The 93,946-nt window shown below is 37.4% G+C and carries 88 protein-coding genes, 5 tRNA genes, 2 rRNA genes, 3 pseudogenes, 1 riboswitch and 1 other annotated feature; of the genes and pseudogenes, 15 read left to right on the top strand and 83 right to left on the bottom strand.

The features are described from left to right. Nucleotides 1–274 precede the first annotated feature (274 nt). Together SUCMO_RS11780 and SUCMO_RS11795 are read left to right on the top strand one after the other, a co-directional pair. Nucleotides 275–701, top strand: a pseudogene (locus SUCMO_RS11780) (flagellin N-terminal helical domain-containing protein); the annotation flags it as partial. Nucleotides 702–3,550: 2,849 nt separating this feature from the next. Beyond that, nucleotides 3,551–4,009, top strand: a complete 459-nt coding sequence (locus SUCMO_RS11795; protein ID WP_245539367.1) for a flagellin — start codon at nucleotides 3,551–3,553, stop codon at nucleotides 4,007–4,009. 306 nt (nucleotides 4,010–4,315) lie between these two features. Here the strand turns inward: SUCMO_RS11795 and SUCMO_RS0109540 are convergent, their stop codons facing one another. From SUCMO_RS0109540 to SUCMO_RS0109580, 9 genes are all read right to left on the bottom strand, one after another. Further along, nucleotides 4,316–4,735, bottom strand: coding sequence for a GNAT family N-acetyltransferase (locus tag SUCMO_RS0109540; RefSeq protein ID WP_019880485.1), 420 nt, complete (start codon nucleotides 4,733–4,735; stop codon nucleotides 4,316–4,318). A gap of 220 nt (nucleotides 4,736–4,955) precedes the next feature. Next, on the bottom strand, nucleotides 4,956–6,227 hold the full coding sequence (gene purD, locus SUCMO_RS0109545; RefSeq protein ID WP_019880486.1) for a phosphoribosylamine--glycine ligase: 1,272 nt from the start codon (nucleotides 6,225–6,227) through the stop codon (nucleotides 4,956–4,958). Nucleotides 6,228–6,262: 35 nt separating this feature from the next. Next, nucleotides 6,263–7,801, bottom strand: a complete 1,539-nt coding sequence (gene purH / locus SUCMO_RS0109550) for a bifunctional phosphoribosylaminoimidazolecarboxamide formyltransferase/IMP cyclohydrolase (RefSeq protein WP_019880487.1) — start codon at nucleotides 7,799–7,801, stop codon at nucleotides 6,263–6,265. A 13-nt stretch (nucleotides 7,802–7,814) separates the two neighbouring features. After that, nucleotides 7,815–8,429, bottom strand: coding sequence for a phosphoribosylglycinamide formyltransferase (gene purN / locus SUCMO_RS0109555; protein ID WP_019880488.1), 615 nt, complete (start codon nucleotides 8,427–8,429; stop codon nucleotides 7,815–7,817). Continuing rightward, a complete protein-coding gene (gene purM, locus SUCMO_RS0109560) occupies nucleotides 8,422–9,486 on the bottom strand; it encodes a phosphoribosylformylglycinamidine cyclo-ligase (RefSeq protein ID WP_019880489.1) in 1,065 nt (354 codons plus the stop codon). Before purM ends, purN begins: the two co-directional genes overlap by 8 nt. A 12-nt stretch (nucleotides 9,487–9,498) precedes the next feature. Next, a complete protein-coding gene (purF, locus tag SUCMO_RS0109565; RefSeq protein ID WP_019880490.1) occupies nucleotides 9,499–10,914 on the bottom strand; it encodes an amidophosphoribosyltransferase in 1,416 nt (471 codons plus the stop codon). Nucleotides 10,915–10,944: 30 nt separating this feature from the next. Beyond that, nucleotides 10,945–11,649, bottom strand: a complete 705-nt coding sequence (gene purC / locus SUCMO_RS0109570) for a phosphoribosylaminoimidazolesuccinocarboxamide synthase (RefSeq protein ID WP_019880491.1) — start codon at nucleotides 11,647–11,649, stop codon at nucleotides 10,945–10,947. Between the two features lie 49 nt (nucleotides 11,650–11,698). Further along, nucleotides 11,699–12,193 (bottom strand): 5-(carboxyamino)imidazole ribonucleotide mutase, encoded by a 495-nt coding sequence (purE, locus tag SUCMO_RS0109575; RefSeq protein WP_019880492.1) that lies wholly within the window; start codon nucleotides 12,191–12,193, stop codon nucleotides 11,699–11,701. Between the two features lie 171 nt (nucleotides 12,194–12,364). Then, nucleotides 12,365–14,119, bottom strand: a complete 1,755-nt coding sequence (locus SUCMO_RS0109580) for an Rqc2 family fibronectin-binding protein (protein WP_019880493.1) — start codon at nucleotides 14,117–14,119, stop codon at nucleotides 12,365–12,367. A 132-nt stretch (nucleotides 14,120–14,251) separates the two neighbouring features. Between SUCMO_RS0109580 and SUCMO_RS0109585 the strand changes: the two genes are divergently transcribed. The 7 genes and pseudogenes from SUCMO_RS0109585 to SUCMO_RS11250 form a co-directional block, all read left to right on the top strand. After that, nucleotides 14,252–15,142 carry a YicC/YloC family endoribonuclease gene (locus SUCMO_RS0109585; protein ID WP_019880495.1) on the top strand — a complete coding sequence of 297 codons (891 nt, stop codon included), beginning with the start codon at nucleotides 14,252–14,254 and terminating at the stop codon, nucleotides 15,140–15,142. Between the two features lie 24 nt (nucleotides 15,143–15,166). Then, complete coding sequence (gene remA, locus SUCMO_RS0109590; protein WP_028953995.1) at nucleotides 15,167–15,424, top strand: extracellular matrix/biofilm regulator RemA; 258 nt, start codon at nucleotides 15,167–15,169, stop codon at nucleotides 15,422–15,424. 11 nt (nucleotides 15,425–15,435) lie between these two features. Continuing rightward, nucleotides 15,436–16,053, top strand: coding sequence for a guanylate kinase (gene gmk, locus SUCMO_RS0109595; RefSeq protein ID WP_019880499.1), 618 nt, complete (start codon nucleotides 15,436–15,438; stop codon nucleotides 16,051–16,053). Between the two features lie 14 nt (nucleotides 16,054–16,067). Further along, on the top strand, nucleotides 16,068–16,274 hold the full coding sequence (rpoZ, locus tag SUCMO_RS0109600; protein WP_019880500.1) for a DNA-directed RNA polymerase subunit omega: 207 nt from the start codon (nucleotides 16,068–16,070) through the stop codon (nucleotides 16,272–16,274). 15 nt (nucleotides 16,275–16,289) lie between these two features. Beyond that, a complete protein-coding gene (coaBC, locus tag SUCMO_RS0109605; RefSeq protein ID WP_019880501.1) occupies nucleotides 16,290–17,492 on the top strand; it encodes a bifunctional phosphopantothenoylcysteine decarboxylase/phosphopantothenate--cysteine ligase CoaBC in 1,203 nt (400 codons plus the stop codon). A 51-nt stretch (nucleotides 17,493–17,543) separates the two neighbouring features. Then, nucleotides 17,544–17,645: riboswitch (SAM riboswitch) on the top strand. 76 nt (nucleotides 17,646–17,721) lie between these two features. Further along, complete coding sequence (gene metK, locus SUCMO_RS0109610; protein ID WP_019880502.1) at nucleotides 17,722–18,912, top strand: methionine adenosyltransferase; 1,191 nt, start codon at nucleotides 17,722–17,724, stop codon at nucleotides 18,910–18,912. Between the two features lie 213 nt (nucleotides 18,913–19,125). After that, nucleotides 19,126–19,332, top strand: a pseudogene (locus SUCMO_RS11250) (transposase); the annotation flags it as partial. A gap of 123 nt (nucleotides 19,333–19,455) precedes the next feature. On the opposite strand, the gene rsgA reads toward SUCMO_RS11250, so the two are convergent. The 15 genes from rsgA to SUCMO_RS0109685 form a co-directional block, all read right to left on the bottom strand. After that, the gene (rsgA, locus tag SUCMO_RS0109615; protein ID WP_019880503.1) at nucleotides 19,456–20,343 is read right to left on the bottom strand and encodes a ribosome small subunit-dependent GTPase A; all 888 of its coding nucleotides are present in this window, start codon (nucleotides 20,341–20,343) and stop codon (nucleotides 19,456–19,458) included. Then, the gene (gene pknB / locus SUCMO_RS0109620) at nucleotides 20,340–22,217 is read right to left on the bottom strand and encodes a Stk1 family PASTA domain-containing Ser/Thr kinase (protein WP_019880504.1); all 1,878 of its coding nucleotides are present in this window, start codon (nucleotides 22,215–22,217) and stop codon (nucleotides 20,340–20,342) included. Before pknB ends, rsgA begins: the two co-directional genes overlap by 4 nt. Nucleotides 22,218–22,241: 24 nt before the next feature. Continuing rightward, nucleotides 22,242–22,964, bottom strand: a complete 723-nt coding sequence (locus SUCMO_RS0109625) for a Stp1/IreP family PP2C-type Ser/Thr phosphatase (RefSeq protein WP_019880505.1) — start codon at nucleotides 22,962–22,964, stop codon at nucleotides 22,242–22,244. Nucleotides 22,965–22,983: 19 nt separating this feature from the next. After that, a complete protein-coding gene (locus SUCMO_RS11050; protein WP_019880507.1) occupies nucleotides 22,984–23,418 on the bottom strand; it encodes an FHA domain-containing protein in 435 nt (144 codons plus the stop codon). A 12-nt stretch (nucleotides 23,419–23,430) separates the two neighbouring features. Continuing rightward, the gene (gene rlmN, locus SUCMO_RS0109635) at nucleotides 23,431–24,480 is read right to left on the bottom strand and encodes a dual-specificity RNA methyltransferase RlmN (RefSeq protein WP_019880508.1); all 1,050 of its coding nucleotides are present in this window, start codon (nucleotides 24,478–24,480) and stop codon (nucleotides 23,431–23,433) included. Between the two features lie 95 nt (nucleotides 24,481–24,575). Further along, nucleotides 24,576–24,938: a DUF3307 domain-containing protein gene (locus SUCMO_RS0109640; RefSeq protein WP_019880509.1), complete on the bottom strand. Its 363-nt coding sequence runs from the start codon at nucleotides 24,936–24,938 to the stop codon at nucleotides 24,576–24,578. A 15-nt stretch (nucleotides 24,939–24,953) separates the two neighbouring features. Then, complete coding sequence (gene rsmB / locus SUCMO_RS0109645) at nucleotides 24,954–26,315, bottom strand: 16S rRNA (cytosine(967)-C(5))-methyltransferase RsmB (protein WP_019880510.1); 1,362 nt, start codon at nucleotides 26,313–26,315, stop codon at nucleotides 24,954–24,956. Further along, a complete protein-coding gene (locus tag SUCMO_RS0109650) occupies nucleotides 26,308–27,093 on the bottom strand; it encodes a DUF116 domain-containing protein (protein ID WP_019880511.1) in 786 nt (261 codons plus the stop codon). Before SUCMO_RS0109650 ends, rsmB begins: the two co-directional genes overlap by 8 nt. Before the next feature lie 12 nt (nucleotides 27,094–27,105). After that, nucleotides 27,106–28,032, bottom strand: coding sequence for a methionyl-tRNA formyltransferase (gene fmt / locus SUCMO_RS0109655; RefSeq protein ID WP_019880514.1), 927 nt, complete (start codon nucleotides 28,030–28,032; stop codon nucleotides 27,106–27,108). 18 nt (nucleotides 28,033–28,050) lie between these two features. After that, nucleotides 28,051–28,530, bottom strand: coding sequence for a peptide deformylase (def, locus tag SUCMO_RS0109660; RefSeq protein WP_019880515.1), 480 nt, complete (start codon nucleotides 28,528–28,530; stop codon nucleotides 28,051–28,053). A gap of 15 nt (nucleotides 28,531–28,545) precedes the next feature. Then, nucleotides 28,546–30,960, bottom strand: coding sequence for a primosomal protein N' (gene priA, locus SUCMO_RS0109665; protein WP_019880516.1), 2,415 nt, complete (start codon nucleotides 30,958–30,960; stop codon nucleotides 28,546–28,548). A 126-nt stretch (nucleotides 30,961–31,086) separates the two neighbouring features. Next, on the bottom strand, nucleotides 31,087–31,731 hold the full coding sequence (locus tag SUCMO_RS0109670) for a coenzyme F420-0:L-glutamate ligase (RefSeq protein ID WP_019880517.1): 645 nt from the start codon (nucleotides 31,729–31,731) through the stop codon (nucleotides 31,087–31,089). Beyond that, on the bottom strand, nucleotides 31,728–32,261 hold the full coding sequence (locus SUCMO_RS11055) for a hypothetical protein (RefSeq protein ID WP_019880518.1): 534 nt from the start codon (nucleotides 32,259–32,261) through the stop codon (nucleotides 31,728–31,730). Before SUCMO_RS11055 ends, SUCMO_RS0109670 begins: the two co-directional genes overlap by 4 nt. Further along, nucleotides 32,262–32,687 carry an acyl-CoA thioesterase gene (locus tag SUCMO_RS0109680; RefSeq protein ID WP_019880520.1) on the bottom strand — a complete coding sequence of 142 codons (426 nt, stop codon included), beginning with the start codon at nucleotides 32,685–32,687 and terminating at the stop codon, nucleotides 32,262–32,264. Nucleotides 32,688–32,693: 6 nt separating this feature from the next. Then, on the bottom strand, nucleotides 32,694–33,113 hold the full coding sequence (locus SUCMO_RS0109685) for a DUF3842 family protein (RefSeq protein WP_019880521.1): 420 nt from the start codon (nucleotides 33,111–33,113) through the stop codon (nucleotides 32,694–32,696). Nucleotides 33,114–33,252: 139 nt separating this feature from the next. Here SUCMO_RS0109685 and SUCMO_RS0109690 point away from each other — a divergent pair, with 139 nt between their 5' ends. Next, nucleotides 33,253–33,435, top strand: a complete 183-nt coding sequence (locus SUCMO_RS0109690; protein WP_019880522.1) for a hypothetical protein — start codon at nucleotides 33,253–33,255, stop codon at nucleotides 33,433–33,435. Nucleotides 33,436–33,745: 310 nt separating this feature from the next. Here the strand turns inward: SUCMO_RS0109690 and SUCMO_RS0109695 are convergent, their stop codons facing one another. The 12 genes from SUCMO_RS0109695 to SUCMO_RS11675 form a co-directional block, all read right to left on the bottom strand. Continuing rightward, nucleotides 33,746–35,647 (bottom strand): type I glutamate--ammonia ligase, encoded by a 1,902-nt coding sequence (locus SUCMO_RS0109695; protein ID WP_019880523.1) that lies wholly within the window; start codon nucleotides 35,645–35,647, stop codon nucleotides 33,746–33,748. A 147-nt stretch (nucleotides 35,648–35,794) separates the two neighbouring features. Beyond that, nucleotides 35,795–37,030: a M20 family metallo-hydrolase gene (locus SUCMO_RS0109700; protein ID WP_019880524.1), complete on the bottom strand. Its 1,236-nt coding sequence runs from the start codon at nucleotides 37,028–37,030 to the stop codon at nucleotides 35,795–35,797. A gap of 115 nt (nucleotides 37,031–37,145) precedes the next feature. Next, nucleotides 37,146–38,396 (bottom strand): DEAD/DEAH box helicase, encoded by a 1,251-nt coding sequence (locus tag SUCMO_RS0109705; protein WP_019880526.1) that lies wholly within the window; start codon nucleotides 38,394–38,396, stop codon nucleotides 37,146–37,148. Between the two features lie 76 nt (nucleotides 38,397–38,472). Then, a tRNA-Leu gene (locus SUCMO_RS0109710) sits at nucleotides 38,473–38,561 on the bottom strand. Between the two features lie 13 nt (nucleotides 38,562–38,574). Next, nucleotides 38,575–38,648: transfer RNA gene (locus SUCMO_RS0109715), tRNA-Cys, on the bottom strand. Nucleotides 38,649–38,658: 10 nt separating this feature from the next. Further along, nucleotides 38,659–38,733: transfer RNA gene (locus SUCMO_RS0109720), tRNA-Gly, on the bottom strand. Nucleotides 38,734–38,739: 6 nt separating this feature from the next. Beyond that, nucleotides 38,740–38,815, bottom strand: a tRNA-Phe gene (locus SUCMO_RS0109725). Nucleotides 38,816–38,828: 13 nt separating this feature from the next. Next, nucleotides 38,829–38,905, bottom strand: a tRNA-Asp gene (locus SUCMO_RS0109730). A gap of 127 nt (nucleotides 38,906–39,032) precedes the next feature. Beyond that, nucleotides 39,033–40,664 carry an FAD-dependent oxidoreductase gene (locus tag SUCMO_RS0109735; RefSeq protein WP_019880527.1) on the bottom strand — a complete coding sequence of 544 codons (1,632 nt, stop codon included), beginning with the start codon at nucleotides 40,662–40,664 and terminating at the stop codon, nucleotides 39,033–39,035. A gap of 5 nt (nucleotides 40,665–40,669) precedes the next feature. Further along, a complete protein-coding gene (locus SUCMO_RS0109740) occupies nucleotides 40,670–41,056 on the bottom strand; it encodes a cytidine deaminase (RefSeq protein WP_019880528.1) in 387 nt (128 codons plus the stop codon). Between the two features lie 13 nt (nucleotides 41,057–41,069). Continuing rightward, the gene (ybeY, locus tag SUCMO_RS0109745) at nucleotides 41,070–41,531 is read right to left on the bottom strand and encodes an rRNA maturation RNase YbeY (RefSeq protein ID WP_019880529.1); all 462 of its coding nucleotides are present in this window, start codon (nucleotides 41,529–41,531) and stop codon (nucleotides 41,070–41,072) included. 11 nt (nucleotides 41,532–41,542) lie between these two features. After that, a complete protein-coding gene (locus tag SUCMO_RS11675; protein ID WP_281166589.1) occupies nucleotides 41,543–41,677 on the bottom strand; it encodes a hypothetical protein in 135 nt (44 codons plus the stop codon). Between the two features lie 145 nt (nucleotides 41,678–41,822). Further along, nucleotides 41,823–42,029 (top strand) — a binding site (T-box leader). A gap of 122 nt (nucleotides 42,030–42,151) precedes the next feature. Here SUCMO_RS11675 and SUCMO_RS0109755 point away from each other — a divergent pair. After that, nucleotides 42,152–43,573 (top strand): sodium:solute symporter family protein, encoded by a 1,422-nt coding sequence (locus SUCMO_RS0109755; protein ID WP_019880531.1) that lies wholly within the window; start codon nucleotides 42,152–42,154, stop codon nucleotides 43,571–43,573. 422 nt (nucleotides 43,574–43,995) lie between these two features. Here SUCMO_RS0109755 and SUCMO_RS0109760 read toward each other — a convergent pair whose 3' ends face one another. Further along, complete coding sequence (locus tag SUCMO_RS0109760) at nucleotides 43,996–44,568, bottom strand: 3'-5' exonuclease (RefSeq protein WP_019880532.1); 573 nt, start codon at nucleotides 44,566–44,568, stop codon at nucleotides 43,996–43,998. A gap of 112 nt (nucleotides 44,569–44,680) precedes the next feature. Here SUCMO_RS0109760 and SUCMO_RS0109765 point away from each other — a divergent pair, with 112 nt between their 5' ends. Beyond that, nucleotides 44,681–45,571 carry a DMT family transporter gene (locus SUCMO_RS0109765; protein ID WP_019880533.1) on the top strand — a complete coding sequence of 297 codons (891 nt, stop codon included), beginning with the start codon at nucleotides 44,681–44,683 and terminating at the stop codon, nucleotides 45,569–45,571. Nucleotides 45,572–45,606: 35 nt separating this feature from the next. Here the strand turns inward: SUCMO_RS0109765 and SUCMO_RS0109770 are convergent, their stop codons facing one another. The 29 genes and pseudogenes from SUCMO_RS0109770 to recD2 all read right to left on the bottom strand — a co-directional run bounded on the left by SUCMO_RS0109770 (nucleotide 45,607) and on the right by recD2 (nucleotide 78,608). Beyond that, nucleotides 45,607–46,326 carry an amino acid ABC transporter ATP-binding protein gene (locus SUCMO_RS0109770; protein WP_019880535.1) on the bottom strand — a complete coding sequence of 240 codons (720 nt, stop codon included), beginning with the start codon at nucleotides 46,324–46,326 and terminating at the stop codon, nucleotides 45,607–45,609. Further along, a complete protein-coding gene (locus tag SUCMO_RS0109775) occupies nucleotides 46,323–46,979 on the bottom strand; it encodes an amino acid ABC transporter permease (protein ID WP_019880536.1) in 657 nt (218 codons plus the stop codon). The genes SUCMO_RS0109770 and SUCMO_RS0109775 overlap by 4 nt, the downstream gene beginning before the upstream one ends. A gap of 398 nt (nucleotides 46,980–47,377) precedes the next feature. Continuing rightward, nucleotides 47,378–47,719, bottom strand: coding sequence for a hypothetical protein (locus SUCMO_RS0109780; RefSeq protein ID WP_033297149.1), 342 nt, complete (start codon nucleotides 47,717–47,719; stop codon nucleotides 47,378–47,380). A gap of 4 nt (nucleotides 47,720–47,723) precedes the next feature. Then, nucleotides 47,724–48,158, bottom strand: a complete 435-nt coding sequence (gene fliS / locus SUCMO_RS10745) for a flagellar export chaperone FliS (protein WP_019880538.1) — start codon at nucleotides 48,156–48,158, stop codon at nucleotides 47,724–47,726. 66 nt (nucleotides 48,159–48,224) lie between these two features. Continuing rightward, nucleotides 48,225–50,057, bottom strand: a complete 1,833-nt coding sequence (gene fliD, locus SUCMO_RS11060; RefSeq protein ID WP_019880539.1) for a flagellar filament capping protein FliD — start codon at nucleotides 50,055–50,057, stop codon at nucleotides 48,225–48,227. Between the two features lie 14 nt (nucleotides 50,058–50,071). After that, entirely contained in the window at nucleotides 50,072–50,461 is a 390-nt protein-coding gene (locus tag SUCMO_RS11065; RefSeq protein WP_019880540.1) for a flagellar protein FlaG, read from the bottom strand. 95 nt (nucleotides 50,462–50,556) lie between these two features. Continuing rightward, nucleotides 50,557–51,468, bottom strand: coding sequence for a hypothetical protein (locus SUCMO_RS0109800; protein WP_019880542.1), 912 nt, complete (start codon nucleotides 51,466–51,468; stop codon nucleotides 50,557–50,559). Between the two features lie 26 nt (nucleotides 51,469–51,494). Next, nucleotides 51,495–53,345, bottom strand: coding sequence for a motility associated factor glycosyltransferase family protein (locus tag SUCMO_RS0109805; protein WP_019880543.1), 1,851 nt, complete (start codon nucleotides 53,343–53,345; stop codon nucleotides 51,495–51,497). Then, nucleotides 53,345–53,623, bottom strand: a complete 279-nt coding sequence (locus tag SUCMO_RS0109810) for a hypothetical protein (RefSeq protein ID WP_019880544.1) — start codon at nucleotides 53,621–53,623, stop codon at nucleotides 53,345–53,347. The genes SUCMO_RS0109805 and SUCMO_RS0109810 overlap by 1 nt, the downstream gene beginning before the upstream one ends. Before the next feature lie 101 nt (nucleotides 53,624–53,724). Next, a complete protein-coding gene (locus tag SUCMO_RS11790) occupies nucleotides 53,725–56,937 on the bottom strand; it encodes a flagellin (protein ID WP_425426082.1) in 3,213 nt (1,070 codons plus the stop codon). Between the two features lie 68 nt (nucleotides 56,938–57,005). Beyond that, nucleotides 57,006–57,432 (bottom strand): annotated as a pseudogene (locus SUCMO_RS11725) (flagellin N-terminal helical domain-containing protein); the annotation flags it as partial. A 151-nt stretch (nucleotides 57,433–57,583) separates the two neighbouring features. Next, entirely contained in the window at nucleotides 57,584–57,808 is a 225-nt protein-coding gene (gene csrA / locus SUCMO_RS0109820; protein ID WP_019880546.1) for a carbon storage regulator CsrA, read from the bottom strand. After that, entirely contained in the window at nucleotides 57,795–58,256 is a 462-nt protein-coding gene (gene fliW, locus SUCMO_RS0109825) for a flagellar assembly protein FliW (RefSeq protein WP_019880547.1), read from the bottom strand. The genes csrA and fliW overlap by 14 nt, the downstream gene beginning before the upstream one ends. Nucleotides 58,257–58,264: 8 nt before the next feature. Beyond that, on the bottom strand, nucleotides 58,265–58,843 hold the full coding sequence (locus SUCMO_RS0109830) for a DUF6470 family protein (protein WP_019880548.1): 579 nt from the start codon (nucleotides 58,841–58,843) through the stop codon (nucleotides 58,265–58,267). 34 nt (nucleotides 58,844–58,877) lie between these two features. Next, nucleotides 58,878–59,789 (bottom strand): flagellar hook-associated protein FlgL, encoded by a 912-nt coding sequence (gene flgL / locus SUCMO_RS0109835; RefSeq protein ID WP_019880549.1) that lies wholly within the window; start codon nucleotides 59,787–59,789, stop codon nucleotides 58,878–58,880. 23 nt (nucleotides 59,790–59,812) lie between these two features. Further along, nucleotides 59,813–66,358 (bottom strand): flagellar hook-associated protein FlgK, encoded by a 6,546-nt coding sequence (flgK, locus tag SUCMO_RS0109840; RefSeq protein WP_019880551.1) that lies wholly within the window; start codon nucleotides 66,356–66,358, stop codon nucleotides 59,813–59,815. 12 nt (nucleotides 66,359–66,370) lie between these two features. Then, nucleotides 66,371–66,871, bottom strand: a complete 501-nt coding sequence (locus tag SUCMO_RS0109845; protein ID WP_019880552.1) for a flagellar protein FlgN — start codon at nucleotides 66,869–66,871, stop codon at nucleotides 66,371–66,373. 6 nt (nucleotides 66,872–66,877) lie between these two features. After that, nucleotides 66,878–67,186: a flagellar biosynthesis anti-sigma factor FlgM gene (locus SUCMO_RS0109850; protein ID WP_019880553.1), complete on the bottom strand. Its 309-nt coding sequence runs from the start codon at nucleotides 67,184–67,186 to the stop codon at nucleotides 66,878–66,880. 96 nt (nucleotides 67,187–67,282) lie between these two features. Further along, nucleotides 67,283–67,975 (bottom strand): acylneuraminate cytidylyltransferase family protein, encoded by a 693-nt coding sequence (locus tag SUCMO_RS0109855; protein WP_019880554.1) that lies wholly within the window; start codon nucleotides 67,973–67,975, stop codon nucleotides 67,283–67,285. Nucleotides 67,976–67,987: 12 nt separating this feature from the next. Next, nucleotides 67,988–69,043: a sugar phosphate nucleotidyltransferase gene (locus SUCMO_RS0109860; RefSeq protein WP_019880555.1), complete on the bottom strand. Its 1,056-nt coding sequence runs from the start codon at nucleotides 69,041–69,043 to the stop codon at nucleotides 67,988–67,990. Between the two features lie 15 nt (nucleotides 69,044–69,058). Then, nucleotides 69,059–69,697 (bottom strand): acetyltransferase, encoded by a 639-nt coding sequence (locus tag SUCMO_RS0109865; RefSeq protein ID WP_019880556.1) that lies wholly within the window; start codon nucleotides 69,695–69,697, stop codon nucleotides 69,059–69,061. Then, nucleotides 69,694–70,770: an N-acetylneuraminate synthase gene (gene neuB / locus SUCMO_RS0109870; RefSeq protein WP_019880557.1), complete on the bottom strand. Its 1,077-nt coding sequence runs from the start codon at nucleotides 70,768–70,770 to the stop codon at nucleotides 69,694–69,696. Before neuB ends, SUCMO_RS0109865 begins: the two co-directional genes overlap by 4 nt. After that, on the bottom strand, nucleotides 70,767–71,435 hold the full coding sequence (locus SUCMO_RS0109875; RefSeq protein ID WP_019880558.1) for a PIG-L deacetylase family protein: 669 nt from the start codon (nucleotides 71,433–71,435) through the stop codon (nucleotides 70,767–70,769). The genes neuB and SUCMO_RS0109875 overlap by 4 nt, the downstream gene beginning before the upstream one ends. Beyond that, a complete protein-coding gene (locus tag SUCMO_RS0109880) occupies nucleotides 71,432–72,325 on the bottom strand; it encodes a formyltransferase family protein (protein WP_019880560.1) in 894 nt (297 codons plus the stop codon). Before SUCMO_RS0109880 ends, SUCMO_RS0109875 begins: the two co-directional genes overlap by 4 nt. A gap of 18 nt (nucleotides 72,326–72,343) precedes the next feature. Next, on the bottom strand, nucleotides 72,344–73,501 hold the full coding sequence (neuC, locus tag SUCMO_RS0109885) for a UDP-N-acetylglucosamine 2-epimerase (protein WP_019880561.1): 1,158 nt from the start codon (nucleotides 73,499–73,501) through the stop codon (nucleotides 72,344–72,346). Nucleotides 73,502–73,510: 9 nt separating this feature from the next. After that, nucleotides 73,511–74,683, bottom strand: coding sequence for a LegC family aminotransferase (locus SUCMO_RS0109890; RefSeq protein WP_019880562.1), 1,173 nt, complete (start codon nucleotides 74,681–74,683; stop codon nucleotides 73,511–73,513). A gap of 12 nt (nucleotides 74,684–74,695) precedes the next feature. Next, nucleotides 74,696–75,679 carry an NAD-dependent 4,6-dehydratase LegB gene (locus SUCMO_RS0109895; protein WP_019880563.1) on the bottom strand — a complete coding sequence of 328 codons (984 nt, stop codon included), beginning with the start codon at nucleotides 75,677–75,679 and terminating at the stop codon, nucleotides 74,696–74,698. Nucleotides 75,680–75,771: 92 nt separating this feature from the next. After that, a complete protein-coding gene (locus SUCMO_RS11075; protein ID WP_019880564.1) occupies nucleotides 75,772–76,461 on the bottom strand; it encodes a ComF family protein in 690 nt (229 codons plus the stop codon). Next, nucleotides 76,452–78,608, bottom strand: a complete 2,157-nt coding sequence (recD2, locus tag SUCMO_RS0109905; protein WP_019880565.1) for an SF1B family DNA helicase RecD2 — start codon at nucleotides 78,606–78,608, stop codon at nucleotides 76,452–76,454. The genes SUCMO_RS11075 and recD2 overlap by 10 nt, the downstream gene beginning before the upstream one ends. Before the next feature lie 138 nt (nucleotides 78,609–78,746). Here recD2 and SUCMO_RS0109910 point away from each other — a divergent pair, with 138 nt between their 5' ends. Beyond that, nucleotides 78,747–79,193, top strand: coding sequence for an S-adenosylmethionine decarboxylase family protein (locus tag SUCMO_RS0109910; protein ID WP_245539371.1), 447 nt, complete (start codon nucleotides 78,747–78,749; stop codon nucleotides 79,191–79,193). A 134-nt stretch (nucleotides 79,194–79,327) separates the two neighbouring features. Here SUCMO_RS0109910 and rarD read toward each other — a convergent pair whose 3' ends face one another. Continuing rightward, nucleotides 79,328–80,251 carry an EamA family transporter RarD gene (rarD, locus tag SUCMO_RS0109915; protein WP_019880567.1) on the bottom strand — a complete coding sequence of 308 codons (924 nt, stop codon included), beginning with the start codon at nucleotides 80,249–80,251 and terminating at the stop codon, nucleotides 79,328–79,330. Nucleotides 80,252–80,486: 235 nt separating this feature from the next. Between rarD and SUCMO_RS0109925 the strand changes: the two genes are divergently transcribed. Beyond that, a complete protein-coding gene (locus SUCMO_RS0109925; RefSeq protein WP_019880570.1) occupies nucleotides 80,487–81,176 on the top strand; it encodes an HAD family hydrolase in 690 nt (229 codons plus the stop codon). 104 nt (nucleotides 81,177–81,280) lie between these two features. On the opposite strand, the gene SUCMO_RS0109930 is transcribed toward SUCMO_RS0109925, so the two are convergent. Genes SUCMO_RS0109930 through SUCMO_RS0109945 form a run of 4 tightly spaced genes read right to left on the bottom strand, consistent with a single transcriptional unit; the run spans nucleotide 81,281 to nucleotide 84,001 of the window. Next, the gene (locus SUCMO_RS0109930; RefSeq protein WP_019880572.1) at nucleotides 81,281–81,805 is read right to left on the bottom strand and encodes a 2-oxoacid:acceptor oxidoreductase family protein; all 525 of its coding nucleotides are present in this window, start codon (nucleotides 81,803–81,805) and stop codon (nucleotides 81,281–81,283) included. Next, entirely contained in the window at nucleotides 81,805–82,629 is an 825-nt protein-coding gene (locus SUCMO_RS0109935; protein ID WP_028954000.1) for a thiamine pyrophosphate-dependent enzyme, read from the bottom strand. Before SUCMO_RS0109935 ends, SUCMO_RS0109930 begins: the two co-directional genes overlap by 1 nt. Before the next feature lie 26 nt (nucleotides 82,630–82,655). Next, nucleotides 82,656–83,798, bottom strand: a complete 1,143-nt coding sequence (locus SUCMO_RS0109940; protein ID WP_019880574.1) for a 2-oxoacid:acceptor oxidoreductase subunit alpha — start codon at nucleotides 83,796–83,798, stop codon at nucleotides 82,656–82,658. A 17-nt stretch (nucleotides 83,799–83,815) separates the two neighbouring features. Beyond that, the gene (locus tag SUCMO_RS0109945) at nucleotides 83,816–84,001 is read right to left on the bottom strand and encodes a 4Fe-4S binding protein (RefSeq protein WP_019880575.1); all 186 of its coding nucleotides are present in this window, start codon (nucleotides 83,999–84,001) and stop codon (nucleotides 83,816–83,818) included. Nucleotides 84,002–84,288: 287 nt separating this feature from the next. Here SUCMO_RS0109945 and SUCMO_RS0109950 point away from each other — a divergent pair, with 287 nt between their 5' ends. After that, nucleotides 84,289–84,939 carry a TetR/AcrR family transcriptional regulator gene (locus SUCMO_RS0109950; RefSeq protein ID WP_019880576.1) on the top strand — a complete coding sequence of 217 codons (651 nt, stop codon included), beginning with the start codon at nucleotides 84,289–84,291 and terminating at the stop codon, nucleotides 84,937–84,939. A 232-nt stretch (nucleotides 84,940–85,171) separates the two neighbouring features. Here SUCMO_RS0109950 and SUCMO_RS0109955 read toward each other — a convergent pair whose 3' ends face one another. The 12 genes from SUCMO_RS0109955 to SUCMO_RS0110010 all read right to left on the bottom strand — a co-directional run. Continuing rightward, a complete protein-coding gene (locus SUCMO_RS0109955) occupies nucleotides 85,172–85,990 on the bottom strand; it encodes a protease inhibitor I42 family protein (protein ID WP_019880577.1) in 819 nt (272 codons plus the stop codon). Beyond that, entirely contained in the window at nucleotides 85,987–86,298 is a 312-nt protein-coding gene (locus tag SUCMO_RS10775; RefSeq protein WP_019880578.1) for a late competence development ComFB family protein, read from the bottom strand. Before SUCMO_RS10775 ends, SUCMO_RS0109955 begins: the two co-directional genes overlap by 4 nt. A gap of 23 nt (nucleotides 86,299–86,321) precedes the next feature. Next, nucleotides 86,322–87,257: a hypothetical protein gene (locus tag SUCMO_RS0109965; RefSeq protein ID WP_019880579.1), complete on the bottom strand. Its 936-nt coding sequence runs from the start codon at nucleotides 87,255–87,257 to the stop codon at nucleotides 86,322–86,324. Continuing rightward, nucleotides 87,254–87,769 (bottom strand): hypothetical protein, encoded by a 516-nt coding sequence (locus tag SUCMO_RS0109970; RefSeq protein WP_028954001.1) that lies wholly within the window; start codon nucleotides 87,767–87,769, stop codon nucleotides 87,254–87,256. Before SUCMO_RS0109970 ends, SUCMO_RS0109965 begins: the two co-directional genes overlap by 4 nt. Further along, complete coding sequence (locus tag SUCMO_RS0109975) at nucleotides 87,759–88,025, bottom strand: hypothetical protein (RefSeq protein WP_156819282.1); 267 nt, start codon at nucleotides 88,023–88,025, stop codon at nucleotides 87,759–87,761. The genes SUCMO_RS0109970 and SUCMO_RS0109975 overlap by 11 nt, the downstream gene beginning before the upstream one ends. A 38-nt stretch (nucleotides 88,026–88,063) precedes the next feature. Next, nucleotides 88,064–88,519: a pilus assembly FimT family protein gene (locus tag SUCMO_RS0109980; protein WP_019880582.1), complete on the bottom strand. Its 456-nt coding sequence runs from the start codon at nucleotides 88,517–88,519 to the stop codon at nucleotides 88,064–88,066. Continuing rightward, entirely contained in the window at nucleotides 88,503–88,859 is a 357-nt protein-coding gene (locus tag SUCMO_RS11080) for a type II secretion system protein (protein WP_019880586.1), read from the bottom strand. Before SUCMO_RS11080 ends, SUCMO_RS0109980 begins: the two co-directional genes overlap by 17 nt. A 135-nt stretch (nucleotides 88,860–88,994) precedes the next feature. After that, nucleotides 88,995–90,131, bottom strand: a complete 1,137-nt coding sequence (locus tag SUCMO_RS0109990; protein WP_169336631.1) for a type II secretion system F family protein — start codon at nucleotides 90,129–90,131, stop codon at nucleotides 88,995–88,997. A gap of 60 nt (nucleotides 90,132–90,191) precedes the next feature. Further along, entirely contained in the window at nucleotides 90,192–90,968 is a 777-nt protein-coding gene (locus SUCMO_RS0109995) for a carbon-nitrogen family hydrolase (protein ID WP_019880589.1), read from the bottom strand. A 418-nt stretch (nucleotides 90,969–91,386) separates the two neighbouring features. Then, the gene (locus SUCMO_RS0110000; RefSeq protein ID WP_019880590.1) at nucleotides 91,387–92,781 is read right to left on the bottom strand and encodes an alanine/glycine:cation symporter family protein; all 1,395 of its coding nucleotides are present in this window, start codon (nucleotides 92,779–92,781) and stop codon (nucleotides 91,387–91,389) included. A 201-nt stretch (nucleotides 92,782–92,982) separates the two neighbouring features. Beyond that, nucleotides 92,983–93,099: ribosomal RNA gene (rrf, locus tag SUCMO_RS0110005) — 5S ribosomal RNA — on the bottom strand. A gap of 84 nt (nucleotides 93,100–93,183) precedes the next feature. Beyond that, nucleotides 93,184–93,946 (bottom strand): 23S ribosomal RNA (locus SUCMO_RS0110010); the annotation flags it as partial.

Consider the following 93,946-nt stretch of genomic DNA (forward strand, 5'->3'; position numbering starts at 1 on the left):
CCATTTACTTAATTTATTTTCTCTAATTAGCAACTTAAAACAATAAAAAACATTAAAGATTTTATAAAATCATACGATATGTTATTATAAATATTATTTTTCTAGATACTTTCGTCATTTAGTGTTATTGAATTTCGAAACATAAATTACTTTCATTTGCAAATAAACACAGCTTAAAATATACGCCCAATTAAAGTTTAGCTATTTCTCGTACGACTACCATGAAATTAACTTAGATAGTTTTTAACGACACTATCTGTAAGGAGTAGTACTCATGATAATCAATAATAATATTTCTGCTAAAAATACCAACCGCCTTTTGAGTATTAGTAGCAAAAATTCTAGTAAAAATCTTGAAAAACTATCTTCAGGATTGCGAATTAATCGTGCTGGCGATGATGCTGCAGGTTTAGCAATTTCCGAAAAAATGCGAGCTCAAGTACGCGGTTTAACTCAATCAGCTCGTAATGCTCAAGATAGTATTTCGCTAATCCAAACCGCTGAAGGCGCTCTAGGGCAAACGCATGACCTTTTGCAACGCATTCGCGAGTTATCTGTTCAAGCGGCTAACGATACTAACACTAGTGATGATCGACAAGGTATCCAAGCGGAAGTTGAACAACTAGTTTCCGAAGTAGATCGTATCGCCAATACTACTGAGTTTAACACAAAGAAACTCTTGGATGGATCCGCCAAAGGTTCTCAAGAAAAAATAGATGGACAAATTCGTATTAGTAACAATTCAGCACTAACTATTCCAGCAACAACCAAAATGGCTCTACAAGAAGCTGCTAAAACAGTTGCTGTTGATGGTGCTTTTATGGTGGCTCGTGTTGATAATAATGGTTTAGAGCAAGAAATTGTAAATTCCTTAGGTAACGCTTTAAATACCGGTCAGAAAATTTTCAGCGATACTAAAACTCAAATTGATGATGTAGTTAGTTTAACAACTAAACTCCAATTAACTAAACCTAGTATTCAAGAAACTGCTCTAGCTATTAATCGAACTAAATTAGATGATAACCAACTCCAAGCAATTCGCGACGCCGCTGTTCAAACTAAAGCAATTGCTTATAACGCTGTCGAAAAAGCAATTCTAGCCAATAATGCTTCGCAGACTCTGGCTAATACCGCTGTACAAAGCGCCGTAACAGCCGCTAATAATTTTGCAACAGTTACAGCACCGAACATTTTAACTACCGCACACACTACAGCCACCACCGAAAAAGCATTTGTAGTAACTAGTGCTAATAATGCTATAACCGCAGCAACTACTGTAGCTAATAATGCTTTTGCAGATGTAAATCTCGGTATTACGGCCGCCCAAGGCATAATAGATGTTGCTAATAACGGAATAAACAATGCGATAACTGCCAGCACTAATGAAAAAAACACTTTAGAGACCGCTACAAGCAATGCCTTAACTGCAACTGACACCAGCCGAACTAATCTTTTAGCGGTACGTGACGCAACTTATCTTGACGGACTTACCACAAAAGCTGACTTGCCAACAGCCCTCAATCCTTTACGAGCAGATTTTGGTAATGCAGCAATCGATGCGATTCTAAATGACCCTAACATCACCACCTTAGCCGATGCTGCCGATCAACCAACTAGCGAAGTAGCGGTTGTTGCCGCGGTTAATAATCACTTAAAAGTCGCTGTAGATTATGCGCTTAATCAAAATGCTAGTGCTAGCATTACCGACCCCGCCTTGCTAAGTGCGGTATTAAGCGCAGGCGTAAATGCCGATGGCACTCTAAACACAGCACCTACAGTAATAAGTAGTGCTGCTTTTACAACTGCCCTCACTCCACTTTTGCGAACTGAGGCTTTAACTGCCGCTACTGCTGCTGGCAACAATGCTACCATAGCTAGTAACATCAGTAATTTAACTGTAACAGCTAGCGCTACTATTAATTCTGCTGCTACCATAAAACTTAATGCTACTTTGATAAACAATGTAACCACGGCTAGCAAAACTGCGGCTGCGGCTGCTATGACAACTAGTGACCTTAGCATCCGCACTGCCGCTGCCAATGTTATCAGCACGGGTTTTACCGCCAATACTTTAGCTGGAGTACAGTCAAATGCAGCTTTTGCCAATGCTGTTCAAACTGTAGGGCGCGCCAACGCCTTAGCCGCAACCGATCCTAGCTTACCTGCGAGCTTGCGCACTGCAATCGCCAACGCTTCTATCACAGGAGTTACAGTTACATCTGACATTACCACCAATCCTACCTACATCAATGAATTAGTAAGCTATGTTCGCAATAAAACCAACACCGCTGCACTTGGTGTTGGCGCAACAACCACCTTTGCCAATGCTATTACTCCCTTAATCGTAGATGCCAGCAGTACAATTAACGCTCCCGCAACAGTTGCGGCAACCAATGCTTACAAGGGTGCTGTAAACACTGAAATGCGACAAATTGCGCAGACCACAGCTTTGGCTAACGGTCTTTCTGGAACTTTGTCTACTATTGTCTATAATACAATTTTAAATACCACTATTCCTCCGGATAACTTAGCTATTTTTACCAACGTAATAGATAAAACAGTCTATCAAGATGCCTTAACAGCCGAACTCCAAAACGAGGCTTATCTCGTAACCAAAGCCAACGGTGTCAGTGAAAATGTTGCCCAAGCCACACGCGTCCTTATCCAAACAGATGGTGATGAACTTAAAACTTCAGGGGGCACCGTGATTGATGATTTGTTTGTTAAAACAGATTCTGGTTTTCAAGCAGCCCTCACAACCGACATGCGTAATAGTTCTATTCAAGCCGGAATCGCCTCTGGCGGTTTGGAAAGTCTCGTACGCATCGCTGCAGAAATCACCACTGATCCAAGCACCAGTATTGTTCCTGATATTGCCGCAATCCGTTACAATTCCAGATATCAAGATGCGGTTCTCAGTGCTATCGAAACACAAATCACAACCATGTCCAAACAATTCCGTTTTGACGCTAATTTAGAAAAATTGCTACTAGCAAACTCCGAAAAATTTGCCCAAGCTAGCAATAACAAAACTGTAGATCTTATCCTAGAGACAATGCGCAACAATCAAATTTTCCAAGCCACCGAATTAGCCAACAAAACTATCGCCGACCCACAACTAAAAGAAAATATTTTGCCGTTGTTATTACAAGACGATTGGGGTACGGTTAATACTACTGATACTATCTATAATACCCCGGCAATAGCTCAACGGACCTTGTCTTTGGCTTTAGCCAAAACCGAACAAACAATTGATAATATCATTCCGGCAACCAGCAATCGTTCGGAATTAATTAACGTTTTAAAACAAGCACTGCTAAATAGTGACAACACCGCCTTAGATAGCGCTAATAATATTTTAGCCAAAGCACCCGTAAAGCAACAATTAGAAATTGCGTTAAACAAAGCCATGGACAATGAGTTTATTCTCATCAATAACTTAGGTCAGCAAACGCCGCTAGATTTTTCAGACAGCGGTCAGCTAGATTTAAGTAAACATGTTCTTGGGCTAGAAGGAGCTGGCGCAACCTTACCCCTAGCTTTTCGCGATATGCAAGTGGGCGAGACTATAAGTTTTGTCTTTAGTAAAGCCGAAGCAGCGGACTTGAAATTAGAAGCGCCTTTTCTTAGCCAAATCGGTGCTAACAGCGGTCAATTTCTAAATATCGGAATAGCCGGGGTCGATACCAACACTTTAGGCATTACTAACCTTAACCTAACTAATAAATTTACTGCCCAAGCCGCAATTGAAGTAACCAACAACGCAATTATAAAAGTATCGCGTCAACGTAGTGTCCTCGGCGCAGTGCAAAATCGCTTAGAACACACTATTAGCAATCTCGGTACAGCTGCTGAAAATCTAAGTAGCTCTGAATCTCGCATTCGCGATCTAGACATGGCCAAAGAAATGCATGTTTTCCAGAAAAATAATGTCCTTAACCAAGTCGCCCAAGCAATGCTTGCTCAAGCCAATCAAACTCCGCAAGCAGTTGTCCAGTTATTGCGGTAATTGCAATTACTTTTCAGTTTAAATTTGCAAACAGTTTATAAAAAATCCTCCAGTTGTTTGAACTGCCCCCCAATCGTTAGATTTTTAGGTCTAACTTATTGGGGGGATTTTTACATTAATTAGCCTTGTATATGCAGTCTATATAGTATTTATCTGTATTGAAAAAAAACTTCTATTTTCTTAATATCTACTATTGTATCTAAATAAAATAAGTTCAATAATTCGTAGGTTTATTGCAAACGAACCCTAATTTCTCAAATAACAAATCACAATAAATAGATGCATGATATATCTCTAATATTGATACTATCTTAACTGTTTCATCATCCATACATGAGGACATCCTTCATCATCATGGATTTCATCTGATGCTACATAGCCATTTTTCACATAAAAAGTAGCTGCTCTGACTTGAGCTGATAATTCAATACAACGTCCTTTCCTTTCTATTACTTCTCTTTCTGCCGCTATAAGTAGTTCTCCGCCATAATTCTTACCTCTAAATTCCTTTAAGACGGCAATTCTTCCTACGGTATAATTTTGCCTTGCGCCAGAAAAATATAATCTACAAGTAGCAACTGGAATTGCTTTTTCAAATATTAAAAAGTGTATTGAAAGATTGTCAATATCATCAAATTCATTTTCAAAGCCCTGTTCTTCCATAAACACTTTCATGCGGATGCGTTTTGCATCCTCTGGTAATTGTTCATACATTTCAATTTCCATAGTTCTTCCTTTCCACTTCAAACAAAATAAGCAACCAAGACTAAATCTTATAGTGTCGAAACACCGTACCTACGATTTAATCTTGGTTGCCTTATTACCACTCATCCGGTGATGAGCGAAAGCTAATATTAAATTTACAAATAGAACTGTATTAAAATATCGCTAATATGTCTAGAGCAACACTCTGCTAAATTAGCATATCCTAATTTATTTGTTTCTTTTATTTTAAAGCTCGCCAAGCAATGTCTTTTCGATAATGTTGGCCTGTAAAGTTAATTTTTTCTACAGCCTGATAAGCCAAGTCTTTGGCCGCTCGCAAATCTTGCGCACAACCAACCACACCGAGCACTCGTCCGCCCGTAGTCACTAATTGTTCGGCACTAATCCCCGTACCCGCATGAAATACCGTGGCATTTTCCAATTGTTTTACACTCTCTAAACCGCTAATCGGCTCATTTTTGCGATAATCAGCCGCTGGATATCCTTGAGCAGCCATTACTACACAAACTGCCGCTTGGTTATTCCATTTAACTTCTACATCCTGTAGTCGACCTTGAGCACAGGCTAATAGAACTTCGGCCAAATCACTCGCTAACAATGGCATAATGACTTGTGTTTCTGGATCGCCAAACCGCGCATTAAATTCAATAACTTTTATACCTTGCTTGGTAATCATTAAGCCTGCATATAAACAACCTACATAAGGACAGCCTTCTGCCGCCATTGCTTTAATCGTGGGCACAAGCACTGTATCTAAACAAAGTTGTTGTAGTTCTGGAGTTAATACTGGCGCTGGAGCATAAGTACCCATGCCACCGGTATTTGGCCCTTGATCCGCATCAAAAATCCGCTTATGGTCTTGCGCTGCAACCATCGGCACAATTGTTTTGCCATCGGTAAAAGCAAGCAAGGAAGCCTCTTCGCCTGCTAAATACTCTTCAATAACCACACTCGCACCCGCTTGACCAAACTCACTATCTAACATAATTTTATCAATAGCCTCTAAAGCTTCCGCTTCAGTCATCGCTACGATAACACCTTTACCCGCCGCAAGTCCATCTGCTTTAACAACAATCGGTGCCCCTTGTTCTTGGATATATTTTTTCGCACTGTCAGCATCATAAAAAACACCAAATGCCGCTGTGGGAATATTATATTTCGCCATTAAATCTTTGGCAAAGCCTTTAGATCCTTCAATTTGAGCTGCTAGCTTGCTAGGTCCAAAAATATTTAAGCCGCGCGCTTGGAAAACATCCACAATTCCCGCAACCAAAGTTGCCTCAGGACCGACAACGGTCAAATCTATTGCCTGCTGTTGAGCAAAATCAGCCACTGCTGATAAATTAGTCAAATCTAGTTGCACACACTCTGCTAACTCCGCAATTCCAGGATTGCCAGGGGCCGCATATATCTTACTAACTTTTGCACTTTGGGCTAGTTTCCAAACCAACGCATGTTCTCGACCACCACTACCAATAACTAATATCCGCATAAGTCCTCCCTTATTTTCCGCCGACTTAATCTAGCTTAATGTTTAAAATGACGTACTTTAGTAAACACCATGGCCAAGCCATGTTCATTCGCGGCATCAATACTTTCTTGGTCGCGCACCGAGCCACCAGTTTGAATTATCGCACTAATTCCCGCTTGATGGGCTGAATCGACTGTATCTCTAAATGGTAAAAAGGCATCGGAGGCCAAAACACTGCCTACGCTTTCTGCTCCTGCTTGAGCAATCGCAATATTAGCTGAACCAACTCGATTCATTTGTCCTGCGCCTACACCTAAAGTAACTTCTGCTTTAGCTAAAACAATCGCATTGGATTTTACATGTTTTACTACTTTCCAGGCAAATAACAAATCTGCCCATTCCGCTTCTGTTGGTTGACGTTTACTTACCACTTGCAAATCTTCACGTTTCACAACTAAAGTATCTAATTCTTGGATTAAAATACCGCCCGTAACTTTTTTCATATCTTTTTCTTGCCCAGTAAACGCTAGTAAAGGCAATTCTAATAGCCGAATATTTTTCTTCGCCGTTAAAATTTCTAAGGCTTCGGGCGAATAAGCTGGCGCAATTATAGCTTCTACAAACAATTTACTCATCTCTAGCGCCGTAGCTTGGTCAACTATTTGGTTTAGAGCAATAATGCCACCAAAAGCGGACGTGCTATCAGCCGCATAAGCTTTTAGATAAGCCGTACACAATTGTGCTGCTGTTGCTGTACCACAAGGATTCGTATGCTTAATTATACTAACTGCGGGTTTATCAAATTCGCAAACTATTCGATAGGCTGCTTCCAAATCTACAATATTGTTAAAAGACAATTCCTTGCCGTGTAGTTGTTTCGCTTTGGCAATGCCGTATTCTTCCCCTTGCACTGCATAAAAAGCTGCTTTTTGGTGAGGATTTTCCCCATAGCGTAAATCTTGAACTTTAGTCAGCAATAAGCTATCGGCTGCCACAAATTCTTCTGCTGTTAAATCTTGTAACAAATATTTAGTTATCGCTAGATCGTACTCCCCGGTATGGCGATAAGCTTCTAAAGATAATTTTTGTCTAAAATTTAAGCTAATTTCTTGTTTGCTATTGATTAATTCAATTATTTCCGCATAACGTTCAGGGTTAACTACAACCATTACGTCCTTAAAGTTTTTAGCCGCCGCTCTAATCATCGCAGGCCCGCCAATATCAATATTCTCTATCGCTTCTGCCTTAGTTACGCCTGGTTTGGCAATAGTCTCTTTAAAGGGGTATAAGTTTACCACTACCATATCAATCGGCTTTATGCCATGTGTTTGCATTGCTTGTACATGCTCTTGGTTATCACGAATTGCCAAAATCCCACCATGAACATAAGGATTTAAAGTTTTAACCCGTCCGTCCATTATTTCTGGAAAACCTGTAACTTCACTAACATAAGTTACAGGAATACCAGCTTGTTTTATAGCCTGCATTGTACCACCCGTAGAAATAATTTCCACACCTGCGGCATGCAAACATCTTGCTAATTCAATAATGCCTTGTTTATTAGAAACACTTAATAATGCTCGTTTAATATTCATAATTCACCCATTCCTATTTTAGAATCTTTACTTGACGGCCTTGAACTGCAATTTTTCCTTGAACATACAGTTGTAAAACCCTCGGGAAAATTTCATGTTCTTTTTCTAAAATTTTTGCCGCTAAGCTCGCTTCATTATCATCTTCAGCAACTTCGACAATTGCTTGCATAATAATCGGGCCACTATCCATTCCCTCATCTACAAAATGCACTGTACAACCCGAATACTTAGCTCCATAATCAATTGCCTGCTTTTGCGCCTGCAAGCCAGGAAAGCTAGGTAAGAGCGAGGGATGAATATTAATAATTTTTTCTGGGAAAGCTCTAATTACTTGGCTAGATAAAATTCGCATAAATCCAGCTAATACTAACAACTCCACCTTATGGGCTTGCAGACATTCTATAAGCGCCTGTTCAAAAGCTTCTTTGCTAGAATAATCTTGTCTTAAAATGACTACGGCTGGAATACCTGCCGCAGCCGCTCTTTGCAAAACATAAGCATCGGCTTTGTCGGCAATAACTACGCCAATTTGCAACGACAATTCGCCACTACTAATTTTATCTAAAATCGATTGGAAATTACTGCCACGCCCACTAGCTAAAACGCCAGCTATAATTTTGCTACTCATGGAAGACGCCGCCCTTCAAAATGGCCTCTTTAACTCCACTAGTTATTTGACCTAACTCAAAACAAGCTTCTTGCTTGTTAGCTAGTTCTGCTTTAATTAATTCTGCTTCAGCTGCATCTACAATCAAAATCATCCCAATACCCATATTAAAAGTCCGATACATTTCCTTCCAAGGCACATTACCCCACTCTTGCAATTTAGCAAAAATAGCTGGCATTTTCCAAGCCCCTGCATCAATTATCGCACTACAATTTTCTGGTAAAATACGAGGAATATTTTCATAAAAACCCCCACCAGTAATATGAACCATGCCTTTAATATTAAACTTTTCAATCAGAGGTAAACATAAACTTGGATACAAACGTGTTGGCTCTAACAGTTCTAAACCCAAAGTACGGCCAAATTCAGGAATTTCGGCGTCTAACTCTAGTTTTTGCACATCAAAACAAATTTTTCGCACCAAGGAAAATCCATTAGAGTGTAAGCCACTAGATGGCAAACCTAAAATTACATCCCCTGGTTTAATCTGCTCACCCGTAATCATTTTGGCCTTATCAACTACCCCCACACAAAAACCCGCGATATCATATTCGCCAGTTGCATAAAAGCCAGCCATTTCTGCCGTTTCGCCCCCAATTAGAGCGCAACCTGATTCCTTACACGCCTTAGCTACTCCAGCTACAATGTTAGCCACTTGTTCTGAACGTACTTTATCAACAGCTAGGTAATCCAGGAAAAACAATGGTTCTGCCCCTTGCACCAAAATATCATTTACGCACATAGCTACAGCGTCTTGGCCGATTGTATCATGTTTATTCATCATAAAGGCTAGCTTCAATTTAGTACCTACCCCATCTGTACCTGACACTAATACTGGTTGTTCATATTTTTTATGATTCAAAGCAAACAAACCACCAAAACCACCTAGGTCACCCATTACTTCTGGTCGGTAAGTCGCTCGCACGTTATTTTTCATCAATTCTACAGCCCGATTGCCAGCATCAATATCTACCCCAGCATCAGCATAGGTTAATTGTGTTTTCTTCTCTTCCGCCACCGTAAAATCCTCCTATTCAAAAATGTTTTTATTGTTACAGTCTGTAGTTTCTGGATATTCTCCTGTAAAACATGCATAACACATATTTTCTGCTCTTTTTGTCGCAAAAACTTGGCGCAACCCGGCCATAGAAATATAATGCAAGGAATCTGCCCCAATGTACTCACAAATTTCTTGCTCGGTATGTGTTGCCGCAATCAATTCTTTGCGCACAGATGTATCAATTCCATAAAAACATGGATAGGTTACTGGTGGTGAACTTACACACATATGCACTTCAGTAGCGCCAGCATCTTTTAACAAGCGTACTATTTTCCCGCTAGTAGTACCGCGCACAATGGAGTCATCCACCATAATTACACGTTTACCCTCTACTAAAGATTTTACGGCACTTAGTTTCATGCGCACACTATTAGCCCGTTTCTTTTGTTCTGGTTGAATAAAAGTTCTGCCCATATAGCGATTTTTTATCAAACCTTCTAAAAAGGGAATCCCGGACTCTAGCGAATAGCCAATAGCCGCAGGCGTACCCGAATCTGGTACTGACACCACGATATCTGCTTGAATACGGGCATTTTCTTTAGCTAATTGTCGTCCCATTGCCACCCGTGATTGATATACACATTGACCATCAATTACACTGTCTGGGCGCGCAAAGTAAATATATTCAAATACGCATCTTGCTAATTTTTCTCTTGGCGGCGTAAAGAAGTAACTTGTGAATTCTTGCTGATCACTGGAGATAACTACTACTTCACCAGGCAAGACATCGCGAACAAAAGCTGCCCCAATTGCATCTAATGCACAGGTTTCTGAAGAAATTATATAGCCCGTATCCAATTTGCCAATACATAAAGGACGATAGCCATAGCTATCACGCACCGCAAACATTTTATCATCAGTCATAATAACCAAGGAAAATGCTCCAGTTAATTCCCGCATTGCTTCAGCAATTTTATCTTCGATAGTTGCTCCACGCGAGCGAGCTATTAGCGTGATAATAACTTCTGTATCTACACTAGTTTGGAACACTGCCCCTTCTTGAGCCAATTTTTCTCGGATTTTTTTAGCATTAGTCAAGTTGCCATTATGTGACAAACTTAAATTTCCACCTGCATAACAAACTTTAAGTGGCTGAATATTTATTGCTAAACTAGCTCCCGTAGTTGAATAACGCACATGTCCAATTGCCATATGGCCTGGCAATTCGGGTAACCCATCCCGGAAAACTTCCGTTACTAAGCCCATGCCCCGTTTAATGTCCACGTTTACGCCATCACTAACAACTATACCGGTACTTTCTTGTCCCCGATGTTGCAAGGCAAATAGGCCCAAATAAGTAGTTAAAGCTACATCTTCCTTATGAGAGTAAATGCCGAATACACCACATTCTTCTTTTGGTTTATCTGTTATTTGATCAAAAAACACAATGTTCTCCTTTTCTCGCCCCAATAGTTTTTAGCCGATTAATCTTTTTAAAACTTCTTGATATGCTTCTTCAACATTTCCTAAATCTCTACGGAAACGATCTTTATCCATTTTTTCCATTGTTTTGCTATCCCATAGACGGCAGGTATCTGGAGTTATTTCATCTGCCAAAATAACTTGTCCTTCATATAAACCAAATTCCAATTTGAAATCTACTAATAAAATGCCCCGTTCAGCTAGGTAAGCACTTAAAATTTCATTGATTTTCAAAGCGTATTTTTCCATAGTGTCAATTTGCTCTTGAGTCGCCAATTTCATTGCTTTAGCGTGATAGTAGTTAATTGGTGGATCGCCTACTTCATCGTTTTTATAATAAAGTTCTACTACTGTACTAGCTAGTTTCTCCCCTTCAGGAATGCCTAAGTTTTTAGACAAACTTCCAGCTACAATATTTCTTGTTACCACTTCAATTGGGATAATTTGAACTTTTTTTACTAATACCTCCCGATCACTTAACTCTTTAATGATATGATGAGGAATGCCTTGTTTGCCTAATAAATCAAAAAAGAAATTAGTGATTTTATTGTTCATAATTCCTTTGTTAATAATTGTGCCTTTTTTCAAACCGTTAAAAGCTGTAGCATCATCTTTATAATATACAATTACTTCATTTTCTTTGTCCGTTTTAAAAATCTTTTTCGCTTTACCCTCATATAACATTTCGCCCATTTTCATAATTAAACACTCCCTTATTTTTTATATCTATTTTTATTTTCAGTGAAAATTATTTTTCAGCTCTTAACTGTTGTAATCTTTGCCCTTTAGCAATAACTTCTTGTTGCATTTTTTCGCGATAAGCCGCCAAATAATCTACTAATTGAGGATATTTCCCTGACAAAATTTGGATCGCAAATAAAGCTGCATTTTTCGCCCCGTCAATCGCCATTGTCGCCACAGGAATTCCTGAGGGCATTTGCGCAATACTAAGTAGAGCATCCATCCCATCTAAGCTAGTCGCATTAATCGGCACCCCAATTACTGGCAAAGTCGTAAATGCTGCCACTACCCCAGGTAAATGTGCCGCCGCTCCCGCTGCGGCAATAATAACTTCTATACCTTCACTTCTAGCCTTTAAAACATAATCATGCACTAAATTCGGCGTTCTATGTGCTGAAGCTACTAAAACATCCACTGCTACGCCAGCAGCAGCTAATTCTTGTTCTGCTACCTTTAAAATACCCCAATCAGAATCGCTACCCATGATAATCGCTACCTTCATCACACACTCTCCTTTGAACGTTCAATAAATTATTTACACTTTTAAGGATAATTTTCTTTTAAAGTTATAAAGTTTACACTTTTTCTAGTTGCTTATTGTAACTTCAAGGATATTTTAACAAATGCCTTGGTATAAATCAATATTTTTTCGAACTTTATTTTCACTTATTCTTTAATCGTTCGTTTTATTTGTTTTTATAAATTCTTCAATTTTAGCAACATCTAGCGTGAGATATAGCGTGCTTTGCTTATCATAGTAAACTAACCCAGGTTTTGCCCCATTAGCTTTCCAAACATTTTTGCGTTGCGTATAATCCACTGGCACATTGCTAGAATTTTTCCCTTTACTAAAATAAAGGGCTAACTCCGCCGCCAGTTGAATTTCAGTTGCTGCTGGCTGACCACTAGTTTTCTTAATTACGACATGTGAACCTGGCTGTTTTTGTACATGAAACCACAAATCGTTAGTTTTAGCAATTTTAAAAGTAAGTTGATCATTTTGTTGGTTATTTTTCCCGACGTAAATTAAAGTATCTGCATCAACTCGAAATTTCCAAGGACTTGAGAGGGTTTTTTTAATTTTATTTTTGGTTTTTTTTGCTGCTTTGAATAAGCCTAAGACTTCTAATTCTATTTTTAGCTCTTGAATTTCCTCATTACTAGAGACGTTATCTAAGGCTATTTCCAAACTTTGTAAATAAAAAATTTGTTCACTAGTTTGTTGGATTTGTTCTAGCAGCACAACATTGGCCCGTTTGGCCTTATTATATTTTTTATAATAAGCATTGGCATTTTCTAGAGGCGATAGACGTGCTTCTAAAACAATTGTAATTGGCTGATTGCTGTAGATATCTAAACCTTGATATTTATTGCTCTTAGGTTCGATAATATACAAATAAGCCATCAGGTTATCTGCCCAAATTTTATATTGTTCGGCATTTTCAGCTATAGCTTTTTCCCCTTCTAAGGCTATTTTTTTTCTTTCTTGTTTGTCGATTTCATTTTTTAATAATTTTTCTAAAAATATTTTTTCTGGGACTGCTGCTGGGGTTAACTGCAATAAATAATTTATTGCCGCTAAAACTGAAGGAAAAACTTGTTCTTGCGTATTTGCTTGCTGACTAAACAATCTAAATGGGGCAAAGGCTACAAAGCGCCCAGCTTTGGTATAGCAATAATAACCCTTGCGCAAATTAATTTCTGCTTTAATTTCCACAATATTTTTTCCCAACTCTTGCCAATCTTTTTCAGTTAATTCAGTAGTAGCAATATTATCTGGGAACCCACAGCGCCAAACTATTTCCCTACTAATCACAGTGCCTATTCCAGCAAAATTAGCCAACAAAAATTTATGCAACACAACAGCTACCGTGTCGCTTTTACCCGCAGTGATAAAATCTGCACTATTATTTTTAACTAAACTATAGGGTGTGTGTTTTTGCGGTGGTAAAACATATTCACGATTAGGCTGAATTTGACGAAACGAATTGTTTTTTAAAGCAACATTTTTCAAAGCCTGAATAATAATATTGTCTTTTAATAAAATTATGTTACTATTTTTCCCAGTCAATTCAACATAGAGATTTTTACTCTCTAGTTGATTTGCAAAACCAATTGTATCTACTTGTATATTAATTATTCTATCTAATTCATACTGTCGCACATCTGTAATTCTCGCACCTTCTAAGTGTTTTCTCAAAACCATACAAAAGCTAGTGGGAGTTTCTAAATGTTGTGGTGCATTTTGCACAAAATACATGATTGGCAAACTAGTGCTAATTACTAAATACTGTTTTTCATTTTTAACATATAGATATATACATACCGTACTATGATCAATTTGATATATCTTATCAATTCTCGCATTTATTAAACGTTCATATAGCTCTTCTTTTAAAAAAGATAAACTTAATCCATCTAAATTCATATAAAATCCCTTTCTTTAGCCATTTTTTATGTTATAATATAACATTATTATATATTATATTATGATCAATAGCTAAATAATATTAATAATTTAAATTGTAGGAGTTTTTTCTAAAAAAGGAGGTTTATAAATTTGTTAAAAAGCATGACTGGTTTTGGTCGCGGGGACTTCCGTGATGATAAACATTCTTTTACGATAGAAGTTAAAGCTGTGAATCATCGCTATAATGATGTAGTTGTTCGTATGCCACGCATGCTCAACGTCTTAGAAGATAAGATTAGACGGGGAATTTTAAATAAAATAAGCCGTGGTCGTCTAGACGTTTTTATTAGCATGGAAGACTACACCGCTGATAAGTCTAATGTTCAGGTAGATAAACAGCTAGCTTTAGCTTATCAAAAAGCATTTCGCGAAATTTCTTTTTTAACTTGTTGTAATTCAAATGAAAGCCAAGAATTACTTTATGTTCTAAAAGCACCTGATGTTGTTACGCAAAAAGAGCAACCACTAGATGCCGAAGAACTTTGGTCTAAACTAGAACAAGCGCTGAATATTGCTATTACAAATCTAATTATGATGCGTAAAGCGGAAGGCAACAATATTTATCAAGATTTATTAAATCGCATAAATCTCTTGCGAAATCTATTAACCAAAATAGAACAACGTGCCCCTTTAGTTCCAGTAGAAGCACAAAAACGAATCACGGAGCGCATTAACGAACTTTTAAAAGAACACAATAATGTTCTAGATCCAGAACGTTTAGCACAAGAAATCGCTATTTTTGCTGATAAAGCTAGCATTACTGAGGAAATTGTGCGTTTGAAAAGTCATTTCGAACAATTTATTAAAACTATTCAAAGCCAGCAACCAGCTGGACGTAAATTGGATTTTTTAGTGCAAGAGTTAAATCGCGAAGTAAATACTATCGCTTCTAAAGCGAATGATTTTGCCATTACTACCGTTGCGGTAGATATGAAAAGTGAAATCGAAAAAATAAGAGAACAAATACAAAATATAGAATAAAATTGGAGAGTTATCACAATGGCAATGGGAATGAAGTTAATAAATATCGGTTTTGGAAATGTAGTCGCAGCAGCAAGAGTAATTGCAATAATTAGTCCAGATTCTGCGCCTGTAAAAAGAATTATTCAAGAAGCAAGAGATAAAAACATCTTAATTGATGCAACTTATGGTCGCAGAACTCGTGCCGTGCTGGTTATGGATAGTAATCATGTGGTTTTATCTGCTATTCAACCTGAAACAGTAGCACACCGCGCTACACAAAACGACGAAACCGAAGAATAGGAGGGGGTTTAATGCAGGAAAAAGGTATTTTATTAGTCCTATCCGGTCCCTCTGGTGCTGGCAAAGGTACAATATGCAAGTATTTGCTAGCTCATAATCCTAGTTTAAAGTATTCCATCTCTGCTACGACAAGAGCACCTCGTACTGGCGAGTTGAATGGTCAAAGCTATCATTTTGTTAGCAAAGACACTTTTCAAGAAATGATCGCTCAAGATGAATTGCTAGAACACGCAGAGGTTTATGGGAATTACTATGGCACGCCTAAAAATTATGTCCAAAAACTTTTAGATGAAAATCTTGATGTCATTTTAGAAATAGACCCGCAAGGGGCCATGCAAATCAAAAATAAATTTCCTGAAGCAGTTTTTGTCCTAATTTTACCACCTTCTTTAACCGAGTTATCTGACCGCATCTATAAACGCGGTACCGATACTGCAGAAGTTATTAGGCATCGCTTAAGCAAAGCTGTTTCCGAACTAAAATTTTGCGCATCTAAATATGACTACTTGGTAATTAATGATGAAGTCAACAAAGCCAGCGATAAAATTTTAGCAATAATAACATCTGAAAAATGTCGCGTAGGGCGCAACATGCCTGTAGTCGAAGAAATTATTTGTAACAATAACTAAAAGGAAGTGATCTCTTGATTAATCCATCTATCGATTATCTAGTTACTTTGGTAGACAGTAAATATACCCTGGTGGTTTTAGCTGCAAAACGTGGACGCGAACTATTAAATGATAATAATAGCGAAATAAAATGTCCTTCTAATAAACCAGTAAGTATCGCCTTGTATGAAATAGCTCAAGGTAAAATAACCTATGAACGTACCAAATTAGGTATCAAGTAAGTTACGGAGGATATTATGTCACTTACAGGAAAAAAAATTGTTTTAGGTGTAAGCGGCGGTATCGCTGTCTATAAGGCTGTAGACTTGGTAAGCAGACTGCGTAAAAAAGGCGCAGAGGTTAAAGTTGTAATGACCGAAGCGGCGACTAAATTCGTTACTCCCCTAACTTTTCGTGAACTTAGTGCTAATCCAGTTGTAGTAAGCATGTGGGGGGAAGTTCATGAATTCAATGTCGAACATATTGCGTTAGCCTGTTGGGCTGATTTATTTGTGGTTGCGCCTGCAACTGCGAATATCATTGCCAAAATGGCTACCGGAATCGCGGATGATATGCTGTCAACAACCTTATTAGCCACACCAGCCCAAATAGTTATTTGTCCAGCAATGAATACTAATATGTATGAGCACCCGATAACTAAAGCAAATTTACAGAAATTACTGGATCTAGGTTATAAAGTTTTGCCAGCCGCTGAAGGTCATCTAGCTTGTGGTACGAGCGGCGCCGGACGTCTGCCTGAACCTCAAGCAATTGTTGAATATCTCGAACAAACTATTGTTGCAGCTCAAGACCTAGCTGGTTTAAATATTCTAGTAACTGCCGCTGGGACGCGCGAAGCGATCGACCCCGTTCGCTATATCAGTAATCATTCTAGCGGTAAAATGGGCTATGCTATAGCCCAAGCGGCTATAGCTCGCGGTGCACAGGTTACATTAATTTCAGGTCCCAGCAATCTTCCTGTGCCTGCTAAAGTTAATTTTATTGCTGTAGACAGCGCTAGGGAAATGCATGCTGCGGTTTTAGATTATTTTACCCAAGCCGATATTGTAATTAAGGCTGCGGCGGTTGCTGATTATCGCCCCAAAGAAGTCAGCTCTCAAAAAATAAAAAAACAAGCTGATGCTAATTTAACTATTGTTTTAGAGAAAAATCCTGATATCCTGGCCGATCTTGGGCAAAAGAAAACCAAACAATTTTTGGTTGGTTTTGCGGCCGAAACTAATGATTTAATTAGTAATGCCCAAGAAAAATTACGCAAGAAAAATCTTGATATGATTGTCGCTAATGATGTAACCTTAAGTGGGGCTGGGTTTAATGCCGATACCAACATCGTTAAATTGCTCTATCCCGATGGAGAAATTTGTTCCTTAGAACAAATGAGCAAAACTAAAGTAGCAAACATTCTTCTCGACTGCATCTTGGCGAAAAGAAAAATCTAGCTTGCAAAATCTATTTTTTTCCAGTATAATCTATGCTGTAAGTAAATATTGTACTCATCAAGAGTTAGCTGAGGGAATGGCCCGATGAAGCTGCGGCAACCATGATTTTTATCAAACGGTGCCAATTCCTGCTATTATATAGCAAGATGGGAAATAGATAACTAAATCTAACTCCCATTTTTGGGAGTTTTTATTTTTTCTTATTACAATTAAGGAGTGATACTTTTTTATGTCAAAAATGAAACGACTATTTACCTCTGAATCTGTTACTGAAGGACATCCTGATAAAATAGCCGACCAAATTTCTGATTCTGTTTTAGATGCGATTTTGGCTCAAGATCCAGAAGCTCGTGTTGCTTGCGAAACTTTAGTTACTACTGGCCAAGTTCACGTAGTTGGCGAAATCACAACATCTTGCTATGTTGATATTCCTAAAGTAGTTCGCAAAACTATTGTTGACATCGGTTATGACCGTGCAAAATATGGTTTTGATGGTGAAACTTGCGGTATTTTAGTTTCTATTGATGAACAATCTGCAGATATTGCTATGGGTGTAGATAAATCTTTAGAAGCTAAACAAGGTGAACAAGATTACATCGAAGCTATTGGCGCTGGCGACCAAGGCATGATGTTTGGTTATGCTAGTAATGAAACCCCTGAATTTATGCCTTTACCAATTTCTTTAGCCCACAAATTAGCTTTACAACTTACTAAAGTTCGTAAAGATGGCACTTTACCTTATCTTCGCCCTGATGGTAAAACTCAAGTTACTGTAGAGTACGAAGATGATAAACCAGTACGTGTAGATACAATTGTTATTTCTACTCAACACGGTCCTGAAGTTTCTTTAGAACAAATTGCTAAAGATCTTAAAGAACTAGTAATTCTTCCTGTAGTAGATGCAAACTTACTAGATGAAAATACTAAATACTACATTAATCCAACAGGCCGCTTTGTTGTTGGTGGACCACAAGGTGATTCTGGTCTTACAGGCCGTAAAATAATTGTAGATACTTATGGCGGTATGGCTCGTCATGGTGGCGGTGCTTTCTCAGGTAAAGATCCAACAAAAGTAGATCGCTCTGCAGCTTATGCAGCTCGTTATGTAGCTAAAAACATCGTTGCTGCTGGTCTAGCTGACAAATGCGAAATCCAACTAGCTTATGCTATTGGTATCGCTAAACCAGTTTCTGTTTTAGTAGATACTTTTGGTACAGCTAAAATTTCTGAAGAAAAAATTGCCCAACTAGTACAAAAACATTTTGATTTGCGTCCAGCTGGCATTATCAAAGCTCTTGATCTTCGTCGCCCAATTTACAAGCAAACTGCTGCTTATGGACACATGGGCCGTACTGATATTGAACTTCCTTGGGAAAAGCTTGATAAAGTCGCTGAACTAAAAAAAGACGCTGGTCTATAAACTATAAAATTTTTAAATTCAAAGAGGCTGTCGCCCTAGTGCGACGGCCTCTTTTTCATGATTAACTTCAGAAGCTCAACTCCAATTATTAAATATGATTTCTCTTTCCGAGAATATCAGAAAAGCTTATATGCTCAAAGAATTATTTCATAACGCTATTAGTAGCAAAGATATTTTAAAAACCTTTTAATCTGGTAAGAAAAAGCTAAACAGTCAGGAATTGAGAAATTTAGTAAACTTGCTGATACCATTTATTCTTGGAAAAACGAAATTATTGCGGCTTTAAATACTGGCTTCACTAATAGTTATACTGAAGGTTGTAACAATCGCGCTAAAGTGCTAAAACGTGTTTCTTTTGGTCTTAGAAATTTCAAGCGTTTCCGCAATCTATTATTGTTCATTGCTTCTTCAAAAAGTTAAAACTGGATTAAGAACTTTTTCATTCTTAATCCAGTCTAAATATGTTTCTTTATTATTCACACCACAACATTTGACAAAGAACCAAAAATACCTGCACAGACTTACTCTGCACAGGTATTTTCCCTATTTAAAATTATCCCGCAAGGCCTTCAGCTCTTGATAGATTGTCAGATATGTTTGGTATCGACTACTAGAGATTTCTCCCGTCGCCACTGCTTGTTTAACTGCACAATTAGGTTCTTGATCATGTTTACACGAGGAGAACTTACAACCTTTTGCTACTTGACGAATATCTTCAAATAGCTCGGTTAGATTATCCCCCTTAAACAGTTCATTATCAACACTACTAAAGCCCGGTGTGTCTGCTATATAACCACCAAAATCTAACTTTAGCAACTCTGAATAACGTGTCGTATGTTTACCACGCGAAATTTTACTTAACTCCCCAGTATTTAGCTTCAAACCTTCTTGAATAGCATTTAAAATGCTTGATTTCCCCACACCAGAAGGACCTGCTAAAACCGTTATTTTATCTTGCAAACACTCTTTAAGTTTTTGTAGACCTAATTTTTCCCGAGCAGAAACGAACAGCACTGGATAGCCAATTTTACCGTATAATTGTTTTAACTGTTCTTGCTCTGCCACTTCTAATTCGCTTTTATTAAAACATAATACTACTCGCACTTTTGCTTTAGCATACAAAGCCAGCATTTTATCAATCAAAGTAAAACTATAGTCAGGATCGCGCATTGCAAACACTAACAAGACTTGTTCCACATTAGCAACAACTGGACGCAACAAACTATTATGCCGTGGCAAAATTTCTTCAATACTTGCGTTATTTTCTCCATCCAGTAAAATTTTCACTCGATCTCCTACTGTTAAAGCAAACCGGCCTTTTTTAAACTTACCTCGCAACTTGCAAGTTATTAGCTCTGACTGCACTGCTGTTTGTACATAATAGTAACTATTATACGCTCTAATAACCAAGCCTTCTATTAATCCACTCAAACTCGCTTCTCCTCTAACAATGCGCCATTAACATAGAATTCTACTCTTACATCGCCACTACCACTATTTTCGATAGTCAAACGAATTCGCTCTCCAGCTTTATGCGTATTTTCATAAACTCTTTCCCGTGAACCATTGCGGATTACATCGATGCGCACATTATGCAAGCCATCACTACTAGGAACCACAAATTCAACAATATTATTTTTTCTAGTTACTGTTCCGGCCTTGGCTATAACTATATCAACTTTACTACCTACTAAAACTTCTTCATTAGCACTCGGTGATTGAGACACAACACTACCGAAACTTTCTGAAGCTGCTCTTTCACTAATATTGCCCACTGATAATTTAGCCGCTTCCAAAACTTTTTTGGCTTTTTCTACACTAAGTCCGCTTAAATCAGGGGTTTTAACTTTAGCTACTTGCTTCTTGGCAATAATTATATCCACTGTACTATTTCTTTCCACCTTACTTTTAGCTATTGGTTCTTGCCCAATTACCGTATCTTCTTTGATTTTATCAGTAAAACTTTCCTTGACTATCCCTAATTTCAAACCAGCATCCCTTAACCTGATTTTTGCTTGTTCAATGTTCAAGTCTACAATGTCCGGTACATCAACACTCTTACCCCCTTTATTAACTACAAGGGTAATATGTCTGCCTTCTTTTACGGTTTCACCCGCTTCTGGTTTTTGACGAATAACTTCACCTGGCCCAAATTTAGAATTTTCCTCTTCTTCAATCTTTGTATATAGATTGGCTTCACGAATAAGTTGCTCTGCAATAGCTTGCTGTTTGCCAACTACATTTGGAACTTTTACTTCTTTGGAACTCCAAAAATTCCCATATACTCCAAAAATACCCACAAAAAAACCAAGTACTAACAACCCTAAAACTACCGCTACATAAAAAGCCTTACTGTATTTTTTCTTTTTAAGATTATTTATTTTATCTTTATCAATTAAAATCGTTTGTTCATCAGCATTGTTTGAATAATTGCTAATAAAAATAGTACTATCTAAAGGATCATTCTCAATTAAATCTTTTACTAAAATCTCTGCTCGTTTTAATTCGTTAATTAATTCATTCGCCGTACGATAACGATCACTAGGATTTTTCGCTAAAGTTTTGCTAACAATACTCTCTAACACTGGCGGAATATCAGGATTAAACTCCCGTAACAAAGGTGGATTATCTTTAACATGTCTTAACGCCACAGCTACAGGTGTTTCCGCTTCAAAAGGGACACGGCCCGTAAGCATTTCAAATAAAACTATCCCTAAAGAATAAATATCTGATTGAGCTGTTACACTTTTTCCTGCCGCCTGCTCTGGTGATACATAGTGGACTGAGCCCATTACATCATTATTATTAAGTGTAGCAGTTGCAGTTGCCATTACTCTAGCGATACCAAAGTCTGCAACTTTAGCTTTACCTTCACTGTCAATTAAAATATTGTGCGGTTTAATATCACAATGAACCAAGCCACGGATATGAGCATGATTCAAGGCCGAAGCTACATCTATTGCAATTTTAATCGCGTCTTTATAGGAAAGACGGCCATATTTTTCTATTTCTTGTTTCAAAGTCCCGCCAGCTACATACTCCATCACTATAAAATTAATATCTTCCGAATGTCCCACATCAAAAACATTAACAATACAAGGATGCGAAAGTTTTGCAGCTGCTTTAGCTTCTCTTTTGAACTTTGCAATAAAAGTTTCATCTGAGACAAACTGTTTATGCAATATTTTTACCGCAACTTCGCGATCCAACAAAGTATCATGAGCACGATAAACTTCAGCCATACCACCTGTTCCAATATGATCGACAAGTTTATACCTATTGTTTAACAAATCGCTCTTACTCAATGTATTCCCTCCAGCACACAAAAATTAAGCATTTGGTGTATTTTTACACAACACCAAAGTTACATTATCCAAGCCACCAGCATTATTCGCAGCAGCTATTAACTCTTCTGCCATTAATTCCAGATCTTTACTTGTCGACAATACTGCCTGCAAGTTTGTGTCTGACAACATATTCGTCAAGCCATCGGTACACAATAAAATTATATCATCTTTTTCTATTTTTATATAGCCTGTGTCCACTTCTACATCATCTTGAGCACCAATAGCCCGCATAATAACATTTTTATTGGGATGATGTTCCGCTTCTGCATCAGTTATCAAACCTTTTTTCAACATCTCTACTACCAAAGAATGATCCGTAGTTATTTGCTGCAATATCCCCTGACGGCAGATATATAAGCGGCTATCACCAACATGGGCATAGTATAAACACCCTTCCTTGATATAAACAATTATCAAGGTTGTACCCATTTTGCTTAATTGTTTGTCCCTTTGAGCCAATAGATAAACTTGCGAATTAACTCGCCGCGTAAAAGCCTGCAAATAATCAAGAATGCTTTCTGGTTTTAAGTCTGTTAAAGCCAAATTATCATTAATATACTCAATTGCACACTTACTTGCCACTTCTCCTGCAGAATGTCCCCCCATTCCATCAGCGATTACATACAAGTTAGGCGGTTTTAACAAATAGCAATCTTCATTATTAGTCCGTACTTTTCCTATATGAGTTTTAGCAACACTAATCAATATACACACCTCTCAGCAATTATTCAACTTCATATGTAATAATTATATTTCCTACTTTAATCTGATCCCCAGTTTTTAAAGTATGTTTTGTAATTTTTTCGCCATTAACAAAAGTGCCATTAAGGCTTTTTCCATCATATACTATATGCGCCCCATTTTCATATAATATAAAAGCATGTAATCGCGAAATCTTTCCATCTTTAATACAAAGTTCATTGCTGGTCATACGTCCAATGTTCACTCTACTAGTATATAGTTCCAAGGTAATTGCTTCATTGGCCGAATTTTCATAAACCAACCGCCCCAAGCTTTTAGTGTAAGAATCACATTCCGCAGCCACAGTATCCCAAGTTACTGGTTTAAAAATCTTCGTCTGCTCCATTTCCTGCTTACAATGTTTTGTCGGCGGTTCTTTAGTCCTAAATATTTGTTTAAGCTTCTTTAATAGTTTCAAAGCACTCGCTCCTTACTCTAACTCCTCAATTTTATTACGTAATTGTCCACAAGCAGCATTAATATCCGCGCCCATCTCTTTTCTGATTGTAACAGGAATATTGTTTTTTTGCAAATATTCTTGGAATGCTTTAACTTGTGTTAATGGTGATTTTTGTAGCCCATACTCTTGAACATTATTAGCTGGAATTAAATTGACGCAAGCCAATTGCCCACGTAATAAACTCACTAACTTGGCAGCGTCTTCTAAACTATCGTTCACCGCCGCTAACATTATATATTCATAGGTTACTTGTCGTTTAGTATTTTGGGCATATCTACCTGCACATTCTACCACTTCGTGCAAACAATAGCTAGCATTAATTGGCATAATTGTCGTACGTTTTTCTTGTTCACTAGCGTGTAAGGAAATAGCTAAATTTATTGGTAAACTTTCAGTTTGTAAGCGTTTTATACCAGGAATAATTCCTGAGGTTGATAAAGTTATATTACGATAGCTGATATTGAATAGTTCTGGGTCATGTAACAGTCGAATAAATTCTAATACATTTTCATAGTTTAATAATGGCTCCCCTGAACCCATAATCACAACGTGCGATACACGTTCCCCGTTGGCTTTTAATTGCTTAGCAAAATACATTACTTGAGCTAACATTTCGGCCGCAGTTAAATTACGCTTAAATCCACCTAAACCGCTAGCACAAAACTTACAGCCCACTGCACAACCAATTTGGCTAGAAACGCAAATACTATTCCCATAATTATGACGCATACATACACTTTCACAAGTTTCGCCATCGGCAAAGGCTAATACAACTTTACTAGTATTACCACTACTTGCGGTAAGCTCTTTTAGGCAACGGATACTTAGAAAACTATTGGTAAATTGCTCTTGTAAAATTTGAATTGTTTCCCGCCCCAAGTTTTTCATCTCCGCAAACTCCACAACCTGTTTGGCATATAACCAGTCAATAATTTGGCTAGCACGAAATTTAGGTATTTTATGGGCTAGGCATAGTTCTTGTAAGGCTAATTTATTTCTAGCAAATATATCTGTTTTCATAAATTTTAGCTGTTCCCCTTTTAATATTACAAATTATATATCTCAATTAAAAATAGACTGGTAGCTACCAGCCTATTTAAAAACATATTTTGGTTTTAGAAGAATATCGCAAATATCCAAACTATAACCACAATTACTACATGATAAGCCTGATCAAGCATTAAAGCCGGAATATAGTCGGCACGATTTTTATCCCCTACTACACGCTCTTTCCAGCCATCAACAACATAATGTGTCACCAAAAATAACACAAAGGCAATCAGTGTAATTCCTACAGTACCCATATATTTCCAAGTAACAACACTTAGCAATAAACTGTAAGTTAAACTATGCACAAATAACATAAACTTAGATTTATTTTTCATTTTCATTACAAATTCACCTTGCAAGTGAATATCATATAAAAAATGTAATAATACCATGACTACAAGAAATTCAAAATTTGGTATATCAAACATACCTGCTCACCCCATTCATTTTTTTTTGAGTTTAACAATATAAAAACCATCAACTCCATGTATGTGTGGATATAACGAAACCTCGAGAACATCTTCACCCGTAACCGGATGTTTAATGTATACGCGTTCAAAGTCAGGCTGTTCCTGTAAAAAACTATTAATTACCCCCTGATTTTCTTTTGTGCAAATTGTGCAGGTACTGTATACCATATACCCCCCTGCCTTTAAATATTGTCCAGCATTTTTAAGAATTTCAAGTTGCAACTTAGGAAACTCTTCCAAATCTGCCGCACTTTTGCGCCAACGCGCATCAGCTCTTCTTCTTAAAACTCCTAAACCTGAACATGGTGCATCAACCAGTACATAATCTGCACTAGCCACTAGTTCTTTTCTAAAGACGCGCGCATCTTGATTCTTTGTTTCTATTATATCTATACCTAATCTTAACGCATTTTCCTTAATTAAAGCAAGTTTATGTTCATAAACATCAAAAGATAGGACTTTACCCCTATTTTTCATTTTTTGAGCCGCATGTGTGGCTTTCCCGCCTGGGGCACTACACATGTCTATTAGGGTTTTTTCAGATAACGGTTGTAAAATATCCGCCACTAACATAGAACTTTCATCCTGTACTTGCCATAAACCTGCCTTAAAAGTCGGAGATTGCGCCAAGGAGTTTTTCATTTCTTCAACTACAATACCATCTTCGGTTAAAGCCGATTTGCGTACCTGCATTTCTTCTTGTTCCAACAACTTAATAAGTTCAGCACGAGTTATTTTTAAAGTATTAGTCCGAATACTCAAACTCGCAACCTCATTATTAGCTTGACACAGGGCAATCGTCGCCTCTAGTCCTAATTCTTTCAACCACATTTTTATTAGCCACTCTGGATGGCTATATTTTAAAGCAATATGCTGGCTAGGGTTTTCTTGCATATCAGGAAACTGAATTTGTTCTTTGCCACGAATAATATTACGTAGCACACCATTTACAAATTTTACTGTTCCAGCATGCGAGTATTTTTTGGCTAAATTAACTGCTTCATTACAAGCAGCTGAAACTGGAACTTTATCCATATAAAAAATTTGGTAAACTGCTAAACGCAAAATATTAACTATCATACTGGGAATTTTATTTAGTGGTCGACTAACAAATTTAGCTAAAATCCAATCAAGCGTATTCGTAAATTTTACCGTACCATAAACTATTTCCGTTAAAAATCGTCTATCTACAGGGACTAAGCGGGTTCTATTTAGACGTTTTTGTAAAGCAATATTGGCATAGGCTTTGGAAATATAGATTTCTTCCAATAGTTCAATCGCAATTAAGCGCACATTTATTTTTTCAGCTTTTTGTCTTTCTTCTTGCTTATTCATTCATACCTTCCGTTTGCAAAAAATTTTTAATTGCAGCCTCAACCTTATTCAAATCTACCAGAGTATTGCAACAAGGTCCATGAGGCCGCTCATTTAGTACTCCAACTACTGGAATAGGAAAAACATCTTGTATTCCACTGGTCAGATCTCGCTCACAAGCTATTGCTAAAATTGCATGTGGTCTAATTTTCTTCACAACCTGCCTCGCTAAGGTCCCACCCGTAGCTACGGCTAAATGCACACCATATTTGCGAGTTAAGGCTAGCAGTCCACCTACTGGGCATCGCCCACATTGTTTACAATTATTAATATCTCGGGTTATTTTATGTGGACAAACATCAAGTTGAATACAATGCGGTGTTAAAATCAACAATTTCGTCGGTGCAATTTTAATATTGTTTTGTTTTACCAAATGGTTACTAACTTCAATAAAGGACCGCTCAATGATAACTTTGTTAATATCCAATAGTTTCCCAATAAATACAGCTAGCGGAAATAATAAATTAATACTATACCAAGCTGGTTTTTGAAACATAAAAAACTTCTTTATCCCTAATAAGGTAAAAATCATCCCTAAAACAGCAAAAGTTAGTACTAAAATTCCCCCACCTAGTAGAGTTGCCACTATAAATGGCAAGTACATATTCAAGGAAGCCAACCCTGGCAAAATTAACTGCCAAAGTAAAAAGCACATCCCTGCTAAAACTAATATACTCACCAAAATCAACGCCAAAAAGACACGTTTTTTAGGTCTAATTTCTATTTGCATTACATTCATCTCATTTCACACTTAAAAAAATTGCTCTCCTATTTCCAATTTTCGTCCATTAGCAAAATCTTTAGCAGCCATGCGCTTACGATTAGCTGGTTGTACTTCTTCTATTTGTAAGGTTTGTGAACCAGTTTGAACAATAAAACCCGCTTTGTTCAATTGAACTACACTACCAACTGGCAGTTTAGTATCTTTATACTCACTAATCGAACTACGCCAAATTTTCAAAGTTTCCCCTTTGCTATCTACAGTATATACCCCAGATAAAGCTCGAATCTTATTATGAATACTCACGGCAGAATTTTGCCAATCAATTTTTTCCATGTCACGCGTAATTAACTTCGTGTAGGTCGCTACAGCATCATCTTGTTTCCGAGCTACAATTTTCCCTTGTTCCAATTCTTTTAGCGTTGTTACCAACAATTCTGCGCCAAGTAATTTTAAGCGATTATACAAGCTTTCTGTTGTATCTACTGGGGTAATCTGCTCCTCTGCTACACTGAGGATATCCCCAGTATCCATACCCACATCCATTTTCATAACAGTTACCCCTGTTACTGTATCCCCATTAAGAATTGCCCAGTGAATTGGCGCAGCCCCTCGATATTTTGGTAAAATAGAACCATGCACATTCAAACACCCATATCTAGGAATATCCAAGATTGCTTGTGGTAGTATCTGTCCATAAGCTACAACTATAATCACCTCAGGTTGTAGGGCTTGTAATTCGGCAATAGTCTGTTCTGCTCTAACTTTCTCTGGTTGATAAACAGGTAAATCATGATCTAAAGCAACCTGTTTCACAGCGCTGTAAGCTAGTTTTTTTCCTCGACCACTTGGGCGATCTGGTTGTGTGTATACTGCCAAAATTTCATGCCCACTAGCAATTAATTTTTCTAAACTCGCACTGGCAAAATCTGGCGTTCCCATAAATATTATTTTCATTTTTCTACCTCATTTTTACTATTCATCAACTTGTTCTTTAGTAGCTTGAAGTTTTTTCAAATTAACAGCGAGGTCCACAAATAACCGTCCTTCTAAATGATCAATTTCATGTTGCAAAGCCCTCGCTAAAAAATCTACCGCCTTAATTTTCACTCTTTTCCCCTGACGATTTAAGCCTTGTACTACTACTTTTTGAGCTCTAGCAACATCGCCAAAAAAACCAGCAACACTTAGGCAACCCTCTTGGTCTACTACCGAACCTTCGGCACTTACTATTTCGGGATTTATCAACTCGATTAGACCTTCGCCAATATCGACGATAATAATCCGTTTACTAACACCTATCTGTGGAGCTGCTAACCCGACTCCATCTGACGCATACATCGTATCCGCCATATCATCTAGAATTTTTAAAATTTGTTTATTTATTTTTTCCACCGGTTCCGCTTTTGCCTTTAAAACCGGATTCCCTATTTGTACTACTTCTAAAACTGCCATTGTACTCTCCTTCTACTAAATTATATTTACGGGTTGAACATCCACCATGATCTCTTTGCGCAAATAAATTTTTTCCCGTAAACAATATGCTTTTATTAAAGTTAAATCACTACCCTTTATTAGAATATGCAGTGAATAATAATTTTTAATCTTACTTACTAATCCATAAAAAGGTCCGATGATTTCTATTCTATTGCCATTAACAACTTTTTGCAACTCCAAAAATAACTCATCTGCAATTTTTTCTGCTTTTTCTTGTTCAACCGCTGTTATTTTAAATTTTATTAGTTCCACATAAGGCGGATAAGAGAACTCCTGGCGTTGTTGCAATTCCACTGCCGCAAAATTAGCATAGTCTTGTTGGCAAATCAACTGCATAATCGGATTTTCTGGATTATAGGTCTGAATTAGCACTTTGCCAGCGGCTGCACCTCGCCCTGCTCTTCCAGCCATTTGCATCAACAAAGCAAACGTCGCTTCTCCCGCGCGATAATCTGGTAAATTAAGCGTACTATCTGCGGCTAAAATTCCCACTAGAGTTACATTCGGGAAATCATGTCCTTTAGCCACCATTTGCGTACCAATTAAAATTTGTGCTTGACCTTGAGCAAAAGCTTGCAATATTTTATCATGACCAAACTTTCCCTTCGTACTGTCTTGATCCATTCGCAAAATTCGTACCGTTGCAAATTCCTTTTGCAATTGTTCTTCTAGTTTTTGTGTTCCTGTGCCAAAAAATTTTATTTTATGACTTCTGCACTGCGGGCAAATATCGGGAGCGGTTTCCCTGTGCCCACAATAATGACAAGTTAAACCGCCACCATATTGTTTATGATAAACCAAAGACACATCACAATTACTGCATTTAACAACATAACCACAGTCACGACACATTACAAAGGTTGAAAACCCTCGACGATTCAACAAAATTATCGCTTGTTTGCCCGCACTTATAGTTTCTTCCAACGCTTGCTTTAAAGCCCGAGAAATCACACTATAATTTTTAGCTTGCAATTCAGCGCGCATATCCACTAAACTGATTTCTGGCAAAACAGCATCTTGCTTTGCACGCAAATTCAGCTCGAAATACTTATATTCGCCACTTTGTGCAGCTTGATAACTTGTTAAACTTGGCGTTGCACTGCCTAAAACCAAGGGAATATGCAATGCCGCCGCTCGCATTTTAGCTACTTGCACAGCGTGATAACTAGGGTAATTATCCTGCTTATAGGCATTTTCATGCTCTTCATCAATTACTATTAGACCTAACTCACTAAAGGGCGCAAAAACACCCGAACGAGCCGCAATCAAAATAGCGGCTTGACCATTTCGCAATTTTCCATAAACATCATTACGTTCATTTTGGGTTAAGCGACTATGCGATACTACTACTTGATTTTTAAATAGGCTTTGAAACCTTTTCACAATCTGACCGGTAAGGGCAATTTCCGGGACTAAAATTAAAGTTTGCCGCCCTCTTGCTAAGCTCATTTTTGTTAATTGCAAATAAACTTCGGTCTTGCCACTACCGGTAATTCCATGCAATAAAATGGTACGCTCGGGGTTAGTCTGCAGCTGTAAATTAGCAAAATAATCTACAACCTGCTGTTGTTGAGAATTCAACTGCAAAAATTCACCTGTAGTTGCCCCACTAGCATAGCTATCACGATAAATCCGTTTCGCAAAATATTCAATCGCTCCAAGTTTTACTAGGCTATTTAAAACATTTTTACTAATTCCTTGCGCTTGCAGCTCTTCAGTTGAATATTCCTCTTGTTGTTCCAATAATGCCAACACCTGCAATTGGCGTTTTGCCTGTTTGCTAACTAAACCCCATTTAGTTTTATCACTAATCTTTATATACCACACTTGCTTTTCTTGAAATTTTTTATAAACACTGTCTTCCAAAATAAGAACTTCCAATTTAAGCAATTTATTTAACTGTTTATGCAAATCAATAATTTCTGGCAACATTTTTTTTAATTCTTGGTAAGTTTTTTTTACTTTCCCTTGTAAGCACTGGCAAATAGTTTGTTGTATTGCTGTTAAAGCACTTATTTTTTCTCCTTGCGCTAACACATACAATTTTTCAGCCTTTATGCCAGTATTACCCACTAAAAATAGTTTCAAGGCTTCGGGATAAGAGCACAAATAATAATCAGCAATATTTCTAGCTGTATTTAACATTTCCCTTGAAAACCAAGGTTGCTCATCGACTATATCCAAAACCTCTTTGAGCTTCTCTAGTTCAATTGCTCCATCTAGTTGGAGTACTTTTTCTAAAACCACTCCTTCTTTCAACATATTGCCAAAAGGAACGATTACCCGATGTCCTACTTCAATATGTTCTAAAGCTGCTGGTAATTTGTAAGTAAACAATTTATCTAAACTTTTAACATTGGTATTAATACAAACTTGTACAAATTGCATAGTTTTACCTCAAAATTCTTATTGTCTACTAATTATATACTTTGCCAAAGCTTTATTCAACAAATAATAAGCTGCTTAAAAACAGCTTTATCCAGCTTGTTTTAAACAGCTTATCCTTTTCTGACGTTAGGATTTATGATAATTTTTGACAATAACAATTGGTGTTTTTTCACTACCATTACCGAAAGGGTTGTCAATTAAAATTTTAGACATTAACTGTGCATCCACACCTTTAGAAACTCCTAAAATTGCCGCTCTTTTTAAGTCATTTACATCCGCAACTACCGCACCATAACAACCTAATTCTGCTGTTATGCTTTCTGCTACGGCAGTTGGGTTTTTCGGACCGAAAACAATATATTTATCATAAGGCGGCATAGTTCCTGAAAAATCATCAATCAAGCGCGCTTGTTCCCCCGCCAACTGATAGAAAACCCCACTTTTACCAAGAACCTTGGCCAAGGAACCCGCCAAGAACGCCCCCAAAACTCTTAACTCACCCTCTTCATTCATCAAAGCTTGCATAGCATAGCGATTAGCTAAACTTCCATGCACTGGAAAAAATCGGCATAAAATTTTAGCCAATAATCCTGGGGTTATTTCTTGAATATCAAAAGCTCGCTTTTGAGTTATCGCTACCACACTTTCCGCCACCGCAATAACATCGCCTGCCTCTACATGAGCCTGGCAGTATTCTTTTATCGCTTTCACAATATCATCATTGTGAGTCAAAATTCTAGTTTTCACTGGCAAAATCTCATAACTACTCATTTCACAACACCTCGCTCAATCGCCTCTTGCAATTCTTGCTTAGTTGTCCAAAAGTACCACCGCGCAATTTTAAATTCTTCTTTAGAAACATAATTAGCATAAACCTCTAGTTTTATATCAAATATTTCTTTGATAATTTCCTGTATTGACTTTTCCGCTTCAATCGTTAAAGTTAAAATTAGCGTTTCTTTACTCTGTCCAAAAATCGGAAATGCTTCTAAATAATTATCTTGACGCCGATAGCCAACTCTTTCTAATCTGGTAGTAACAGTAGCCTGATCAAATTGCTCTTGCGGTAGTAAATGTCGCGAGAAAGCATCAATAATCGTAGCATCTGGTTTTTCACTCTCATTAGCTATTTCAAATTTTGTAGTAAACACAGCACGTTGTGCAGCAACTTCTTCTAATTTAAAAGCACTCCGGCACTCTACATGGGCCACTATTTTGGCTTCTCCCTGTATCAAAGCATGCAAATAAATAGCCCCGGCAATAATTGCTATTATTCCTACTAGTCCAGCTAAAAACATCATCTATGCTCGCCCACCTTTAGTATCAATTTCAAAAAATATCCTTAATCTTTGGAAAAATTCTTTTGGCAACCTTGTTACCGAACCATCTTTTTTAGTAAAAACATTTTGTGTTAAACCCTCGGCTATTAAGCTTTCATCTTTGGCATTTTTTATTTTATAAGAAAAAACCATTTTAACGCGGGATAATTCAATCATGTCCGCACAAATAATTATTTCATCCGCAAATCTAGCTGGTTTTTTATAACTACACCGCGCATCAGTTATCGGAAAAATATAATCCGCTTCCATTAGTTCCAAAAGATCAACGCCTGCTTGACGCAAATATTCAACTCTTCCCATTTCAAACCAGCGAAAATAATTAGCGTGGTGTACAACACCCATCATATCCGTTTCTACAAAACGTACTCGATCTTTTAGTTTTACCATTTCTCTCTAACTCTCCTTTTCTATAAAAGTTGTAATTTCAGACACAGTTTCTTTTATCAATTGGTTCATGCTTTTATTTTCTAAACCAACTATTTTTATATTAATATTCGCGATTGGCAGAAAAATTTTTTTCGCCACTGCACCTGCAACTTTTTGGGCAATTTCCGGAGTAACTTCCCCATACATTGCATTAGGAATAATCAAGCCTAAAGGAGCTACGAGTAAATCCACCTGCTGAATCGAGTAACAAATCGCATGTTCGCCACTAGCACCATTTTTAGCACCAGCCTTGACCATGGCTAAGGTTGCCATTGAATTGGTCCCTAAAGCAAGAAGCTCAACTTTTTTCTTTAAGTGCTCGGGTAAATTACTTATAACCTGAGCCATAAGTCCACCACCTAGGCCATCAATAAAAGCTATAACCACTTTGCACCTCCTAAAACATATGCCTAACATTATAACACTTTTTTTACACTTATACCACCTTAAATATCGTTTTCCCCTTGCTTTTTTCAACTTACCTATTCTATAATTTATTTAAGTAAATAATGAAAGGATGTATTTCATGAGCGCAATTAATATTCCCGAAATTCTTAAACAGCTAATCAGCAATAAAGAATATACGCTACCTGATTATCTTACCGAACAAGAAATTGCCGTTTTAGTCGATCTCTTAAAACTAAATCTCAAACGCTCCCACCCTTTTGCTCTTTTAAGCCGTCAGGACAATATGTTATTTTTATTATAAGCACTTATAATTGGAACTAAGCTTACTTAATTTTAATAGTTGCTTTGCTCTAAGCTAGTTCCCTCCCCAATGTTAAAAGCGCTAATTTTGTATAGAAAACAGTTTCGCCTTAAACTAAAGAGATATTTTATGTTTAAGAACCAGTTTCCTATACAACTACAGTTTGGCGTTTTTATCTTTTAAATTTAAAACAAGATTAAGAACTTTTACATTCTTAATCTTGTCTAAATAGCCTTATTTATTTAGCAGTCAATTTATGGAGGCAGTGTCGGAAATAATTTCCGACACTGCCTCCGCTGTTTTTAATCAACTAGTCAATTATATTGCGTTTATACTGTTGGTAAGTACATTTCACTTCTTTCATTTTCGCCGCTAACTCTAATTGCAATTCAGAAGCTAAAGCATAATCTTGCGCTTCAAAAGCTTTTCTAATTTTGGTAAACAACGAAGGTGCTGCCAAGCTATCTTTAGCAATATACCGTCTTAAAGTTTGTACTTCTCGCCAAGCAGTTAAATCCGAATCAGTAACTGTTTCGACTTTATGTAGCGGTTTCATAGCCACAATCGCATCAAAGTAATCAGGAATAATTCTATTGAGCAATTCTGCTTGCCAACGTTTTTGCGCGCCCAATTTAAAGGAATTCACAAATTCTGGGCGAATAATGTTACCACGCGTTAAGCTAGCAACTTTTTCTGGATATTTTTCAAACGCCGTAAGATTTTCCCAAACTGTAGCTGGTGGTTTGCTGAATAGGCGATCTCTTTCTTCCGCTGTATAATCATCGAACACATCTTCTTCACTGCGATACTCGCGCTCTGTTTCTAAGTAGAACCCTACTTCGCCCGCTTTTTTAGATAGTTCATTTTCTAATTCCACTAAACTCTTATCCGCTGTAGCCAAAATACCATCTAACATCGTCATGTAAAATGCCGCTAAAGCCATATAGGTATTTGTAAACGGATTTGGCGAACGCACCTCAAAACGAGTAGCCATTGGACTGTCAATATCACGCACTAAGCCTGCTAAAATAGTTCTATTTCTTGAAGGAATTGCTGGCTCATGACCTAATGAAGTAACAATACAAACTGGTGCTTCAAAACCTGGTTTCAAGCGATTTAATGAATCATTGGTAGCTGAAACAATTGGATTAACCACTTCATAGTTTTTCAAAATACCCATAATTGAGCCGTAACCGATGGCACTCAAAAAGTTTTGGCGCATATCCGTTGGCGCAAACAAGTTAACTAGTTTACCAGTTTTCATTTTAGCCATAATACAAACATGAGTATGTTCACCATTACCAGCTACACCCTCAATTGGTTTTGCTTGGAAAGTAACTTCCAAACCATTTTGGCGGAAAACTTCCTTAATAATTGTTCTCGCTAATAATTCATTATCAGCTGTTTGTACCCCTTGAGAATACTTCCAGTCTATTTCTAATTGTTCCATTACATGAGACAAATGACCAGTGCCATCCATTTTTGCTTTTACGCCACCAACTTCTTTGTGTCCCATTTCTGGTTCTAAACCATAACGTTCTAAAGCAATTACAGCTTGTTCCATTGCTGTACGCACATTACCGCGCGTACGTTGCCAGTATTGCTCTTGCAATACTTGTGATGCTGATAATTCTTCTACTGGAGCCGCATCAGCTGGAGTTTTTACCCAAAATTCTAATTCTGTTGCACAAGTGAACACAATATCTTCTACTTCCGCTAAATTCACATGCTCTAAACCAGCAATAGTTGGTTGTTTAGCAAACAAACTCATAAGTTCTTGTTTTACAAAATCCAAAGAATTTTTCAAAATAGAACGTGAATCTACAAAAACATCATTATGAATCAAGAAACTTGGAATTCTCAAAGTACCTACCATTTTTCCTGTTTCTAAATCAATATGTTCATAGTTATAGTCGACAAACCAATTAACATCTTTATCAACTTTAAAATCTACCCGAGCATTATTTAAAGAGGCAATTCCAGGAAGCACAACAGAGGAACCATCAGTTTGAACAGCACTAGCTTCTAAGAAACTATGCATTTCGGAAATAAACAAGCTTACCGGAATTTTTTCATCAGTATCATTACCGGCAAAATCAATTCCTACCACAGAAACAAATTGAATTTCTGGATGCGCTGCTAAAATCTCTTTGAGACTTTGCGGATCATGTTTATCCGCAGGAATTACATACAACAAATCTTTTTGTGTCATTTCTTTCACCTCTTAAAAAATTTCAATTTAATAAAAAAAGACCTTCCTATACCTTGTATTAGTACAGAAAGGTCGTCTTTGACCATAAAATATTACATTTACATGATTGATTCTACCACTACTACTATTTTTTGTCTAGTACTATTTTTAAATTTCTTTATCCATCGTCAAAATAGTTTCTACTAACACCTCTACGCCGGCAATAATATCTGCTTCACTAGTCATTTCAGCAGGATTATGACTAATCCCCTCAATCGATGGTACAAAAATCATTGTCGTAGGCATTATCGCCGCCATATGCATGGCATCATGACCTGCCCCACTATTCATGCGTCGATATTTAATGTTCTTCTGTTGACAAACGCCTGCTGTTATATCAGCTAAATTTTTAGATAACCGCACTGGTCTATCAGAAGTCAAAACATCAATAGTTATTTTTACTTCATCGGCTTCGCCTACACAACGCACAGCTTCGTGTATTTCTTCTATCGCTTCTAAAATAACTTCATAATCTACGCCACGTAAATCTAGCCATAATACTACCTTGCCAGGAATAACATTAATTGAGCTAGGCTCAATATCCACTACCCCGACAGTAGTTACAATCCCTTGCTCGGAATGTGCTTTTCCCACCTCTTCAATTGCCAAAATTAGTTTAGCCCCACTAACCAACGCATCCTTACGGAAATTCATTGGTGTTGCCCCAGAATGGTCAGCCACCCCTTCAACTGTAATTTTCATCCGTGTCGGGGCAGCTATATTTTCCACTACCCCAATTGCTTCACCACTATCTGCCAATACACGCCCTTGCTCAATATGTAATTCTACAAATGCTGCATATTTGCTGGCATCTAGCTTAACTTGTTCATATTTCTCTGGCTCAAAACCAGCTTGTTTTAATACTTCAATGTAGCTTAATTCATCCTTTTTAGTCGCACTAGAAAATGTTTCTGGCGTACCTACCCCCGCCAACAACTTACTACCAATAGTAGCGAAACCAAAACGAGTTGATTCTTCTGCCATAAAAATTATTACTTCGTAAGAATGTTCCAACCCTTGTTCTTTAATGGCATAAGCGGCTTCCAAAGCTGCTACTACCCCTAATGCTCCATCGTAAGCGCCACCTTGCTTTACTGTATCTAAGTGCGAACCAGAGGCAATCGTTGGCAAAGTTGGATTTTTCCCTGGCAAGCGGGCAAAAATATTGCCCACATAATCGCGCCGCACTTCCATCCCCAATTCTTGCATTTTCTCCATGATATATTTTTGCGCTGCTAGATCCTCGGCAGAATATGCTAATCTAGTTATCCCTTTATCGACACTACCACCAAAACTTTTTAAGTGTTCTAAGATTTCTAACACTCTCGCTTGCTTAATTTTCATATCGCACCTCACTATTTTTTCTCTCTATTAACACCATATAAAGTTTTAGACCTTAACTATACTAAATATATTAATATAATTAAGGTCTTTAAGCAAGAATCTTTGTTATGTAATTTTAATTAGACTTGTTTTGCTTTCTAGAAGAACTAGAATTTTTGGCCAATACATTCTTTTTACCACGTTTATTTTCCCGCACACTACTTTTACCACGTTTTACTTGTCGATCGTTTTTCTTGCGGCTACTCATAGTTTCGCCAGCATGATTTTGCTTTTCAATTTTATAACCTAGCGCTTTTTCAATTGCCGTTAGCCACTTAACATCATCGTGCGTATACAAGGTAACAGCAACGCCATCAGCACTGGCGCGTCCAGTTCTCCCAATGCGATGAATATACATATTCGTATTATGTGGGATATCATAATTGATAACATGTGTTACACCTTGAATATCCATACCGCGGGCAACTAATTCCGAAGCAACTAAAATTTGAATTTTTGCTTCTTGAAACTTTTTCATAACTTGATTACGCTTACTTTGTGACAATTCGCCATGAATTGCTTCTACTTCTAAGCCTTTAGCTGCTAGAAAGCCTTCGATTTCTTTCACCACTTCTTTACTAATACAAAAAATCATTAACAAATAAGGATTTAAGCGTTCAATTAGATTAAGTAACAACCCTTTTTTATTTTCTCCTGCCACTTTAATAGCGATTTGACGAATATTTTCCACTGTAGGATTTTCCTCACTTAAAGACACTACATATGGATTGAGCATAATTTTTTTAGCAAGTTGCTTGACAATATCAGGCAAAGTGGCCGAACACATCATGTTTTGCCGCTCTTTTGGCAAGTTATCAACTACCAAATTAATATCCTCCAAAAAACCTCGTTGCAACATTTCATCTACTTCATCTAACACGAAGAACTTTATCGCGCCAAGATTAGTATTCTTACTCCGCAAATGGTCTTGAATTCTGCCTGGAGTGCCAACAATGATATGCACTACATTTTTCAGTTTCGTCTCTTGTGAGTTTTTATCTCGCCCACCACAGACATTTGCAACTCTAATTTCTGTACCAATAACTAATTTCTTAATTTCTTGATAAATTTGCAAACTTAATTCTCTTGTAGGTGTTAAAATTAGCACCTGCAAATAAGGCTTACTCGTATCAATTTTTTTCAATGCTGGGATGACAAACGCTAAGGTTTTTCCCGTACCAGTTTGCGCCTGCACTAAAACATCGCGACCAGTGAATAATACTGGAATAACTTTTTCTTGAACTGGTGTCGCCTGCTTAATCCCCTGTGTTTGCAATATTTCTACAATCCTAGTATCTACCTTTAAGTCAGTAAAAGTCTTTTGCATAAAATATCCCTCCTTACGTTAAAAAATTGCAATGAAAAAAAGCGTCCCTTTGGACGCTATTCACTAGCTAAAAAGTTGGTGCCGAGGACCGGAATCGAACCGGTACGGGTCTCACGACCCGAGGGATTTTAAGTCCCTTGCGTCTGCCAGTTCCGCCACCCCGGCACATTATTCAATTTGGAGGCGGCACCCAGATTTGAACTGGGGATAAAGGTTTTGCAGACCTCTGCCTTACCACTTGGCTATGCCGCCTCAAAGTTTTTGGAGCGGAAAACGAGATTCGAACTCGCGACCCTCGCCTTGGCAAGGCGATGCTCTACCGCTGAGCTATTTCCGCATATTGTGGTGCCACAGGGCGGAATCGAACCGCCGACACGAGGATTTTCAGTCCTCTGCTCTACCGACTGAGCTACCGTGGCATTTTATATAGTATGGCGACCCGGATGGGACTCGAACCCACGACCTCCGCCGTGACAGGGCGGCATTCTAACCAACTAAACTACCGGGCCTCGCTGAACTACATATGTTATTATATAGAAAAACAGCTAGGTTGTCAACACCTTTTTTTGAATTTTTTTCAATGTTTTTCTATATATATTAAACTCCGCCTCCCAAGGTATTCGATAGCTCTTATACTTATTTGTTAGATGCTAAAACACTATATAATTCATAACCACCACTCAGATTATAAGTTTCTATAAAACCATTCTGTTGTAAAATTCTTTGCGCGATATAACCTCTTAATCCCACTGCGCAATAGATAAAAATTTTCTTATGGGGTTCTAGTTCCGCAATACGTCCACGCAAATCATCTAAGGGAATATTAATTGCCGCACTTAGATGTCCTTGCTGATATTCGCTTTTGCTACGAACATCCAATAAAATATCCGTTGTTTGAACGCGGGCTAAATCCTCTGGATAAAAAAATTTACTTTTGCCTAACAAAACATTTTCGGCAACATAGCCAGCCATATTAACAGGATCTTTGGCCGAATTAAATGGTGGGGCATAAGCTAATTCCAGTTCTGTTAGTTCTTGCACTGTCAATTGATGTCTTACCGCGCTCGCCAAAACATCAATACGCTTATCTACACCTGTGCCCCCTACTATTTGTGCCCCTAACACAACACCAGTAGGCGTATACAGTAATTTTATAAACATTGTACTCGCCCCTGGATAATAACGCGCATGGTTTGCGCTATATGTATAAGACTTTAAGTAGTTAATTTTATTTTGCTGTAAACTTTCTTCACTTTCCCCTGTTACAGCTACTACCAAATCAAAAGCTTTCAAAATAGCCGTCCCTTGTGAACCGGGATATTGTTGCTTACTGCCACAAATAATATCTGCTAGTAACCTTGCTTGGCGATTAGCTGGTGAAGCCAACGGAATATTTCTCTTCGCACCCGTAAAACAAAGATGCTCTACGGCATCACCTAAAGCATACACATCTTGCACATTAGTGCGTAAATTTGCATCTACAATAATCTGCCCCAAAGCATTTAAAGCTACACCCGAGTTCTTTAAAAAACCAGTATCGGCTTGAACACCAATACTCATAATTACCAAGTCCGCCGCAATTTTTTCACCATTTTCCAAGCACACAAATTCTGGCGTTATTTCTGTTACCCGACTCTTTAAAAACAACTTAAGTCCTCGCTCGCGCAAATAATTTTGCAAATGCGCCGCTACTTCCAAGTCAATACTCGCAATCAAATGGGTATTTGCCTCAACTATTTGCACTTGATAGCCTAGATGCTGCAAATTTTCCGCCATTTCAATGCCTATATAGCCACCACCAATAACTACTGCTGTTCCTGTTTTCTGTTTATCTGTAAATTCTTTGATTTTATAAGTATCAGGGATATTCCTTAAAGTAAATACATGTGCTAAATCAGCCCCAGCAAACTTCGGAGTTATGGGTTTCGCACCTGGCGAAAGAATTAACTTATCATAACTTTCCCAATACTCAACTTGAGTTTGATGATTATAAACTTTAACCCGTTTTAAGGTAGTGTCTAATTCTACTACCTCACTGAAAGTTCGCACATCTACATTAAATCGTTTGCCAAACCCTTGGGGCGTTTGTATCTGCAACGCGCATTTATCAGTAATTACATCGCCAATATAATAAGGCAACCCACAATTAGCAAAGGATATATACTCGCCTTTTTCAAACATTATAATTTGAAATTGTTCACTATTTCTGCGGAGCCGTGCACACACCCCTGCGCCCCCTGCCACACCACCAACAACTAAGATTTTCATAAATCTCACACCTCCATATCAGTGCTTTTAAAGCCTATTGGCAACAACTCGGACAACTTATGTTGCACTACTGTACCCGCCAAATTACTCCGATATACAGTTTTTATCCCAAATTCCTGCATAACCTGACGGCAAGCTCCGCAAGGCACCACAGGTTCTTGGGTATCAGCTACCACTAGAATTTCACTTAAATTCTGTTCTCCTTGTGCAATCGCCTGAAAGATGGCGTTGCGTTCTGCACAACTAGTAAGTCCGTAAGAGGCATTCTCTACATTACAGCCTAGATATATTTGCCCGGACTTACCCCTTACAGCTGCCCCAACTTTAAATTTCGAATAAGGAGCATAGGCATTTTCTCGAACCTGTATCGCTTGTTTAAGTAGTGTTTTCAAACTATCACCCCAACTATCGATATATTGCCAATTTTGCCAAAACTCGTTCTTCCTGTTCCCGCATAACTTTCTTGTCTGCTTCTTGCATATGATCATAGCCTAATAAATGTAAAAACCCATGAATAAGCAGATACGCCAATTCTCGTTCTAAACTGTGTCCATACTCTAGAGCTTGCTCTTGCGCTCTTTCTAAACTGACAATGATATCCCCCAACAGATGCTCTTCGCCTGGTAATACGGGAAACTCTTCCCCTTCATCTAAGGCAAAAGATAACACATCCGTAGCACTATCTATTTGTCGATATTCCGCATTAATCTGCCTAATTTCCGCATTATCCACTAAAGTTATACCCACTTCACAAGCTTTGTCTAATTCATAAACAGCCGCAGCTTGCTCTAAAACACTTTTTACCAACTGTTCCATTACCAAATCATATTCTATTTTATCTTGTTCATTATTTATTATAACTTTCATTTCTTAACCGCCTATAACCAGCCAAAACGAATTGCCATATTATAAAACACAAATGCTAAAAAACAAAAAACCAATACTCGATGCATCATCAATTCTAATTTAGTCTTAGGTTCTTTACCTATTACCAATTCTTTTTCATCCATCATTTTTACCTCCACAAATTAAGCTAAATTATCAATTTAATTCTATCATAAAAATCTTGTTCTGTCTGTGTCTATCTCACTTAAGAAATCTTTTTCCGACTCTTGACTTTTAAGTTTTTCCAGCTTATAATCATAGACAACTTAATAATATGAAGCGATGAGAGAAAGAGTAGCTATAATTTTTTTCACAGAGAGTCAGTAGCGGTGGAAGCTGATATTAAAAGTTGTAGTGAAGTTCATTCTTGAGCTGTTAACCCGAAACTCTTAGTAAGGTTAACCGTTTCCTGCGTTAAAGGTTCGAGTGAATATATTTATTCAAAAAATGGGTGGTACCGCGGCTATGTTCGTCCCAAAGCTGACGGTATTTTTTTGTTTTTCTGAGGATAAATATATTAATTTGGGTGGTACCACGGTTATGATAATCGTCCCTTGTTTACGGGACGATTTTTTTATTTATATTTTGAGGAGGAATCACAAATGTCTTTACCCTTATTAATTATTTTAGTGTACATTGTGCTCTTATTTGCAATTAGCTTTTGGGCCAAAAAAAGAAGTTCTGGTTGTGCCGAAAATTATAGCCTAGCTGGACGGCAGCTTTCCACTCCCTTGATTGCTGTTTCCATCATTGGTCTAGCGGTCGGCGGCGCTTCTACCATCGGTGTTTCCGAACACGCCTTTCGTGTCGGTATCTCTGCCGGTTGGTATACCATCGCTTGGGGTATTGGTGCTATTACCATGGGCGTACTATTAGCTAAAAAATACCGCCAACAAAACATCACTACAATTTCTGAGTTAATCGAAAAACATCATGATAAAAAAGCTGTAGTGTTAGGCGTAATTTGTCAAATCGTAATTCAAATGGTTATTATTTCCTTACAATATATTGCCGGCGGCAGCATTCTCCACGCACTACTGCCAGAAATTTTCGATTTAAAGACGGGCATGATTGTCAGCGCGATTGTTTTTATCGGCATCACTTTCATTGGTGGCATGTGGTCCGCCAGTCTCTCCAATATTCTTAACATCGTCTTAATCTACGGTGGAATCACGCTAGCAACTTTTACGCAAACCAATAATTTAGGCGGTTTGCAAAACATAACCTTAGCTTTACCACAAAATGTACCTTGGTTCGACCCCATAGCCGGTGTGGGCTTAAAAGGGATTTTCAGTTGGATTGTAGTAATGGTTACGGTAAATCTTTCTTTGCAAAGTATTATCCAAATTTCTTTAGGGGCTAAAGATGAGGCTACTTCCAAAAAAGGCTTCATCATCGGGGGGATTTTAATGATTCCCATTGGCTTTATGGCTGCCCTCTTAGGGGTTTGCGCTAAAGCTGTTCACCCCGAATTAACTCCTGCAGTAGCATTGCCTCAAGTTATCATGCAACTAGAACCTTTACTTGCCGGCATAACCTTAGCTGCTCTCTGGGCGGCCGATGTCTCCACAGCTTGCAATTTATTACTTAGTGCTGCCACTTTATTTGCTAAAGATATCTACAAAGGTTTTTTAAAACCTGATACTGATGATCTTACGCTTCAAAAAATTATGCGTTACGCTGTATTAGCGGTCGGCATCTTCACTTTTGGCATTGCTTTATCAGTTTCAGGCATAATCCCCACTATCATGGCCGGGCTAAGTCTAACCGCTGCCTTTAGCGTAATTGTCTTGGTAGCACTGTTCGCCCCAGAAAAAACCTCAATTAACGCCGGTTTTTATACCTTACTAGTTGGGCTGATTGTCCTTGTAGTTTGGCAAACTGTCCCTAGTGTGCGCTTATTACCTCATGTTATTTATGCTGAATGGTTGTTTTGCTCCATAACCTATGCAGTCGTAGCCAAATTCGATACAGTCAAAGCCAATAAAGGCGCAGAACTATTAGCTACTGATAATATCGAATAATCCCCTGTGAAATTCCCATAAATAAACGAACTCCAAACGCGGTTTCTAACTCTTTAGTGCAGATAGGCTCTTCCCCAAACCATTCTCCAGCTTATAATCGCTGCTAATGGTAAATGGCAACGGGTGTCAAAAAAACTTTTTTATTATATTTCTAATGATTTCTCATAATTCATTAAATCTAAAACTCAATATGTTGCCTTCACAAACATCATATGTGTTGGTCATTGCGTGCCCCTTAAAAACACCTTTCCTTCGCTATAATGGGTCTTAAAAAATCTTATTATCGCGAAAAAGGTGTTTTTTGTATAGGTGAATTTCAAATAAAGTGCAACACCATCATCAGTTGGCGGTATTTCGCATATTTCAGCTACGCAACAGTCTTACGACACCTAATGAGAAAAACAAGAGGAATAATCATAAGATTACTCCTCTTGTTGACTTTTTTCCCAACCTAGTTTTAGCATGTGGGCCACTAATTTAGCAGTATTGCGCGCATCATCTAACGCTGTATGCCAAGTTCCAGCTAATTCAATTTGTTGGGCATCCAAAGCATTTTTTAAAGATAACCGCCGTTCAGCATTGAAAAAGCTTTGATATTCTCTTGATAAATCCACATAATCTGCATATTGAATGGGGTTTTCCAAGCCATAGCGTTGACAAGCTTCTTTTATTACATGCCAATCAGCATCCCCCCAAGCCACAAAGTAATTATTATTAGGCTCATATACAGTTTTAAGCTCTTCTAACATTTCTTCATACTTAATCCCCTTATCTAGATCAGCTTTAGTAATCATCGAAAATTCTTGAGCTTGTTTAGCTTGTTTTGGGAAAAAGGACGGTTTCACAAAAGCTTGCGCTTCTGTAATTACAGTATGTTGGCGACCATCTAATTTCACCAACCCATATTCCAATATTTCCGAGAAAAACCCTCGGGGACGTCCCACTCGTTTTGTATACATGGTGAATTCAAAATCCACCACTAAAAAATCTCGCATTTGCAACCTCTTTTCTGGCTCCGAACTTTGCTTAAGCCTAAAATTTGACAATCAGACTATTTAATTATAGTATAGTATATATTTTTTAACAATAACAAAGGACTTTTTTATTATGAATGCAACAACAAAAGGAATCTTTCTAGCTACTTTATCTGCCATCGGTTTCGCAACCTTACCAATATTTGTAAAATTAGCTTACGCGCAAAATATTTCTACAGGCAGTATTCTTTTTTTTCGTTTTTTTCTTTCTTCCTGCCTAATATTCGCCTATATTACCTATAGAAAAATCTCTTTAAAACTCCCGCGTGAGAAGATCTTACCAATTCTAGCCTTAGGGGCTATCGGTTTTGCCATTTGCTCCCTATCGTTTACCCTCGCCAGCAAATATCTGTCCGCTTCTTTGGTAGCCATTATTTTCCAAATTTACCCAGCCATTGTCGCTATTATTGCTTTTATTTGCGGCCTAGAAAAAATAACCCTACCGCTGCTCTTAGCTTTTGCCAGTTGCTTTTTAGGTTTAAGCCTAGTTATCGGTCTTGATTTTACGTCTTTAAACTACTTAGGTTTATTCTGGGCACTTTTTAGCGGCATAAGTTATGCAATCTATATAACTTTAAGCAACAAAATTTCCCGAGAAATACCCTCACTAGTTTTAACCTTCTATGTGTGTGCAAGTGCTACTGTTGTATTTTTATTCACAAGCAGTATGCAAACAGGTTTTGATCTAAGCCTAACTTTTTCAGGATTTTTGACCTTATTGGCAATGTCGATATTTTCAACAATTGTTGGTATTTTAGGCTTTATTGCCGCGTTGAAATATATCTCTCCCACCCACACTTGTATTGTAAGCACCTCAGAACCAGTCTTTACCGTTCTAATCGCTATCCCCTTACTTCAAGAATCTCTAACCAGTAGTCAGGTTTATGGTGCTAGCTTGGTAATTTTTAGTATTCTCGCTCTAGAATTGAAAAAGCCGTTAAAAACAACAAAAAAACACCAGTGATGCACAACTGCACCCCTGGAGTTTTTTGATTATTGTTATAAGATTTTTGATAAAAAACCTTGTGTCCGCTCTTCTTTAGCCTGGCTAAAAATTTCATCAGGAGTCCCGGTTTCCACAATTCGCCCTTCATCCATAAAAATTACTCGATCGCCCACCTCTCTGGCAAAACCCATCTCATGAGTTACTACTACCATGGTCATGCCAGTTTTTGCTAAATCTTTCATTACATCTAGTACCTCTTTAACCATCTCTGGGTCTAAGGCCGAAGTTGGCTCATCAAACAACATTACTTTCGGCTGCATAGCTAAAGCTCTAGCTATAGCTACTCTTTGCTGTTGCCCGCCACTAAGATTTTCTGGATAGGCATGGACCTTGTCGCCTAAACCAACCTTATCTAATAGCTCCATTGCTACCTGTTCCGCTTGTTTAACATTAATATTTTTTACTTTTAAAGGTGCCAACATAATATTTTGAAGCACCGTCATATGGGGAAACAAATTAAATCTTTGAAAAACCATGCCTACTTCTTTGCGAATAGCATTAATTGTTTCATTATTTTCTACGGCAATATTATCAATTACAATAGTCCCCGATGTTGGTTCTTCTAAATAATTCAAACACCGCAAAAACGTACTTTTTCCTGAACCGCTGGGGCCAATTACTACCACAACTTCATTTTGGGCTATTTCAATACTCACATCTTTCAGAACATGCAAACTGCCAAATTTTTTATTTAATTTATCAACTTTTATCATTTTATATTGTACCTCCGCTCTAAAGCATCCACCAAGCGTGAAATTGCAAAAGTCATAATTAAATAAATAAAAGCTACAGTTAACCAGATTTCAAAAGAAGAATAGGTACGAGCAATTATCAACTGTCCGCGTCTAGTTAACTCTTCAAATCCAATAACTGATACTAAGGAAGAATCTTTTAACATTGCAATAAATTCATTGCCTAACGGCGGAATAACCCTTTTAAAGGCTTGGGGAACGATAATATAACGCATGGTTTGCATCCAAGTCATCCCTAAAGAACGGCCCGCTTCCATCTGTCCTTTGTCAATAGATTGAATGCCCCCACGAAAAATTTCAGCGACATAGGCCCCACTATTTATCGAACAAGCAGAAATCGCAGCTATAAACGGATCGATTCTTTGGCCTGTAAGCATGGGCAAGGCAAAATAAATTAGAAAGATTTGCACCAATAATGGTGTACCACGAATAAAATCCACATAAATTCTGGCTAAAGCTCTACAAAAAACAAAGTCAGATAATCTGGCTATACCAACTATTAAGCCGATTAACATCCCAAATCCTACACTAAGGGCAGTTATTTGAATTGTTATCCCAGCACCTTGTAATAACAAAGGAAATGCTTCCATTATCACTTTAAAATCAAATGACATCTTAGCTATACCTACCTTTTATAATTATACTAAACTATCTCTATATTATAACATGTACACTTGTACATTACAATAATTACAAAATAGGCAAAATAAAATTTCGGGATAGCGAACTATCCCGAAATATATTTTCTTACCAAAAATAACCTAGCTGACCTGGTTTTTGCCCCCACACTCGCCTGCTGGAGTTTTCGCTACTACGCTTGCTTGCCACCTCACTACTCACACTCTCGATTTTCTCGGCAGGACTTACTTCTAAGCCGCACCATGCTCACAACACTTTTGGTTGCTTACGTGGATCCTTTTGCCTGCGACTGGCTTGGATTTGCAACCACAGACCTAAGTCATTTGGATAACAAATATTATATAATTTTCCTAGTCATTTTGCAAGTACTCAATTATCTTTTTGCATTGATATTATAACCAGTATTTGCACTTTGCGCATAAACATCATAGACACTACTAATAGTCTTACGTTGTTCAATTTGGCGCATTAAAAATTTAACTCTATTTAATAATGTTTTTTCGGCAACTAATAACTCTTGCTTCAAATCTTCATAGGCACCACTACCTACATAGTTATCTGGATCAGGTGCTACCGCAATAAAAGCAATTACTTTATCACGTTGCTCCAATAAATCTGCAAACATATCAAAATGTTTTGTGTTTGCAAAATCTTCCAATTCCCGCGTCAAAAAAGCATAATCGGCAAACAATTGCTTTTTGGTCTTATCACTCAAATTCTCACTTCCCAAAATCAACTGTGCCTGCAACCGCACTTGCAGCTGGTTGTCCAATTCCTTTGGCAATTTTCATTGCCTCAAACCAAGCCTCACGCAACTCTTGCAGAACTAGCAAAGCATTTTCGAAGTGAATTTTTTCATGCTTAAAAACACCTTGCCGCAGTTCATATTCAATATAATCATAAAGTTTTAGATAGCCTTCTGCCAGTTCTGGATTAACATCAACTTTTAATGTGCAAACAAATTCCCGAATAATATTTTGGGCTTTAATACTAGCCTCATTAATATCTTTAGGAGCAATATTATTTTCAATACCCATAATCGCTTCCTTGGTAAAGCGGATGGCCCCATCATATAGCATCAAAGTTAGCCTTTCCGGGGGCATGGTATTAATTTGTTGATTTTTGTAAGCACCTACACCAGTATTATTAATCACGTATATTCCTCCAAAGTTACCTTGAATTTTCTTTAAATTCTATTTCTGTTGGTTACTACAATCTACTTAAGAAGAAGTCCCTCCAAATAAACTACTAGTTTGATTTTGAATTTTTTGTAATGCTTTTTCCATTTGAGCATATTGCTTGTAGTAATAATCTTCTTTAGTCGATATCTGTTTTTCCAATAATGTCATCTTATTTTTATAGCTATTAATTTGCTTACCGAGAATACTGGTAACCTCGGTACTACTATACTGTAAGACCCCAGCCTTATCGTCAATTTTTTCCATGCTACTGGTCATCAAATCGTATAATTTAGCTGCAACTCCTGCCCGACCCTCTTTCTTATCGCCTGTCCCCGAAAAGATTTTGGCAACAGCCGTAGGATCTTCTGCTAGAGCTGTTTTTAGCTTATCTTCATCTAAATATAATTTGCCGCCTTCTTTCCAGTTACTACCTGTGGAAATTCCGATTGCCGCAGCATTTTTATATTTACCATCTATGCCCTCAATACTAGTTATCATAATATTGCGCATACTGCTCGTTAGCCCAGTTAAGATATCATCATTTTTAAGCAAACCACTTTTAGCCAGTTTTTCCCATTTTTCAACTTGAGTTTCACTAAGTTTGCTTTCTTCATCTTCAGTAAGTGGCTTATAGGTGCGATATTTAGTTTCATTAGCTTTGTCAGTTGTATAAGTTAATAAAGAATTATACAACTCAACAAAGGATTTCATGTTAGCAACAATCTTATCCACATCTTGCTCTACCGTAACATTCGCTTCGCCCAAACCAGTCAAATTATAGGTAATTCCAGCAATGGAAAAGGAGTTACTAGCCTGTTCTAAGTCCGTCACACCATCTAAATCAAAAATTGCATTTTGCCCTTGCGTCCGTGCTGGCAACTTATCGCCGCCATCGGTACCCAATTTCAACCCCTGCTTAAGGAATTTTAAGCCTGCGGCATCAGTACCGGTAAAATCAACTTTTTTGCCATCCTTGCCGACAATCGTAAAGGTATCCGCGACTTCATCATAGCTAGCGGTAACTCCAGCATCAGAGCCATTAATTGTACTAAGCATATTTTGCATGTTTTTGCTAGCATCTAAAGTTATTTCTTTACCATTGATACTAATTTTAAAAGTCTTAGAATCACCGGTAAACTCTGGCAATACATCCTTGCCGGCAAACTGTGTCAGCAAAGTAGTTTTAGTGCCAGAACCTAGTTTTTCACTACTACTATCTTGATAATTATAGTTCATCTTTAACGCATTGGTTAAAAATTTCATGCCCGCATCACTAGTTCCAGTAAAATCAATTACCCCTTCAGAGCCAGTTTTTTCACTAATCAGAAATACTCGATCCATCGTCACATCATAAGTAGTCTTAACCCCTGCTCCCGCTGAATTGATATTAGATAATAATTGATTTAAGCTAGCGGTTGGATCAACTTTGATTTCTTTCCCATTAACAGTTATCGAAAATTCACTCGACAAACTTACATCCGTAGCATTAGCAAACTGAGTTTTCAAGGTGGTTTTGTTTTCAGCCGAAGCCATTTTTTCCGAACTACCTACACTCGCAGCTTTAGCCAATTGTTTAACCTTTAGTGTATGTGGTACATTAAGAGCATCCGAATTAGCCTTTGCTGTAACTACTTCTTTATTACTAGTATTAGAATTAACCGGGCTAACCGTAGCACTCAACTTGTACTCCGTCATTTTCGCTCTAAATTCCGCTTCTTTAGTATAAATAGTTTTATACTCATCTTTCTTCCACTCAGCAGTAGTCTTATTCTTATATTCCTTATCATAACGGTCTTGATAAGGTTGAACCATGGATTTTACAATATTTTCCACGTCCATCCCCGAAACTAAACCGACATTTCTTACCGTCATTGCACTTCCTCCTTTTAGGCTTTTTTATCCACTATCATCCCTACATAATCCTTAATTCTTGCTACCATATCTAAAAATTCTTTCGAAGGGAAAGTTTTCAAAACACGATTAGCCTTACCATCTACTAAGTTAACCATAAGGCGATTAGTATCTTCATGTACATCAAATTTTAAATCAGGGTTAGTCATTGCTAAAAATTGACTCATCATCTTACTCATGTTTATCAAATCATCTTTACTAACCTGTTTTTCTGGTGCTGCTTGGGTATTGTTCTTACTCTGTTCTTCAACTTTCGGAACATCTCTTGTTGCTGCATGCACCGCAGCATCGGTTGTCACCGGACTTGGAGTTACACTGAACATATCTGCAGGACTAGTTGACAATGAATTTATACCTATACTCATAAGAATCCCTCCAAAAAATATATATAAATTTTTATTTTTTCGAAAACCCTTTATCTGTATTATCGAATCTTTTCGCCAAATATTAACTAAAAATTTTATTTTTCTGCAAACCAAGCTTTTGTATGTTTAATCCCATTATTCCAAGAATAAATTTGTTCTTGATAATATAACCTTTGCATAATTGTTGCCAAAGGTTTTACAATAATATCTTCATTGCGAATTTTATCAATACCTGCTGCTTGCAAGCGCTCTGCTTGTTGCTCATCCACTACAAAGCTATCGCGTGGACGCTCATAAGTTAGATACACTAAATTCTCATTGCTCATGAAATATTTATAAGTAACTGGATTGAACTGGAAATTATGCATCCAAAGTTGTAAATGTTCTGGTACAGAACGTTGTACATAAGCCAAGTGTTCAAAGTTCTCGGGTTGCAAGATTTTATCAAAGTTGCGCGTCGCAAAATCTTGATAAGTCACATTTTTAAGTTCTAAACCATATACGGGATCGACCATAAACCACTCTTGACTTAGTTCATCCCAAATCTCTAGCAAACGATGTATAACAACTTTACCAGTAACTGAATATATTGGTAATTGTCTACAAGGTATTTTAAGTTCATCCATATAAAAATTAATTAAATCAAACCCTGTAGTATCTGCTAACTTGCCTGATATATTCAACAAATATTCTACCCGCGTCGATTGAATTACGCTAATATTTTGATCATAAATGCAATTGAGCAACCCTGACACTAGCGCTCGCGTATCTTCTTGATAAACGATTTGTTGAAAACTATGCTTTACATCTAAAGTTTCTGGATCTAAAGAGTAAAAACGATATAGGCCTTCTTGTTCTAAATAATATTTTTGCCCAGCAAAATCATACAAACCTACCGTAGTAAGCAATGTGTGTGGAAAAGGTCGAGCAGATAAATGCTGCTGTTCTTGCTGAGGAAACAATTCCCGAATATGCATTTTATCATAATGTGTCACTACTAATTTCATTTGCAAGTTTCTCCTTTCTAACCGCACTATTGTCTTACGAAAATAACTCTATTAATTTCTGGGCGTTCTTGTAAATATTCCTCAGCTAGAACAACTGCCGCATTAACATATTCTAGCAAACGTTTATTAACTAGATATAGCCCTTCCCACAATTCATATTTATATTCACCTAAATCCAGCAACAATGCTTCATTGATATCAAAAACAAAGTTTTCTTTCATCATTTCCAAGAAAATCGCATTTTGATCAAGTTCTTTAAAAACATTTATGGCCTTACTAATTATTTCATAATTTTTGTTGCCTTCATCACAGTGATTTATTTGTAATAAAATAGTTTTTTGTTCTAAAAGAAGTTTTTGTAAAAGTAACATATCTTTTTTATATCCCGCTGCATATTGTTTCGCCAATTCCTGTTTTCGGGCTATTAATCCTAAAGATTTTTCCGAAATTTCTTTAATGGTGCTTTCAATATCAGTTTTGTTTTTCAACTCTTTGTCAATAACCTGACGCAAAGTCATATTGCGGGCGCCAATTATAGGTAAACCACCTTCAGTCGCATTAATAAATTTGCAGTTCGGCGCTGTTTCAATAAACCTTTCTATCGCTCTTTTCATACCAATAAATACATCCGATGAGTAAACTGTCTTACCATTAATATCCTGTAACAAAATGCTATTATCACTTTGATTATGCCGACTCCCCTCAGACCACGAACCTTTAGCATGCACCTTATTACCATAAAAACAACAGTCTTGTCCGACCATAACGACTTTTTTACAACCCATTTGCACCGCAATAGCATGGGCAATATTTACTACTGACAAGCCACCCGTAGAAATTAATAAATCCTCGGAAAAATACTTATAGGCCGCTATAGCGATTTTATCCATCGCATCAATCGCAAAAGTAAAAATACTACCTTTATATTCTCGAAGCAAAGGACTATATACTGAATAGGAGCAAATCAGAGGAATATCTAAATCTTTCGTGTTTGCAAAAATTCTGTTAGCCAAATCACTGCCATCTACAGCCATATGAAAATGAGGTTTTATGCCATGCTTTGCCAAAACAGAAATCGCAGTCCCCGCAGCAATTATTATGGCCTTGTCTCTAGCTTCTTGCAACAGGGAAATATTTTTTTCCAAAGAAGCCCCCGCAGCAACCACAATGCAAGTATTACGTGCAAACAGTTCTTTCAAATGCAATAAATTAGCCGTCTTTGCTTTTAAAACACTCCAATTATGAATTAACCAAGTGTTTCTCCAAAATTTACGTGTAACGTCCATAATATTTTTATCAGTTAAAGCAATTTTGGTGCATTGGCAAATCTTCAAAAAAAACTCTGTAAACAAGGTTAAGTAACTAACAAATGGTAACACTACTATTTTTTCGTGCTGCCCAACATTGGTAAGTGTTATAATTGTCGATTCTACCTGTTCAAATTCATCGGCAACAACCAAAACTAGCTCCTCCGAATTTACTGTATTGGTAAATTCCGTTAGATATTCTGATAAATTATTATATTGCAACCATTTGTAAAATAAACCAATGCTAGGAATAACGATAAAGATTCTTTTTAGTTTTTCAAAATACCTAGCAATTGTTATTAATTGCTTATTATCTGGCAGTCCAAAAAGACATAACTGTTCTATTTGCTTAGGTTTATTTTTTATTAATTGTTCGATTTCCCGAGTCTTATTATAAATACTATGCAAATAAATATTTTTTTTGCCCTGCTTAACCCTTATTTCACAAGCATTTTCGTCCCACTCGATATTCTTAGCATAACGATTATTTTTTTCATAATTTCTTACTAATTCCAATAAATCTGTTCTATAACCTTTTAAAAACTCTTTATTATTCTTTAAGTAGTTCATCAACACTCCTCCAATAAACAGCTTTTTATAAATTCATAGAGCTTGTACTCCAAAATATCCGCCGTTAACAAATAGTCCGCTTGTTCCACGCTATTTAAGAGCTCTAAGAAAATTGTATTTAGTTGTTGAATTTGTATTACTGAAAAAATATCACCCTGTTGCAAAATGTATTCCATTAATTCTAAAATTCTATCCGCCAATTTTTCCACTTCATTATTAAAAATATTTTGCTGAATTTGTAAGATTTTTTCACTAATATTGGTTAGATGTGTGTTCATAAAGCTACTGCCTCCAATATCTATTATTAAAGAAGCAGGTTGGTCACCCAACCTGCTTCAAATATTTTAGAACTTTGACTGTCCAGCCATTAAAACTTATTTTATCTTAAAAGTTGTACAACGCCTTGTGGTTGTTGGTTAGCTTGCGCAAGCATAGCTTGAGCTGCTTGATTTAAGATATTGTTCTTTTGGAAGATAGTCATTTCTTTAGCCATATCTAAATCGCGAATACGAGATTCAGCGGCAGATAAGTTTTCAGAAGCTGTTCCTAAGTTGTTAATTGTATGTTCTAATCTATTTTGCATTGCCCCTAGTAAGCTTCTTTGAGAAGATACTTTAGTCACTGCATTATTGATAGTTTCAATTGCAACTTGAGCCCCAAATTTGCTAGAAATATCTACTTTATCTACACCGATAGCTTCTGCACGCATATCACCTACAGAGATAAACGCTGTTTGACCAGAGTTAGCACCGATGTGAGTTAAGATAGATTCATCAAGGTTTGTAGATGCAGCTTCCGCTTTACCGAATACATAAGTTACGCTATCGCCAACTTTCATGTTTTCGAAATTAAGTTTTACAGTTGCGCCTTCACCTTGAAGACCAGCTACAGATTTGCTTAAATCTAATGAACCATCATCATTAAATTTAACTGTGTTTTGTTTACCAGTGTTGTCTACTAATTTGAACTCATTGCTCATTTCATCAGCAAGAGCTGCTTTAGTTTTAGTTGCTACTTCACTATCCGCTACTACATTAGCTTTAGTGTTGAATTTAGTACCATTGTCAGTAGTCATTGCTGCTTCAATAGCTACTTGTAATTCAGCTTTATTGAAAGTGTCTGGCAATTCTGTTGCCAAAGCTTCTTTCGCAAGGCTAACTGCTTTGTTCATAGTTTCTGTAGCTACCGTAGTATCTGCAGTAACTTTAGCTTGAGTATTTACATCGCCATAAGTACTAGTAATTAATTTTTCCATGATTGCATCATTGATGGAACCAGTGCCAATCAAGTTGTCAAGTACTTTTTTAGCTTCTACTTTTTGATTTTCTACAGCAACTTTATAAGTTTCTGTATCATCAGTAGCTATCTGTCCACCTTCAAGAACTACTTTATCAGCTAATTTGCTAGTTAACTCTGCTGTTAAACCTAACTCTTTACCAGCTTGAGCTACTTGTTCTTTCATAACTTTAGTTACTACACTCTTATAAGCATCAGTAGCTTTAATAACATTAACAGTACTAGCCACTGAACCATTAGCTGATACAGCCATATCAGCTGCTACGTTAGCAACTTCAGCCATCGCACCATTAGCTACTGCTTTTGCAGCAGCACCAGTTTCCATGTCTTTTACTAAAGCCGCTTGATAAGAAGTTGTACCTTTAATTGTTCCAGAAGTATTAACAGCAGTTGCGGCTACAGCCACACCACTTGCATCTGCAATAGTTTGAGCCACTTCTTCACTAACCCCTTTATTAAGAGCTGCGGTTTTTGAAGTTGCTTTTAAATCCTTGTTAAGAGCCGCGGTGTATTCAGCATCACCAGTTGCATATCCTGCTGATGCAGTAGTTCCACCTTGAAGAACTACTTTATCACCAATAGTATTAGCTAATTCAGTCGATACACCTTTAGCCAAAGCCGCTCCTTGAGCTGCTGTTACCATGTCAGCCCGAACTGCCGCTACATATCTTCCATCAGTCAAAACACTTGCTGCTGTTACTTGCGTTGCATTAACAATTGCTATTTCGGCAATGGTTTTCGCTACATTAGCTGAAACCCCTTTAGACAAAGCAGATTCTTCCGCTTTACTACGCGCATAAGTATCAAGTGCAGTTTTATATACAGACTTAGCAGTTACATTTGCGTCAGCAGCCTCTACCGTCATATCTGTTATAGTTGCTTCAGCTACAGCATTAGCCATCGCTTTCGAAACACCTTGTGATTGCATAAAAGCAGAAACCACTTCGCGTCCTGCAGTTTCAACAACTTTTTTAAAATCACTACTTGCTAGAACAGTAGCTGTAGTTTTTACAGCTAATCCACTAACCATAATATCTGCTGTGGCTTTTGCTGTTTGTGCTGAAGATACAGACATACTATCAATTGCCCGATCTTTTGCTTCACCACTTACTACTGTTTGGAATACGAAGTTAGCTTTTACTTCTGTATTAGTTTTTACTTCTGTACCAGAAACAATAGCGTCTGCCATTGCCTTAGATATTGCCTCGCTGTTAGTTTTCTTAGCTTCTTGGTAAGCAGCATTTTTCATAATGTCAGACATAGCATTTTTGTAACCAAGGTCCATTTTTACCATGCTTTCATCATTAGTACTACCATCATCATTTACCGCAACTTTGGCAATTGCTGCAGCTAATGTAGTGTTACCAGTCATTTCTACTGCTTTATTAGTAATAGCATTAGTAACCGCGGCTTTAGCATTATCGGTCATGGCTTTTTTCACAGTGGCTTGTACCGTAGCTGAGTCCGCATTACTTGCTAAAGCATTTACCGCATTTAACATTTTATCTACTACAGCACTACCCATAACATCGCGTACTGCTGAACTATCAAGGGCATTAGCGGCTTGAGCTTTCGCGTCAGCTGCATCAACATATTGTTTATTAGCTAAGCCATCAAGCACTGCTTTTACATTAGTCCCAACTCCTACAACATCATCTAAGTTACTCTCGATACTGGTTTTAATAGCCGTAGCTGCATTTTTAGCAGCAGTTATTGCTGCTGTAGCTGCCTTAATAACACCTGTCGCTGCAATATATCCATCTCCTAAAACTGAAGAAGCGCTATTCTTAACGAGTCCAGCCTTATCAATAGCACTGGCAATCGCACCAGTAACTGCCGCCACCGCTAAAGAAACCGCATGAACTGCAGAACCTGCCGCTGTAGAAGCCGCATTTTCTACCAATACTGCAGCATTTACTGCTGCCGTTACGGCTACAGAAGCTGTATTTTGCAATGTTTCCGCTGCATTTACCGCTGCAGCTACCGCTGCATCGCCAACACCTTTAATGCGGCCAGCTTCATCTTTAACGATATTTAATTGAGTGTCACTCATGCTTGCTTTGTTAGCTGCTGTACGCAATTTATTAAGCATTGTGCTGTCTACTTTTAAGTCTTCAGCAACTTTAATAGCTTCATTAACTGCATTGGCTACTTTATCAGTAAAACCAGTACCAGCTGCAAGTGTTTTTTCAATCGCACCAGCGATATCTTCTACAACTTGGTTAGCATCGCTACGGATAAGCATGAATGCACCATCAACACCTACAGTTTTAGCTGCTTCTGCTAATTTTTCCATACCTGCTTTATCAATTGTCAATGCTGAGTTGTTGTTAACTTTTACTGAACCTTCAACAGCATCTTTAACACCTTTAGCTGAACCGTCAAGTAATTTCTTAGTATTGAACTCAGTAGTGTTACCGATACGGTCAATTTCAGAAATCAATTGTTTTACTTCGTTTTGAAGTTCTTTACGGTCGTCATCAGTGTTTGTATCATTTGCGGATTGTACAGAAAGTTCACGCATACGTTGAAGAATGCTGTGTGTTTCATTCAATGCACCTTCAGCAGTTTGAATCAAAGAAATTGTATCTTGAGAGTTACGGCTTGCTTGATCAAGACCGCGGATTTGCGCTCTCATTTTTTCAGAAATCGCCAAGCCTGCAGCATCGTCACCAGCGCGGTTGATACGAAGACCTGAAGAAAGTTTTTCTAAGTTTTTAGAAGAATTTTGAGTGTTTGTGATCATTTGGCGATGAGTATTCATCGCAGAAATATTATGATTGATAATCATGGTTAATATCCTCCTTGATATTTTTATTAGGCATCCTTGCCCTTTTTTTGTATAATAAACAGTTTTGGAAATTTTCGGCCGATATAATCTCCTCAACTGTCACTATCAACCCTTATATCGTTGAAATATTTTAGGACTTAAATGTTTTTTATTATTTTTTTATTTTTTGTAAGAGATTTTCTACCACCGTATTATCCACTATTGCTTCACGGTTTGCAAGCATTATTTCTTGATAAAGCTCGCCACGATAAATATTAACATCACGCGGCGCATCTATAGCTAATTTTACCACATCGCCCTTTATTTCTACAACTGTCAACATAATCTCATCGCCAATTACAATACTTTGTTTACTTTTTCTACTAAGAACTAGCATATTGCTCTTGCTCTTTTCTTATTAAGGGTTTATCTAAAGGTTGCTTAATACTATAAGGCGAAGAGTTTATAATATATTGTTTTGCTAGATTTTTGTTGATGTTGAAAACAACTGGCGCCGTAAGGTTAATCAAAATATCTTCTGTGTTTTTTTCAATTTTCACGATACTATAAACCTGCACATCAGTTTCAGAAACAATCTTCAAATCTTGTTGTGCAGCATCATCTAAGTCAAAAACATATTCTGGAAAAAAAACAAAAGGCTGGGTCAAGAGAAAGGTCAATTCCGGAGTTTGCAGCGATTGTAAATACAAAAAATCTTCTTGTCCCGTAGGCAGTAAGGCAAATTGCACCTCTTGTTCAAACCCCGGTAGTGGCTTTACAAATCTATATACATCTTTGGGATCTACTTGAACTTCACCGAATCTAATTGTTTGTACTGTAATCATATGCCCTCCTATGCTTTCACATCTATTCCTGGACTAGCCTTGCCTACCCAATCAATATTTAGGCTTCCATAACTAGCTACATTGCTCGTTACCTTTGCAACTTGCGTGTTATTAACTACCTTTGCTGCCCGAACATTTAAAGTGGCCTTATTGGTTTGCCAGTTGATTTGTAATGCTTGGTTTTTAGTATAACTAATATTTGGTCCTGGTTTATATTTAATAACAGGCGCTGAGGGAATATCCGGGTTAACAGACTCCCAAGAAATATCATAGATAGCTTGAAATCCTTTTTCAATCTGCATTAGCCGATTTCCCTCATCAACCATCCGGTCAATAAAGTCCGAGGTAGCCTGTTTTCCTTCACTAGCCATATCTTGCCGCAAAGCGGTATTGTTTTTATAGCCCATAGCATAACGGGCATCGACAGTATCAATTTCCAAAGTACCGCCTTTATTGCCAGTTATTTCCAAAATGGCGGCTGGTTGCGTTTGTTCAATTTTTTGCGCTTCCGTCTGCAAATCCAACTTGGTATGAGCTGGATAGATATCCAGCCTAGCCGGACTAGACTGAATTTGGATTTGAAACATTTATACCACCTCACCATTTCCGCCAAGTTTATTTTTAATTCAAAAAGTCTAACAACGAAGTCGGCATTATTTTGGAACCGATAGAAAGTGATGCTCGATATAAGAGTTCACTACTTTTCATATCAATTGTCGCTTTAGCCATATCTAAGTCATCATTTTTAGCTAAATCTTCATACACCCGATTAGAGTTGTCGCCAATGATATTTTGCATCATCTCATAAGTAGACATTCTCGTACCTACTTTAGTATTGGCTGCAATCACTCGATCCTGTGCCGAATCTACGCTAGCTAGTCCCACATTTGACACCCAAGCTAAATCTGGGCTCCCACTCCGCAATTCTTTTTGGAGAATATTTAATTGATTAAACACCTCTAAATCTGGTCCAAAAGCTTCTGCAGCTGTAGTATTAACTGAATCTTGTCCTGGCGAAGCCGCTCCAGCCTGTAACTTTAAAGAAATGTAATTATTATCACCTTGAAATACTACACTCCCATCTTCTTGACGCACAAAAGGTTGCGTAGCATCCGCCTGTCCCGAAAACAAAAAGCGATTGCCGACTTTTATATTCGCAGTTTCTACCATATTGTCAATTATACCATTTATTTCTTCCCCAATCGCTGCAATCGAACTTTCCGGATTAGGTGCGGTAGCTTGAATAGTTAGTTCCTTTACTCTAGTTAACAGCGAGGTCATATTTTGCAAAGTTGAATCTGTACTAGTAAGCCAAGATATAGCATCATTGGCATTTTGATCAAATTTTTCCAGCTCACCTTGGCTACTGCGAAAACGTAAACTTCTAACAACCCGAATCGGATCGTCAGAAGGACGATGCAAATCTAACCCATCCGTCATTTTTTCTGTAAGTTCGCTTTGTTTGGCCAGGGTTTTGTTTAAGCTATTTAAAAATTGATATGTCATATGTTGTGTTCCAATTCTAGAAGCCATCTTTATTTTCACCTACCTATTTTTTATCTACCTACAGTACCCGTACCATTGATAAGTTTTTCTAACATCTCATCCATCGTCGTCATCATTCGGGCCGAAGCATTATAGGCTTTTTGAAATTGAATCATTAAAGCCAGCTCTTCATCTAAATTCACACCTGACACTTCCGAACGCCAGCCAAGCATTTGATCAACTAATATTTTAGTGTTTTCCGTGGTATCTGCAGCATTTTCACTTTGTATTCCCAGTACGCCAATTTGCCCTTCGTAGAAATTGGAAATCGACTTATCCATAACTGCCTTATATTGAGTTAAGCCTAAATTCGGTGAATCCTTAGTAACACTAGCATCCTTCGGTCCTACCTTAATAAATTGCGCCAATCTTACTGCATTATCCCCTGAACCATTGCCTTGAGGCATGGTAAAGGTATAGGTATCGCCCTTGTTATTAGCTGTATCAGCATTAATCTCTAGCTCAATTTTATAATTGAAGGTTGAAGGTGCTGTACTACCATCAACTAAGTTGTCACTACTATCTAACATTACAGAAGATTTGCCAGTTTCGGCATTGTATTGCACTGTGCCCCGTCGCCAAATCGTACCATCTAATGTATACTCAATTTCGCTAATACCGCCTTTTTCATCGGCTAATTTACTCACTTTTAACTGGAAATTAGTCGAAGCTGTACTATCGTACTGAATAGTAGTTTTATTCACTAACTGTGCCGCTCCACCCGAATCTGGCCGAGCTTCAAAAACGAAATTATCACCAGCCTTGACACTCTTATTAACCGCTACACTGATGTCATAGGCAAAAGGCAGATCGCCTTTCATATTGATGTTTCCTTTAGAGTCAAGTGTTGCTGTCTTTTGAGTTACCCCGCCGTCCATAGAATATTGTACTTTCGTAGGTTTGCCATTCGTATCTACCGCAAGCACTGTAATTTCATAGGTCGTATTTACTTTACCAGCATATTTATAACCTAAAGGATCTACTAAGCTTATTATATCTGTTTTGGCGCCAACATTAAAGCTGTACTTATCACCTAATTTTTGTTCATCAGTAGGAATATCTAGAACAATATCAAAATTATCTCCTAGCAACCTAATTTTATCTTCAGCTGCCGTGCCGCCAGCAACTGTGGAAACAGCTGCCTCCGTATAAGTAACCCCTGCATCTGTTGTATATTTAGCCTCATATTGATTTAGCGTTTTGCCTTCTAAGGTGTTTTCCACACTAAATTTAATTTCCTTGCCATCACTTAAGCTACTCGCATCAAAATTCAAATCTATAGTATAAGACGGGGGTGTATTGATTTGCGCTGTAGCTACTCCATTATTAATCGTTCCTGGTATCGTTGTTGTCGTTGCACCACCATCGGTAGAATATGTAATATCAAAAGAACCTGGTGTTTGAGGCGGTCCCACAATCTCAGGAGTCAAATTACTAATCGATAATTGAAAATCCGTTGCATTAGCTAAATTATAGTCCGTAACAGTGATTTTGTTCGTCAAAGCAACTTCAAAGTCTCGGCTCGTTGTTGAGTTATAGTTCATAGAATCGATTTTGGCTGAAGGCATAATTTTAAAATTATAATTGTCGCCTACATCTGACTTAACTCCGCCAGTATAATCTAAGTCCACATCAAATGAATATGTAGAGCCAGTTACCTTAACCTTTCCAGATTGCTGATCAATAGTAATTGTTACATCAGTACTAGCTACTTTTGTGCCATTAACTGTAAGCTCAAACGCAGTTGGTTTACCATTAGTATCTACCTTACTTACTTCTAGTTTAAATTCACCAGTCTTATTACCTTGATAGTGGGCATTACTCACACTAGCATTAGGAATTTGTAGATTGTTATATGTGGCATTAGTGTTAGTATTAACTTGAGTTACAGTCACAGTTGGAATTTGAAAACGATAAGTATCTAATTGCGCACTAATTTTAGCGGCATTAAGATCTAAATTTATGGCAAAATCTAATTTGCCATCTTTGCTTTTTACTTCATACTTACCCGTCACAGCATTTATAGTCACTGTAATATCATCGTTAGGAATAGTTTGCACCTTACCATCAATCGACAAATCAAATTTAGTTGGACGAGGTGGAGTAGCTGTATCTACGGCTAAGACATTCAAGATTATATCGCCACCCGTTGCTCCAGCGTAATAAGCCCCATCATCTAGGGTTGCACTCGGAATATCAGGATTAGCAGCATTAGCCGCCCCTACATTACTAGTTTTAGGTAAAGTAAAAGTATACTTATCGCCTATAGTAGAATTTAAGTTCCCCAATACACCCCGATCCATTTTTAAAATCAAACTAAACGTTGAAGTTGCTGTATCTGTGATTGTGAAAGTCCCATCACCATTATCCGTTACACTAATATTAGCATCAGGAATTGTTACTGTAGCCCCATTATCTAGCTTAAAATTAAACTCAGTTGGGATTTGCGGCGTCGTTGCACTAAGATCACTAACTTCTAAAGAAAATGCTCCGGTTCCAGCACCATTATAGTATGAACCAGCCAGCAAACTACCTTTAGGAATTTCTGGTTGTTTACGACTATTTTCGACCTCAACCGTTACTTTGTTAAGTTTAAAATCGTATTCATCACCAACAGTACTAGCTCCTGCAGCCACATTCATGGTAAAGCTAAATGCTTGGGTATTTTTGCTAGTACTAGCAACTTTCACATTACCATTACTGTCTAACGCAATCGTATAATTATCTGCATCTAATTTTTTCCCATCTTGAAAAACTGTATAAGCACTGGGACGACCAGTAAGCGGATTAATTGCAGTTACCTGCAATTTTATCTCACCTTCACCCGTACCATTATAATAACTCCCAGTTTGCAATACTGCTGCTGGTGGGGTAGTTGTCGGATTAACCCCAACCTCTGTATCAAGATTATCAAAATTAATAGTATATGTATCCGCCAAAGCACTAGTTCCTGCACCCATCTGCAAAGTTATATCTAGATCTTTGCCAGTGGCATACCGACCTTTAATGTTTATCTTCCCATCTGCTGCTACTGTAAATTGTATATTGGCATTGGGAACTAATTGATCCTGTCCCGCAATAGTCATTTTAAATTGAGCTGGACGCCCAGTAGTGGGTGATACTTGCGTTACCTCCAAATTGATGGCATCTAAAACTCCACTATACTTATCTACTGTTACAACATCCATGCCTACGGCAGCTGCCGTTGCTACTGTGGCAATAGGCAAGTCCAAAGTATACACATCGCCCAAGGAACTTTTTTTACTAGGGTCAGAATCTATGCTTAATTTTAAATCTAGTTCGTTGTTTTTAGCATCTCGCCCCAAAATACGAAGCGTATTCAATGGATCTAATAATACATTTATAGAAGCATTAGGAATATCCACTGCTTCCTGATCAGGTAATTGCAATCTAAATTTAGTCGGTCTTTGAGTTGCAGGATCTACTTCCAACACAGTTAACTGACTTTGTCCGTTAGGAAATTTCAAATAGGTCGATGTTTCCATACTCAAAGCTGGTTTATCGACGTTCCCACTAGTTGAAGCTACAGTTGTTGCCGTTTGATCAATTGTAACTGTATAACTATCTCCTACTACGCTTTGCTTATTAAAATCAGCATCTAATTTCAAGTTTAAATCTAGCTTGTTACCAGCTGAATCTACACCTTTGATATTTAAATTTCCGAAAACATCCATGTCAACGTTTATATTCGCACTAGGAATTTCTATCCCTGCTTGTCCTGGCAAAGTTAATTTATACTTACTAGGTCGTAACGGAATACCAGCTGTTTCTGTAACTTCTAGTTTTATAGCTCCAGATCCTACCCCTGCATAATTTGAACCAGCAACGATACTCATTGTTGGACTAGTTCCTGAAACTGTATCAGTAACCGCCATATTGCCAAGTGCTGCGGTTGACACAGTATATTTATCGCCTATTTTATTAGTCTTTCCAGCTGTAGTTTCTAACTGCACGGTTAAATTCAAATTCTTTTCCACACCGTTTTCCGTGTAAGTTCCTTTAATCGTCATATTGCCAGAGCTATCTTTCGTTAAAGTTAACTTTTCACTAGGAACTGTTAATTCACTACTACCTACCATCACCTTAAATTTACTAGCCCGTTTGCTAGTTGCATCAACTTCGGCAACTTGTAGAATTATATCGCCACTTATCGGTCCAGCATATTCCGAAGTAGGACTATATGTGGCCGATGGAATATCGGCATTAACATTGTTAGCATTACCGATTGCTAACTTTGTAACTCCAGGCAAAGTAAAAACATACTCATCGCCAACCATACTAACTTTACCTGCAGTAGTTTCCAAGTTAACTGCAAAATTTATATCTTGTCCACTAGTTAATCTACCCGCTATCGTGTAATTTCCTTGGGAATCTTTAGTCAGCGCTAAATTACCACCTGGAACAGTCTGTATTTCTCCTGTGCCCATCTGCACCGATAGTTTAGTCGGACGTTGACTGGTAGAATCCACCTCTAAAACTTTAATAGTCACATCCCCCGCTAACGGTCCTTGGTAATTAGCAATTGGTACTAAAGTTGCGGCTGGAATATTAGCATTAGCTACATTAGTCGCTGTTACTGTTCCCGCTTTTGGTAAAACAAAATTATATTTATCGCCTATTTTATTAGTTAATTTACCATCAGTACCATAATTCATCTTTAAAGTTAAATCAAAAATAGCTGGGCTTACAGTTTTATCTTGCACGCGAATATTTCCACTACTATCCATGCTTACTGCAATTTCATCACTAGGAATATCCTTGCTCACACCATCTAGAGTTAATTTGAATTTACTGATTTTCCCATCTTTTATTTCTGTCGCCTCTAGCGAAAACTCGCCATCACCCGCGCCATTATAGTAAGACCCTTCAGTGATGGTAGCCTGTGGTATTTGACTTAAAACTCTACTTTGACCTTCAGCCACATTTACGGTTTGCGTTTTCACTGGTTTTGTTGCCGTATTGAGTTGTACATTTTTTCTATTGGCCGAAGCGTAAACCATTTCAATATTAGCTGCTAAAGTTTTTGCCGCAATTTTATCTAAACCAGTTTTAGCGTCAAAAAGTGCATCATTCACCTTCAATTCATCTAACCAGTTTGTTGTAACACCACTATTACCAGTAATTATTTTATCTGGGAATGTTAAAGCATAATTATCCCCTACTACGCTAGTTTTAGTGTTATTTGTATCTAATTTAAAGGATAAATCTACTTCTTCATTGTTAGTACCATATTTACCTTTAATACGATAACTGCCATTTAGCTCATCATAAGATAAAGTTAAATCTTTGTTGTTCGCATCTACAGTAACTGACGCGCCACCATTCATCGTAAAAGCAAAAGATGTAGCTCTAGGTGGAGTTGCCGTATTTATGGCAGCTACGTCTAAGCTAATTGTACTAGCGTTAAGGCTATTATAAGATTTAAAGGTAAAAGTTGGCGCATCGACATTCGCAGTAGCTACCACACTTGGATCTTGTCCAATACTAGTTATATCAGCATACTGAATTCCATCGCGACCAAAAAAGTTGGTGCCGGTAGAATTATCTAAGCCATAGCCTTCGCGATGTACTTGGTTGAAATCACATAAAAAAGACTGCGCAATCGTATCTAACATATCACGGTATCCTTTTACACCATTAGTGTCGGAATCGCGCGACTCCAATAAACCTCCAATTTCCCCGGTAGTAATATTTAACTTAATTGGGGGCTTATCATTGGTTTCTATTCCCAAAGTACGCATATTATACTTTTTATAAATATCTGTATCATAGTCAACAACCGTCTTCAATTCCGTATAGCTAGAACCATTGGCTAAAACTACTCCATTAAGTTGAACAACATAGTTATGTTCTAAGTCTTCTTGGACTGTAACTCTTGCTAAACTTGACAGCTCATCTACTAAAGCATCGCGCTGATCGCGCAAATCATTAGCGGGCATGCTCTGCACCGATTCAAAATTAGAAATTTGTTTATTTAAAGCCACTATTTTTTTGCTGATTTCATTAACCTTAGTTACTTTAGTTGTCAAAACCTCATTGATGTCACTAGCCATTGAATTTAATTGTCGGCCCGCTTCTTGCATAGATTCTACTAACTTAACCCCTGTTTGTCTAAAAGTACTGCGCGCCGCAGGATCAGCTGCATTAGCTCCTAATGTTTGCGCAGCCGTCCAAAATGCATCTATCGAACTTTTTAAACCAGTTTCCGATGGTTCAGGGAACATCGTTTCTATTCTACTTAACATTTCCACCAAAGTTGTACTCATCCCTAAACTTGCATTTTCTCGCCAAATTTGCTGGTCAACAAAAGGATTACGAACCCGTTCAATATTGGTTACTTGTACACCCGTACCTAGTTTAGCTGGTCCACTAAAGGTATTTATATCTAGTGAGCGTGTAGTTGAAAGCGATACCCTTTGTCGCGAATAGCCCGTTGTTGTTTGATTAACAATATTATGTCCTACTGTATCTAGGGAAACTTGACTTGCATATACCCCTCTTACCACCGTGTTAAAGCCACTAAATGTTGGTCGCATATTCGATCTCCTTTAAGCTTTATAATCAAATACTTTCTTCGTATTAGTTGTTTGTTGTTCAATTTTTCCTTTGCCAGTATGTTGACCGTATACAGGGGCGGCTTGTGCCTGAGTCATGCGGTTCACACTATAGGTTACAACATTAATTGCTTGTTTCAGCAAATAACCATTAGTTTCATTGGCATCTTTTAATTGTTTTGATAATTCCAATAACCGTTCTGTCAAGTTTTGTAAGCGCACTAAGCTATTCGCTTCTGCCCAAACTCTTATCTCACTTAAATTTTTCAGCGGACTGCTTACTACCTTATCACGCACCATTTCTTGAATTATCCGATTACGTTCTTGTTCTAAGCGATTAATTTTCAGCATATGCTCTTCTTCTAAGCGCATAATCTTTGTCAGCTGCTCGTTATCCGCATTTATTAAAACCTGTTTCTTTTCCACGGCTAGGTCATATATATGTCGTAATAATATGTATAGTTCTTCTAAAACACCCAAAAGTTTTTCATACATAAATAACTATTCCCCCTTTTGAGTTTCAATAAATTTACTGGCCACATCGTAAGCATTAACTTGGTAATTGTTGTTTTGCACCTTACGGGCAATACTCTCCACCCGTTCTTCGCGAGCCGCCCCGAAACTAGTACCGCTAATTTGTTGCATTTGCGCTTGTTTTTCTAAGCTTTCCGCCGACAAAATAACTTGATCTTTGCTATCTTTGACAGTCTTACCACTCGCTACTACATTTTTTACTTTATCATAACTTTGATAAACGGCACTAACTTTTTGCACCCGACTTACGCTATTTATGTTGTTAAAATTAATCATTAATCCCACTCCTATAATTCTTTATTCGTTAAACTATATCGAACAAAAATGATAATTATTAAATAAAAAAATAAAAAACCACCTAATGGCGATTTTTTATTTGTAATAATTTAAAATTGTCTCAGCCCATAAAAAATCCAGTTCCGAATCTATATCTACCGATCTTTCTTTAGGCATTTTAAAAGCATAACTGTCTCGTTCATAGAAACTTTTTTTCACTAAATAATTTTCTATTTCTGCTATATATATCGCTCCGTTAATCCTATAGTATTGCGGCAATTCTTGCCTGTTTCTATTGATATTTTGTAAAAAATTTTCCATGCTCCCATTTTCCGGAAGGGTATTCATCCATAATGGCGAGTGCTCTGCTTCACATACTCCAACTACATTTTTCGCCCCGATAGTCAAAAAATAGTTGTAAGAATCTCTAATATCTATCGCAGTTCTCAAGGGAGAGGTAGGTTGCAATAGCATAAATGTTGAGTATTTTTTTCCGTTTTTCCTCAATTGCCAAATTAAATCGACTATCACATCTGCAATTTTCGCATTGTCAGTTGCTAAATTACCCGCTCTAAGAAAAGGTACGCTAGCCCCATATTGACGAGCAATTGTTGCATATTTTTCCGAATCCGTCGAGACAAATATTTCAGAAAATATTCCGCTTTGCTGTGCAGCTATAATTGTATGCGCTAATAGTGGCTTTCCCGCGAAATTTTTAATATTCTTATCTGGCAAGCCTTTCGAGCCACTACGCGCAGGAATAATAGCTATTATATCAGGTTGGCTCACTAACTTTTCCCCCTACATTTTCATATCTTCTATACGTTGTTTCATTTTATCCAACTCCGAAAATTCACCCATATCCATCCACGCTGCTTCGCTTACTGGATATATCCCAACTTTTTCTGTAGCAGCCAAACAATTTTGAATAACATCCGTAATATGAATAAATTCATTTTCTGGAATATATTTTAAAAACTCGGGTTCTATAATATAAAAACCAGTATTGGTAATAAAGGAAAAACTTGGTTTTTCCTGAAAATTATCAATTTGCCCATCACTATTTAAAATCACTGTACCATAAGGAATTGTTATTTTTTTCACTGCACAGACTAAAGTAATTATATTGCCTTGTTGTTTATGGTAATCTAGCATCGCCGAATAATCTTCTTCAATTAAGACATCACAATTAGTCATAAAAAATGTTTCTTTTATTTTCCCATCTAACAGCTTCAGCCCGCCACCCGTTCCTAAAAATTCTTGTTCCTCTACAAATTCTACTTTATCGCTCATTTCTAACTCTTGAAAATAGGCTTGAATAAGATTTTTTTTATAATTTAAGATAATTGAAAATTGTTCACAGCCAAACTTGCGAAATTGATCTAGGATATGTTCAGTAATTGTTTTATCTCCTATCGGAATTAAAGGTTTAGGTAAAACATTCGTATAGGGCAATAATCTTGTACCTTTACCCCCAGCCATAATGACCACTGGAGTTTTTAAGTTAGTATTTTTATAAATTTTTTCACCATGCAAAAAGTCTATCGCAATAATCTGTCCACTACTGCTAACTATAGGCACAGAAGTTATTTTCTTATCCAACATATACTCTTTAGAGTCTATGCCTGCTGCTATATCTATACATTTTACATTAGGATTGGCAATTTCAACAATTTTCGTCTTTAAATCGCCATTTTTCAAGATAAATCTACGAATATCCCCATCTGTAACTACTGCCTTTAAAATATTATTTTCACAGACATAAGCAATTCCTTTAGCCCCAGCATCAATTATCCCCATCGTTTCAATTATAGTAGTTTGCGGTTCCACAATATATTTACTTAAAGTTTTTTTCATAACTAAGCCCCCAAACTAGATTTTTTCTTTAGCTGGAACCCCCACAAAAACTCCCACGTTGCTTATATCATTTATTACAACAGCTCCAGCACCAACAATAGCTCCCGGCGCAATTTTCAAGCCTTGAATCACGGTCGCTCGCGCGCCAATATGAACATCTTGCCCTAATACACAACCCCCACAAACTACTGCGCCTGGCGAAATATGGTTATGCCCGTGCAACTCACAATCATGCTCAACGATTGCCCCGGTATTAATAATCGAATTTTCACCAATCAAACTTCCAACTTGTATTATTGACCCTGCCATAACCTGCACCCCTGCTACTAGTTGAACATGTTTTTCTATAATACTGTTAGGATGTATTAATGCGGGAAACTCATAGCCTAAATTTTTAAATTTAAGATATGCTTGTTTGCGAGCTCGATTATCCCCCACTGAACCAATGCCATTTAATAAAACTACTTCCTGGGGCTTATATTTAAAAATTTCCGCTTCCAAGCCCAAAATATTAACATTATCAATTTTACTTTCCTGCGGATGTTCTTTTATATCCACCAAACCCAATACTTGATAACCTTGTGCTTGAGCGGTAGCTAAAACCACCCGTGCATGCCCACCCGTCCCTAAAATTATTGCTGAGCGTCTGTTCATAATTCTAACACACTATCCTTAGAGTAATTTTTCCTTGCTGTTTGTCCCAATAAATTCCAATAATTACAAGGTTCTAAACCAAAACTGCCACTGCGCTTAATAGCTATATTTTCTCGAGTGAATTTCTCGCCGCAACTTATCGCACAAGCCGCAACAAGTGTTTTTCTAACTATTTTTTTATTATCAAGTTCTCTGGCACTAGGTTTTTTCAAACTACTACCTAACGCCTGCTCGACTTGCCTAATACCTTCAACCATTTGTTGTAATTCTACTGGATCTAACGATGCCTTATGATCTGGTCCAGGTAAATTTTTATCTAAGGTAAAATGTTTTTCAACTATTTTAGCGCCACGCGCCACTGCGGCAATTGGGACAGCTATCCCTGCCGTATGATCTGAAAAGCCGACTGGTAAACCAAATGCTTGTGCCATAGTATCCATAGCTTTCAAGTTAACATCTCCATACGGAGCTGGATACTCTGTAGTGCAATGTAGTAACGAAACTTTAGCACGTAAAATCTCTTGCCCTTCAATCGAATTGTAAGCTTGCCAAAAATCATTTTTATCCTTGGGTAGTAGCTGACACAAGTACCCAAAGGCTAGCACAGCTAAAGCAAATTCTACTTCACCCAACAAACTCATTCCTGTAGATAAAATCACCTTTTTCTGTGTTCGTGCAATTTCGAGTAAAAAAGGAGCGTTATTAATTTCCCCAGAAGGAATTTTTATAAAGGGCATTTCGAAATTTTTATTAAGCATCTGCAAACTTTCATTATCAAAAGGCGTTGAGAGAAAAATTATCTCTTTAGCTAAACAATACTGATATAAAGCAATATGTTCCGCTTCCGTTAATTCCAAAGCTTGCAACATCGTGAATTGCGATTCGCTGTTGCCGGTATTTTGAATTTGATAAGCCGCTTTTGCAGAATTTTCACTAACTAAATTTGTCGCTTTAAAGCTCTGAAATTTTATTATATCAGCACCAGCAGTTTTAGCTACGTCAACTAATTGTTTCGCCATTGCTAAACTGCCATTATGATTAACCCCGGCCTCAGCAATAATCAAAGTTTTCACTCTAATCTCTCCTTAAGCAACATAAATGCTTCTGCAAATTTAAAGCTAGACATCCCGCCTCTAACTACAGCCAATGCTCTTATACATTCTACACTTCTCGGAAAAGGATGCTCTCCTATTTCCGATTCATATACACTTATAATTTCTTCTTTTTTATGCATATATTTAGATATATCAACAAATACATTTGGTCTAAAATAGTTACTATCTGGGTTTATAGAGAAATCTGTTTCAGAAATAGTTTCGTAACATAATATTCGTTCTATACTATTATTTCTAAAACTTTTTGAAGCTGAAACCACACTATCAAATACTATCTTATGATCACTGTGAACATCCCCTCGATAAGGTAAATAAATAATATTTGGTTTCTCTCCTGCTATTAACTTTGAAATCTTTTGAACTAGTTTAGACTTGGGAATCTGATCTATTTCCATCGTTGGAAACTTTAGTTCATATAACTTGCTAAGCTTGTATAACTCCTTAACCTTTTCAATTTCCTTCATTCTACATATAATTTTTTCAGCTAAAAACTTTCCCTCTTTCATTTCTGTTGCTATAACCAAAATAACTTCGTCACCATTATCTACATGTTTTAGCATTGTTCCGCCACACCCCAATGTTTCATCATCAGGATGCGGAGCAAAAACCATAACTTTCTTCATAAAAGATATTCTCCTTCCTTCGGGATTATAGCAAAATCATGACTCAATATCTCAATCGCTCCCTCATAACATTTAACCCAAATCTTATCTTTCACCACTTTAACTACTTTACCCGGTTCCAAATTATTAAAACTTGAATCAATTTCGAGTTCTCTAACTGCCCAAATTTTAACTTCATTCGTTTTATATATACAGTGCGCACCTACATATGGTTTATTCAAGGACCTAACTAAATTATAAATAGCTCTACTACTCATCCTCCAGTCAATCTGCCCATCCATTTTACTTCTTTTACGCCAAACATTTGCTTTTGCTTCATCTTGAAATTGTAATTCTTCATTGCCGGCTGCAAGTCGTGCTGTAAATATCGGTATTTCTTTTAATGCTTCTCTAACAACCCTATCATATAAAGAACGTGCATCATCTTCATAATAAATGGGTAATTTTTTTTGGCTTATTATTCCTCCAGCATCTGCATATTCATTAATTTTAAAGAAACTTATTGCAGTTTCTGACAAACCTAAAGCTAATGCCCAAATGATAGGATGTCTTCCTCTGTTTTGTGGTAAAGCCGCTGGGTGAAAACCAACTACCCCTTTAGGAAAAAGGTCTATAAATTTTTCCTCTAACAAATACGACCAGCCAAAACAATATGCAATATCAGCTTTTACTTTTTTGGCAAATTCTAAAATGATATGATTATCACTATTATCGCTAAAAATATAAGGAATAGATTTTATTTTTGCTACTTCTTCCAGAGAAACAAAATCAGAATTAATTTTAGAATCATTTTTCGTTACTATACCCACAACCTCAATAAAGTCTAGGTTTAACAAACACTCTAATGCTTTTCTACTAAACTCTACACATCCAATAAATAAAATTTTCATAAAAGCAGTCCTTTCTATTCATATATCAACAAACTTCTTTATCAATATGTTTTTCAAGTCAACATTTTTCAAAATCTCTTTTATTTTAAATGCAATTGCTTCTTTTCCATAAATCATCTCAAAATCACTTAAGTTTTTTCTAAAATCAAAGGACAATGCCTTTTTAATAGCTAATCTTATTTCTTCACTTGTTTCTCCACATTCTATTACTGAATAAGGTTTTTCTCTACCTTTTTGTCTAATTCCAATATCAACAGTTGCAGTTCTAAAAAATGGGGCCTCTATAATCCCACTTGAAGAGTTCCCTATTACTACATCCGCAAATTTTAGAAGGCTTAAGTATTTTAATTGCCCCAATGATGTAAATATTTTAACATTGCTATTAGTGTTTGCGAACTCTTCTAATAACTCATTAATAAGTCTACCACCTGCATCAGAATTGGCTTTAGTAATTATTATTGTTGTATCTTTATAAGCAGAAAGAACCTCTAATAAATCTCTAATTTTTTTTTCTACTCCGCCTTTTTCTAAAGTCACTGGATGATATGTAACTAAAAAAACCTTTTTGTCTAGTGAAATTCCCAAGCTATCCTCTAATTCATATTCACTTAATAAATTTGTTTTAATTAGATTATCTATACACATAGCTCCAAAATTAAAAACAAATTCTTCTCTTTCTCCAAGTTGTATCACACGCCTTTTATATTTTTCTGTAGCTGTAAAGTGCAAATGTGACATCTTTGTTAGAGAATGTCTTATTGAATCATCAATCAAGCCTTCAGTTAATTCCCCACCATGAATGTGAGCTAAAGGAATATTGGCAACTAGTGCCGCCTGAGCGGCTACAAGTATTTCGTATCTGTCACCTAAAACCACTACTATATCTGGCTTTAAATTAGCCAAAGCATCCGCAAAGCCAATTAAGCCCAGGCCCATGGATTTAGTTATACCTACAGGAGTATCACTCGCTAACAACATTTCTATTTTCGCATCAATATTAAAGCCATCACTTTCGATAACTTGATAGGTCAAACCAAATTCCGTAGATAGATGCATACCCGTAACAATTAATTGTAATTGCAAAGCCGCATCTTCTTGTATCTCCCGCATCAACCAATATAGCAAGCCATATTCAGCTCTGGTTCCTGTAACTACACAAATTTTGCGTTTTACCATAATAGCCTCCTAGATTAAACTACTGCCGCTAGGAATATTAATTAACCGCCGTGCAATATCTTCAGCCTGTGCACAATCCATTTTCGGACAATTAGCGTACATTGGCAAAGTATACATTAAATTCCATACTGGTCTACACATCAAGCCATGTTCATTTAAATAAGCTAATAATTCATCACGGTAAGGTGCAAATTCTTTGTCCAACAAAATAGCATTTAACCAGTAGTTACTTTTACAGTCTGCGGGCTCTTTAAAAAACTCCACTCCCTTGATATTTGCTAGTGCGGCCTGATAATTATCCGCCAACAATCTTTTTTTCTGCAAAAACCCTGGCAGCTGTTCCAACTGAGCACAACCTAAAGCTGCATTAAGATTCGGTAAACGATAGTTATAGGCTACTTGATCATGCCTAAACTCCCAGCGATGTGCTAATTTCGCTGTAGTTGTTAAATGTTTAGCTAAGGTGCCGAGTTCTAAGTCATTAGTTAAAATAGCCCCACCACCGCCAGTAGTTATTGTTTTATTGCCATTGAAGCTTAGGGCTGCCACTTTACCGCAATTGCCAGTATGCTGGCCTTTATAGTAAGAACCTAGCGATTCTGCCGCATCTTCCACTAATTCTAGCTTGTATTTTTGGCAGATATTTTCTAAGGCGGTTAAATTAACTGGATGTCCAAAAGTATGCATGGGAACCACAGCTTTAATTCGCCTATTAGTTAGTTTATTGTAACATTCACCGGCTCTAATTTCTGCTATCTTCGTCAAATATTCGTCTAGTTTCTGTGCATCTACTCCCAAAGTAGTAAAATCACTATCTATAAAATGCGGCACTGCCCTACAATAGCTTACTGCATTAGCCGTAGCAATAAACGTCAAAGCGGGCATTAAAACTTCATCCTCAGCTTTAACACCTACCAATAACAAGCAAATATGTAAGGCCGCCGTGCCATTCACTACGGCTACAGCCCGCTTAACACCTGTAAATTCCGCCAAATCTGCTTCGAATTTATCCACATATTTCCCTACCGAAGACACCCAGCCGGTATCTAAACAATCCTTAACGTATTCCCATTCCTTGCCGGCAAAAGTTGGTTCGTGCAGGGCAATATACTGTTTATCCTTGGGTAATACTTGCTTTAAAGCCTGCTCAATTTCCGCAAAAAATCTCTCTTTATTTGCCACACAGCTCACCCCTTAAATATTATAGATGTCCGTTTTAAATTTATCCAAGTTTTCCCTCGTCCAGCTAATAGTCTCTGCAATTCCTTGGGCCAGAGTATACTGTGGCGCCCAATTAGTAAGTTGTTTAATTTTGGCATTACTTCCTAATAAACGATTAACTTCGCTTTTTTCAGGCCGCAATCTTTCTTGCTCACAAATAATCTTGGCCTGCGGATTAAGTTGCTGCACAATTTCATTAGCCAATTGCCCAATAGAAATTTCCTCTTGCGTCGCAATATTGATCTCTTCACCAATAGTTCGCTCACTTTTGGCAATTTCAATAAACCCTCGTGCTGTATCTTTGACAAAATTAAAATCACGTGTGGGCGTAAGTGCTCCTAGTTGTATTTCTTGTTTTCCAGCTAAAAGCTGGGTAATTATCGTCGGAATAACCGCTCTGGCCGATTGGCGCGGCCCATACGTGTTAAATGGCCTCACGATTGTTATCGGCATCGCAAAACTACGGTAAAAGCTTTCAGCCAATCGATCCGCACCAATTTTAGTTGCGGAATAGGGGGATTGTCCTTGAAAAGGATGCTGTTCATCAATTGGAACATATTGTGCTGTTCCATAAACTTCTGAAGTCGAGGTTACCAACACTCTTTTAGTCGCTAAATCTCTTGCCGCCTGTAAAACATTTAAAGTTCCTTTGATGTTGGTATCAACATACGAATCTGGCGAATGATAACTAAACGGAATTGCAATCAAAGCCGCTAAGTGAAAAACTTCATCTATATTTTGCAGCGCCGTCCGCACCCCATTCGGATCGCGAATATCCCCAGTAAATACCTCTATTTCCTTGAGAATTTCCTGCGGTAATGTATCTAGCCACCCCCAGGAATTAAATGAATTATAATAAGCAAACGCCCGTACTTTATAGCCCTCTGCCACTAATCCTTCTACTAAGTGACTGCCAATAAAACCATCTGCTCCTGTTACTAGTGCCGTCTTATACATCTTTTCTCCGCCCTTTATTAAATATTTATATACCTTATAACGAATAAATTCTAGTTTTTCTTAAATATTCTTCAAAATATCAAGCTATAGTCTTAATTATTATCACTAGCAAAAGTAATTCCGATTACCGCCTGGGCCCCATGCAACTTTAAAATTCGTGCACTTTCATTTAAACTCGCCCCGGTTGTAAAAATATCATCTAATAATAAAATTTTATTATTAGATAAACTGCGAATTTGTTTAATACTGCCAAATACATTTTCTTGACGCTGTTTACGGCTGAGTTGATACTGGGGTGCAGTATTTTTCCCTCTTCTTAACACATTTTCGTAGTTTATATTATTGGTTTTTAGCCATTGCGCAAATAACAACTTAGGTATTTCATAACCACGTACCAACATTCTTTTATAGTCAGTTGGTACACTTACAGCACTAAATTGCTTTAGCTCGTTTGCATATAGTCGGGCAAAAAATTCACTTTGTGTATTTTGCCAAGCTAAGGCTAGCAACTCGCCTAAAATTAACGCTTGATTGCGTTGCCCGGCAAATTTAGCCTGCTGTAACACACGCTTTACACGCTTATAATGAGTACAAAATATTAAACCATCTAAATAGCCCGGTCTTAAAATAGCAGGACTTACAAAGCGAATATCGGGAACTAATTCTAGGCATTGTTCGCAAAACCTGTTTTCGCAGTTTTCGCTTAGCAGGGTCTTACAAAAAACACAGCGACGCGGATAGAGAATCTCCAACAAGGTTTGCCAAAAATCCTTTAAGAACAAGGTAATACCCCTTGCAAGCGTTCTTTAAGCAAGGAATAGCGCAAATGGGTTTTATTATTCGCCACAGCTGCTTTTAGGGCTTGCAGTTTCCCGGCTAAAAACACTTCACTTTTGGCTCGCGTTATCGCTGTGTACAGTAAATTGCGTTGCAACATTATATAATGCCCCAACACTAACGGTAACAACACGCATTTATACTCGCTACCTTGTGCCTTGTGTACACTAATGGCATAAGCTAATTCTAATTCATCTAGTTCCCCCTTGGCATAAACCACACTATCCGTGCCGCCTTTTTCCGGAAAACGCACACTAACCTGACCTGCTATTGAGGTAATAATACCAATATCACCATTAAAAACGTCTTTTTCATAATTATTTTTAATTTGCATAACTTTATCGCCTTCACGAAAAACATATTTAACTGTATTAATTTCTTCTTTTTCTTCACTAGCTGGATTAACCAATTGCTGTAAAATTTTATTCAAGTTTTGTACACCACATACTTGTTTATGCATTGGTGCTAATACTTGTAGTTCTTGTTGTCCATGAGTATTAAGTTTTTCTAAATATGTTTGGGCAATTAAATCGGCCACCGCCTGTTCTTCCGCTAATTCCCGAAAAACAAAATCGGCATTTTTATTTAAATCTGGTAATTTACCTTGATTAATTTTATGCGCATTAACAACAATCGAACTTTGCTCGGCCTGCCTAAATACTTCTTGTAGTCTAATAACAGGCATACTCTCCGAGCGAATAATATCCCCCAGAACATTACCAGCACCAACTGATGGTAATTGATCAATATCGCCAACTAATACTAGTCTACAACCTGTAGCTAAAGCTCTTAATAAATAGCTCGCCAAGACAATATCCAGCATAGATGCCTCATCTACAATGACCACATCTGCCTCTAATGGTTGATATTCATTGCGTGCAAAGGCAAATCTGCCTTCCGCTGGATTGTACTCTAATAGCCGATGAATAGTTTTCGCTTCACGCCCAGCTGATTCGGCTAAACGCCGTGCCGCTCGTCCCGTCGGGGCTGCTAGTAAAATCTCACAGCCTGCTTTTTCTAAAACTTTGATAATCCCACGAATAATTGTCGTTTTCCCCGTACCTGGACCCCCAGTAAGCACTAGTACCCCGTGCTGTACTGTTGATTGGATAGCTTGTTTTTGAATATCCGCTAGTTTAATATTTTCCTTACTTTCCCAATCGCCAATAATCGCCTCGACATCAATTTTGCCAACTGCTCTAGCTTGATCTTTTAGTCTTAATAAACGCCTGGCCACAATGCACTCGGCTTGATATAGATACTCTGGGTAAACTAACTGGGTATTTTGAAACTCTTCGGACCGCAATCGCTTTTTTTCTAATAAATCTTCTAGCAAGTTATAAACATACTCTGGTTCAGCCTGTAACATTTTAGCAGTTTGGTCTGTCAATGCTTGTAAAGATATGCAGGTATGTCCCAACGTGGCAATTTTGCCTACGGCAAATTCAATGCCAGCCCGTAATCTGAGTGGTGAGTCTACTTCAAAACCCATGGATAAGGCAATGCGATCTGCAGTTTTAAAGCCAATTCCATGCACCTCCGAAGCTAGGTCATAAGGATTATCCCGCAACTTATTAATCGCTTGGCTACCATAATTGCTTTGTAGTTTTGGCGCATAACTTGAGCTAATTCCATAACTTTCTAGGAAAATCATTAGTTCACGCATTTCGGCAATTTCGGCATATGATTGAATTATATCTTGTGCTTTTTTAGCGCCAATTCCTGAAACTTCCGTCAAACGCATTGAAGCTGAATTCATAATTTGCAAAGTTTCTTCACCGAAATGATCTACTATGCGTTTCGCCATTGCCTTGCCAATGCCTTTAATTATTCCCGAAGCTAAAAACCGCTCCATCCCTTCTTTACTAGAGGGGGGAATAATTGTTAGGCTTTTAGCCTGAAACTGTTTGCCAAATTTAGCATGTTCTACCCATTCCCCTTGTAAGGTAATTTGTTCACCAATATAAGGGGCAATGCCTTTATATACTATACAAGTAAGTCCTTGTGCTTGTTCATTTATCTTAAAAACACAGAAAGTGTTCTCAGGCGCTTGAAACAGCACACTTTCCACAATGCCATTTAATTCTTGCATTTTCTACCTCTCGTCCGCTATTTTCTCATAAGTTAATTATAGCATAACCGCTTGATACTTGCGCAGATTTTGACAGCCCCCCGCTTATCCGTTATACTATTTAAGAAGATTATTTGAGGATGTGATTTTGTGAACGCCATGGGTAAACAAGTAACCCTAGATCTCTATCATTGTGCAGAAAATTTATTACAAGATAAACAAGCTCTAAAAGATATTATCCAAAAAGCAATGTCCGCAGGTGATATGCCGGCCTTAGTAGATTATATGCATTCGGACACGCATACTGATTTTAGTATCGTAGCTCTTTGTGTTGGTGGCCATGTAACTGCCCACTCTTATCCCCGCTTAGGTTTTATTGCAGTTGATATTTTTTCTTGCGATAACAATACTAACCCTGATAAAGTTGCCTTGATTATTAAAAATTTCTTTAATCCCGAAAGCAGTAAAATGACTTATTTACAGCGTGGCGATTTCGGCACTATTAGTGATATGAAACCCCGCAAACAAACGCATACACAAACCATGCGTCGTGTAAAAAACACTGGTGCCAAAATGTTGCGATTATTGTCTAATAAAGACGATTAACTGCAGTTTTAAGCTTATTGTTTTTTGTTTAACTTTAGCCCTGCTTTTCAAAGTATTTCAATAGCACTTATTAGCTATTAACTAAATTAAGTCAAAATCTCCTGGCAAATAAAAACTATTTGCCAGGAGATTTTTTATTTTAAAAACAACTTTTCTAAATACAATTGAAAAATCTTAGTCTGGGAAATACTAAACAAGGCTAGAGCTGTCCAAATAAAGCCAAAGGCCCAAAAATGACTAACGGTAAAAGCTTCTTGATAAATAAATACACCAATTAGCAAAGAAATTGTTGGTGAAATATATTGCAAAAACCCCACAATATTCAAAGGTAACATTTTCGCCCCCTGGGAAAACAGTAGCAACGGTGTTGCTGTAACTACGCCACTAATTGTAAGTAGTCCTAAACTAAAATTATCCGCAACTTGCCAAGCAGAAATGCCTTGGCTATACAAATAGTAGATATAAGCTCCTGCTAGTGGCATGGCCACTAAAGTTTCTAAAGTAATACTAGTAACAACTGTGGTTTTTACTAGTTTTTTTAGCAACCCATACAGCCCAAAAGTCAAAGCTAAACTCAATGAAATCCAAGGAATAGTTCCTAATCTCCAAGCCATAATTGCCACACCACAACAGGCCAAAGCAAAAGAAATTTTCGTCCAAATACTTAGGCGCTCTTTAAAATAATATACCCCCAAAACAATACTCACCAAGGGATTAATATAGTAGCCTAAACTGGTTTCTACAATTCTACCGGAATTAACGGCGACAATAAATAGTAGCCAATTGATACTGATGATTATTCCCGCCGCCACCAGCAATAAACTTTGCCGTCGATTAGCCAAAATTGTTTTGCTTTCTTGATAAAAAGCCTGCCATTTGCCTAGACAAATAATTGCCACGAGCATAAAAATAAAGGCCCAAACAATTCGCTCCGCGAGAATTTCATAAGCACTAACATTGTTAAAACTCTTCCAATAAATCGGAAAAAATCCCCACAGCGCATAGGACGCAAGGGTAAACATTACCCCTTTTTTATATTCTATTTCTGCCTTATTCACCTTGCACCACCTTTGAAAAACTATTAGTTGTTAATATATCATATATAGGTTGTTTTCGTAAGTACTTTCCTAGCGTAAAGTAAGCCTGCTTTAGGAAAAAAACTACTTGTAGTATAATAGCTATTATTAGGTTTTGTGCAACACAACTGCTTAGCCCAACTCCAAAATTTTTTATTTGCTTCAAGCCCACAAATATAAAATACGCACTTCGTGTCTATAAAAGGATGGTGTTTAAATGAAATATCTAGTTTGGGATATTGATGGAACTCTAATTAAAACCGGTCGCGCCGGCTTACATGCCCTTAAGCAAACAATGCTGGATTTATATTCCATTGAAACAGATTTCGATTTTCCCGCTGGCGGTAGAACTGACCGGTTCATTACGTATGAACTATTAAAAAAAGTGGCAAATATTCCTCTAACAGAGCAAGAGCAGCATAGCCACAAAATTTTAAAATATTACGAAGAAATTTTACCAGCCTTTCTGCAGCAGTATCAAGGCGAGATAATGCCTAATGTGACGGCAATTTTGGATTTTATTGCTCCACAACAAAATACCTATACTTCCACTTTACTAACTGGCAATACTCTCAAAGGGGCTATCGCTAAAATGCACCGTTATGGTTTAAAACACTATTTCGATTTTTCCTTAGGCGTTTTTGGTGATAATAGCATCTGCCGCAATGAATTATCTCAACAATTTTTACAAAATCTGCAAAATCTGCAACCGCAAATCAATCCTAAAGATATCATTATTATTGGCGATACGCTCCATGATATCGAATGTGCCCAACATATCGGTGCTAAGTGTATTGCAGTAGCTACTGGTTCAGTAAATCTAGAAACTCTATCTCAAGCAAATCCTTGGCGCGCTTATGCCGAATTGCCCACTCCACTAGAATTTGTCAAGCTATTTCGAGCCTAAATCCAGCTCTTCATTAGTACTCTAAATGATAATTCAGCTATAAAAAATATGCTGTGATATGCAGAAGTTTTTCCGCACACCACAACATATCTTCTTAAACGATTTTATTTAACTAGGTTCATACCTAATTCAATTGCTTTTTCATTAAGAGCTTCTGTACCTTTAGGTACGCGCGCCAAAACTGCTTTTACTAAAGACTCTTTGCTAACCACGCCGGTTATTTTAACCAAGGCCCCTAGAGCGATAATATTGGCAAATAAAGCTTTACCCAAATCTTCTTTAGCCGTATGAGTAATTGGCAATTCATAAATTTTGCCAGCATGTGCTGGTAACTCTTGCACAAATAAACTGTCGGTAATTAGGATGCCTTCTGCTGGCAAATCCGTAGTATATTTTTTGCAAGCCTCTTGACTCATCGCCAACACTACATTCGGAGTTTCTACTTTAGGATAATATATAGCCTTATCCGATATTATTACCTCTGATTTGCTCGAACCGCCGCGTGCTTCTGGGCCGTAAGATTGTGATTGAATAGCTAGTTTCCCATCTAAAAGTGCTGCTTCGGCTAAAATTATGCCGCCTAAAATTAAACCTTGTCCGCCTGTACCTGATAGTCTTAGTTGTTGCATTATTTCTTACCTCCTTGAGCACTTTGAATAACTTTATCATATTCAGCCGTATACTCAGGAACGCCTTCAATTTTATGCAATACACCTATTGGGAATTTACCTTCGCGCTGTTCCGCACTTAGTTTTTCCCAAGCTGCTAGCATTACTCCTGCTTCTTTTTGCCACTGCATCATTTTCGGAGCGTCACCTTTTTTATTTTGACGCCCGAATGAAATCGGACAAGCTGTAATTGCTTCAATTAAGCTAAAACCATTGTGTTGAATACCTTGGGCGATAATATCCGACAACAATTGCGCATGATAGGTTGTCGCCCTAGCCACGAAAGTTGCACCTGCTGCTTTTGCTAGTTCCGAAATATCAAAGGAACGCTCAATGGTACCATAAGGCGCAGTTGTAGCCTTAGAATGTATCGGTGTTAAGGGTGAATATTGCCCACCAGTCATCCCATAAATATTATTGTTGAATAATACTACCGTTAAGTTAATATTTCTTCTAGCCGCATGAATAAAATGATTACCACCAATTGCTGTAGCATCACCATCACCAGTTACTACAATTACATTTAATTCTGGATTAGCTAATTTTACGCCTGTGGCAAAGGGTATTGCCCGACCATGCGCTGAGTGAATTGTATTAAAGTCCAAATAACCCGAAGCTCTACTTGAACAACCTATACCCGAAACTACAGCCGTATTATCTTTATCTAAGCCTACACGCTCTACAGCTTTGGCGATTGCACCGGTTACAATTCCGTTTCCACAACCGGGACACCAAATATGCGGCAAGCGTCCTGGACGAAAATATTTCTCAATTACTTGTTCCATATCCATTCCTTTTTTCCTCCTTTATGCTATGCCTTTGCAATTTTTATTATTTCTGCGAGCATTTCTTTTGGGGTAATGGCCTCGTTATTATATTTAGCTTGCAAGCTTACTGGACATTTACCCGCTACAGCTCTTTCAACTTCACGAACATATTGTCCATAATTCATTTCTGCAACTAGAATATGTTTTACTTTAGTTGCTAGTTCTTGCATTTGTTTTTCCGCAAACGGCCAAATAGTTATTGGTCTAAATAAACCCACTTTTATACCTTGAGCCCGCGCCATATCCACAGCTGCATAGGCTGTACGTGCTGTACCACCATAGGCCACAACCGCGATTTCTGCATCTTCCATTTGGTAGTTTTCATAAGTTACAATTTCATCTATATTATTATAAATTTTAGCATGTAAACGATCTAAGCAGTCTTTAGTTGCTTTATTAGAGCCATTTGGGAAACCAGTTTCATCATGCACTAACCCAGTTACGTGATAACGATAGCCTGTCCCAAAAGCAGCCATCGGCGGTACTAAATCGGCATCTGCTTTATAGGCTTTATATTCACTTGGTGGTACTGTTGGCGTTTTTCGCTGTGGTTTAGCAACTGTTGCATAATCAGCTGGTAATTCTATTTTCTCACGCATATGTCCGATTACTTCATCTAGCAATAAAATTACAGGCGTACGATATTTTTCTGATAATTCATAAGCCCGAATTGTTAAATCAAAACATTCTGGTACACTACCTGGGGTTAAGGCAATTATTGCATGATCACCATGCGTACCCCAACGCGCTTGCATTACATCGCCTTGCGCTGGTGAGGTTGGTTGTCCAGTGGATGGGCCTACGCGTTGCACGTTTACTATTACCATAGGTATTTCTGCTATGCAAGCATAACCGATTAATTCTTGTTTTAAAGAAAACCCAGGTCCGCTAGTTGCTGTCATTACTTTTTTACCTGCTAACGAAGCGCCTATTATAACACCAATTCCAGCTATTTCATCTTCCATTTGGATGAACTTACCGCCAGTCGCTGGTAATAACTTTGCTAATGATTCCGCTACTTCTGTGGAGGGAGTTATTGGATAGCCGCCAAAAAATTGTACCCCTGCCGCTATTGCTCCTTCTGCCACAGCATGATTGCCTTGCATAAGATGTACTACTTTAGACAAACTGCTCAACTCCTTTTTTATTTTTTTTCTACAAATATCGCATAATCTGGACATCGCATTTCACATTGCCGACAAGATATACAAGCTTCTGCATTTACTACTTCAATTTTCTCTAGCTCATTTACTGCTAGAACTTTTTTCGGACAAAACTCAGCACATATGCCGCAGCCCTTACACCTTGCTATTAGGATTTTTAAAGACATTCCTCTTTACCTCCCATATTTAAATATACAACCATTACATAACTTGATTATATACTGTATACATTTATTCGGCAATAGTAGTAAAAAATTTTTAACGAAAAATTATAATATATTTATAGTTTTAACTATTTTTCAAATTTTAAAAGTTACTATCTTTACATATTTTCGTTATTGTTTTTTTATTTTTTTTAAATTACCAGATTGGCAGAATTATCTACTTTTTCCCATCCTTTAGTTTGCTAACAACTAAATAACTATGCTATAATTTAGTCTAGAGAGGTATGAGTATGCAGAAGCAAAAAAAGAGAGAAACTAAACAACAATTAATTCTAGCTGTTGCTAAAAAACTATTTGCCACAAATGGTTATTTTGGTACAACTATCGATGAAATAGCCCACGAAGCAGATATCGGCAAAGGAACCGTCTATAATTATTTCCACAATAAAGAACAATTATTTTATACTATCTTTTCTCAAATAAATCAGCCCTTTGTGGCAGATTTAAAAACTTTACAAACAAGTAACCTTGACTGTGAAGAAAAAATTCGTCAAGTCATCTTAGCTTTTGCCCATTACTATTTAACTAACCAAGATATTTTAATTATCGTTATTGAAGAAATGAAGGCTCTTAGTTTTATGAAAAAAGATGCCCTAACGTCTAGAGAAATGCTCGTTAAAAAAACGCTTTGCCAATTAAATAAATTAAAAGAAGAAGATTACGGACGTTATTTACTGGAAGTACAAAACACCTTTGATGTCTTACAGGCAATTTTACAAGAGGCGCTTGATAAAAAGTTTCTGCGCAACTATCCTAGTGACTATCTAGCTTGTACTTTATTTAGTAAATTATTACTTTTGACTTTTATGGGCTTTATTACCGATGCGCAAGAAATGGCGCGGTGTGTAACTGAAAATTTCTTATATGGTTTAAAGCAATAACAATTATTTTTCCTCCTTTGTTTTTAAGTTCGGTTGGCAGACCTTTACTTATTTTAACAAAGGAGGATTTTTTGCTTCTTTTTCAAATATTGTGAAGTAAATATTAAAAAGCATTTTTGTGTAACTTTAAGCTTTCCTAAACCATGTGCATAGCACATGGTTTTCTTCACATACAAAAAGATAGCACCAACCACTACAATCTAGTTGGTGCTATCTGCCTTAGATAACCATTTTATTGATTAATTTTTAGTTGGAAATTCGCTTGTTTATCTTTATTCCAAGAATTACTATATTTCAGCTGGATTTCTGTGGGCTCCGCTGTTTTCACGGCAAAAATAAAGAGTTCATAACCCGTATCTTCCGCTAAGGGGGAATTTAAAATATAGGATCTGGATAGCTCTACAACAGGCAAGTTAAAACCTTGCGGAGTGACTATCTCCCATGAATAACCCGCCAGTTTATCTGATGGTAGCAAAACCACCAACAAGTCTTTAGGCGCAGCTTGCAAATTTTGTCCATTTGCTTTTATTGTAAGGTTGTAAATATTAAAGCACCCGATAATTTTTTGGACATCTATCCAAGAGATAATTTCTTCAAATGGCACTTGACGCCATTGTTCCTGCTGGGGTGCAGTTTTTAAAAGTATCGCATCTTTCGTAATTGCAAACGCGTGAATATCTTTACTGGTAAGACCAAGTTTATTGTAAAAAGCTTCATTAAGGTAAATAAAGTCATTCAATACTAACTCTTTACCAGTATTTACATCAAAAGTCAGCGCCTGTTTTTCAATAGTTTCGCCTTTTTTGCTCGGAATAAATAAACTAATAACGGAAGTATTATTGGTTAAAATTTGAACTTTTTCTTGAGGTGCGAGATTAAAACTAGCAAGTCTTTGATTAATTTTTTCTTGAACTTCTAAATTCAACATGCCATCTACAAAAACTTGTTGTTTAGTTTGATTAACTAAAACACTAGGCTGTGCAAATACTACAGGAGTGTTCAAGAGCAACAGACAAATAAGCAAAAGCAGTTTAAAGTTTAATCTAATCATTGTTTATCCGCCTCAACTCTACTTACGTAATGATCATGACGAGGATTATTTTTCACATTTTCAATGGCTTCATTAAGAGCGATAATTATATCGATTTTAAACTGATTACCCAAAATGCCTACCCTACTAAACGCTTCACCCGATACCGTAGAATAATACTTACTAGGCAATTTGTTCAAAGCAATTGCGCACACATCAGCTAGACATTTTTGGCAATAACAAGCCTCTTTATGTCGCCCTAGTGAATCGTACAATTCATTTAGAACTGCATCTTCCATAAAATTTTTGACATTTAGTGTTTTGATCATGTCCTCACCCCTATATTATATTTTTACCACAAATATTTATTAGTCCTAAAAATCAATTGCTCGGTAGTAATATCCTTAAGTTCTACACCAGAGGCGATACTAAGTCTATTGCGAGCAAATATTTTACCCCGAAATTTAACATTTTTAGCAAGTTCGATATTTCCACCCGCAATCAGCAAACCTTGAGCTACATTTACGCCTTCTTCCAGAACTATATTACCATTACTGATTATTATCAATTGATCTGGAAAATAAGTATGTCTGCCTAGTAAAATGTCACCGCGCCTTGCAAATAGCCCCGCACCACAAATTGTCTGACGCGGGGGAAAATAGTAAATAGCACCTTGTTCGTCAAAAAAGATATTGTTGGCTAAACCATATTCTAACGTTTCCGCTGTTGGAAATAAAAAAGCATACTTAGCATAATTTTTAATATCAAAATTTAAAAAAGCCGTTTTTATTTGTGACAGCCCATAGCCTTCTCCAGTTGTCGGCGGTGCATTTTCATAATACTCAACTACCTGCTGCCGATTAACTATTGCTGTACTGCTTAAATTTATTTGGCGCGCGACAGCATTATAATTATAAAATACACTCTGTGCTTCTGGTGGTTGTGCAAGCGCCTTAATGATATTTAGATAACAAGCACCACTGCTAGCTCTCACACTTAACCAACCCACATTTTTCTGTTGGCTAAGATTAACCGTTACTTTTATTTTCTCTTGCTCAACCGCATCATCTAATTCCCAGCTATCTTTTATTTCTGAATTTGTTTCTAGGCAACCATTTAAACAATCCATTAGACTATTTGTAATTTGAAATAGCTGTTGTTGGCGTATTTCCACCTTTAAATTTTTATAATCAGCCACTAATAATTGATAAGTGCTCCAAGTTAAAGTCAATAAGCCCAGCGAAATTAACAAACAAAAAATCCCGATATTCCCACATTGCTTTTTCATAAAACCTTACCATTTAAAATCGGGATATATTCTTGTTGTCTGTTAAGCTTATGCGTACGTTTATCTTGAAGTATAAGCGTTACCAGCAAATTTTGACTATCAATACGCTCAACTTTAAAATCTACCACTTTAACATTGTAAGGATCTGTTAATTGGTTTACCCCTGGCTGATTTTGCTTGATTTGAATGGCTTGATATAAAACTCCTTGGTCGTATTGTTCTTGACCGCGGTAATAAGATACTTGTCGGTTTTCTGCCGTTTCTTTAATAATTAAGACAGGCCCAGCCGGACCATTTACTATCTTAACTTGCTTGGCATAGAATCCTAGTTGTTGGCGCAAAGTTTGAAAAACAAAGCGTTGATTTTCATGACAATTTATTTGTTCAATGGTTTTGAGGTTTAAAACAACCGTAAATTGAATACATTTTAAAAAAACCGCAATAATTATCAAATAAAGAATTGAATTCAAAGCTAATTCTAATAGGAAAAATCCTGCGTATCTACTCTTCATAGTATATCAAATTAACCAAGGCTTTGTCTTTATTTTTATCTAGCACTTGCAAGATATTTTTTTTAATTTTCTTATTAGCTATCGTAACTTCTACTTTTTGCGTATTTATTTTAAACATGTCCAATTCTTTATCGCCTGCTAAATGCCTTTTCATAGCCTGCATCCCCAATTCTACTTGCTCACTTTTTTCTTTTAGATTCAAGCAAATAAGTATATTAGTTAATATTGCCGCTACTAATAAAAATACTAAACTCATCAGGATAACTGTGTTTAAAAATACAAACCCCTGCTTTTTCATTCTCGGTAAACACTAACTCTACCAGTTACTGGTAAAATTTGTATTGTGAAAGTAGCCTGTGGACGCGACTTGCGCCATAGATAAATGTAATTATAACTGTTTACAGTACCCCGATGATAGAAGATATTAGATTTGTTGGCTGCATTTAAACCATAGCCTGCACCCGCTAAATCGCAAAGTTCATAGCGACGAATATTTTCCATAAACCAATATCTTTCTTTTTGAGTGTCAAATAAGATGGAATTAAACTCTTTAGTACGGTATCGAGACATTGCTTGTATCCGTCTTAAGTCTGCCATTAAAATTTGAGACTGATTTTTTAGCAAGCACTGCTCCAAACTTTTTTGAAAACCAACCACATTAGGCATAATTAAAGTTGCTAAGCTCATTAAAATTGCTAAGACGCACACTAGCTCTATACTAGAAAATCCAGGTCTACTTACTACTGCCACTAGAATAAACCTCTTGATTTTTAGCATTCTGCCCTTTTAATTTATAGCCTATTTGATCTTCTCCGATACTGTATACCAACTCTGAATTTCGTGCGTCGCGATAATCATTGGCTCCACTTATATAATCTGGCTCTAAATCTTTTAATGTTTCTGGTAATTTCCCTTTATCCAAACGGTATAAAACAATGGCTGAATCTAAGACCTTTAAATCGGCTTGCAATTTAGTATTTTTTGCTCTTTCACCTGCTTTTTCATAAGCAGGTACCAAAACCGAACTAATAATACTAATTAAGGCAATTACAATTACAACTTCAATTAAAGTAAATCCTTGTTTTTTCATAAACTCGCTACGCGTCTTCTGAAACTACTAAACTGGCTACATTTATTTAACCTAATAAAACATCCTCTGAACTTATAATCTGAGAATATTTAATTATCCTAAATCAGCGTAGCTTTCACCTTCTTTATCGTTTTTTTAGATTGTTGCATCTAGTCCCCCTAAAATGCCCAACAGCGGTTGTAACAAAACCACTAATACTACCGCTAAAACCAGTGCAACCACAATTAAACATACTGGTTGTAGATATACTTCTAGCTTATTTAAAGTTAATTTTAAATTATACTCTAATTGCTGACTTGCCAACTCTAACATTTGTTCTAGTTGCCCAGTCTCTTCTCCTATTGCCAACATTTCTAAAGTGCTCGCGCTGATAAAACTAGTTTGTTTTTGTAGCGCCATCAACAAAGAACAACCCCTACTAAGGTCTATAATAGCTGAGTCTAGCTGCTTTTTTAATTTGTGTGACACTATTATTTCTTTCGTTAAATTTACACTAGTCAAGATATCCAAGCCACTTTGCAACCCGAGCGAAAATATTTGGCAGAACTGTAATTCTTGCAGACGTTTAGCTAGACTACAGTTAGCCAGTAGCTGTTGTAAGATAAATTTAACTTTATTACGCCAAGCAAGCTTGCACCAACCAAGAGCAATTAGCAACAACAGTAGAACAAATGTTCCCAGTAACCAATAACTATTTTGCCTTATATATTGGAAAACAAGCAAAAAAGAATTAATTTCAATGTTTAATGTCTCGTACAAGGATATAAATACTGGTACTAAAATGACAACAAAAAACACAAGCAACATTGCTAAAGAAGCTAATACTAAGCTTGGATAAATAATTGCTTTTTTTATCTGCCGCGAAAGTTTATACAGATTATTATAGTGTTTAGCTAATTTAAATAAAACTTTATCCACCAAACCGACTTGTTCCGCAATCGCAATCATTGCCACATAGAACTTAGTAAATAGTTGTGTTTTACCTTCAATGGCACTAGCTAAGCTAGAGCCATTTTTCAAAGCCTCAATTACTTCCAATAAAGCTCGTTGCCATTTTTTATCAATGTTTTCAGCTATTATTTGTAAGGCACGTAAGAGCGGAATTCCTGCCTGCCAAAATACTGCCAGTTTATAACTAAATAGGGCTAATATTAAAAAATCATTGCTACTATTAGTTTTACAGAGCCTTGATTCTGAAATCATTTTCAGTTTCAAAATACAGCACTTCTTAGATTTTAACTGCAAAGCGGCTATGTGCTGATTATCTGCCACTAATCTACCGCAGGCCCTTTCACCATTAGGAAAGATTATTTCATAGTCATAGACCATTACTTATTTGTACATATCTTGCCTTAAATCTTGCAAGACACTCATTTTTACCCGCACAGCATCCACTTGCTTAAGATCAATTTCGCTATAAATTATCGCTTCTTCAGCCGCAGCTATTTTTACAATTTCTCCTAGTGGTGAAACCAACATCGAGTGTCCATAAAATTTTTCGCCCTTAAATTCGCCGACACAATTTACCGCACAAATATATACTTGGTTTATCGCTGCACTGGCTCGCACCATTAACTCCCAAGCTTCTCCTCTTACTGCCGGCCATTCCGCAGGCAAATAAATAATTTTCGCACCATCTAAAGCCATAGCCCGTATAAGTTCTGGAAAGCGAATATCATAACAAATTGCTAAACCGCTTTTCACACCGGCAATATCAACGACTGTGCGCTCTTGACCAGGAGCAAAAATCTTTTCTTCGGCAAATAAACTAAATAAGTGAATTTTATTGTATCGTCCAATAATATCCCCATTTTTATCAAATACCAAGGTCGTATTAAAATACTTGCCTGCCATATTCATAGCTATAGAACCAGCTACAATATACATGTTTTTGCGCCGCGCCAGTGTTGATAACTGCATTACTAGTTCGCCAGTTAACGTTTCAGCTTGTTCGGAAAGTTTTCCCAAAGAATATCCGGTAGTCCAAACTTCCGGTAAGACAGCTACCTCTACGCCTGCTTGAACTTGTTCTAGGAGTTCCAAACCATGTTTAATATTCTGCTCGCGCTGTTTTGACAATACCTTCATTTGAATTAAAGCAATTTTCATAAAATTCCCCCCATTTATATTATTAACTCAATTATATCACAAGCAAAAATTTTATGTTGTTCAGTTCATTATTTTTCTCTAATAAGAAAAATAGTTTTATCTGTTGTTCAACAACTATTTGCAAGGTCAATTAACTAATAACCTCTAGCACTGCCCTATGTTTTAGTTCACTTTTTTTCCTTAGACAGCAGACAATTTTAGAATTACTGGATTAATTGCGCTTTGATTTTAGCAAATTAAATATAAAAGTATATATTTAAAACTTAAGGCTGGATTAAGATTATAAAATATCTTGATCCAGCCTTAATATTATTTATATATTTTTTCTCAGTAAAACATTTTTCTAAATCTTAATTATTGCTCTATTGCAAAATATAAGCAAGTTTTTGAGTCTGTTTATAAAAAATTTGCGCCTAGACTAATTTTTGTCGACTGCTAACTCATCTAAATATAATTTAGTTTCTTTTTCCCGCAGTTTGAAAAAGCTTTTAGTCTCGGCTACAACTACTGGTGTTAAACCAACTAAACCAATTAAATTCGGAATAGCCATCAAACCATTAAAAACATCGGCAATATTCCAAACGATTGTCAAGCTAGAAACAGAACCAATTAAAACAAATACTGAAAACAAGCATCTAAAAGCAAATATCGCTTTATCGCCAGCTAAATAAGCCAAACATTTTTCTCCATAATAGCACCAACCCAAAATAGTTGAATAAGCAAATAATATCAAGCCAATTGTTACTATCCAACCACCTGGCCCAGGCATTAATTGTTCAAATGCTAACGTAGTCAAGGCCGCACCATTAATTGTCCCATCTTGCCACAAACCACTCATAACTACTACTAAAGCAGTTATTGAACATACCACGATAGTATCTAAAAACGTTCCTGTCATCGACACTAATGCTTGACGTGCTGGCACATCCGTTTTAGCTGCCGCAGCCGCAATTGGTGCCGAACCAAGTCCTGCTTCATTAGAAAACACTCCTCTAGCTACCCCATAACGAATTACCGTACCAATTGCCCCACCAGCAACAGCCTTGCCAGTAAAAGCATCTGCCCAAATCATGGTAATTGCTTCTGGTAAGCGTTCAATATTAATCAATATTATCGCCAAACCACCAATTACATAAAAACAAGCCATAAATGGCACTAAAATACCGGTTATTCTACCAATACTTTTTATTCCACCTAATACCACTAAAGCTGTAAATGCAGCCATAATCAAACCTGTAATCCATGGTTCTACTCCAAAACTCTGTTTTACAGATAAAGCTACAGCATTTGCCTGCACCATATTGCCAATCCCAAAAGCGGCAACAGTACCAAAAAAAGCGAAGAGCCAGCCCATTTTAGGCATATTCAAACCCTTAGAAAGATAGTACATAGGTCCACCAGCCATCTCGCCCTTAGAATCTTTTTCACGATATTTAACCGCCAAAATCGCTTCCGCATATTTTGTGGCCATCCCAAAAATTGCAGTAACTTGCATCCAAATTACTGCTCCAGGACCACCAGCAACTATAGCTGTCGCTACGCCAGCAATATTCCCAGTGCCGATAGTTGCAGCCAAAGCAGTCATTAGGGCTTGGAAATGCGAAACATCACCTTCATTTTCTGTTTTGCCCTCTTCCTTCTCAGCTGGTTCAGATTTAGAAAATGCCAACTTCAAAGCATAAGGCAACAGACTAAATTGCAGAAAAGAAATTTTAAAAGAAATATAGATACCCGTGCCAACCAAGAAAACTAATAATGGTGGTCCCCAAACGATGTCACTAATTTTTCCCAATATTGTGTTAAACAGTTCCATTAAAATTCCCCTTCCTTTGTTATTTTTCTTCACCAAAGTACTTTGTCCATACTTTACTAAAAAATAAGTTTATTTTCTTTTATAAAACTGTAGTAATTTTACCAAATTGTAAACACCAATGCAAGATTTTCTGTAAAAAAGTACTGTATACACGTATTTTTTGCAAACAAAAAAGCTCTACACAAAGTGCAGAGCTTAAGTAACTGGCAACTATCTATCCTACCAGGCCGTCTCCAGCCAAGTACTTTCGACGTATAAGAGCTTAACTACTGTGTTCGGTATGGGAACAGGTGTATCCTCTTAGCTATCGCCACCAGATTATCGAGGTGAATTTCCAATTGGTAAACTCCCTCAAAACTTCACAGATTAATTTTTTTACCACGAGATATGGTACTTCTTGTTTAAGTCAAGCCCTCGACATATTAGTATTGGTCAGCTCAATAGATTACTCTACTTACACATCCAACCTATCAACCTCGTAATCTCCAAGGTGTCTTACTAGATTAACTCTATGAGAGATCTCATCTTAAGGCTGGTTTCACGCTTAGATGCTTTCAGCGTTTATCCTTTCCGAACGTAGCTACCCAACTATGCTCCTGGCGGAACAATTGGTACACCAGCGGTTCGTCCACTCCGGTCCTCTCGTACTAGGAGCAGTTCCCTTCAAATCTCTTGCGCCCGCGATGGATAGGGACCGAACTGTCTCACGACGTTCTGAACCCAGCTCACGTACCACTTTAATGGGCGAACAGCCCAACCCTTGGGACCGACTACAGCCCCAGGATGTGATGAGCCGACATCGAGGTGCCAAACCTCCCCGTCGATATGGACTCTTGGGAGAGATTAGCCTGTTATCCCCAGGGTAGCTTTTATCCGTTGAGCGATGGCCCTTCCACTCGGTACCACCGGATCACTAAGCCCTACTTTCGTACCTGCTCGACTTGTCTGTCTTGCAGTTAAGCTCCCTTCTGCCTTTACACTCTTCGCGCGATTTCTGACCGCGCTGAGGGAACCTTTGGGCGCCTCCGTTACTTTTTAGGAGGCGACCGCCCCAGTCAAACTGCCCGCCTGACACTGTCCTGAAGGTCGTTACTCTTTCAGTTAGAATTCCGATACATTAAGGGTGGTATCCCAACGTCGTCTCCGTACACACTGGCGTGCATAC

The organism is Succinispira mobilis DSM 6222, from assembly GCF_000384135.1.
In the GTDB taxonomy this organism is placed as follows: domain Bacteria; phylum Bacillota; class Negativicutes; order Acidaminococcales; family Succinispiraceae; genus Succinispira; species Succinispira mobilis.

What these genes read in the sequence shown, in the direction of transcription:
- SUCMO_RS0109670 (WP_019880517.1), bottom strand. Translation starts at nt 31,731, where the DNA reads ATGAGTAGTTATGAGATTTTGCCAGTGAAAACTAGAATTTTGACTCAC.
- rlmN (WP_019880508.1), bottom strand. Translation starts at nt 24,480, where the DNA reads ATGAAAACAGATATATTTGCTAGAAATAAATTAGCCTTACAAGAACTA.
- SUCMO_RS0109540 (WP_019880485.1), bottom strand. Translation starts at nt 4,735, where the DNA reads ATGGAAATTGAAATGTATGAACAATTACCAGAGGATGCAAAACGCATC.
- SUCMO_RS0109755 (WP_019880531.1), top strand. Translation starts at nt 42,152, where the DNA reads ATGTCTTTACCCTTATTAATTATTTTAGTGTACATTGTGCTCTTATTT.
- SUCMO_RS0109805 (WP_019880543.1), bottom strand. Translation starts at nt 53,345, where the DNA reads ATGAACTACTTAAAGAATAATAAAGAGTTTTTAAAAGGTTATAGAACA.
- purN (WP_019880488.1), bottom strand. Translation starts at nt 8,429, where the DNA reads ATGAGTAGCAAAATTATAGCTGGCGTTTTAGCTAGTGGGCGTGGCAGT.
- SUCMO_RS0109970 (WP_028954001.1), bottom strand. Translation starts at nt 87,769, where the DNA reads ATGAAGAGTAGATACGCAGGATTTTTCCTATTAGAATTAGCTTTGAAT.
- SUCMO_RS0109910 (WP_245539371.1), top strand. Translation starts at nt 78,747, where the DNA reads ATGGGTAAACAAGTAACCCTAGATCTCTATCATTGTGCAGAAAATTTA.
- SUCMO_RS0109680 (WP_019880520.1), bottom strand. Translation starts at nt 32,687, where the DNA reads ATGGTAAAACTAAAAGATCGAGTACGTTTTGTAGAAACGGATATGATG.
- csrA (WP_019880546.1), bottom strand. Translation starts at nt 57,808, where the DNA reads ATGCTAGTTCTTAGTAGAAAAAGTAAACAAAGTATTGTAATTGGCGAT.
- SUCMO_RS0109765 (WP_019880533.1), top strand. Translation starts at nt 44,681, where the DNA reads ATGAATGCAACAACAAAAGGAATCTTTCTAGCTACTTTATCTGCCATC.
- SUCMO_RS0109690 (WP_019880522.1), top strand. Translation starts at nt 33,253, where the DNA reads ATGAGCGCAATTAATATTCCCGAAATTCTTAAACAGCTAATCAGCAAT.
- SUCMO_RS0109950 (WP_019880576.1), top strand. Translation starts at nt 84,289, where the DNA reads ATGCAGAAGCAAAAAAAGAGAGAAACTAAACAACAATTAATTCTAGCT.
- SUCMO_RS0109845 (WP_019880552.1), bottom strand. Translation starts at nt 66,871, where the DNA reads ATGTATGAAAAACTTTTGGGTGTTTTAGAAGAACTATACATATTATTA.
- priA (WP_019880516.1), bottom strand. Translation starts at nt 30,960, where the DNA reads ATGCAATTTGTACAAGTTTGTATTAATACCAATGTTAAAAGTTTAGAT.
- fliW (WP_019880547.1), bottom strand. Translation starts at nt 58,256, where the DNA reads ATGATTACAGTACAAACAATTAGATTCGGTGAAGTTCAAGTAGATCCC.
- SUCMO_RS0109965 (WP_019880579.1), bottom strand. Translation starts at nt 87,257, where the DNA reads ATGAAAAAGCAATGTGGGAATATCGGGATTTTTTGTTTGTTAATTTCG.
- SUCMO_RS0109735 (WP_019880527.1), bottom strand. Translation starts at nt 40,664, where the DNA reads ATGAAAATCTTAGTTGTTGGTGGTGTGGCAGGGGGCGCAGGGGTGTGT.
- SUCMO_RS0109875 (WP_019880558.1), bottom strand. Translation starts at nt 71,435, where the DNA reads ATGAAGAAAGTTATGGTTTTTGCTCCGCATCCTGATGATGAAACATTG.
- def (WP_019880515.1), bottom strand. Translation starts at nt 28,530, where the DNA reads ATGGCAGTTTTAGAAGTAGTACAAATAGGGAATCCGGTTTTAAAGGCA.
- purD (WP_019880486.1), bottom strand. Translation starts at nt 6,227, where the DNA reads ATGCGGATATTAGTTATTGGTAGTGGTGGTCGAGAACATGCGTTGGTT.
- SUCMO_RS0109695 (WP_019880523.1), bottom strand. Translation starts at nt 35,647, where the DNA reads ATGACACAAAAAGATTTGTTGTATGTAATTCCTGCGGATAAACATGAT.
- SUCMO_RS0109770 (WP_019880535.1), bottom strand. Translation starts at nt 46,326, where the DNA reads ATGATAAAAGTTGATAAATTAAATAAAAAATTTGGCAGTTTGCATGTT.
- rsmB (WP_019880510.1), bottom strand. Translation starts at nt 26,315, where the DNA reads ATGAATAAGCAAGAAGAAAGACAAAAAGCTGAAAAAATAAATGTGCGC.
- SUCMO_RS11080 (WP_019880586.1), bottom strand. Translation starts at nt 88,859, where the DNA reads ATGAAAAAACAAGGATTTACTTTAATTGAAGTTGTAATTGTAATTGCC.
- fliD (WP_019880539.1), bottom strand. Translation starts at nt 50,057, where the DNA reads ATGACGGTAAGAAATGTCGGTTTAGTTTCGGGGATGGACGTGGAAAAT.
- SUCMO_RS0109850 (WP_019880553.1), bottom strand. Translation starts at nt 67,186, where the DNA reads ATGATTAATTTTAACAACATAAATAGCGTAAGTCGGGTGCAAAAAGTT.
- SUCMO_RS0109995 (WP_019880589.1), bottom strand. Translation starts at nt 90,968, where the DNA reads ATGAAAATTGCTTTAATTCAAATGAAGGTATTGTCAAAACAGCGCGAG.
- ybeY (WP_019880529.1), bottom strand. Translation starts at nt 41,531, where the DNA reads ATGAAAGTTATAATAAATAATGAACAAGATAAAATAGAATATGATTTG.
- SUCMO_RS11675 (WP_281166589.1), bottom strand. Translation starts at nt 41,677, where the DNA reads ATGATGGATGAAAAAGAATTGGTAATAGGTAAAGAACCTAAGACTAAA.
- coaBC (WP_019880501.1), top strand. Translation starts at nt 16,290, where the DNA reads ATGTCACTTACAGGAAAAAAAATTGTTTTAGGTGTAAGCGGCGGTATC.
- SUCMO_RS0109865 (WP_019880556.1), bottom strand. Translation starts at nt 69,697, where the DNA reads ATGAACAGACGCTCAGCAATAATTTTAGGGACGGGTGGGCATGCACGG.
- neuC (WP_019880561.1), bottom strand. Translation starts at nt 73,501, where the DNA reads ATGGTAAAACGCAAAATTTGTGTAGTTACAGGAACCAGAGCTGAATAT.
- metK (WP_019880502.1), top strand. Translation starts at nt 17,722, where the DNA reads ATGTCAAAAATGAAACGACTATTTACCTCTGAATCTGTTACTGAAGGA.
- SUCMO_RS0109650 (WP_019880511.1), bottom strand. Translation starts at nt 27,093, where the DNA reads ATGAATGTAATGCAAATAGAAATTAGACCTAAAAAACGTGTCTTTTTG.
- SUCMO_RS0109955 (WP_019880577.1), bottom strand. Translation starts at nt 85,990, where the DNA reads ATGATTAGATTAAACTTTAAACTGCTTTTGCTTATTTGTCTGTTGCTC.
- SUCMO_RS0109975 (WP_156819282.1), bottom strand. Translation starts at nt 88,025, where the DNA reads ATGAGTTTAGTATTTTTATTAGTAGCGGCAATATTAACTAATATACTT.
- SUCMO_RS0109830 (WP_019880548.1), bottom strand. Translation starts at nt 58,843, where the DNA reads ATGTTTCAAATCCAAATTCAGTCTAGTCCGGCTAGGCTGGATATCTAT.
- SUCMO_RS0109700 (WP_019880524.1), bottom strand. Translation starts at nt 37,030, where the DNA reads ATGAAAATTAAGCAAGCGAGAGTGTTAGAAATCTTAGAACACTTAAAA.
- SUCMO_RS10775 (WP_019880578.1), bottom strand. Translation starts at nt 86,298, where the DNA reads ATGATCAAAACACTAAATGTCAAAAATTTTATGGAAGATGCAGTTCTA.
- purC (WP_019880491.1), bottom strand. Translation starts at nt 11,649, where the DNA reads ATGAAAATGGGCGAAATGTTATATGAGGGTAAAGCGAAAAAGATTTTT.
- fmt (WP_019880514.1), bottom strand. Translation starts at nt 28,032, where the DNA reads ATGAAAATAATATTTATGGGAACGCCAGATTTTGCCAGTGCGAGTTTA.
- SUCMO_RS11795 (WP_245539367.1), top strand. Translation starts at nt 3,551, where the DNA reads ATGCAAGTGGGCGAGACTATAAGTTTTGTCTTTAGTAAAGCCGAAGCA.
- SUCMO_RS11790 (WP_425426082.1), bottom strand. Translation starts at nt 56,937, where the DNA reads ATGGAAAAATTAGCAGAAGCAGCTAAAACTGTAGGTGTTGATGGTGCA.
- SUCMO_RS0109810 (WP_019880544.1), bottom strand. Translation starts at nt 53,623, where the DNA reads ATGAACACACATCTAACCAATATTAGTGAAAAAATCTTACAAATTCAG.
- flgL (WP_019880549.1), bottom strand. Translation starts at nt 59,789, where the DNA reads ATGGCTTCTAGAATTGGAACACAACATATGACATATCAATTTTTAAAT.
- SUCMO_RS0109880 (WP_019880560.1), bottom strand. Translation starts at nt 72,325, where the DNA reads ATGAAAATTTTATTTATTGGATGTGTAGAGTTTAGTAGAAAAGCATTA.
- SUCMO_RS11065 (WP_019880540.1), bottom strand. Translation starts at nt 50,461, where the DNA reads ATGAGTATAGGTATAAATTCATTGTCAACTAGTCCTGCAGATATGTTC.
- SUCMO_RS0109930 (WP_019880572.1), bottom strand. Translation starts at nt 81,805, where the DNA reads ATGCAACAACTAAGACTATCAGGTACAGGCGGACAAGGTTTAATTTTA.
- flgK (WP_019880551.1), bottom strand. Translation starts at nt 66,358, where the DNA reads ATGCGACCAACATTTAGTGGCTTTAACACGGTGGTAAGAGGGGTATAT.
- SUCMO_RS0109775 (WP_019880536.1), bottom strand. Translation starts at nt 46,979, where the DNA reads ATGTCATTTGATTTTAAAGTGATAATGGAAGCATTTCCTTTGTTATTA.
- gmk (WP_019880499.1), top strand. Translation starts at nt 15,436, where the DNA reads ATGCAGGAAAAAGGTATTTTATTAGTCCTATCCGGTCCCTCTGGTGCT.
- remA (WP_028953995.1), top strand. Translation starts at nt 15,167, where the DNA reads ATGGGAATGAAGTTAATAAATATCGGTTTTGGAAATGTAGTCGCAGCA.
- recD2 (WP_019880565.1), bottom strand. Translation starts at nt 78,608, where the DNA reads ATGCAAGAATTAAATGGCATTGTGGAAAGTGTGCTGTTTCAAGCGCCT.
- SUCMO_RS0109935 (WP_028954000.1), bottom strand. Translation starts at nt 82,629, where the DNA reads ATGGAACAAGTAATTGAGAAATATTTTCGTCCAGGACGCTTGCCGCAT.
- SUCMO_RS0109705 (WP_019880526.1), bottom strand. Translation starts at nt 38,396, where the DNA reads ATGCAAAAGACTTTTACTGACTTAAAGGTAGATACTAGGATTGTAGAA.
- SUCMO_RS0109640 (WP_019880509.1), bottom strand. Translation starts at nt 24,938, where the DNA reads ATGTTTGATATACCAAATTTTGAATTTCTTGTAGTCATGGTATTATTA.
- SUCMO_RS0109800 (WP_019880542.1), bottom strand. Translation starts at nt 51,468, where the DNA reads ATGAAATTAGTAGTGACACATTATGATAAAATGCATATTCGGGAATTG.
- SUCMO_RS0109860 (WP_019880555.1), bottom strand. Translation starts at nt 69,043, where the DNA reads ATGAAAAAAACTTTAAGTAAATATATTGTGGAACCGCAAACTACTATA.
- SUCMO_RS0109945 (WP_019880575.1), bottom strand. Translation starts at nt 84,001, where the DNA reads ATGTCTTTAAAAATCCTAATAGCAAGGTGTAAGGGCTGCGGCATATGT.
- purE (WP_019880492.1), bottom strand. Translation starts at nt 12,193, where the DNA reads ATGAAGGTAGCGATTATCATGGGTAGCGATTCTGATTGGGGTATTTTA.
- purH (WP_019880487.1), bottom strand. Translation starts at nt 7,801, where the DNA reads ATGAATATTAAACGAGCATTATTAAGTGTTTCTAATAAACAAGGCATT.
- SUCMO_RS0109580 (WP_019880493.1), bottom strand. Translation starts at nt 14,119, where the DNA reads ATGAATTTAGATGGATTAAGTTTATCTTTTTTAAAAGAAGAGCTATAT.
- SUCMO_RS0110000 (WP_019880590.1), bottom strand. Translation starts at nt 92,781, where the DNA reads ATGGAACTGTTTAACACAATATTGGGAAAAATTAGTGACATCGTTTGG.
- SUCMO_RS0109925 (WP_019880570.1), top strand. Translation starts at nt 80,487, where the DNA reads ATGAAATATCTAGTTTGGGATATTGATGGAACTCTAATTAAAACCGGT.
- SUCMO_RS11055 (WP_019880518.1), bottom strand. Translation starts at nt 32,261, where the DNA reads ATGATGTTTTTAGCTGGACTAGTAGGAATAATAGCAATTATTGCCGGG.
- SUCMO_RS0109760 (WP_019880532.1), bottom strand. Translation starts at nt 44,568, where the DNA reads ATGCGAGATTTTTTAGTGGTGGATTTTGAATTCACCATGTATACAAAA.
- SUCMO_RS0109895 (WP_019880563.1), bottom strand. Translation starts at nt 75,679, where the DNA reads ATGTATAAGACGGCACTAGTAACAGGAGCAGATGGTTTTATTGGCAGT.